The 113,091-nt window shown below is 40.7% G+C and carries 102 protein-coding genes, 1 pseudogene and 1 riboswitch; of the genes and pseudogenes, 62 read left to right on the plus strand and 41 right to left on the minus strand.

What is annotated here, in order from left to right:
• From PSE83_RS15850 to PSE83_RS15900, 11 genes are all read left to right on the plus strand, one after another.
• Positions 1 to 126, plus strand: a 126-nt coding sequence (locus PSE83_RS15850) for a PAAR domain-containing protein (protein ID WP_272660987.1), incomplete at its 5' end; no start/stop codon positions are given.
• Positions 127 to 336: 210 nt separating this feature from the next.
• On the plus strand, positions 337 to 546 hold the full coding sequence (locus PSE83_RS15855) for a hypothetical protein (protein ID WP_110591228.1): 210 nt from the start codon (positions 337 to 339) through the stop codon (positions 544 to 546).
• A 1,391-nt stretch (positions 547 to 1,937) separates the two neighbouring features.
• The gene (locus tag PSE83_RS15860) at positions 1,938 to 2,192 is read left to right on the plus strand and encodes a helix-turn-helix domain-containing protein (protein WP_004258030.1); all 255 of its coding nucleotides are present in this window, start codon (positions 1,938 to 1,940) and stop codon (positions 2,190 to 2,192) included.
• A gap of 105 nt (positions 2,193 to 2,297) precedes the next feature.
• Positions 2,298 to 2,858 carry a fimbrial protein gene (locus PSE83_RS15865; protein ID WP_004258027.1) on the plus strand — a complete coding sequence of 187 codons (561 nt, stop codon included), beginning with the start codon at positions 2,298 to 2,300 and terminating at the stop codon, positions 2,856 to 2,858.
• Between the two features lie 54 nt (positions 2,859 to 2,912).
• Positions 2,913 to 3,611 carry a fimbrial biogenesis chaperone gene (locus PSE83_RS15870; RefSeq protein WP_272660976.1) on the plus strand — a complete coding sequence of 233 codons (699 nt, stop codon included), beginning with the start codon at positions 2,913 to 2,915 and terminating at the stop codon, positions 3,609 to 3,611.
• Between the two features lie 16 nt (positions 3,612 to 3,627).
• A complete protein-coding gene (locus tag PSE83_RS15875) occupies positions 3,628 to 6,111 on the plus strand; it encodes a fimbria/pilus outer membrane usher protein (RefSeq protein WP_272660977.1) in 2,484 nt (827 codons plus the stop codon).
• Positions 6,112 to 6,124: 13 nt separating this feature from the next.
• The gene (locus PSE83_RS15880; RefSeq protein WP_036958016.1) at positions 6,125 to 6,652 is read left to right on the plus strand and encodes a fimbrial protein; all 528 of its coding nucleotides are present in this window, start codon (positions 6,125 to 6,127) and stop codon (positions 6,650 to 6,652) included.
• Positions 6,645 to 7,163, plus strand: coding sequence for a fimbrial protein (locus PSE83_RS15885; RefSeq protein ID WP_004258018.1), 519 nt, complete (start codon positions 6,645 to 6,647; stop codon positions 7,161 to 7,163). Before PSE83_RS15880 ends, PSE83_RS15885 begins: the two co-directional genes overlap by 8 nt.
• Before the next feature lie 10 nt (positions 7,164 to 7,173).
• Entirely contained in the window at positions 7,174 to 7,806 is a 633-nt protein-coding gene (locus PSE83_RS15890) for a fimbrial biogenesis chaperone (protein ID WP_232062744.1), read from the plus strand.
• Positions 7,807 to 7,814: 8 nt separating this feature from the next.
• Positions 7,815 to 8,867 (plus strand): fimbrial protein, encoded by a 1,053-nt coding sequence (locus PSE83_RS15895; RefSeq protein WP_004258012.1) that lies wholly within the window; start codon positions 7,815 to 7,817, stop codon positions 8,865 to 8,867.
• 215 nt (positions 8,868 to 9,082) lie between these two features.
• Positions 9,083 to 9,577, plus strand: coding sequence for a nucleoside deaminase (locus PSE83_RS15900; RefSeq protein ID WP_050763755.1), 495 nt, complete (start codon positions 9,083 to 9,085; stop codon positions 9,575 to 9,577).
• Positions 9,578 to 9,642: 65 nt separating this feature from the next.
• On the opposite strand, the gene PSE83_RS15905 is transcribed toward PSE83_RS15900, so the two are convergent.
• The 16 genes from PSE83_RS15905 to PSE83_RS15980 all read right to left on the minus strand — a co-directional run bounded on the left by PSE83_RS15905 (position 9,643) and on the right by PSE83_RS15980 (position 26,389).
• A complete protein-coding gene (locus tag PSE83_RS15905) occupies positions 9,643 to 11,286 on the minus strand; it encodes a thiamine pyrophosphate-binding protein (RefSeq protein ID WP_004258005.1) in 1,644 nt (547 codons plus the stop codon).
• Positions 11,287 to 11,327: 41 nt separating this feature from the next.
• Positions 11,328 to 12,797 carry an aldehyde dehydrogenase gene (locus PSE83_RS15910; protein ID WP_198633885.1) on the minus strand — a complete coding sequence of 490 codons (1,470 nt, stop codon included), beginning with the start codon at positions 12,795 to 12,797 and terminating at the stop codon, positions 11,328 to 11,330.
• Between the two features lie 13 nt (positions 12,798 to 12,810).
• Entirely contained in the window at positions 12,811 to 13,602 is a 792-nt protein-coding gene (locus PSE83_RS15915) for an aspartate dehydrogenase (RefSeq protein WP_172767582.1), read from the minus strand.
• Positions 13,603 to 13,613: 11 nt separating this feature from the next.
• Positions 13,614 to 14,408 carry an SDR family oxidoreductase gene (locus PSE83_RS15920; RefSeq protein ID WP_004257995.1) on the minus strand — a complete coding sequence of 265 codons (795 nt, stop codon included), beginning with the start codon at positions 14,406 to 14,408 and terminating at the stop codon, positions 13,614 to 13,616.
• A 10-nt stretch (positions 14,409 to 14,418) separates the two neighbouring features.
• The gene (locus PSE83_RS15925) at positions 14,419 to 15,258 is read right to left on the minus strand and encodes an alpha/beta fold hydrolase (RefSeq protein WP_272660988.1); all 840 of its coding nucleotides are present in this window, start codon (positions 15,256 to 15,258) and stop codon (positions 14,419 to 14,421) included.
• Positions 15,259 to 15,273: 15 nt separating this feature from the next.
• Positions 15,274 to 15,786: a cupin domain-containing protein gene (locus tag PSE83_RS15930; protein WP_207951459.1), complete on the minus strand. Its 513-nt coding sequence runs from the start codon at positions 15,784 to 15,786 to the stop codon at positions 15,274 to 15,276.
• Positions 15,787 to 15,811: 25 nt separating this feature from the next.
• Positions 15,812 to 17,092, minus strand: coding sequence for an MFS transporter (locus PSE83_RS15935; RefSeq protein WP_094961057.1), 1,281 nt, complete (start codon positions 17,090 to 17,092; stop codon positions 15,812 to 15,814).
• A gap of 21 nt (positions 17,093 to 17,113) precedes the next feature.
• Positions 17,114 to 18,331, minus strand: a complete 1,218-nt coding sequence (locus PSE83_RS15940) for an NAD(P)/FAD-dependent oxidoreductase (protein WP_110591237.1) — start codon at positions 18,329 to 18,331, stop codon at positions 17,114 to 17,116.
• A gap of 4 nt (positions 18,332 to 18,335) precedes the next feature.
• A complete protein-coding gene (locus PSE83_RS15945; protein ID WP_164565483.1) occupies positions 18,336 to 19,253 on the minus strand; it encodes a VOC family protein in 918 nt (305 codons plus the stop codon).
• 109 nt (positions 19,254 to 19,362) lie between these two features.
• Positions 19,363 to 20,139 carry an IclR family transcriptional regulator gene (locus PSE83_RS15950; protein WP_004257979.1) on the minus strand — a complete coding sequence of 259 codons (777 nt, stop codon included), beginning with the start codon at positions 20,137 to 20,139 and terminating at the stop codon, positions 19,363 to 19,365.
• Positions 20,140 to 20,172: 33 nt separating this feature from the next.
• Entirely contained in the window at positions 20,173 to 20,928 is a 756-nt protein-coding gene (locus PSE83_RS15955) for an SDR family oxidoreductase (RefSeq protein WP_004257977.1), read from the minus strand.
• Complete coding sequence (locus PSE83_RS15960) at positions 20,921 to 21,961, minus strand: aromatic ring-hydroxylating oxygenase subunit alpha (RefSeq protein WP_094961061.1); 1,041 nt, start codon at positions 21,959 to 21,961, stop codon at positions 20,921 to 20,923. The genes PSE83_RS15955 and PSE83_RS15960 overlap by 8 nt, the downstream gene beginning before the upstream one ends.
• Positions 21,962 to 22,018: 57 nt before the next feature.
• Complete coding sequence (locus PSE83_RS15965; RefSeq protein ID WP_004257971.1) at positions 22,019 to 22,327, minus strand: recombinase-like helix-turn-helix domain-containing protein; 309 nt, start codon at positions 22,325 to 22,327, stop codon at positions 22,019 to 22,021.
• Positions 22,328 to 22,329: 2 nt separating this feature from the next.
• Positions 22,330 to 22,644, minus strand: coding sequence for a nitrite reductase small subunit NirD (nirD, locus tag PSE83_RS15970; RefSeq protein ID WP_094961062.1), 315 nt, complete (start codon positions 22,642 to 22,644; stop codon positions 22,330 to 22,332).
• Between the two features lie 329 nt (positions 22,645 to 22,973).
• Positions 22,974 to 24,455, minus strand: coding sequence for a glycoside hydrolase family 1 protein (locus PSE83_RS15975; RefSeq protein WP_164565482.1), 1,482 nt, complete (start codon positions 24,453 to 24,455; stop codon positions 22,974 to 22,976).
• A gap of 17 nt (positions 24,456 to 24,472) precedes the next feature.
• Positions 24,473 to 26,389: a beta-glucoside-specific PTS transporter subunit IIABC gene (locus PSE83_RS15980; RefSeq protein ID WP_004257966.1), complete on the minus strand. Its 1,917-nt coding sequence runs from the start codon at positions 26,387 to 26,389 to the stop codon at positions 24,473 to 24,475.
• Between the two features lie 753 nt (positions 26,390 to 27,142).
• On the opposite strand from PSE83_RS15980, the gene PSE83_RS15985 reads away from it, so the two are divergent.
• Entirely contained in the window at positions 27,143 to 27,970 is an 828-nt protein-coding gene (locus PSE83_RS15985; protein ID WP_036958010.1) for a PRD domain-containing protein, read from the plus strand.
• A gap of 126 nt (positions 27,971 to 28,096) precedes the next feature.
• Positions 28,097 to 28,906 (plus strand): sugar-phosphatase, encoded by an 810-nt coding sequence (yidA, locus tag PSE83_RS15990; protein WP_272660978.1) that lies wholly within the window; start codon positions 28,097 to 28,099, stop codon positions 28,904 to 28,906.
• Between the two features lie 80 nt (positions 28,907 to 28,986).
• Here the strand turns inward: yidA and PSE83_RS15995 are convergent, their stop codons facing one another.
• The 3 genes from PSE83_RS15995 to PSE83_RS16005 are packed head-to-tail and all read right to left on the minus strand — an operon-like array spanning position 28,987 to position 32,458.
• Positions 28,987 to 30,165 (minus strand): anaerobic sulfatase maturase, encoded by a 1,179-nt coding sequence (locus PSE83_RS15995; protein ID WP_164565479.1) that lies wholly within the window; start codon positions 30,163 to 30,165, stop codon positions 28,987 to 28,989.
• A gap of 30 nt (positions 30,166 to 30,195) precedes the next feature.
• Positions 30,196 to 31,077, minus strand: coding sequence for a 5'/3'-nucleotidase SurE (gene surE / locus PSE83_RS16000; protein WP_004257961.1), 882 nt, complete (start codon positions 31,075 to 31,077; stop codon positions 30,196 to 30,198).
• 28 nt (positions 31,078 to 31,105) lie between these two features.
• On the minus strand, positions 31,106 to 32,458 hold the full coding sequence (locus PSE83_RS16005; RefSeq protein ID WP_004257960.1) for a hypothetical protein: 1,353 nt from the start codon (positions 32,456 to 32,458) through the stop codon (positions 31,106 to 31,108).
• A gap of 660 nt (positions 32,459 to 33,118) precedes the next feature.
• On the opposite strand from PSE83_RS16005, the gene PSE83_RS16010 reads away from it, so the two are divergent.
• A complete protein-coding gene (locus tag PSE83_RS16010; RefSeq protein WP_164565477.1) occupies positions 33,119 to 34,837 on the plus strand; it encodes an arylsulfatase in 1,719 nt (572 codons plus the stop codon).
• Between the two features lie 90 nt (positions 34,838 to 34,927).
• Here PSE83_RS16010 and PSE83_RS16015 read toward each other — a convergent pair whose 3' ends face one another.
• Positions 34,928 to 35,857 carry an MBL fold metallo-hydrolase gene (locus PSE83_RS16015; RefSeq protein ID WP_164565476.1) on the minus strand — a complete coding sequence of 310 codons (930 nt, stop codon included), beginning with the start codon at positions 35,855 to 35,857 and terminating at the stop codon, positions 34,928 to 34,930.
• A 482-nt stretch (positions 35,858 to 36,339) separates the two neighbouring features.
• Here PSE83_RS16015 and hypF point away from each other — a divergent pair, with 482 nt between their 5' ends.
• The 12 genes from hypF (at position 36,340) to hypE (ending at position 49,043) form a co-directional block, all read left to right on the plus strand.
• Entirely contained in the window at positions 36,340 to 38,616 is a 2,277-nt protein-coding gene (gene hypF, locus PSE83_RS16020) for a carbamoyltransferase HypF (protein ID WP_272660979.1), read from the plus strand.
• 608 nt (positions 38,617 to 39,224) lie between these two features.
• Positions 39,225 to 40,343 carry a hydrogenase 2 small subunit gene (hybO, locus tag PSE83_RS16025; protein WP_004257951.1) on the plus strand — a complete coding sequence of 373 codons (1,119 nt, stop codon included), beginning with the start codon at positions 39,225 to 39,227 and terminating at the stop codon, positions 40,341 to 40,343.
• 2 nt (positions 40,344 to 40,345) lie between these two features.
• Entirely contained in the window at positions 40,346 to 41,332 is a 987-nt protein-coding gene (gene hybA / locus PSE83_RS16030; protein WP_164565474.1) for a hydrogenase 2 operon protein HybA, read from the plus strand.
• A complete protein-coding gene (gene hybB, locus PSE83_RS16035) occupies positions 41,316 to 42,503 on the plus strand; it encodes a Ni/Fe-hydrogenase cytochrome b subunit (RefSeq protein WP_004257947.1) in 1,188 nt (395 codons plus the stop codon). The genes hybA and hybB overlap by 17 nt, the downstream gene beginning before the upstream one ends.
• On the plus strand, positions 42,500 to 44,203 hold the full coding sequence (hybC, locus tag PSE83_RS16040; RefSeq protein ID WP_136135469.1) for a hydrogenase 2 large subunit: 1,704 nt from the start codon (positions 42,500 to 42,502) through the stop codon (positions 44,201 to 44,203). Before hybB ends, hybC begins: the two co-directional genes overlap by 4 nt.
• On the plus strand, positions 44,203 to 44,700 hold the full coding sequence (locus PSE83_RS16045) for a HyaD/HybD family hydrogenase maturation endopeptidase (protein ID WP_004257940.1): 498 nt from the start codon (positions 44,203 to 44,205) through the stop codon (positions 44,698 to 44,700). Before hybC ends, PSE83_RS16045 begins: the two co-directional genes overlap by 1 nt.
• Positions 44,690 to 45,181 carry a hydrogenase-2 assembly chaperone gene (gene hybE / locus PSE83_RS16050; protein ID WP_272660980.1) on the plus strand — a complete coding sequence of 164 codons (492 nt, stop codon included), beginning with the start codon at positions 44,690 to 44,692 and terminating at the stop codon, positions 45,179 to 45,181. Before PSE83_RS16045 ends, hybE begins: the two co-directional genes overlap by 11 nt.
• On the plus strand, positions 45,174 to 45,515 hold the full coding sequence (hypA, locus tag PSE83_RS16055) for a hydrogenase maturation nickel metallochaperone HypA (protein ID WP_004257935.1): 342 nt from the start codon (positions 45,174 to 45,176) through the stop codon (positions 45,513 to 45,515). Before hybE ends, hypA begins: the two co-directional genes overlap by 8 nt.
• 90 nt (positions 45,516 to 45,605) lie before the next feature.
• The gene (hypB, locus tag PSE83_RS16060; protein WP_004257932.1) at positions 45,606 to 46,634 is read left to right on the plus strand and encodes a hydrogenase nickel incorporation protein HypB; all 1,029 of its coding nucleotides are present in this window, start codon (positions 45,606 to 45,608) and stop codon (positions 46,632 to 46,634) included.
• A complete protein-coding gene (gene hybG / locus PSE83_RS16065; RefSeq protein WP_004257928.1) occupies positions 46,625 to 46,921 on the plus strand; it encodes a hydrogenase maturation factor HybG in 297 nt (98 codons plus the stop codon). Before hypB ends, hybG begins: the two co-directional genes overlap by 10 nt.
• The gene (gene hypD, locus PSE83_RS16070; RefSeq protein WP_164565473.1) at positions 46,905 to 48,017 is read left to right on the plus strand and encodes a hydrogenase formation protein HypD; all 1,113 of its coding nucleotides are present in this window, start codon (positions 46,905 to 46,907) and stop codon (positions 48,015 to 48,017) included. The genes hybG and hypD overlap by 17 nt, the downstream gene beginning before the upstream one ends.
• Positions 48,018 to 49,043, plus strand: coding sequence for a hydrogenase expression/formation protein HypE (gene hypE / locus PSE83_RS16075; RefSeq protein ID WP_094961068.1), 1,026 nt, complete (start codon positions 48,018 to 48,020; stop codon positions 49,041 to 49,043).
• A gap of 44 nt (positions 49,044 to 49,087) precedes the next feature.
• On the opposite strand, the gene ureG is transcribed toward hypE, so the two are convergent.
• From ureG to PSE83_RS16110, 7 genes are read right to left on the minus strand one after another with little or no spacing between them, the layout of a single operon-like run.
• Positions 49,088 to 49,705, minus strand: a complete 618-nt coding sequence (gene ureG / locus PSE83_RS16080; protein ID WP_004257918.1) for an urease accessory protein UreG — start codon at positions 49,703 to 49,705, stop codon at positions 49,088 to 49,090.
• Between the two features lie 9 nt (positions 49,706 to 49,714).
• The gene (locus PSE83_RS16085; protein WP_112307492.1) at positions 49,715 to 50,380 is read right to left on the minus strand and encodes an urease accessory protein UreF; all 666 of its coding nucleotides are present in this window, start codon (positions 50,378 to 50,380) and stop codon (positions 49,715 to 49,717) included.
• 21 nt (positions 50,381 to 50,401) lie between these two features.
• Positions 50,402 to 50,878 carry an urease accessory protein UreE gene (gene ureE / locus PSE83_RS16090; RefSeq protein WP_164565472.1) on the minus strand — a complete coding sequence of 159 codons (477 nt, stop codon included), beginning with the start codon at positions 50,876 to 50,878 and terminating at the stop codon, positions 50,402 to 50,404.
• Positions 50,879 to 50,901: 23 nt separating this feature from the next.
• Positions 50,902 to 52,605 (minus strand): urease subunit alpha, encoded by a 1,704-nt coding sequence (ureC, locus tag PSE83_RS16095; RefSeq protein WP_004257909.1) that lies wholly within the window; start codon positions 52,603 to 52,605, stop codon positions 50,902 to 50,904.
• A 2-nt stretch (positions 52,606 to 52,607) separates the two neighbouring features.
• Positions 52,608 to 52,931: an urease subunit beta gene (locus PSE83_RS16100; RefSeq protein ID WP_004257906.1), complete on the minus strand. Its 324-nt coding sequence runs from the start codon at positions 52,929 to 52,931 to the stop codon at positions 52,608 to 52,610.
• Positions 52,932 to 52,939: 8 nt separating this feature from the next.
• Positions 52,940 to 53,242, minus strand: a complete 303-nt coding sequence (locus PSE83_RS16105) for an urease subunit gamma (RefSeq protein ID WP_004257904.1) — start codon at positions 53,240 to 53,242, stop codon at positions 52,940 to 52,942.
• A 20-nt stretch (positions 53,243 to 53,262) separates the two neighbouring features.
• Complete coding sequence (locus PSE83_RS16110; RefSeq protein WP_004257903.1) at positions 53,263 to 54,099, minus strand: urease accessory protein UreD; 837 nt, start codon at positions 54,097 to 54,099, stop codon at positions 53,263 to 53,265.
• Between the two features lie 414 nt (positions 54,100 to 54,513).
• Between PSE83_RS16110 and PSE83_RS16115 the strand changes: the two genes are divergently transcribed.
• The 6 genes from PSE83_RS16115 to PSE83_RS16140 all read left to right on the plus strand — a co-directional run bounded on the left by PSE83_RS16115 (position 54,514) and on the right by PSE83_RS16140 (position 60,353).
• Complete coding sequence (locus PSE83_RS16115; RefSeq protein ID WP_004257901.1) at positions 54,514 to 55,404, plus strand: AraC family transcriptional regulator; 891 nt, start codon at positions 54,514 to 54,516, stop codon at positions 55,402 to 55,404.
• 240 nt (positions 55,405 to 55,644) lie between these two features.
• Positions 55,645 to 57,198, plus strand: a complete 1,554-nt coding sequence (locus tag PSE83_RS16120) for an ABC transporter substrate-binding protein (RefSeq protein ID WP_239982658.1) — start codon at positions 55,645 to 55,647, stop codon at positions 57,196 to 57,198.
• On the plus strand, positions 57,198 to 58,166 hold the full coding sequence (locus PSE83_RS16125) for an ABC transporter permease (RefSeq protein WP_004257896.1): 969 nt from the start codon (positions 57,198 to 57,200) through the stop codon (positions 58,164 to 58,166). The genes PSE83_RS16120 and PSE83_RS16125 overlap by 1 nt, the downstream gene beginning before the upstream one ends.
• Positions 58,163 to 58,975: an ABC transporter permease gene (locus PSE83_RS16130; RefSeq protein WP_164565470.1), complete on the plus strand. Its 813-nt coding sequence runs from the start codon at positions 58,163 to 58,165 to the stop codon at positions 58,973 to 58,975. The genes PSE83_RS16125 and PSE83_RS16130 overlap by 4 nt, the downstream gene beginning before the upstream one ends.
• A complete protein-coding gene (locus tag PSE83_RS16135) occupies positions 58,969 to 59,745 on the plus strand; it encodes an ATP-binding cassette domain-containing protein (protein WP_096864051.1) in 777 nt (258 codons plus the stop codon). The genes PSE83_RS16130 and PSE83_RS16135 overlap by 7 nt, the downstream gene beginning before the upstream one ends.
• A gap of 14 nt (positions 59,746 to 59,759) precedes the next feature.
• Complete coding sequence (locus PSE83_RS16140; RefSeq protein WP_164561286.1) at positions 59,760 to 60,353, plus strand: ATP-binding cassette domain-containing protein; 594 nt, start codon at positions 59,760 to 59,762, stop codon at positions 60,351 to 60,353.
• Positions 60,354 to 60,385: 32 nt separating this feature from the next.
• Here the strand turns inward: PSE83_RS16140 and PSE83_RS16145 are convergent, their stop codons facing one another.
• The gene (locus tag PSE83_RS16145) at positions 60,386 to 61,930 is read right to left on the minus strand and encodes a S8 family serine peptidase (protein WP_172767403.1); all 1,545 of its coding nucleotides are present in this window, start codon (positions 61,928 to 61,930) and stop codon (positions 60,386 to 60,388) included.
• Positions 61,931 to 62,188: 258 nt separating this feature from the next.
• On the opposite strand from PSE83_RS16145, the gene PSE83_RS16150 reads away from it, so the two are divergent.
• On the plus strand, positions 62,189 to 64,246 hold the full coding sequence (locus tag PSE83_RS16150) for a TonB-dependent receptor family protein (protein ID WP_164565468.1): 2,058 nt from the start codon (positions 62,189 to 62,191) through the stop codon (positions 64,244 to 64,246).
• A gap of 39 nt (positions 64,247 to 64,285) precedes the next feature.
• On the opposite strand, the gene PSE83_RS16155 is transcribed toward PSE83_RS16150, so the two are convergent.
• Positions 64,286 to 65,002 (minus strand): Crp/Fnr family transcriptional regulator, encoded by a 717-nt coding sequence (locus tag PSE83_RS16155; RefSeq protein WP_094961080.1) that lies wholly within the window; start codon positions 65,000 to 65,002, stop codon positions 64,286 to 64,288.
• Between the two features lie 95 nt (positions 65,003 to 65,097).
• Between PSE83_RS16155 and PSE83_RS16160 the strand changes: the two genes are divergently transcribed.
• The 13 genes and pseudogenes from PSE83_RS16160 to PSE83_RS16220 all read left to right on the plus strand — a co-directional run bounded on the left by PSE83_RS16160 (position 65,098) and on the right by PSE83_RS16220 (position 78,300).
• Positions 65,098 to 66,186 (plus strand): ABC transporter substrate-binding protein, encoded by a 1,089-nt coding sequence (locus PSE83_RS16160; protein ID WP_272660981.1) that lies wholly within the window; start codon positions 65,098 to 65,100, stop codon positions 66,184 to 66,186.
• A complete protein-coding gene (locus PSE83_RS16165; RefSeq protein ID WP_272660982.1) occupies positions 66,179 to 67,198 on the plus strand; it encodes a FecCD family ABC transporter permease in 1,020 nt (339 codons plus the stop codon). The genes PSE83_RS16160 and PSE83_RS16165 overlap by 8 nt, the downstream gene beginning before the upstream one ends.
• On the plus strand, positions 67,195 to 67,935 hold the full coding sequence (locus PSE83_RS16170) for an ABC transporter ATP-binding protein (protein ID WP_004257851.1): 741 nt from the start codon (positions 67,195 to 67,197) through the stop codon (positions 67,933 to 67,935). Before PSE83_RS16165 ends, PSE83_RS16170 begins: the two co-directional genes overlap by 4 nt.
• 36 nt (positions 67,936 to 67,971) lie before the next feature.
• On the plus strand, positions 67,972 to 68,322 hold the full coding sequence (locus PSE83_RS16175) for a cupin domain-containing protein (RefSeq protein WP_004257847.1): 351 nt from the start codon (positions 67,972 to 67,974) through the stop codon (positions 68,320 to 68,322).
• A 13-nt stretch (positions 68,323 to 68,335) separates the two neighbouring features.
• Entirely contained in the window at positions 68,336 to 69,106 is a 771-nt protein-coding gene (locus PSE83_RS16180; RefSeq protein WP_272660983.1) for a class I SAM-dependent methyltransferase, read from the plus strand.
• Between the two features lie 214 nt (positions 69,107 to 69,320).
• Entirely contained in the window at positions 69,321 to 71,522 is a 2,202-nt protein-coding gene (locus PSE83_RS16185) for a TonB-dependent siderophore receptor (protein WP_272660984.1), read from the plus strand.
• Between the two features lie 83 nt (positions 71,523 to 71,605).
• A complete protein-coding gene (locus tag PSE83_RS16190) occupies positions 71,606 to 72,706 on the plus strand; it encodes an ABC transporter substrate-binding protein (RefSeq protein ID WP_004257836.1) in 1,101 nt (366 codons plus the stop codon).
• Between the two features lie 284 nt (positions 72,707 to 72,990).
• A complete protein-coding gene (locus tag PSE83_RS16195; protein WP_004257829.1) occupies positions 72,991 to 73,650 on the plus strand; it encodes a helix-turn-helix transcriptional regulator in 660 nt (219 codons plus the stop codon).
• An 11-nt stretch (positions 73,651 to 73,661) separates the two neighbouring features.
• The gene (locus PSE83_RS16200) at positions 73,662 to 74,729 is read left to right on the plus strand and encodes an alanine racemase (RefSeq protein WP_004257826.1); all 1,068 of its coding nucleotides are present in this window, start codon (positions 73,662 to 73,664) and stop codon (positions 74,727 to 74,729) included.
• A gap of 15 nt (positions 74,730 to 74,744) precedes the next feature.
• Positions 74,745 to 75,905, plus strand: a complete 1,161-nt coding sequence (locus PSE83_RS16205; RefSeq protein WP_004257824.1) for a M20 family metallopeptidase — start codon at positions 74,745 to 74,747, stop codon at positions 75,903 to 75,905.
• 9 nt (positions 75,906 to 75,914) lie between these two features.
• Complete coding sequence (locus tag PSE83_RS16210; protein ID WP_004257820.1) at positions 75,915 to 76,376, plus strand: RidA family protein; 462 nt, start codon at positions 75,915 to 75,917, stop codon at positions 76,374 to 76,376.
• A 93-nt stretch (positions 76,377 to 76,469) separates the two neighbouring features.
• Positions 76,470 to 77,767: pseudogene (locus PSE83_RS16215) on the plus strand (MFS transporter).
• 233 nt (positions 77,768 to 78,000) lie between these two features.
• On the plus strand, positions 78,001 to 78,300 hold the full coding sequence (locus PSE83_RS16220; protein ID WP_036958008.1) for an HdeA/HdeB family chaperone: 300 nt from the start codon (positions 78,001 to 78,003) through the stop codon (positions 78,298 to 78,300).
• A 120-nt stretch (positions 78,301 to 78,420) separates the two neighbouring features.
• Here the strand turns inward: PSE83_RS16220 and PSE83_RS16225 are convergent, their stop codons facing one another.
• Positions 78,421 to 79,320 carry a LysR family transcriptional regulator gene (locus tag PSE83_RS16225; RefSeq protein WP_094961088.1) on the minus strand — a complete coding sequence of 300 codons (900 nt, stop codon included), beginning with the start codon at positions 79,318 to 79,320 and terminating at the stop codon, positions 78,421 to 78,423.
• 99 nt (positions 79,321 to 79,419) lie between these two features.
• On the opposite strand from PSE83_RS16225, the gene PSE83_RS16230 reads away from it, so the two are divergent.
• Both PSE83_RS16230 and PSE83_RS16235 read left to right on the plus strand, forming a co-directional pair.
• Positions 79,420 to 80,751 (plus strand): MFS transporter, encoded by a 1,332-nt coding sequence (locus tag PSE83_RS16230; protein WP_198633902.1) that lies wholly within the window; start codon positions 79,420 to 79,422, stop codon positions 80,749 to 80,751.
• A complete protein-coding gene (locus tag PSE83_RS16235; protein WP_004257803.1) occupies positions 80,752 to 81,144 on the plus strand; it encodes a hypothetical protein in 393 nt (130 codons plus the stop codon).
• Positions 81,145 to 81,214: 70 nt separating this feature from the next.
• Here the strand turns inward: PSE83_RS16235 and rpoD are convergent, their stop codons facing one another.
• The 3 genes from rpoD to rpsU all read right to left on the minus strand — a co-directional run bounded on the left by rpoD (position 81,215) and on the right by rpsU (position 85,387).
• Positions 81,215 to 83,158: an RNA polymerase sigma factor RpoD gene (gene rpoD, locus PSE83_RS16240; RefSeq protein WP_136134334.1), complete on the minus strand. Its 1,944-nt coding sequence runs from the start codon at positions 83,156 to 83,158 to the stop codon at positions 81,215 to 81,217.
• 97 nt (positions 83,159 to 83,255) lie between these two features.
• On the minus strand, positions 83,256 to 85,001 hold the full coding sequence (gene dnaG / locus PSE83_RS16245) for a DNA primase (RefSeq protein ID WP_110591259.1): 1,746 nt from the start codon (positions 84,999 to 85,001) through the stop codon (positions 83,256 to 83,258).
• 170 nt (positions 85,002 to 85,171) lie between these two features.
• Positions 85,172 to 85,387 (minus strand): 30S ribosomal protein S21, encoded by a 216-nt coding sequence (gene rpsU / locus PSE83_RS16250; RefSeq protein WP_001144069.1) that lies wholly within the window; start codon positions 85,385 to 85,387, stop codon positions 85,172 to 85,174.
• A 330-nt stretch (positions 85,388 to 85,717) separates the two neighbouring features.
• Here rpsU and tsaD point away from each other — a divergent pair, with 330 nt between their 5' ends.
• Positions 85,718 to 86,737, plus strand: coding sequence for a tRNA (adenosine(37)-N6)-threonylcarbamoyltransferase complex transferase subunit TsaD (gene tsaD, locus PSE83_RS16255; RefSeq protein WP_094961091.1), 1,020 nt, complete (start codon positions 85,718 to 85,720; stop codon positions 86,735 to 86,737).
• 70 nt (positions 86,738 to 86,807) lie between these two features.
• Here the strand turns inward: tsaD and PSE83_RS16260 are convergent, their stop codons facing one another.
• Entirely contained in the window at positions 86,808 to 88,340 is a 1,533-nt protein-coding gene (locus PSE83_RS16260) for a methyl-accepting chemotaxis protein (RefSeq protein ID WP_036958007.1), read from the minus strand.
• A gap of 273 nt (positions 88,341 to 88,613) precedes the next feature.
• Positions 88,614 to 89,270 carry a glycerol-3-phosphate 1-O-acyltransferase PlsY gene (gene plsY, locus PSE83_RS16265; RefSeq protein WP_004257775.1) on the minus strand — a complete coding sequence of 219 codons (657 nt, stop codon included), beginning with the start codon at positions 89,268 to 89,270 and terminating at the stop codon, positions 88,614 to 88,616.
• A gap of 108 nt (positions 89,271 to 89,378) precedes the next feature.
• Here plsY and folB point away from each other — a divergent pair, with 108 nt between their 5' ends.
• The gene (gene folB, locus PSE83_RS16270; RefSeq protein ID WP_004257772.1) at positions 89,379 to 89,738 is read left to right on the plus strand and encodes a bifunctional dihydroneopterin aldolase/7,8-dihydroneopterin epimerase; all 360 of its coding nucleotides are present in this window, start codon (positions 89,379 to 89,381) and stop codon (positions 89,736 to 89,738) included.
• 39 nt (positions 89,739 to 89,777) lie between these two features.
• Here the strand turns inward: folB and PSE83_RS16275 are convergent, their stop codons facing one another.
• Positions 89,778 to 91,007, minus strand: coding sequence for a multifunctional CCA addition/repair protein (locus PSE83_RS16275; RefSeq protein WP_036958006.1), 1,230 nt, complete (start codon positions 91,005 to 91,007; stop codon positions 89,778 to 89,780).
• Between the two features lie 14 nt (positions 91,008 to 91,021).
• Positions 91,022 to 91,636, minus strand: coding sequence for a TIGR04211 family SH3 domain-containing protein (locus tag PSE83_RS16280; RefSeq protein ID WP_036958005.1), 615 nt, complete (start codon positions 91,634 to 91,636; stop codon positions 91,022 to 91,024).
• A gap of 280 nt (positions 91,637 to 91,916) precedes the next feature.
• On the opposite strand from PSE83_RS16280, the gene PSE83_RS16285 reads away from it, so the two are divergent.
• The 3 genes from PSE83_RS16285 to hldE all read left to right on the plus strand — a co-directional run bounded on the left by PSE83_RS16285 (position 91,917) and on the right by hldE (position 97,258).
• On the plus strand, positions 91,917 to 92,879 hold the full coding sequence (locus tag PSE83_RS16285; protein WP_272660985.1) for a CYTH domain-containing protein: 963 nt from the start codon (positions 91,917 to 91,919) through the stop codon (positions 92,877 to 92,879).
• A gap of 12 nt (positions 92,880 to 92,891) precedes the next feature.
• Complete coding sequence (gene glnE, locus PSE83_RS16290) at positions 92,892 to 95,738, plus strand: bifunctional [glutamate--ammonia ligase]-adenylyl-L-tyrosine phosphorylase/[glutamate--ammonia-ligase] adenylyltransferase (RefSeq protein ID WP_272660986.1); 2,847 nt, start codon at positions 92,892 to 92,894, stop codon at positions 95,736 to 95,738.
• Positions 95,739 to 95,830: 92 nt separating this feature from the next.
• A complete protein-coding gene (gene hldE, locus PSE83_RS16295) occupies positions 95,831 to 97,258 on the plus strand; it encodes a bifunctional D-glycero-beta-D-manno-heptose-7-phosphate kinase/D-glycero-beta-D-manno-heptose 1-phosphate adenylyltransferase HldE (RefSeq protein ID WP_004908578.1) in 1,428 nt (475 codons plus the stop codon).
• Between the two features lie 109 nt (positions 97,259 to 97,367).
• Here hldE and ubiK read toward each other — a convergent pair whose 3' ends face one another.
• Positions 97,368 to 97,634 carry a ubiquinone biosynthesis accessory factor UbiK gene (gene ubiK / locus PSE83_RS16300; RefSeq protein ID WP_004257742.1) on the minus strand — a complete coding sequence of 89 codons (267 nt, stop codon included), beginning with the start codon at positions 97,632 to 97,634 and terminating at the stop codon, positions 97,368 to 97,370.
• Between the two features lie 232 nt (positions 97,635 to 97,866).
• Positions 97,867 to 98,019, plus strand: a riboswitch (FMN riboswitch).
• A gap of 158 nt (positions 98,020 to 98,177) precedes the next feature.
• On the opposite strand from ubiK, the gene ribB reads away from it, so the two are divergent.
• The gene (ribB, locus tag PSE83_RS16305; protein ID WP_004257733.1) at positions 98,178 to 98,831 is read left to right on the plus strand and encodes a 3,4-dihydroxy-2-butanone-4-phosphate synthase; all 654 of its coding nucleotides are present in this window, start codon (positions 98,178 to 98,180) and stop codon (positions 98,829 to 98,831) included.
• A gap of 225 nt (positions 98,832 to 99,056) precedes the next feature.
• Positions 99,057 to 99,860 (plus strand): 4,5-DOPA dioxygenase extradiol, encoded by an 804-nt coding sequence (gene ygiD, locus PSE83_RS16310; RefSeq protein WP_176489296.1) that lies wholly within the window; start codon positions 99,057 to 99,059, stop codon positions 99,858 to 99,860.
• An 81-nt stretch (positions 99,861 to 99,941) separates the two neighbouring features.
• Here the strand turns inward: ygiD and PSE83_RS16315 are convergent, their stop codons facing one another.
• From PSE83_RS16315 to tolC, 3 genes are all read right to left on the minus strand, one after another.
• Positions 99,942 to 101,105: a glutathionylspermidine synthase family protein gene (locus tag PSE83_RS16315; protein WP_004257729.1), complete on the minus strand. Its 1,164-nt coding sequence runs from the start codon at positions 101,103 to 101,105 to the stop codon at positions 99,942 to 99,944.
• A 6-nt stretch (positions 101,106 to 101,111) separates the two neighbouring features.
• Positions 101,112 to 101,816, minus strand: a complete 705-nt coding sequence (locus PSE83_RS16320) for a DUF1190 family protein (RefSeq protein ID WP_004257725.1) — start codon at positions 101,814 to 101,816, stop codon at positions 101,112 to 101,114.
• A gap of 399 nt (positions 101,817 to 102,215) precedes the next feature.
• Positions 102,216 to 103,604 carry an outer membrane channel protein TolC gene (gene tolC / locus PSE83_RS16325; RefSeq protein WP_036958003.1) on the minus strand — a complete coding sequence of 463 codons (1,389 nt, stop codon included), beginning with the start codon at positions 103,602 to 103,604 and terminating at the stop codon, positions 102,216 to 102,218.
• A gap of 305 nt (positions 103,605 to 103,909) precedes the next feature.
• Between tolC and nudF the strand changes: the two genes are divergently transcribed.
• From nudF to ftsP, 7 genes are all read left to right on the plus strand, one after another.
• Positions 103,910 to 104,548: an ADP-ribose diphosphatase gene (gene nudF, locus PSE83_RS16330; protein WP_004257715.1), complete on the plus strand. Its 639-nt coding sequence runs from the start codon at positions 103,910 to 103,912 to the stop codon at positions 104,546 to 104,548.
• Between the two features lie 143 nt (positions 104,549 to 104,691).
• Positions 104,692 to 105,531 carry a 3',5'-cyclic-AMP phosphodiesterase gene (gene cpdA / locus PSE83_RS16335; RefSeq protein WP_004257710.1) on the plus strand — a complete coding sequence of 280 codons (840 nt, stop codon included), beginning with the start codon at positions 104,692 to 104,694 and terminating at the stop codon, positions 105,529 to 105,531.
• A gap of 7 nt (positions 105,532 to 105,538) precedes the next feature.
• Complete coding sequence (gene yqiA, locus PSE83_RS16340) at positions 105,539 to 106,120, plus strand: esterase YqiA (protein WP_004257706.1); 582 nt, start codon at positions 105,539 to 105,541, stop codon at positions 106,118 to 106,120.
• Positions 106,121 to 106,207: 87 nt separating this feature from the next.
• A complete protein-coding gene (gene parE / locus PSE83_RS16345) occupies positions 106,208 to 108,103 on the plus strand; it encodes a DNA topoisomerase IV subunit B (protein ID WP_094961099.1) in 1,896 nt (631 codons plus the stop codon).
• Positions 108,104 to 108,136: 33 nt separating this feature from the next.
• Positions 108,137 to 110,392 carry a DNA topoisomerase IV subunit A gene (gene parC, locus PSE83_RS16350; RefSeq protein ID WP_004257697.1) on the plus strand — a complete coding sequence of 752 codons (2,256 nt, stop codon included), beginning with the start codon at positions 108,137 to 108,139 and terminating at the stop codon, positions 110,390 to 110,392.
• Between the two features lie 109 nt (positions 110,393 to 110,501).
• On the plus strand, positions 110,502 to 111,236 hold the full coding sequence (locus tag PSE83_RS16355; RefSeq protein WP_036958188.1) for a 1-acylglycerol-3-phosphate O-acyltransferase: 735 nt from the start codon (positions 110,502 to 110,504) through the stop codon (positions 111,234 to 111,236).
• A 352-nt stretch (positions 111,237 to 111,588) separates the two neighbouring features.
• Complete coding sequence (ftsP, locus tag PSE83_RS16360) at positions 111,589 to 113,004, plus strand: cell division protein FtsP (RefSeq protein ID WP_004257690.1); 1,416 nt, start codon at positions 111,589 to 111,591, stop codon at positions 113,002 to 113,004.
• Positions 113,005 to 113,091: the final 87 nt, after the last annotated feature.

Here is a 113,091-nt window from a genome sequence, read left to right on the forward strand (position 1 = left end):
AAAAAAAACGGCACTATCGTTGAAGGTGATAGCTTAATGAAAATTAATGGTATCCCTGTTGCGCTAGAAGGTCACAAAGTCGCTTGTGGATGTTCTGGGGGCTGTGTGCTTGTTGCTGTAGGCTAAATGTTAATGTGTTTTAACTTCTCATATAGGTCGCATATCATTGTCACGTGTTGCTGCTTTACTTTGGTTACTCGTTAGTGAGATAAAACTAACCGTTTAAATGGCAAGAATTGAATCCATTAAAAACCATCAATAATTAGTTTATCCCTATGAGTATCTACCTAAAGTAGATATGGTTACTATTCACTCAAGGCCCTTAAAAGGAATTGTATGCAGGATTTACTGGATGTAATTATTGATTTCCTCTCCTCGTTCAAGTGGCGTACTGCAGTAATGATTGTTGCAGGTGTCGCTGTGCTAATTAGCGGATTTAATGATTATTTTGTTATTGGGTTCTTTTCTATCGCTTTAGTGTTGTACTCCCTAGATATCTGGCGGTTTATGGGTAAAACAAGAAAATTAAACAATCCTTTTAAATGACTTAGGATTAAATGTGTTGATACCGATAATTGGGCTTATAACAACGGTCATTATTGATCTTATTTTGATATATTTAATTTTTTGCTGTTTTAAAGGAATTCGAAGTTCGAGTCTTTCAACTGTATTCATCAGGTTTGCTCTTGCATCATGTTGTAGTATCGTGATGTTGTATAGTATTTCAATTAGCTTATTATTCTTAGGCTCATTTATTCGCTAAAGATATAATTATTTTTGGTGCTAAATAATTTAATTAGCAGTGGTTTTTTATCATGTCCTTTACTACCTGAATGTCTAACAAAAAATATTTTAGATAATATTCTTATGGGAAAAAGGCACTGGAAGTATTCACATAGCCATATATTAATTGCTCAAGTAAAACCTGTTATTATTAAGTTGAGTTAGTTATTGCTCTTCTTTTTTAATAATATCTAGTCCATTGGTTGGATCTTTATCCTTGTTTAACCATAAATTATATATTTTAGTCATTTCATGTAGAGCTGGTATTTTCATTTCATTCCGTAGTCAAATTTGAATAAACTTATCTTTTTTGTTTTTCTTTATATAGTCGCGTAAGTAGAATATTTTCCCCTGAGGATTGCATTTTGATACTAATGCATCTAGTACCTCTCTGCGAATTTTGGTGCTAAGAGTAGTAGGATAATATTTTAGATTTTAAAGGACGTATATTTAATTATAACCAATTGAATAAGATACATATATTATTTATATCAAATAAGTTAATGGGTTAGGTAGAGTTCATACAATTAGGTATTAAAATAAATGTGTAAATTCCACGATAAGGAATTAGTATTGTAATTTAGTGTAAATGTTATATTTGTTTTTTATCAATTCAGTATGAATATAAATTATCCAAATAGGATAAGATATGTTTACCAGTATCATTTTGTAAGTTTTAATGTGTTTTTAAAGTAAAATTTGTAAGCAAATTGTCTAACTTTTTTAGAGTTATAAAGTAATATACATAGGTATAGTCACTATGTTTATTTTATTTTTTTTTATTTTCAGATGATAATGTTAACGTTATCATTTGCTGTATAAGGATGAGTGATGAGAATTTAACCTATAGACGGCTAACTGTTAACGTTAACTTAAGCTCTGAGCATTGTGTTTCAGTCTGTGATTAATTGTTTCATTTTATGTGTTTGTAACATGATTAAAGGTTGGTAAAAACAAGTTTTTCAATGGAGAAATATGAACAAAACGGGGTGCAACACGTGTAAGGAGTAAATGGAAAATAATTCATATTTGTGTATTTGAAAAATATAAATTAAATTCAGGTCCATAGCTTGATACTTGATATAGGAAAATAATTAAATTTTATCTCTAATATTAAATTGTCTACTCTAATATTATATTTTCTGGTGATAAAAATGAGAGTTGAAAATGACATATTAAATAGTGCGGCGTCTTCATTTTTAAAAAAATTAAGAAAACAAAATGGTATCACAGAAGGTGAATTAGCCATATTATTAAAAATAAGCCAACAACAAGTCTCAAGGTATGAAAATGGAAAAACACAATTGACCATAGGACGGGTAAATCAATATCTTGAGATATTTGGCTTGGACTGGAATTACTTTACTAATGAAGTAATTAAAAATGCTAAAAGATTAAATGGCATTTAATTGTTTTTTATTAAAATTTAATGCTATTAAATAAGATAGGCGATAATTATATTTTAATTATTATCTGTCGGTAATAAAAACAAACTAAATAAATTAGGAATATATATGAATATTAAAAATAAACTTGCTGTATTATCTGTAGTTGTTTCTTCAATTATTTGTAGTTCAACATTTGCTGCAGAAAATGATCCTCTCCCTGCATTAACAGTTAATGGTGGCAAAGTAACATTTAATGGTGAGATTACATCTGGAGCTTGTGCAATTTCTGGATCAGATACTGACAAAATTGTTACTTTAGATACAGTTAAAACAACAACTTTTACTGCTGCAGACCAACTTGCAATGCGAGCTAAGCCATTCAATATTAATTTGGTTGAGTGTGATACTGCAACTCGTAAATCAGTTCAAATTTCATTCAATGGGCAAACTGTTGATGGTAAGCCTGGTTTATTAGCAAATACTGCTGGTGCAGGCTCTGCGGAAAACGTAGGTCTACAATTGTTTAATCCAGATGGTAGTCCATTAGAAATTGGCGCATTAAGTTCAAAAGTTGATTTAACTGATACAACTACTATTCCATTATCTGTTGATTATAAATCAATAGGGGCCGTAGTAACTGCTGGTAAAGTTCAATCTGTAGCTAACTTTATGCTTACCTACAATTAATTTTATTAATGATTGGCCAGTGATGGCCAATCATTAATCATGGAGCTTGTTTATATGCTAAAAAAAATATTCGTTATATTATCTTTATTTTTCTTTTTCTTTTTCTTTTGCCAATCGGTCTATGCTGGCGGAGTCTCACTAGGTGCAACTCGATTAATTTATCCAACTGAAAAAAATCAAATAACATTAAAAATATATAATAGTGATAAAGATGGAAATTACCTTGTTCAATCATGGGTATCGGATGATCATGAAAAAAAAAGTACTGATTTTGTAATAACACCGCCTTTATTTGTAATTAAATCAAATTCAGATAGCTTATTGAATGTTGTTTTTACTGGGGATAAAGAACAGTTACCTAAAGACAGAGAGAAGTTATATTATCTAAACTCAAAAGTTATTCCATCTTTAACAGAACAAGAACAGAAGATAGATAATGCATTATTAATATCAACGACAACTAAAATAAAGCTTATTGTTAGACCTAGTGAAATTAAAGGAAATTCATTTGAGTCATACAAAGATTTAAAATGTAGTTATGAAAATAATAAATTAAGAATTGATAACCCAACTCCATTTTATATGAATTTAGTATCTTTGACTATAAATGGTGTTGAAGTATCAAAAGCAGAAACGATAGCACCAAAAACATTCATCCATATTAATAATAATGATAAGAGTAAAAAATTATTTTTCAATTTCATTAATGACTATGGTGTTCAGATAAAAAATATACAGTGTAACTTTGTTTAATTCTGGAAGTATATCTATGCGAATAATAAGAAAATTTTTTTTGATTAGTCTATTTTTACATTCTAATGACTTACATTCGCAAGATTACTTCAATCCTTTATTTTTAGGTTCTGATGTTTCTTCTATCGATGATTTGTCTTATCTTTCGGCAGGCAATAATGTTACACCTGGGAAATATTTTTTAAACCTGAATGTTGGTGATGGATTTATTAGAAATGTTAGTATTGAGTTCAAGCAAAGTAATGATAAGAAAGTTATAGTTTGTTTTACAAAAGAAATTGTGAGTTTGATTCCCTTTAATAAGGATACTCAAGAAAAAATTAATCTATCAAAAATAAATGATAATGAGTGTATTGATATTGATAAATACATAAATAATTTTAGCTATAATGTTGACTTGTCAAAGTTAACACTAACACTCTCAATACCACAAATATATCTTAATTCCATTAGATCAACCTTGGCAAGCGAGAATGATTGGGATGATGGTATTTCTGCACTAATGACAAATTACAATTTAAATGGGTCATATTCAAGAAATAATAGAATGAGTAACTATTCTTCTCTGTTTTTGAATTTAAATAATAGGTTGAACCTAGGTGCTTGGCGCATCAGTTCAAACTTATACTATAATCAGAATAAAATGGGGTCAAAATCAAATCATGAATGGAAGTCAAATAATATTTCAATCTTAAGAAATATAAATTCAATTAAAAGTACACTTATTGCAGGCCAAACTGTTTTAGGTTCAATGATTTTTGACTCAAATCCGTATATAGGTATCACATTATCTACTGCAAATGAAATGCTACCAGATAGCGAAAAAGGATATAGCCCAACAATTAAAGGTATAGCAGAGTCTAGATCAAAGATAACAATTAAACAAAATGGAAATATATTGTACCAAGAGTATATTAACCCAGGTCCATATAATATTGATAATTTAAACTCTGTTGGTACAAGTGGTGACTATGAAGTTGAGCTAACATCAGGTGAAGGCGTAGTAACAAAGTATATCGTTCCATATTCTTCTTTACCGAATTTACTACGAAAAGGTAGTTATAATTACTCACTTACTTTTGGGCAGCTAGATATAACATCAGCCAAAAAAGATAAGTTTGCTCAAGGGACAATTGGAATTGGCTTACCACTAGATTCAACTCTTTATACGGGATATCAAATTGCGAGTGGCTATCTAGCTACTGGAATCGGTTTAAGTAAAGATATTGGTGCATTTGGAGCTTTATCTATTGATACAATACAAGCACAAGCTAAAATACATGATAAAAAATATAGTGGGGGGTCATATAGAATATTGTATGCGAAATCATTTAGTGATATTGGTACAAATATTCAGTTGACAGGATATAGATACTCAACATCTGACTATTATACTTTTAGTGAAGCTAATTACAGAAATAGTTACAAAGGTGAAATAAATGATTACTTATTTTATTCAAGTAATGAAAGGAAAAAGAACAGCTTTCAAGTAAATATTTCTCAAAGTTTAGGTGACTATGGACAATTATATGCATGGGGAAATGTTAATTCATACTGGGGGAGCGACTTAAAATCTAAAAATATTCAAATAGGCTGGAATAAGACATTGTCTCAGTATAATAATATTATACTATCAGCTAGCTATAATAAAAATACGTATAGCCATAATACAGACAATATATTTTACTTGTCATTATCTATCCCATTGTCAAATGCGATGGATAAAAATAGAATGTATATTACAAATAGTACCACTGTCAATGACTCAAAGTATAACACTATGACAAGTCTATATGGTACGGCATTAAATGAAAAATTAAATTATAATATTTATCAAACTATAAATAATAATAATGATAATAAATCAAATTTAAATCTACGTTATAAAGCAGATGTAACAGAACTTAGCGCTGGAACATCATTTTCAAATAATTCAAAAGAGCTTGATTATGGAGTCACTGGTTCTGTCCTTGTTCATTCTGGTGGTTTACTTTTTGCTAGAGAGGCAAATGATACTGCAATTTTAGTTGAAGCCAAAGGGGCTGCTGGAGCTAAAGTTGATAAAACAGGTGAAAATATTACTATCAATAATAGTGGTTACGCTTTAATTCCTTACGCAACGGCATATCACTATAATGATATAGGTCTATCACCTGAATCATTAGGGGCAGGTTATGATATTGATGGTAAAATTATAAAAGTAGCTCCGACACGAGGAGCTATCAGTAAAGTTATTTTTGATGTACGTAAAGGGTATAATTTTTTAGTTTCACTTCAGTATCAAGAAAAACCAATTAAATTTGGAACAGTAGTAGTTAATGATTCTGGAAAAAATATATCTATTGTAAATGATGATAGTACAGTTTATTTAACTGGTGTTAAACCTAATTCAAGCTATACAGTAAATATAGATAAAGATAAACTTTGTAAGTTTTCTATTAAATATGATGAAAATGATAAAATGAAGAATATTAACAAAGTTAATGTGGCGTGCCAATAATAGGAACTATATAATGAAAATAAATATTATTTTTTTAGTTATATACTTCATCGGTTTTTTTGCGTACGCAGTCGATGTCACAGTTAATGTTAATGGTGAAATATTAACACAAAGCTGCAATGTGACGGGTAAGGATTTAATTAAAAATATCAATTTTTTAGATTTAAATCCAAGTGATTTTAATCAAATTGGCTCGACTAGTGCTACGCAACCTATTTCAATACATCTCGAGAATTGTTCTGGTAAAGTTAATAATATGTCATATAAATTTTCTGGGGAGGAAGATGATAACGACCCAACCTTATTGAAAATATTAGGAAAGGCAAACAGTCTTGAAGGTGATATTGCTACCGGACTTGCTATTGAAATATTAGATAAATACCGGAAAAAAATTTCATTAAATACAAAGTATGCTTTGAATGAAGTTATCACAACCCCAAGTTATGACTTGAATTTCTATTTAAGATATAAGTCAACTCAAATAAATATAGGATCAGGTGATGCGTCATCTTTACTTTTTTTGGATATTTATTATGAATAAAATTATTGGGTTTTTAATAATATTCCTACTTCTTCCTAGAGTTGTTTTTAGCGAACAAATAAAAATTAACATTAATGCAAATGTTATGGAGCGTAGCTGCACTGTTTCTAATGATACAGCTAGTTTACTAGTCGGACTTAATCCTAACGATTTGAATGGAAAGCTGGTCGGTATTCCTTTCACTGAAACACCATTTTCAATTGTTCTAGAAAATTGCCCTAAAAATATTAATTCTGCTCATATTATATTTACAGGTGTAAATGATACTATAATGACTAATTTATTAAAAAATTTAGATGAAACAGATGCTGGTGCAAGTAATATTGCAATAGGAATTTATGATAACAATAAAAAAATTATAGATATAAGTAATAATAAAACAACTTTAAAAATTGACCATAACTTAGTGAATAATATTTTTAATTTTTACGCTTCTTACATTAAAACAAGTAATACTTCTTCTGCAGGTAAAGTGCTCTGTATTGCAAATTTCGAGTTGTCTTATGATTAATAGAATTTTAATGGCTATATTTTTTGTTTTCTTTATTACCAATGCATTTTCTGGTACAACACTTGTTGGTACACGGTTTTTAATTAATAACGAAAATAAATCATTAAATATAAAAATAATGAATGATGAAAATAGTGATTATTTAATAAAAAGTGAATTAAGTGATAAAAGATTTATCATATCACCACCACTTTTTTTACTTCCTAGAAACAGTAATGGTATTATAACAATATTACCAACAACAGCAATTGATAATATATCAGATGAATTAATTAACTTAACTGTTACATCAATTCCAAAGTCAGATTTAAATAGTGGTGAAAATTCTATTTCTCTAGCGATTCGCTCACATTTTAAAGTTATTTATCGACATCGTAAAATACGAGAAAGTGATTATGATAAAATAAGTTTAATCAATTTTAATAAAGAGTTTTATTTGATTAATAAATCAAAGTTTATTTTTACAATTTCAGTTTCAAAAGATAAGCAATATAATAATGAACGGATAGTAAATATAGTTCCAGAGGAAAAGGTGAAATTAAACGATATTTGTAAAGGTAATACATGCCATATATGGGTTAATTTTTATGATGAGAGTAATGACGTAATTAAATCACTGGATTTATCATATAGTAAAAATTAGGAATTAATATGAAACAATGTAGTACAACGTTTTTTTTTATTGCTTTTTTATTTCAATCGGGTCAAGCTTTTGGTATCCCTGAGTACACGTATAATACTAATTCTATGACTAACATAGAGATCACTGGGCCTGCCGACCAAATACCATTTGGTGAGATTATTAAAAACTCTGGTTCTCGGAGAGGAATAAGCATATGTAATAGTAATAGTATAAACTATACACTTGGTCGAATAGAGTACCAACCAATAGCTCATTGGAATGGGCAATCTTATCAAGCATCACCTTCTCACCCGATGATTTATTTATTTGAAACTGGTATTTCTGGATTTTCATTTTCCCCTATTGGGGGATTTAACGAAAGTTTTGTCCCGTTACCGGTTAAAAATACAGTCGTTTGGGAAGGTAGTTTAAGTAATAATTCACGAATAGCATCTCCTATTAAAGTCACTATAGGTGTTTTTATCTACAAAGGACCGGATAGAATTATTGGAAGTGTGGTGATTCCAAGTCAAAAAATGTATCGATATGCGTGTTATGATGATGTTGGAAATCTGCAAGAGATAGTTAATGTACAATATAACCCAATAACTGTTAATGCTACTGTTTCTAGCTGTGCACCAACAAATAAAATTGTCTCTGTTGAAATGGAAAAAATTCCAGCAAGTATTATTGAAAAGGCAGACGCATCAGAAAATATAAGCCTAAAAAGACAATCATTTTCACTACAATGTGACCCTAATATAAATGTATATGTATCAATTGTTGATTTATCTGATACAACAAATAAAACTACGGTTTCAACGCTAACAGCTGATTCTTCTGCATCAGGTGTTGGATATGCTGTAATAGGTTTAAGCGGACAACGATTACAATTTGGCCCAGATGGCTCTGCTCCAAATATTCCAGGCCAACAGAAATATTATATTCAGCGTTCTGGTACCGCTGAAAAAAATAACTCAATTAGTTTTAGCTTGGGTTTTGGCTATGTACGTAAGCCAGAAGAAGAATTCAAAACGGGAACAGCAAATGCAATGATTGGCTTAACATATTCTTACCAATAATTAGCTGTTTTATATAAAGTTGCAGTTAGTGATAAACTAAATATCTGACTTGAAAATTAGAGTAGGTACATTCTTTAGCGTTGACTCTCTAATAGCTCAGTTTTTTTAGCATTAATGAGAATGGCCATTTTTTATGTTTTACTAGCCCAGTAAACTTGATATATCTATTTAAACCATTTGTAAATTATATAAATCCACACATGAAGGTAGTGTATATGGAAAATAAATCGAAAAACAATGCGCAACAGTTTGAATTGGATATTCAGTTTATGACTCAGGCTTTAGCTTTGGCTACGGATGCGGCGAAAAATGGTAATGAACCCTTTGGTGCGGTATTGGTTAAAAATAACCAAGTCGTTATGACTGGTGAAAATCATATCCATACTGAAAGTGACCCGACCTATCATGCGGAGTTAGGTCTCATACGCCAGTATTGCTCTGAACATAAAGTCATGGATTTATCAGATTATACGCTGTATACCAGCTGTGAGCCATGTTGTATGTGTTCCGGTGCAATGGTATGGAGCCAATTAGGTCGGATGGTTTATAGCCTTTCTCATGATGAACTCGCAGAGATTGCAGGTTTTAATATTATGTTAGGTAGCGATGAGATTTTTGCCAAAAGCCCCTTTAAACCTGAAGTGGTTAAAGGCGTCTTAAAAGAGCAAGCTATTTCTATTTATACGCAATATTTTAAGCCAAATTTATAGCCTTGACTGCATCATTATCTATCAATGAAGTAGGGTGGCTTGTGCCACCCGTATTAGTTTGAAAGTTAAAATAATTTTTTCTGTGGTGGGCCTGAGAAATTCATTTTGCCAATGCTATTCATTAACACTTCAACGACAACAGGTTGCTTCAAATCGACGGCTTGGCGTAGTGTTGATTCGAAATCTGTAGCTTTATCTATCGTAAATGCCTGAATCCCCATAGATTGAGCGAGTTGGCTAAATGAAGGCGTGAGTAACTCATTATAGTATTGGCGGTCTGAAAAATATTTTTCCTGAATACCTCGCATTACGCCATAACCTTGGTCATTCATAATAATCAGAACAATGGGGAGCTGCTCTTGTGCCATGGTGGCCAATTCACCTATGCCTAACATTAACCCGCCATCACCCACTAAGCCAATAACAGGCACATTCGGATTTGCTTTGGCACTGCCAATTGCCATAGCGAGTCCTAGACCAATCGCACCGGCTAATGAGTGAATGTTGTGCATTGGTTGGGTCGCTTTGAGTAAACGGCTTCCCCATAAACTCCCTGATACCGTAATGTCTCGGACAAAAATACCGTTACTCGGTAAGACTTGCTCCACGGTATCACTGAGTTGGCTATAAGGGCCACATTGTTGCCTGAGTTGCTCTTCTGCCTGCTGTACGGCCTCTTGCACTTGTTTTTTCCACTGAGTAGAGATAGGGCGCTTGGCTTGTTCAATTTTATCGGCAAGTGCTTCAAGTAAACTTTTGCAATCCCCAGTTACGGTTAAGTCGGCTAAATAGTTGCGATTGGCTGCGAGTGGGTTTATATCGATTTGTATGATGGGATGTGGCAAAGGTAATGACCATGTTTTGGTTTCATTACTGCGTAAACGCGAGCCAGCGACGATGGTTAAATCACATGAACGCAGTAATGCATCAATGGAATCTGCATTATGAAAAGCACGTAAGCTGAATGGGTGGTCATCCGATAAAATACCTCGCCCATGGGTGCTGCTGATGACGGCAATCCCCGCATCAGCAAGGCGTTTGACAGCATCTTTTGCTTGTAGAGCACCTGCGCCAACCCATAATAGAGGCTGTGTAGCGTGTTGAAGTTTATCCCAAATTGCATTGACTAGCGATGTACAACAGTCAGGCAGCGTAGAAGGGGGAAGTGGCACACTGAGCACAGATAATGGCACTTGCGCACTTTGAATATCAATTGGAATTTCGATAGAGACAGGGCCGCAAGGTATCGTTTGAGCAACCTGAATGGCTTTATGTAGAGTGGCAACGGCTTGTTCGGGGGTATGAACACGAAAAGCTAGCTTAGAACTCGAACGTAAAAAGCCGAGTTGGTCATGGGTTTCATGAATAAACCCTGCGTCCATATCCAGATAAGCTTTTTCAACTTGCCCAGTAATATGGATCATGGGGGAGCATGCATTCATGGCTTCAATCATTGAGCCAACAGCATTCCCAGCTCCTGCTCCCGTACTGGTTAACGCTACCCCTAATCCAGTAAAACGGCTATGTGCATCCGCCATGGTAACGGCTCCTGCCTCTCCACGACTTGGCGTAAAATCAATCACTTTTCGGCGCCCGATAGCATCTGCTATGGGTAAATTATGAATTGAAATAACCCCATAAACCGTTGTGACTTGGTATTGTTCGAGTGTTCTGGCGATAGCTTCGCCAACTGTAATCATTTCAGACATTTTATTCTCCTCAATGCTGTCATAATCCGGTGACGGATTTGCTATTCACACCAACGGTTTGGTTGTGGGTTAAGTGCTAGAAATAGGCTTTTTTGTTGCATATAGGCTTTGAGGCTTTCAATGCCTTTTTCACGACCGATGCCACTTTCTTTAAAGCCGCCAAATGGCGTTGAAATAGAAAAAACTTTATAGGTATTAACCCAAACGGTACCGACATCAAGCGCATCGGCGAGCTTAAACGCCCGGGTGTAATCTTTTGTCCAAATGCCTGCTGCAAGCCCATAAACAGAATCATTAGCTTGTTGAATTAAATCGTCTTCATCATCAAATGGCATAACGACGAGTACGGGACCGAAAATTTCTTCTTGGCAAACAGTAGATTGGTTATTTAAGCCTTCGATAATCGTCGGTAAAAAATAGTTGCCATCTTGGAGTACAGGGTCAGCCGGTGCAGTTCCACCAATACGGATCTTCCCGCCTTGTTGTACGGCTTGTTCGACATAGTTTCTGACGCTGTCTCGGTGCGAAGGGGAGATTAATGGCCCCAAATGAACGCGCTCTTGCCTTGGGTCACCAATAATCAGGTTGCGGGTCAGTTGCGTTAATTTTTCCATAAAAGATGAGTAGATATCTTTAGCCACAAACAGACGCGAACCCGCGATGCAGGCTTGCCCCATCGAACTAAAGATACCGTAGCAAACACCGTGTGCAGCAATATCAAGGTCAGCGTCTGACAACACGATAGTTGGGGATTTACCCCCAAGTTCGAGTGACGTGGTGATAAGTTTATCTGCCGCAATGTGAGCCAGTTGTCGTCCCGTATTGGTGCCACCCGTAAAGGAGATTTTTTTCACCAGAGGGTGGCGAACCAGTGCATCACCGACAATCGAACCTTTACCCGGGAGCACGCTCAATAGGCCGCTGGGTAAACCCGCTTGCTCAAATAGCTCAGCTAATTTTAATGAAATTAGAGGTGTGGTTTCCGCAGGTTTTAAAATGACCGCGTTACCGGCGGCAATCGCTGGGGCAATTTTTTGCATATCACTGGCAATCGGGGAGTTCCATGGCGTGATTGCGGCGATCACGCCAATGGGTTGGTAAGTACTTATGGTCATCAGTTCTGGCTGGCGGCGAGGCGGAAGCTCACCACCTGAGACTTCACAAACCGCGGCAAAGTAGCGAGCAGTTGCTGCTGCGCTCATTACTAAGCCACGCGCTTCTGCCCAAGGCTTGCCGTTATCTAAGGTTTGTAATTGGGTTAATGCTTCGCAGTTTTCATCAATTAAGCGACTAACCTTGTATAAGATAGCCGCCCGTTGGTGAGCGGGAAGGGTGCGCCAAGAAGGCATCCTCCAGGCCATATCAGCTGCAATCACGGCGTCTTCGACATCTTCCAAACTTGCACTGTTGAGGGTGGCAACCACTTGGTTATTTCCCGGAAAACGCGACTGCATTTCAGACCCGCGACCTTGCTGCCATTGGCCACCAACAAAAATATCCATGTTGTTCATTATTTGGCTCCTATTAAATAGCTTGCTGCCCAGCGATACGACGACAAATTTCAACAGCACTTAAGGCGGCTAACATCGATGTTTTCGGGTTGGAGGGGAGAGGATTTCCATTGAGTTCAATACAGAAATGGCCAAAATCACCCATAACATCAATGCGATGTGAATTGTGTGTGGTGTTCGGGTCAACAACTAATTGAACTTGTGTGGCATCCATCCCAATGCCATACAGCGCGATAGTGGCAGCGACATTGGCATTTGCGGGAAAATTCAGAGCTGCTTCACGAGCACTGCCACTAAAGAACACCGTAGGCTGTGTCACTTGTGACAAATCGACATAACGCTCAGCCGCGCCATTGCGCCAACTTGCGGGGCTTTTACGTGACTGGTAGGTCACCTGAGTGATATTGGCTTCTTTTGCCGCACGTAAGCCATCAAGCCCTGCAACAGCGCCAGTCAGTGGGATCAACTGGCTGTGGTGGCGTTGGGTTAAGGCGACCAAGTGTTGTTCAAAGTCCGTGTCTGCAAGTGCACCTGTAGAGATAATGGCCAGTGTCCAGCCTCTTTCTAGTACCGTTGGTGCATATTGCTTAACGGCTTGGTGCCCCGCGCACTCCAACACTAAATCAGGGGGAACGATATTATTATCAAGGCTATCGATAGGTGTGACAGCCCCTTTGAAGCGTTCCAAGATAGCTTGGTGGTGATGAGGCCGAGCAATAATGTAGCGCAGTGTTATCTCATCAGGTAAGCGAGTAATCACTTCTTGCGCCATTGCACCATAACCAATCAACATGAGTGTTTTCATCATTAAGTCCTTTAAATATGATGGCTAAAGCCACCAGAAACATCTAAAGCGGCACCCGAGGTAAACGACGCCATGGGAGAGGCTAGAAAGACTAAGGCACGCGCGGGCTCTTCGGGTTTTCCTAAACGTTGCATTGGTATGCCTCTTTTTTTAGCGATATCGCCAATCCATTGTTCCCAATCGAGATTCTTGTCAGTGCGATTTTCGAAGCGACGTCGCCATTGGTCGGACTCCACCATGCCAAGTAAAATAGAGTTCACGCGGATCCCTTTAGGTAACAGTGTTTTCGACAAGTTTAGTGTCATGTTTAATAGTGCTGCTCGAGCTGCCGAGGTGGCGACCATATGCGGTTCAGGTTGTAAGGCCAGCAGTGAATTGACACAGGTAATAGAAGCAATATTTGATAGTTCTAAGAATGGCAAAAAAGCATTCACGGGGTTAATCACACCAAATAGTTTGAGTTGGGCTTCATGTAACCACGCTTCTTCGGGGGTATCGCTATAGCTTGCGACATAGCCTTGCCCTGCGTTGTTAATCAATATATCGACTTGGCCATATTGCTGATGAACCTGTTTTGCGAAGGCTTCGGTTTGTGTTTTATCAAGAACATCACAAGAGTGTGCGATAAAATGCCCTTGGGGGTAGAGCTCTTGTAATGTTGTGAGCGCTTGCTGAAGTTTGTCTTGATCACGGCCGCAGAATGCCACTTTACAGCCTTCATCCAGTAAGAGTTTGACGGTTGCAAAGCCGATGCCGGAGCTTCCTCCTGTCACGACAGCAACACGGTTATTTAACTGTAAATTCATGAGTCTTCCTTTATTCGGCTTGGCAATAGAGCGTCTCTAAAAATTGTTGTAAGTGGTGGTTAAAGGCGTCTGGCGCATCTAAATAACTGGCGTGTCCCGCTTGGTTTATCAGAAAGTAAGGGCAGTTTTTTTGCCGTGCGAGTCGCTCTACTTGCGCTGGTGGCGTAATGGTATCTTCTGTGCCAACCAGTATTTCCAATGGGCCATCATAGCGATTTAAATATTGGCTGATGTCATCATGAGCTAGCATCCACGCAGCAGCTAAGAAACCTGTGGGGTTGAGCTTCTTCATGTTCTGTTGAACCCAATTGACTTTTTCAGTAGTTGCGTTGGCGGATAACAAAGCAGCGGCACGGTTTTGCGCATATGCCTCAATACCGGAACTAAAAACAATATCATGCCGCTGTTGGTAAACTTGCTTTTGTTGGTCAGGGCTTTTTGTGGCATAACCTTGTGCGGGGTTCGCTAATATTAATCCTTTCACTTTATTGGGATATTGTGCTGCAAAAGCGCTTGCCATTATGGCGCCAAGAGAATGCCCCACTAACACGATGGGTGATAAGGCTAATTTATCAATGAAAGCATTTAATGCATTTGCGTAATCAATTGCGGTAGGTGTTGCCGTCTCTAGATCATGGCTTTCTAAATAGCCGGGGGCATCCCAGCTATAGAGATGGTAATGGTCTGTCAGTGATGGGCTCATCAGTTGGCTTACCCATGAAGCAGAACCAGAGCTGATACCATGCAGTAATACGACAGGGTGCCCTTGGCCGGCTTCCCGCCAACTTAGGCGATATGGCCCAAAGTCTGCCACCTGTGGTTCTGGGAGTTTTTTATTGAGCAAATTCATCACTGACGACTCCTGTTAGTTACGTTTAACTTTTGATAAAGGGTGATCTTCGGGATATGTCGGGATCGCCGGTTTTGATGTGCCGATCATGACGCACATTAAGGCTTCTTCTTCCCCGTGGTTAAATAAGCCACGATAAATGCCCGCAGGAACTGAGATCAGGTCACGCTCTTTGAGAACCGTTTCATATTCCTCATTGCCATCTTTTACAAACAACGTGATGGTGCCTTTCAACATAAAGAACACTTCTTCAACATCGGGGTGCAGGTGTAATGGGCCTTCGCACTTGGCAGGAAGAACCATGGTAGAGAAGGTAAAGTTCTCTGCGGGAACGGTGTTGACATCATTAGCAACGCCAGTCGCACCAGTGCCGATATAGCGCATTTGTGCGCGGCGATATTTAGGGTCGTAATCCGCTTGGAATTTCAGGGCATTCCAGTCATATTTACGTCCTTCAAGGCGAGCAATGCGTGACTCAATCCATTGTGCCATTGGAATATCTTGTGGTTTGATTTGCGGTTGTGACATGGTGTTATCTCCAATAAAAAATGAATTAATATTTTTTCAGTAAAGGCACTAGTAATAAGCTGCCGAATAAACCTATGACGACGATAAATAACAGCCCGCTATCCATAGTGTGAGTGACGGTAATAAGAACTCCCATTGCCAGCGGTGCAGCAGCGCCGGCCAGGTTTCCTAACCCATTGAAAATACCGCCTGCTAATGCACTGACCTGTTTTTGTGTGGCTTTTGCGAGTAGGGCAAAGATATTTGGTGCGCCTGCCCCCCACATGAACATGCTAAACGCCATCATAAGAATGATGCTGTAGGTGCCAGTGAGAAATAACACGCCAGCAAGACCTAGGACGGCACCAAGTAATGAAATAAAACAAACGAGTGCGCGGCGATCGTAGCGATCTGATAACCATGCTCCGATAGCCTCACCAAATAACATGGCGATAAAGGGAAGGGATGACAGGATCCCAGCATGTTCCAAGTGGATAGACTTACCTTTAATTAAATAGCTAGGTAACCAACCATTCATCCCCCAAAGATAGATAAGAAAAGCGATATTAAACATGCAGATAATCCAAAAATGGCTATTTTGGAATAAGCGTTTTTTATGGGCTCGCATCGCGGCCAGTTGCTCGGCAGGCAGTGCTTCACCCGCTGTATTTTTCGTTTGTGCTTGGCGGTTGACTAAATTAGGGTGACGGATACCAATGACCACTAACCACCAAACAGGAACGGTAAAGGCCGCCATGACAAAAAATGTACTTTGCCAACCATAGTTATTAAGTAAATACAATGAGATAGGAAAGCCTAACGCTGCGCCTAACGGTGTGCCTAATAACCACATCATAGTGGCTCGAGCTTGCATTTTTGGCGGAAAGGTACGGCGCACAATGGCATAAGCGATTGCCAGCAAAGGCCCTTCGGCAATTCCTAGCAATACACGCAGAAAAACCATCGTGCCATAGTGGTGTGTGAATCCCATAAAAATCATGAGAAAACACCAGCTACTGATCATAAATAACAGCATTTTGGTGGGGTGAAATTTATCACCAATGCCGCTTAGCAGCATGGAAGAAACACCATAAGCGAATAAAAATGCGCTCATCAGTAACCCTAAACGGGTTGGGTCAAAATCAATTCCCAGAGCTTGCTGAAATTTTTCGTCAGAAAATAGAGCCGCAATACTGATTTTATCGAAGAAAGCCAGTAGTACACAGGAAAACAGGCCAATTGGGATCAACCAATTGATCTTTTCAGGAACATCTTGCTCGATTTGATCAGGTTCTGAGTTTCGTAAGGTTATAGTCTGGTTAGCCATGAGATTTCTCCTTGCTGAACACTATTTCAGTGACATTAGTGAAAATGTGGGATCAGCAAGTTGTGAAGGGTCTAATTTGCGGTGGCCTTGTATCCAACGTTTACCTAGCTTGATGGCACGAGCATCATTAAATGCAATCATTTGCACCAATTCATTGCTTTCATTTAAAGCAAAATGAACCTCTGAATCAGGAGTATGCCGTTGAATATGATTTAATTTTTGTGAGGTTGGGACACCTAAAATTTGGATGTTGTCTTGGTATTGATCTGACCATAACCAAGCGAGTTCATTAAACCCTTCAGATTGTGGGTTAAGCATGGCTTTTGCTGTGGTGATAGCTTGGTTTTGCGCATAAGCCCATGACTGTAAACATAAAGACAGTGTGGGATGGCAAGCGACGTCCCCCGCAGCATAAATATTGGGGTGAGAAGTTTGCCCTTGGTGATTAATCACAATACCGTGGGTGACATCAAGCCCTGCTTCTTTGGCTAGTTCGAGATTTAATTCAACACCAATCCCCATAACAGCGAGATCGAAGTTTTGCGAAGGCTGCTTTTGGCAACTAATTTGTAATCCAGTTGTTGTCGGCTCGCCAAGTTCGATATTTCCACAATCGGTTATGACATGAACGCCCGCTTGTGTATGACGTAGTGCCAGAGCCTCTGAAACATTTTGCGGCACACTGCGTTCGCACAATCGGCTTTGCCGCTCAAAAATTGTGACATCAATACCCATTTTTCGTGCGGAAGCAGCGACTTCTAAGCCAATCCAACCACCACCAATAATGGCAATTTTTTGTGCTGATAGTAGTGCAGTGCGTAATTTCTGAGCGTCATCCCACGAACGTAAGGCAAAGACTTTTGGGTGTTGCTGCCAGCGGCTTGACAGGTAGCGAGGTCGGCCGCCTGTCGCGAGCAGTAATTTGTCAAACGTAATGACACGGCCATCACTTAAATGAACGTATTGGTTTTGACTATCAATTTTAGTGGCACGTAGTGGGCGAAACCATTGTAAATTTAAGGCGTGAGTTTCTTGTTCGCTGAATAAACGTGATAACGATAAACTCTCCTGCGTCAGTGCCGCTTTAGACAGCGGTGGGCGCTCATAAAAATCATGGTTTTCATCGCTAATCACCGAAATAATGCCTTGATAGCCTTCATCTCGTAGGGTTTTTGCCGCCCAGCCACCTGCCTGGCCCCCACCGATAATGACAATACCGCCTTGGATTAATGAGCTCATGGTGTTACTCCTTAACTTGGCGGCGAGTTTCATAATCGAGACCGCCTTCTACAGCCCATTCCGTAAATGAAACTAAGGAATGTTCCAGTTCGCGCGGTTGCCACTTATCGGTAAGGTAATCATCATTGGTGTAATATTCGAAAGCACCACCTGTTGGGCTGTTGACATACCAAAAGTAAGCGGATGAGATAGGGTGGCGGCCTGGGCCAATAAAGGTGCTCCATTGATGGCGGTTCATTGCTAGGCCGCCGCCAATCACTTCATGGATATCACGAACCGTAAAAGCGACATGGTTGAGGCCGCTGCTACGATGAGGAAGCTTCAGCAAAAACAGGTTATGGTGGCAACCGTTTATTTGTGTCCGTAAAAAGACGGCACGGTCGATATAACGGTCAGAAATTTGAAAACCCAGTTTTTGGCAATAGAACGCTTCTGTAGAAGGTAAGTCATCAACAAAGAACACCACGTGGCCGACGTTAATAGGGGTGGCTTTTTCGTAAACCGGGCTAGGTTTATCAATGCGGCGAATATCCCCCCATTGGTTGATAGCGGTGACTTCTAATTCAACCGTTTTTTGTTTGCTGATGGTGAAAGCGACAGTCATGCCATTTGGGTCACGGCATTGTGCGCCATCTGGCGTCAGTTGAAAGCCATCACAAGGCCTAATTTTCTCAATGACCTCTTGGAGTTTATCCGAGTTTTCAACACCCCATGTAATGCGGCGCAGTGTTGAACCCGCTTCAAAAGGGGCTGGCAGATTTGGGTCTTGGTGTGAAAATAACCGTATTTCTGCACCAGATAAGGTCGTGAATAACGAGGCGTTATCAGAGGCCGCTTTGAGGCCAAAATCATGTAAAAATTTCTGGCAGCTAGGGATATTTTCAACACCAAATTCTAATTTTTCTATTCCAATCACTGACATTGTAAAGTCCTCTATCGATTGGTGTTATTGCCAAAGGTTTTTTTGGACAAAAAGAACCTGAGGCTTATGGCAATAAACCTAAAAATGTGTGGATGATATTTGGTTAACGCTAAACGGCTTTTGCTTGGCTCATACCACCAATAAATTCAGTGAGTTTTTGGGCTGCATAGCTCACTTCATTTTGTAATCGCCGGCACTCTTGTGCAGGGATGCTACTCATTGGCACCATGATGCTAATTACCGCTTCTACGCCATTCGTTTGGTTATAAACAGGGTAAACAATGGATGAAATCCCCCGACGGTAAAATGATTCACCAATCACATAGCCTCGCAGTTTGTCAGCTTGGATCATTTGCCAAAATTCCTGCTTACAGCCTGCGTTATCGGGGAGTTCATCATCAGGGTAAAGCGCATCAAATTCAGCGCGAGTTAACCCGCTGAGTAGCATTCGACCCAGTGAGGTTCGGTGCGCTGATAAACGCGTGCCTACGCTAACATGGTTAATCTTTGATTCTGCGCCACTGACTCTGGCGATATAAATAATGTCCCGACCATCTCGAATGACTAAATGGCTGTTACATTGGCTTCGGTCTCTGAGTTGCTCGATAATGGGCTGGCCTAACTGGGTTAAATCGAGTGATGCAATATAGCCAAGACCAAGGCTGAGTACTTTGCGGCCTAATGAAAATGCTCCAGTACGTGGATGTTGGACGAGGAAATCCAAGTGCACTAAGGTTTGGATCGCACGGTAAGCCGTTGCTTTGGGCATATCGACTAAGCGGAGGATCTCTGCAAATGTCAATTCGCGATGCTGTTGAGCGAGTAACAGAAGAAGCTGTAGCCCTTTTTCCAAACCGGGTACTAGATATTTACACGTTGAATTCATGGTCCTCACCTCTTTACCGACTGAATGGCGAAATTAGTTAAAAATAAAGCCACCATTAACTGGGATTAGCTGGCCTGTGACAAAATCGGCCATGGGCGAAAGCAAATACAAAGCGGTTCCCGTAACGTCTTCGGGCATCTGCTCTCCTTGTAATGCTCTGCCATTTTCATATAGCTGGTGGCGCTCAGCGGGAACGTATTCGGTCGCTTCGACTTTAGTGAGCCCAGGGGCAATCGCGTTGACGCAAATACGGTGAACGCCGAGTTCACGTGCCATTGAGCGGGTCATACTGATGATTGCGCCTTTACTGGCGACATAAGCCATGAGCTTAGGGGCTCCCCAAAGTGCGGTATCAGAGGCAATATTGATAATTTTGCCGCGGGAACTCTGCTTTAAAAAGGGGAGAGCGGCTTTGGTGGCTAACCAAGTTCCTCTGACGTTCACTGTCATGACCTTATCCCATAGCGCCAAGTCATATTCGTCGAGCAGCTTCCCACCCACTCCGGTTGCCAGAGCTGCATTATTAATCAGCCCATCAATTGCGCCTTGTTGACCAATACTGTTGAATGCATGAGTGATTGAGTCAGGATCCGCTAAGTCGAGAGAAACACCTTGGGCTTCAAACCCTTGTTGTTGTAAGGACTCTACACTTTCTTGTAATCGTTGTTCTAGGATGTCACACAAGATAACTTGAGCACCTTGTTCGGCAGCAGCTTGCGCAAAACTCAAGCCAAGCCCTCTTGCGGCTCCTGTGATTACAATGCGTTTTCCTGCCAAGATATCATGCATTTTCAGTTTCCTTATTGTTGATTAAGTCAAACTGCTTCTTCGCTTCGCGTTGCATAATGCGGCGTAGGCGGGATAAACCCACATCGTGCTGATAAAGAAATTCTTTATCACGTGCATTTGGTGTGAGGTTTTCTAAAATAATGCGATCTTGTTCTAAAACATCCCAATGCAGTCCTTCTAGGCGGTTGCGGTACATAAAGCGCCATAAATCACGTTGCCAGTCTTTCACTTTGCGAATACGCCAAAAGAAAACACGAGTATGGTGACGGTCTTCAGGTACGACCATGCCGATAATCCAAAAGTGCCCACCAGGGCCGAAGCGTTTTTGATATGGGATAGATAAACGCAGCCAATTTGCACCCGTACTCGCGAATTCCACCCAGTCAAAGTTGACACCTATTTGGTCATTTTTACGGAAAATAAAGCCATTTTTTGTTGCTTCTAGGATCATTTCTGATTGTTTGTCACCTTCTGCCATTGAGTGTGATGATGAATGGAGATAGGTGCCATGCATTGGGTCCATCACGTTTTCGAGTGCATATTGGTAATTGCACTTCCACGATGCGGTACAGAGGAAATTGCTGTGGTTTTCGTCATCAGCTAATTCTTCAGGAAATTCGAGGGTGGGAGGCGTTTCACCGTCAATTACCGCAAAATAGAGGAAAATGGCACCATGGACTTCTTGAACGGGATAGGTTTTTAAACATTTTTGACCTTCAAGAGGGCATTGACTGACCGCTGGAACATCTTTAACGATGCCATCTCCACCGACTTCGACACCGTGATACCAGCAGGCAATGCGTTCACCTAAGTTCCAACCCATTGATAAACGGGCACCACGGTGAGGGCATCTATCTTCTAAAGCATGAATTTGGCCTTTATCATCACGCCAAAGCACGATTTGTTCTTCTAAGCGAGTAATACCGATAGGGTTACTACTGACTTCCCAGCTGGATAATACGGGGTACCATTGTCCGCGTAATCCGACATCCAGATAATCTTGGTAGTTTTGAAGTTGTGTATTTGTCATCATCATTTGCTTCCGTTTATCAAAGGTGTTTTTGTTTTCTTTTCTTAGTATGACAATGTGCTAGTAACCATTGACGAGAAGAAATTCGCGGAAACTGCTTGTGGACCAAGGTTGCCCTTGTCGGTCATATAATTGCTGTTGATTTAATGCACTAACTAATTCTTCAAGTGATTCAGTGCCAGCAGCGAATAGCGTTTCCAGTGCAAAAATGAGTTTGTTTTCATACTCATCAGGCATACGTGAACGTGTTTGCCAAACGATATTCGGTGCACTTCCTGGCGCTTGGATACTGCCTTTACCACCTTCTCGTGCTGGGATAATTTGATTATTTGCTGGTAAATACGGATTAATATTTTGAATAGGTTCCATTTCTACTCCTCAATCAAACTGATTTCGATTCGGTTATCGTGAATGCGTGTCTGGTAGGTTTTGAGATCTCGCCCACCAGGTTCGCGTAAACATTTACCCGTTTTAATATCGAAAACGGCTTCATGTAATGGGCATTCCACTTTGCCATCTTCAACAAAACCTTGGCTTAACAGGGCATAGGCATGTGGGCAAACATCTTCTAAGGCATAATATTGGTCTTCAACTAAGAAGATCCCAATTTCGGCATCATCAACTTTGGCTGAAAAAGGAAATTCTTCTTGAACTTGTGAGACATCGCAGACAGCAATCCAGCTCATGGTTTTCTCCTTTTGAATGTGTTGTAACATTTTGTTTCATATGTGAAACATTGTTTTTTATTTAAAACCAGATTAATTGTATGGGTGATTATTAGTCAATCAAATGTTGACTATATGTAAAATATTCGTTTCAAAATGTGGGGTGTGTCGAGGTTATGATGGAGTTTGGTTTCATATGAGAAACAAGTTAATGTTAGGGACTAAGACTGCCACTCGGTTAAGGCGTGAGAAAATAAAAATAGCGCAATGCCTGTCATACCAATAAATAGCCCCCAATAGTGGATAAGACTATTGAGGGCGTATTAGGTTAAATAAGTTTAATTTAAGGTTTACTTGAGGTCTTCCCCATTAGAGGCAATGACTCGCTGATACCAGTAAAAAGATTCTTTCGGTATGCGTTTTAAAGAACCATTGCCTTCATCATCTTGTTCTACATAGATAAAGCCATAACGTTTGGTCATTTGTGAGGTACCGCAGCTGATCAGGTCAATGCAGCCCCAAGTGGTATAGCCCATTAAATGCACTCCATCACGAATAGCTTCTTTCATGGCAATAATGTGCTCTTTAATATACTCAATACGATATGGGTCAGAAACCGTACCATCTGGGTTTAGAGTATCACGTGCCCCTAAACCATTTTCGACGACAAACAGAGGAACACCATAGCGATCCCACAGTTTATTCAGGGTAATACGAAGGCCTGTTGGGTCAATCGGCCAGCCCCATTCAGACAATTTGAGGTATGGGTTTTTAATTTTACTGACTAAGTGGCCTGATAACTCTTTTGCGTCAGGCCCCCCTTTGGTGACATAGGTCATGTAATAACTAAGTGAAATAAAATCAGCAATACCTTCTTTTAATACTTTAAAATCTTCAGGTTCAACTTGAATGTTAATATTATTTTCTTCGAAATAACGCAGCATATAGGCAGGATATTCCCCACGAACACTAACATCAGGGTAGAAGAGGTTGATTTGATCTTCTTTTAACGCTTGTAATTGGTCTTCTGGGTTGCAACTTTCAGCGTAAGTTTCTAAGCGGCAAATCATGCAACCAATTTGGGCGTTAGGCATCATTTGTTTACCCAGTTTGATAGAAATAGCACTGGCAACAAACTGGTTATGCGACGCTTGGTATGCGGCTTCTTCAATATTTTTAACGGTATCAGGTAATGTACCTGCACCCGTATATAAGCTGTTCAGGTTCATGTTCATTTCGTTGAACGTGATCCAATATTTTACTTTTGATTCATATCGCTTATAACAAGTAGTTGCGAATTTTACGAATAAATCAATTAGGCGACGATCTTGCCAGCCATTGAATTTTTGTGTCAGAGTTAGTGGCATTTCGTAATGAGAAAGTGTGACGAGTGGTTCGATGTTATATTTCGCTAACTCATCAAATACGCGGTCGTAAAAGGCTAAACCTTCTTCATTTGGCTGCTCATCAATTCCATTTGGAAATATACGCGCCCAAGAAATAGATAAACGGAATACTTTAAAGCCCATTTCAGCAAATAATGCGATATCTTCTTCATAACGATGATAGAAGTCGATCCCCCAGCGTTTCGGGAATAAGGCTTTACACTCGGGTTTTAAATATTCTTCCAGCTCTTTTGAGGTAACGTTAAACGTAAAGTTATTGACGGAACCATCTGCATAAGGGTCTTTATAGGCGGCAACGTCTGAAGTTGATAATCCTTTACCACCTTGGTCAAAAGCCCCTTCGATTTGGTTAGCCGCTGTTGCGCCGCCCCATAAGAAGCCTTTTGGAAAACCAATTGTGCTAATGTTTTTGGTATCTAATTTCATAATATCCTCTTACTAAATCAATTAACGGTGAGCAGTGTTGTGGTATTACTTGTGACATGTTTCTGATTTGTCACCTGTAATTCACTGAACTCGTCAAAGTTGGTTATCAAAACCGGGGTGATTGTTGATAATGAATGTTTAGTTATATTTTCAATATCGAACTCGATGAGTAGGTCTCCAGCTTTAACACTGTCTTTTTCATTAACATGGAGAATGAAACCTTCACCATTTAATGAAACGGTATCGATACCTACGTGAATTAGGATGTCTAACCCCTCATGGGTGGTTAGTCCGATGGCATGTTTGCTCGGGGTGACCATGGAAATGGTGCCATCAGTCGGAGCATAAATTTTATTATCTGAAGGGATGATGGCGATGCCATCACCAATAATTTTATTGGCAAAAACAGTGTCTGGAACTTGTTCTAATGCCAGTGTTTCCCCTGAGATAGGTGCGAACAAGTTAATATTAGCTAATTTCTTATCACTTTTAATGTGTGACGGTAAGACATTCTCTTGGCTATTATTCTTATTTGATGAATCTATATTCTCGGGGGAGATCGATTTTTTATTCGAAGAGCACTCTGTTTCATCCAGTTTTAAAGAAAGTGTAATAATGAATGCTAAAGAAAAGCTAACGATGACCGCGAGGCAAATAAACAGGAAATTGTTTGTTCCCGCTTCAACATAAGTGGGTAAGGCTGTAATTCCTGGAATACTAAAAGCCAATGTTTTTACTGCGAATGTACCGATAATTCCGCCGCCCACAGCGCCCCCAATTAATGCAGCATAAAATGGTTTTTTCAAACGCATGGTCACGCCATAAATAGCAGGTTCAGTGATACCAAAGACCGCAGAAAGGGATGAGGAGTAAGCGATGGATTTTAATTTAGTATTTTTGCTCTTAATCGCGACAGCTAATGTTGCTCCTGCTTGTGCGAGGTTGCTGGATAAACTAATTGGTAATAAGACAAAGTCATAACCCAATGTTTTAAAATTAGAAAATGTTGCAGGGAAAAAGGCATAGTGCATCCCTGTGATTACTAGCAGTGATAGGCATCCTCCCATGATGAAACCAGCGATAGGGCCTGCAACATCAAATAAATATGAGAATGTTTGTTGTAAATATTCGCCAACGTAGTAGCCCAACGGTGCTAATAATGACAAAGTGATAATCGACGAGATAATTAAAACAAGTAGTGGCGCAAAAATAATTTTTACACTAGCAGGGATTATTTTTTCAACCCATTTGCTAATATAGCTTAATAACCATACACCTAAAATAATCGGAATAACGGTGAAGTTATAAGTAATGTTAGGGATATTAATGCCAAAGAAAGACATTGTGGGCTCGCCTTGAAACATCGGGTAAACAAGGATGAATGCCAATGTGACGGCGATATACTCATTAGTTTTAAATTTTTTAGCGACAGAAAATGCAAGTAAAATAGGTAAAAAGTAAAATGCTGAATCAGAAATTGTATAGAGAATTCGGTATTCTGAACTACCATTAGGTATAAAGCCAAAAATATCAAAAAGCGCAAGTAATCCCTTCAATAACCCGGTTCCAATAATAGCGGGTAAAATAGGGGTAAAAATGCCTGAAAGAAAATCAAAAAAGGTATTAATAATATTTTGTTTCGGTTCTACTATTTCTTCTTGCTGAGTTTCTTCGAGCGGAGAGCCATTTGGCTCAACGATTTTATGTAGCTCGGTAAAGACGTGGGTGACGTGGCTTCCCAATATGACTTGCAGTTGATTACCTTGGAAGTTAACGCCCAATACCCAAGGGATATCACGTAATTTTTCAACCTCGACAAGATCATTATTGTGCAGGTTAAACCGCAAGCGTGTAATACAATGCCAATGCTGACTAATATTTTTTTGACCACCAATAAGCGTGATGATCTGTTCTGCAACTTGTCTACTTTCCATAAGTATACCTATAAAAAAACCTGAACAATGCCCCCCGAAATTAATTGGAAGTATTGTTCAGGTTAATGCCTAGTCTTGCCAGTTACACACCTGTTATATTTCAAGCTTAAGTTTATGCCTGACTCATTTTATTTTTACAAACAACCTAATGAGTAATGCTAATTTCTATCATTTTTTACAAATAATAATGAATTTTATCGTTCGTTCTGAAAAAACATTATTATTTATAATCATTACTATTTATAAAGTCGTTGTCTGCACCTCAAAATTTAGGAATAAAAAAACCTGAAACCATTGAATTAATTAAATTCAATCTGTTTCAGGTTATTGCCTAGTCTAGCTAGTTACAGACCTACCATTACGTTATAAGATTTTTATGAATGAAAGACAATCGTTGATTAATAAATTTGTGATCCGTGCGACAGAGATGCGCTTATATCTAAGCTTAAATTTCTCTTACAATTTAATTGTGAAGGTATTATTTACAACGAGTCGATGACTAAAACCATTCCTCTAAACTAAAAGCATTTCTCTAAACTAAAAGCATTCCTCTAAAATAATTAGGAGTTTCTACTCAGCTATTGATCACAAAAAGCACCGATGTATCTTGCTTTTTAAAAGGAGAAAAGATATATCTACAGGTAATTGGTGTGTTACTAGCTCGACTAGGCAAAAACCTGAAGAGGCTGAAGTTTACTTCATGTCATTTCAGGTTTTTTGCATTTATAACTTATAAAAATGGAAGTACTCTATATGTATATAATAAAAAAAGTTATAAATAATAATGTGATACTTGTGGATAATGATGCCCAACAAGAATTCGTTATAATTGGTAAAGGAATTGGATTTAATTCAAAGGCAGGTCAAAACTACCACTGTACTGAGGGGGATGAGCTTTTTAGTAAGCCCCATGACTATGATATTCATAATTTTGTCGATAATATTCCGATTGGGATAATAAAGCTAACACTTGAAGTGATTAATAAATGTAAACCGATTTTAAATGCAAAATTAAGTGACAGTTTAGTCATTACGTTATCTGAACATATTACATTTGCTATTGAGCGAAGTAAAAATAGAGAAATGAGTATTTCTCTCTATGAAGTTCCCTATCTTTATCACCTTGAATTTATTGCAGGGAAAGTGGCCGTTGATTATATTAATGAAAAGCTAGGGGTCAACCTACCACCGGGTGAAGCATCGTTAATTGCGCTACATTTTGTCAATGCGAAGTTAAATAATAAAAGCGTAGGGGATACGTTAAAATTCACGCAAACGGTTTATAAGATTGTTAATATCATAAATTATTCTTTTCATATTCAAGTTAATACGGATGCCGATAGCTTTTCTCGGTTTATTAACCATCTAAAATATTTATTGATCCGCTGCCAAACAAATCATGACAAAAGTAGCCAATTTAATTCGGTACTAGAGGAACTCGTTGAAAAGGAATTACTGAAAAATTTTGCATGTGCAAAAAAAATAGCCGCATTGATACAGTCTGAATATACTATTCCTGTCTCTCGTGAGGAGATTATCTATTTGGCATTACACATAGAAAGGCTACTACATTCAGTTTAAACGTTACTTTAATATTTTTTTAGTATAGGTGTGTAACTGGCAAGGCTAGGCATTAACCTACGTCATATTCTCCCACTGTAAAATACTGTATTGCTATTTTAAATGGGAATAGAAAAGGAAAATCGTATGGCTGTAAAATTAATTGCTATCGACCTTGATGGCACGCTATTAAATACTCATCATCAAATCAGCGATAATATTAAATCAGTTCTTCAACAAGCACAGAAAAACAACATACAGATCATTCTAGCTTCTGGCCGACCTTATTCAGGTATTCAATCCTATTTACAACAGTTGGGCTTGGATAAGCCAGGAAACTACTGCATTAGTAATAATGGTAGCGTTATTCATGATGCGTCAAATGGTAATCATCTTATCGATTTTTTATTAGATATTGATGACTATAAGAAAATTTATGCTCAAACGGAAGAATTAGCCCTTTCTTTACATGCTCTCGGTGATAATAAAATTTTTACTGCAAATAAAATTATTGGTTTTTATACGACACATGAAGCTTATCTTTCGAATACATTAATCCATTATGTACCAATGAATGAGATGCCCTCAGATATTTTATTTACGAAATTAATGATTTCTTCTGAAGAAAACTATTTATCTAGTGTTATCAAAAAGATACCATCCAATTATTTTCAGCAATATACATTAGTTAGAAGCACGCCTTATTTTTTAGAAGTTTTAAATAAAAATGCAAATAAAGGGCTAGCAATCCAAGCACTTGCACAACAATTAGATTTATATAAACACGAAATCATGTGCATTGGTGACCAAAATAATGATTTGCCTATGTTTGATGTCTCAGGAATTTGTATTGCAATGGAGAATGCAACGGAAGAATTAAGGCAGCGTGCTACGGGGGTTACGAGTTGTAATGATTCTGATGGCGTCGCTAAGGCGATTGAGAAATACGCATTATAAGAGCGCCTAAAGATAAGTAAGTCGTTAAAAAACCCAGTAACGCTTACTGGGTTTTTTGTCTAATACATAGAACGGGGGGATTAGTTTTTTTGTAATCCTTCTAAAATAGCTTTCATTTTTCCTAAAGAGTGAGAAAGGTGAATTTTATAGGAATCACAAAAATAATTTTTCTTTGGTAACCTTTTTGAATCAAGTAAAAAACGATGTTTTGGGCAGCCGCCGTGACATAACGGTTTAAATTCACAGGGTAGGCAGTCTGCGCTAATCTTTTCTTTTTTAAGTGATGAAAAGCGTTGATGATTATCTGATTTCAACATATTAGAGACTGCATCTACCATTAAATTGCCGATTTTATTCTCAGGGTAAACAAAGTGGTCACAAGAATATAGATCGCCATTTGCTTCTAAAACTAAATTAGCTCCACAGCTTTCACTGGTTACACAGCTACTCGGCAAACCAAGGCTTTGGCTCATGGTCTGCTCAAAATTCATGACAAATACCTTACCAATATCGTTCTCTTGCCAATGGTCAAAAATATCATTAAGAAATTGGCCATATTTTATTGCATCGACGGACCAGTCCGTGACCTTTGCTGTTCCATTAAATTCAGGGGAAATTAATGATAACCCCTCCGTTGTTGCTTGCTGTGCTTGACGTTCAACGACAGGAATAAACTGCATATAATAACTACCAATACTTTTTAAAAATTCATAAATTTCAATCGGCTTATCTACATTGAAATTATTGACGACCGTTAGTGTATTAAAATCAACTTGGTATTTTTTAAGCAGTTCAATACTGGCAAGTAAGCGGTCAAAGGTGCTTTTTCCTGAACGAGTTAAACGATATTCGTCGTTAAAAGAACGGTCACCATCGATTGACACCCCTAATAGAAAATGATGCCTTTTAAAAAATTGGCGCCAATCATCATCAAGGTTGAGTGCATTAGTTTGAAATGAATTAGTAATCTTTTTCTTGCCTGCATATTTTTGCTGCAGTGCGACGGCATTTTTATAGAAGCCTAACCCGAGGAGAGTGGGTTCTCCACCTTGCCAAACAAATTCAACAACATCAGCAGGTTGTTGCTCTATATTGGTGTGAATATACTGTTCTAAAACCTCGTCACTCATTCGCCATTGATTTTTTCTATTTGGGTACAGTTTCGATTTCTCTAAATAGAAGCAATAAGTACAATCAATATTGCATACTGAACCTGAAGGCTTTGCCATCAATTGAAAATTTGGGTTTGTATTGCTCATACTTATGCCTCTATTATTAGAATTGTAATCCTATTTTATATTAAGGATTTTTTGATACTCTTTAACTTTTTCATCTGGGGCATTCCAGTTACCATCAAATATAGTATAAGTAATGTAACCTTTATCAAGGTATCCTGTATCAGAATCATCATTTCTTATTTTTAATGCTTCTGGATTAATAATTTGTTTTGCTTTTCCTTCCGGTGTTATTTCATATAAAATTTGTGGGGATACGGCATATTCATTCTCCACAAATTTAATACCTTTAATTTTATCTTTAGCTAAAGCGGGATAATTTATACTGAGCCCTGATTTTGCCGGAAGTATGGCTTGCCCTGAAACCCAATTTTTATTTAGGTCATCAACTAGCTCAACAACATAAGTAACAGAATCAGGCCAATACTTATGGGTACTTGGCCAGCCAGATTTCATTTCCTCTTCAGTCATAATATAGCCAATACTGGCGGCTATCGCTGGGTAGCCAAGACGTACAGCACGTGCAGCAGCTGAAACTGTTCCTGAATTAAGTTGTGACGTTCCGGTGTTTGGACCATCGTTGACCCCTGAAATGACAAGGTCTGGTGGTATTTCCCGTAATAATCCCTGTAAACCGAAATCGAGAGAATCAGCCGGTGTACCAGGAAAACAATAAGTACGCTCATCGACTTTTTTAACATCGAATTCTTTCCCTGCTTTGAATGTAATAGCCGTCCCTATTCCACTTTGATTTGTTGCTGGGCCGACAAGCCAAACATCATAGCCTTTAGCATCTAATTGTGACTTTAATTCAGTGATACCAAATGCATCACAACCATCATCATTAACCAATAAAATTCGCATTTTTTCTGTGGATGCTTGGGCTTGAAGTCCAAATAGCGCGAGTAAACTGACAGCTAAAATAGTTTTTTTCATTTTTCATCTCTACACATGATTAGTGGTATTAAAATATATTGAATTTATAGTCAAAAATAATATCTACTGCGATGGAATTTCTTTTAATATAATGACCATTATTATCAAAGGCGGGTTGTATTCGATTCCCTTCTGTTTGATATAACCAAGCTTTGGTTAATTTAGTAAACATTGTGAAATTTTTTAACCGTGGATCACTGGGTTGCCATGCATTGATAAGGTTAATTTCTCCCGTTTTAATTTTGTTATTTTTAAAATCGAACTGGCCATAATTTAATTGTATTGCGGAATAAAAGTCTTCAGCATATTTATAGTCAATCAATCCTGTGAGAGCGAGCTCTCCGTCACGTTGATAATGATAGGCTGCGGAAGACATTGGGTCTAAACGCCAGCGAACGTTTTTAACAGGATGTCGGTCAAAGTAACCGAGTGACCCATCATTTTTAGCGGCATCGGTGTACCCAATACCCACTTTCATTCCTAGGGCATCATATTGCCATTTGGCCGTACCTTCATATACCCATGAGCTGCCATTTGCAGCCTGCCGTGAGGAAGGCATATTTTTATACATTTCCTGAGGAATATTACCAACGGCTCGAAAACCGAGTGTAATATCTGAACGTGGCATGTAGTTAAAATCAATGAAATGGCGATCGATATAATCTTTTGCATATCCGTAATTGTAGGTTGCATTTAAGGTTTTTGTTTTATAATTAAGCCCCCCTGCTGCTATATATTCAACTGCTTCATTGCTCTTACTGCGTAGCTTTTCTTTGTTAGGGGAAGCTCGCTCCATTACACTATCAATATATAATGTATCAATTGAGATATCATAATATTTTAACGTACCTGTATAGCCTAAATAGCTATTTTCCGATGATTCATAAGAGTTTTTTAATACAGTATATCTCCCCGGTGCTTGCCAGCCATATTTAGCTTTAAAGCTTAATTCTTTATCGTCACCTAATTGTAATTTAATATTACGTTTATTAAATTTTTTGAAGCTTTCAGCATTTGAAGATTTAAATCCAGAACCATCGTTCCATAATAAATCCCTACTTGCAAAGTAATCACTGGCTCCTAATTTAGCTACATAAGTATAAGAAACGTCAAAACCCAGAGTTTCTTTCCATAAACCTGATTGATAATTTAATCCAATCGTTTGTGCCCATGCAGTATGGATATAGGTTGGCCCAACTTCATTTTCGTTTAAATATTTTAATCTATTTCTGAGAAATAAATCCATTTTACTGTCTTTGATTAACGATTCATTACTTAGGCTATCAATAAATTTATATTCTCTAGCATCTACAATAGAAGAGAATAATATTGGGATGAGCATTGACCCTTTCAGATATTTTAGTAGTCTAACTTTTTTCATATACCAACCTTTATTCTTGATTATTAGCAATATTATTTTAATTGTTACTTTTTATGGTTTTAATTTTATTGGGTTACTGAGCAAGAAGATTAGGCAAAAAAAAACCTGAATTTTTATACGATTTGATAAAACGTATAAAAATTCAGGTTCTTGCCTAGTCAAGCTAGTAACACACCAATTACTACATATTTAAAACGGGTTTATTTTTTATTACAATATATAATGATTGAAATTGTGAGCTACCACTGATTTTAATAAATAGAGCTCCTGAAGTAAATAAAATAGATATGAGTTAAATTAATTACAACTCTATGAATTTATTTAATTATAAGAATTTAATGGATGTAATAGTTTTGATGCTGTTCACAAATATATAAATAATAGATTGTGAATTTAATTTATTTTGATTAGATAGTGGCATTCTGGGTGTGTTACTAGTTTGACTAGGCAAAAACCTGAGACTTATAGCATTGGATGTTATAGGTCTCAGGTTTTTTTGTTTTTGTCCTTTTAATCCGAATGTGAGTTGTTTTTTACTAACTCGTATTTTATAAGTGAGGCACTATGTCTAATAAAGAGCGGTCGAATAAAGAAACAAGAAAAACTAAAAAACGGTATTTTTTACAATTACTACACAAGCCAAACCCGCTTAGACAGTGTATGAGTACAGCATTAAGTGGCGCATTGATGCTATCGGCATCTTTTGCTACACATGCCGCAGCTGAAAATACTGCGTCGAATATAAAGCCACCGAACGTGATCTTAATTGTGCTTGATGATGTTGGTTTTGCTGATTTTGGATCTTTTGGTTCAGAGATCAAAACACCAAATATTGATGCACTTGCAGAATCCGGGGTGCGTTATAACCGCTTTGATACAAGTGCGATTAGTGCGCCAACTCGCGCGGCTATCGTTACAGGACGAAACAATCAAACTGTCAATATGGAAGATTTGCCACCGGATAATGTGAATGCGCCATCGAAAGAAACACCTCATGGTACAGGGCCAGCAACGAGTGGGGAAATACCTGAAAATGCACAAAATATTGCTCAAGCCTTGAAATCTGCAGGTTATGATACTTATGCGTTGGGCAAATGGCATTTGGCACCAAATTATAAAGATGATTTAGCTCGTAATCAGAGCTTTTGGCCAAGACAGCGTGGATTTGATTATTTCTATGGTTTTTTAAGCGGTCATACCAACCAATATAAACCTGCATTAGTCGAAAATAACCAAAAAATTACCCCGCCTAATCATCCTGAATATCATTTATCGGTTGATTTAGTCGACCATGCGATTAAGCGTATTGATCAGAAATCAGAACAACCGAAATTTATTTATTTGGCTTTAGGCGCAGCTCATTCGCCTTATCATGTGCCGCAATCTTATATTAAAAATTACAATGGCAAATATGATCAAGGCTGGGATCAACTGCGCTTAGATAGGTTTGAAAAACAGAAGAAGTTAGGCATTATTCCACAAAATACCCTTTTACCGGTAAGGGAGAAAGGAGACGCAGCTTGGGATTCACTCGATACTGAGCAGAAAAAAGTGTATGCAAGGTTTATGGAAACCTATGCTGGTTTTATGACTCATACCGATGAACAAATTGGCCGTTTAGTCGACCACTTGAAAGAAACAGGCCAATATGATGATACGTTAATTATTTTATTGTCAGATAACGGCGCCGCGCCAGAAGGCGGGGTAAATGGTGGTTTTAGAACGGCATATATGGATAAAACAACGGTTAAAGAAATGTACGATAACCTTGATGATGCCGGTGGACCAAAAACGGACATGCTATATCAGCGCCCTTGGGCGTATGCGGGGGCAACACCCTTTAAGCGTTATAAACTGTGGCCTTATTTAGGTGGTGTTAGAACCCCTCTGATTGTGTCATGGCCTAGTCATATACAACAACCAAATAGTATTCGCTCTCAATATGTTAGTGTTATTGATATTGCCCCTACAATTTTAGAGGCGGCGGGAACGTCATTTGCAACAGAGGTTGATGGCGTAAAACAAATTCCTGTGGCCGGTAAATCTTTCTTAGAAACATTAAATTCGGATGACGCAAAAACCCGTGATGTGCAGTATTTTCAATTGCGTAGTCAGCGAGCTATTACTCAGGGTAACTGGAGAGCGGTCGCATTGCACCGTTATAACACCAGCTACAATGATGACCAATGGCAACTGTTTAATACAGCAGAAGATTTTTCTGAATCAACAGATTTAGCACAGAAATACCCAGAAAAATTGAAAGAATTACAGCAATTGTGGTGGGATGAAGCCAGAAAATATAGCGATCCAGCTGTCGTAGACCCTTCTGAATTCTTCTACAACTTTAATCGCATGGAAGATGGATTTATTAGTGATTAAATTTCACTGCTATTATTCTGTACGCTAATATTTGAATAAATAGATATAAAAAGGTATTGAATATCAATACCTTTTTATTATTGAAATACCTTATTTCACTTCAAAACGTTGTAAGTCTTTACTGACCGTTACTGGGCCTGAGTATTGTTTTCTTACTTCATTAATCCACACGTCATCAGTAATCGATGGGTCATCCGCGGGGACTAAGTGGGTTAGGACAAGGTGTTTTACATTCGCTTGCTTGGCTATTTTTCCGACATCTTCTGCTGTTGTATGGTGAGAAATAATCGCTTTTGCCAGCGTTGAACCGTTGCCGATACGGTTGGCTAAATTTTCCACACCAGAGACTAAGACGACTTCACTAATTAAGTAATCAGCATCTTTAGCAAATTCAATAATTTGGCTATTATCAATCATATCACCAGTAATAACGATAGTTTTTCCGCCAGATTGTATTTTATAAGCGAGAGCTTCGTCTGAGTTAAAAGGTGGGTGTGGAACAAATAAGGCACTAATGTCGACATCATCATTTTTGAGTACAGGGCCTTCTTGAATATCTTTTGCTGTAACTATTTGGCGCAAATCAGGTTTACCTTCATCTTTAACGCGTAAATCAATATCGCGACTAAAAGTATCCCAAACACCTTTTGTCATACTTTCCGTTCCAACAGGGCCATAAACAGCGATATTATGATTTAAACCACTGTTCCATGCATTTAACAGTAGGGCTGGGTAATCGGCAACATGATCACTGTGGAGGTGGGTAATAAAGATAGAATCAAGATTTTTTAATGGGGCTTTTGATTGAACTAATCGCAAACTTGCTCCGTATCCCGCATCAAATAAGTATATTTTATCGTTCTTGATAAATGCCGTCGATTGCGGCAAGCGTTTTTCATTTAATAATGAAGGACCGCCTTTTGTTCCAAGCGTAATAATTTCATCTGCACTAGTAAGATGGCTAACACCAAATAGCGCAGCACCGATAGAAAGAGAAACGAAGAGTTGTTTTAGTTTCAAAATATCACCTCTTTATATTATTAATAGATTGAGTTTTATGAATAATATTTATTCATTGCAGGGTATTGGTATATTGTTAACATATGAATAACTCTACGTTTATGTGTGGTGGGATACTATCGTTCTTATGGACTAGGTGAATGATTTAGAAGATTATTTATGTTAATTAATAGAGAATAGTTCTGAAAATAATTATTCAATTTAACTATAATTCTAATATTATTTAATAGAGAAAGTTATATTGTTTGCTCATCCTATTTAAATTGGATTTTAAATTTATATTTAACTTTGTTTAGGGTTATTAATGAATAAATAATAGGCTCTATTTTTAAATGGAATCATTATTGTATTACTAAATAATTGGTTCGATTTTTGAAAAATGAGTCTGCCAATTGTATTTCCACAACTTTTCTTGATCTCAAGTGAAGTTTTTTTTATGTTTTAGCGCGAAAATACCCTCACAATGCTAAGGGGATATCTCAGTGAAAAGTGGTATACAGTTACGCATCAAAGGGAAAGTGCAAGGTGTGGGGTTTCGCCCCTATATTTGGCAGTTAGCCCACCAATGCAAATTATTAGGTGATGTTTGTAATGATGGTGAAGGGGTGCTAGTGCGTTTATGTATTGGTTCGGATCTCACTGAATTTACTCAGTTATTGTACCAACATTGTCCGCCATTAGCCCATATAGAAAGTATTGAACCGCAACCTTTTCAATGGGATAAATTACCCGATACTTTTACTATTCGCCGTAGTGGTGAAGGTAAAATGGACACGCAAGTAATTCCAGATGCTGCCACTTGTGATGCGTGCCAACAAGAGCTTTTTGCCCTATCAAATCGGCGTTTTCATTACCCGTTTACAAACTGTACGCATTGCGGCCCCCGTTTCACTATTATTCGTCATATGCCTTATGATAGACCCAATACCGCAATGGCCGATTTTCCTTTGTGTCCTAATTGCTTAGAGGAATATCAATCCCCCGCAGATAGACGATTTCATGCGCAACCTAATGCGTGCGCGGTGTGTGGCCCTGAAATTAAATTGTGCGACCCATCAGGAAAAACGATTGCAAATAAAGAGAACGCATTAGTCTTGGCAGCTCAGCAGTTATTGGCAGGTAAAATTGTTGCCATTAAGGGGATTGGGGGGTTTCACCTTGCTTGCGATGCGAGTAATGATCAGGCGGTAGAAGCTTTGCGCGTACGTAAATGCCGACCAACTAAGCCACTTGCGGTAATGGTTCCATCACTGAATTGGTTAGAGTTGCACAATATGCCGCTTAGTGATGGCCTATGTGCATTATTAAAAAGCCCTGCCGCACCGATTGTGTTGATTAAAAATTGGAAAAATCATGTATTAAGCCAATATATTGCGCCAAAGCTAGCGGAAATAGGTGTTATGTTACCTTCTAATCCGTTGCAACACCTATTGATGGCACAAGTTAATTGCCCATTAGTGATGACATCAGGAAATGTATCAGGAAAGCCCCCTGTATTGAGTGAGCAAGCTGCTCTGGCTGATTTAACGGATATTGCTGATTTTTTCCTCACTCATAACCGCGATATTGTCCAACGTGCAGATGACTCACTGGTGCGTTATCATGATGGGCAAGCGGAAATGCTCCGTCGTGCGCGGGGCTATGTCCCTGATTCGATTGATTTACCTAAAGGGTTTGAAAATTCCCCACCAATACTGGCTTTAGGGGCTGATCTTAAAAATACCTTTTGTTTATTGCGAGACAAAAGTGCAGTAATGAGCCAACACCTAGGCGACCTTGATGACATGGATATTTTTGAACAATACCAGTCTGCGATTGCATTATTTGAATCTATTTATCGTTTTACGCCAACCGCTATAGTTTCTGATATGCATCCTAATTATGTGAGTACGCGCTATGGCGAGGCGTTATCACAGCAATTACGAATCCCATTGATAAAAGTGCAGCATCATCATGCGCATATCGCAGCGGTAATGGTTGAGCATGGTTTACCACTAAATGGAAGTAAAGTCATTGGGTTAGCTTTGGATGGTTTGGGGTATGGTGATGACCACCGGCTATGGGGAGGTGAATGCTTACTAGTGGATTATAAATCCAGTCAATACCTAGGAGGCTTGCCCTCAGTTGCACTGCCGGGAGGGGAATTAGCTTCTCGGCAGCCATGGCGTAATTTCCTTGCGCATTGTTTACAATTTGTCCCCCAGTGGCAAAAGCAAGAGAGCGTTGCTTATTTAATGTCATTTCCTTGGCAAGGCTTACAAAAGGCGATTGATAAAGGAATTAATAGCCCAACGGCTTCATCTACTGGGCGGCTTTTTGATGCGGTTGCTGCGGCGTTAGGTATTTGTACGGCACAAACTAGTTGGGAAGGGGAGGCCGCTTGCCAACTGGAAGCGATTGCAATGAAATCTCCCGTGAGCGTACATCCGGTCACTATGCCGTTAGTTGGTCAACAATTAGATTTACATACATTTTGGCAGCAATGGATGGCGTACTGTGCGCCTAAACCACAACGCGCACATGCATTTCATGTAGCGTTAGCGGAAGGTTTTGCTGAGCTAGCAAGGAAATCAGCGAACCAATATGGTACTAAGAAAATTGTTTTGTCAGGTGGTGTGATTCATAACCAACTATTGCGAGAACTATTAATGAATAATCTATCTGAGTTCGATGTGTTATATGCAAAACAATTTCCTATGGGAGATGGTGGGCTATCATTGGGGCAAGTCGCTATCGCTTCTGCGATGTTGAAAAATTAATCTATTACTGATGGGCAGTATTATATTTATAGGATTGTATATCTACCTATTTTTCAGCTTTTCATTTTAATAGAATATATTGTCTTTTTGATATTGATTCTTATTTAACATATTTGTTTTTATATTAATAGTTGGATTGTTATTAATACACCTATTCTGCTTAATTAATTATATTACGATAATGAATCTAAGTATCATAATGAAAAATAAATGGTTTTTTATTTTAAATGATGTGATGTATAACGCAGTATTGAAAATCAAATCTATTTTTTTATATTTTCCCTCTTGTTTTAACACAGGTTACTGAATCGATTTTTCTAGCAAATATATAAAAAAAATAAAATTTCTTATTGCCTATTGATGAAGATCAAATGATTTAGGAGCGGTAGGAATAGGATCTTATTTTATATTTATGCATCAGGTTACTTAAATAAGAATTTATTTCATTAGAGTTGGTTTTGTTTGCTTCTTAAATAGATAAATACAAACAAAAAGCGTATGCATCATTTGTGTATAGGGCCTTGTGGTATTTATAACCTTAAGATAATAAACAAAAATTTCCTTCTAATGAATAGGTTTTAAGCCACCCATAATAATAGGAAAAAAGAATGATAGGAGATAACTCTATTATTTCTTCGCATGGCATTAACCGCCGTGATTTTATGAAGTTATGTACAGCATTAGCAGCGACAATGGGATTAAGCGGGAAGGCTGCTGCCCAAATAGCTGAATCTATTAGTGATCCAGCTCGACCTCCTGTCATTTGGATTGGTGCCCAAGAGTGTACGGGGTGTACGGAATCTTTGCTGTGTTCAACCCATCCAACTTTGGAAAATTTAATTCTCGATACTATTTCATTGGAATACCACGAGGTGTTGTCTGCCGCCTTTGGTGAGCAAGTTGAGCAAAATAAACATGATGCAATTGAAAAGTACAAAGGAAAATATGTTTTAGTCGTCGATGGTTCTATCCCACTAAAAGATAACGGTATTTATTGCATGGTGGCGGGGAAACCGATTGTTGAGCATATTCGTGAAGTGGCTGAACACGCCGCGGCCGTGATTGCGATTGGTTCTTGTGCTTCGTGGGGCGGTGTTGCTGCGGCAGGAGATAACCCAACAGGAGCCGTGGGTTTAGATCAAGTCATTAAAGATAAAACCGTTATCAATATTCCAGGTTGCCCGCCTAATCCACATAACTTCCTTGCGACGGTCGCGCACTTAATTACGTTTAATCGTCCACCAAAACTGGATAGCAAAAATCGCCCAATGTTCGCGTACGGTCGATTAATTCATGAACACTGCGAACGTCGCCCTCATTTTGATGCGGGCCGCTTCGCAAAAGAGTTCGGTGATGATGGTCATCGTGAAGGTTGGTGTTTATACCATTTAGGCTGTAAGGGGCCTGAAACTTACGGGAACTGTTCCACATTGCAATTCTGTGATGTCGGTGGTGTTTGGCCTGTGGCGATTGGTCACCCTTGTTATGGCTGTAATGAGGAAAATGTCGGCTTTCACAAAGCGATACATCAGTTGGCGAGCGTGGAAAACCCAACACCACGGGTGGATAAACCGGATGTCAATAATCGCGAAGGTGGCCAAATTTCATCTACAGCTGTGGGGTTAATTGGTGGTGTTGTCGGGTTAGTGGCTGGAGTTAGCGTGATGGCAGTACGTGAATTAGGTCGTCAAAAACGCCAACAAGATACTGACTCACGGGGAGAATAACCGTGAATAGACGAAATTTTCTTAAACTCTCCGCAGGGGGAGCATTACTTGCGGGAAGTTCACCCAGTTTGGCGGGGCCTGAAAACCGCCCGTCAATTCCTAATTCTTTAGGGATGCTATATGACTCGACCCTGTGTATTGGGTGTCAGGCGTGCGTGACAAAATGCCAAGATATTAACCACCCAGAACGTAACCCGGTCGGGGAACAAACTTGGTCAAATAATGACAAACTCACCCCTTATACCAACAATATTATTCAGGTTTGGAGCAGTGGAACAGGCGTTCATAAAGACCAAGAAAAAGATGGCTATGCCTACATTAAAAAGCAGTGTATGCACTGTGTTGACCCTAATTGCGTGTCGGTTTGCCCTGTTCAAGCGCTGAAAAAAGACCCAAAAACCGGCATTGTTCATTACGATGCCAGCGTATGTACTGGCTGCCGCTATTGCATGGTGGCGTGTCCCTTTAATATTCCGAAATATGCTTACGATGACAAATTTGGTGCGATTCATAAATGCGAGTTATGCAACCAAAAAGGTGTCGAACGTTTAGACAAGGGTGGCTTGCCCGGTTGTGTCGAAGTTTGCCCAACGGGAGCGGTAATTTTCGGGACGCGGGAAGAATTGCTCGCGGAAGCCAAAAAACGCTTAACACTCAAAGTGGGGGATGAGTACGGTTACCCAAGACAAACCTTACATAGCAATGACCCGAATGTGATTAAAGTGCCGAAATATGAGGCTCATGTTTATGGAGAACTTGAAGGCGGTGGTACACAAGTCATTGTTCTTTCAGGTGTGCCCTATCAAAATCTTGGGTTGCCTGAATTGGAGCAGTTGTCTACTGGGGCTCGTTCTGAATATGTCCAGCACACCCTTTATAAAGGGATGGTATTGCCGCTCGCGGCGTTGGCAGGGTTGAGTTTCTTGGTGTATCGCAATACCAAGAATGATAAACACGAAGGAGACGACTCAAATGACGACGCATCATAAAGAGCAGCCGTTAGGCGGGCGTTTAGTCAGTTGGCCAATTATGGTATTTGGGCCATTAGTGCTGATTTGTGTCATCTTGATTGTTAAACGTTTGGTCTTCGGCTTAGGCTCAGTTTCTGACCTAAATGGTGGCTATCCTTGGGGGATCTGGATTGCTTTTGACTTACTAATTGGTACCGGTTTTGCTTGTGGTGGTTGGGCGCTGGCTTGGGCGGTGTATGTATTTAATCGCGGTGAATATCACCCGTTAGTGCGCCCTGCGTTATTAGCCAGTTTGTTCGGTTACTCCCTCGGTGGTTTATCCATTACCATTGACGTAGGTCGTTACTGGAACTTGCCTTACTTTTACATCCCCGGTTTCTTTAACACCAATTCGGTGCTATTTGAAACGGCAGTGTGTATGACGATTTATATTGGTGTGATGGCACTGGAATTTGCTCCTGCACTGTGTGAACGTTTTGGTTGGAAGGTTTCATTAAAACGCTTAAATAAAGTGATGTTTTTTATCATTGCGCTAGGGGCGTTATTGCCGATGATGCACCAGTCATCAATGGGGTCATTGATGATTTCAGCAGGATATAAAGTCCATCCTATTTGGCAAAGCTATGAAATGCTACCTCTACTCTCATTGTTGACCGCATTTATTATGGGCTTTTCTATCGTCATTTTTGAAGGGTCATTACTTCAAGCCGCATTACGTGGGCAGGGTGCTGATGAACGGCCATTGTTTGTTCGTATCACTCGGATCTTGCAGGTACTGTTAGTGCTGTTTTTGGTCTGTCGTTTTGGTGAGCTGATTTATCGAGATAAGTTGCACCATATCTTCAATACCGATTTCTACGCCATGATGTTTTGGATAGAAACCGCATTAATGGTTTTCCCATTGGTTATTTTCCGCATGCCATCACTGAGGAATGATTCACGGTGGTTATATGCAAGCGGTTTAAGCATGTTGATTGGTGCTGCAATGTGGCGGATGAGCTATTCCCTCGTTGCATTCAACCCAGGGGGCGGATACGACTACTTCCCAACAACAGAAGAACTTTTAATTTCAATAGGTTTCGTGGCAATAGAGGTATGCGCTTATATCTTATTGATCCGCTTATTACCTGTTATTCCAGCATTGAAAAAAACAACGATGAGCCATTCAGAGGCCCGAGGTAAAGCATGAGCCAACGTATAACAATAGACCCAGTCACTCGTATCGAAGGTCACTTACGCATTGATTGTGAAATTGAAGATGGAAAAGTCACCAAGGCTTGGGCTTCAGGCACGATGTGGCGTGGTATGGAAGAGATAGTCAAAGGAAAAGACCCTCGTGATGCATGGATGATCATGCAGCGTATTTGTGGGGTTTGTACCACAGTGCACGGTATTGTGTCGGTACGCACGATTGAGAGCGCCTTAAATATTGATGTGCCAGTGAATGCGCAGTATATCCGTAATATGATTTTAGCCGCGCATACTATTCAAGACCATATTGTCCATTTTTATCAATTATCGGCGTTAGATTGGGTGGATATCACCTCTGCGCTGAATGCAGACCCAAATAAAGCGGCAGAAATTTTGAGAGGCGTTTCGACGTGGCCACTGAATAGCCCAGAAGAGTTCACGCGAGTTCAAGATAAAATTAAAAAACTGGTTGCCAGTGGGCAATTGGGTATTTTTGCTAATGGATATTGGGGGCACCCAGCGATGAAACTATCGCCTGAGGTGAACTTAATTGCTGTAGCTCACTACTTACAAGCCCTCGAATGTCAGCGTGATGCTAACCGTATTGTGGCGTTATTAGGAGGTAAAACGCCGCATATTCAAAACCTTGCTGTTGGTGGTGTCGCAAACCCTATCAACCTTGATGGTGTTGGGGTTCTGAACCTTGAACGCTTGATGTATGTAAAATCCTTTATTGACCGTTTAGGGGATTTTATCGAGCAAGTGTATAAGATTGACGCAGCGGTGATTGCAGCAGGCTACCCTGAATGGCTCGAAGTCGGTCAAGGTGCGAAACATTACATGTGTATGCCTGAAATGCCAATGGACGGTAAAAATGGGAGTTTTCTATTACCTGGCGGGTATCTAGAGAACAGTGACTTTAGTACTTATCGCCCCATTACTAGCCATACAGATGAGTATTTGATCAACGGCATCAAAGAAAGTAGCAAACATGCATGGTACAAAGAAAATGAGCCACAAGCACCGTGGGAAGGTACTACGAACCCGGATTACACCGGTTGGGATGATGACGGTAAATATTCATGGGTAAAAGCACCTACTTTCTATGATAAAACCGTTGAAGTCGGGCCGCTCGCTGATTTGTTGTGTAAATTAGCGGCAAAACATGAACCGACAGAAAAACACTTTAATGATGTGGTAAACCTGTATCAAACATTGACAGGTAACAATATTAGTGTGGACCAACTGCATTCCACATTGGGGCGGATTATCGGGCGTAGTGTTCGCTGCTGTGTACTGAATGAAACCTTGTCAATTCAATGGCAAGCGCTGGTGGACAATATCGCAAAAGGGGATCACACCACCTTTGTAAAACCCGTATTCCCAGAAAATGCCACCATTAAAGGTGTCGGTTTTGGTGAAGTACCTCGAGGTTTATTATCTCACTGGGTCGTGATCAAAGACGGTAAAATTGAAAATTACCAAGCGGTAGTGCCATCGACTTGGAACTCAGGCCCACGTAATTTCAATGATGAGCCAGGCCCTTATGAGCAAGCATTGGTAGGAACTCCTGTCGCTGACCCATCTAAACCTCTTGAAGTGGTGCGGACCATTCACTCATTTGACCCTTGTATGTCTTGTGCAGTGCACATTGTTGACCCTGAAGGTGGCGAAGTCACTAAGGTTAAGGTGCTGTAATGCGTATTTTAGTCTTAGGTGTTGGCAATATACTGTTGAGCGATGAAGGGATTGGGGTACGCATCGTTGAGGCTTTAGAACAGCGCTATCACCTACCTGAATGCGTAGAAGTGCTTGATGGTGGAACTGCTGGAATGGAGCTAATTGGCCCAATGGCAGATAGAGACCATTTGATCATTGCCGATGTTGTGTTATCGAGCCAGAAGGCTGGCTCGATTTTAGTCTTGCGTGATGACGAAGTCCCTGCGCTGTTTACACGTAAAATTTCCCCACATCAACTCGGTTTATCAGATGTGCTATCCGCTTTGCATTTAACCGATGAATTCCCACAGCGGCTAACATTAGTTGGCGTTGTGCCTGAATCCCTCGAGCCGCATATCGGTTTGACGGCAACAGGGCTGGCCGCTTTAGAGCCAGCTTTACAAAAGGTTATTGAGGTTTTGCGAAGCGAAGGCTTGGAAATCATAGCGAAAGAAGAGAGTTTGCATGCCGGATGACATATTAGGTTATGAAACTAACCCTCGGCCTCAGGTTGAGGCCGCATTTACGCGCGTTGCTGAACAATCGATGCATGATTTGTCATTTTTGCATCCAACGATGCCTGTGCACGCCAGTGATTTTGCCCTGTTTGAAGGGCAATGGGTGGGTGCGGTGATTACGCCATGGATGCTCAGCGCGATTATTCTACCGGGGCCTGAGCAATATTGGCCTCGCCGCGTGGTCGGTGACAAGGTTGGGTTAATCCTCCCCTATGGTGAAATGACTTATACCGTAGGTGAATTAGACGGCTTAACTCAATATTTTGCTTGCTCATTAATGTCGCCATTAGAAAAAAAAATGACACCAGAACAAGGTATTCACCTAACGGATGATTGCCAGCGAATATTGTTATCGCTCCCAGTTAGTGACCCGAATATTCCTCAAGCACCTGAACGTAGAGCATTGTTTGCCCGCCACTTAAGGGGGCAGGATGCATGAGGTTTCGTTATGCCAAAGTACGATAGAAATTATTGAACAGCAGGCGAAAAAAAATGCAGTTAACCGAGTCACAGGTGTTTGGCTTGAAATCGGCGCACTCTCTTGTGTTGAAGAGAGTGCGTTTCGCTTCAGTTTTGATGTCGTTTGCCGAGGGACGGTTGCAGAAGGCTGCCAGCTCCACATTATTTACCAGCCCGCACAAGCATGGTGTTGGGATTGCAGTGAAATAGTGGAAATAGACAGCCACCAATCGGTTTGTCCATGCTGTCAGGGGTTGAACCTGAAAGTGGAAAGTGGGGATAGTTTGCGCATCAAAGAGTTGGAAGTGGAGTAGCTTTTTGAGCTGAGCTTGAGGTGTATCAACTAGACTCAATGGACTATGTATTAATCTAATTTAACAATTTAGCGGTTGGGAGTGAAACTTATGTGTAGTACTTGTGGATGTGCGTCGGGAGAGCGCAAAATTGAGGGGGATGACCACGATCATCACCATGACCACCATCACGGCCATGATCACCACCAAGGTCACAACAATCATGATCACGACCATCACCATGATCATGAACCTAATGGGCAAACGGTGATCATTCATCACCATTATTATCATCAAGGTGATGTCCACAACCATTATCACCAATATGAACCCGCACCTGCTGAAAGCAAGTCTAAAAAGCATAAACACAAACATAAGCATAAACATATTTATCAAACGGCTGAGGCAAGTTTTAAACCAGCTGGGGAACACCATGACCTTGATTATGGCCACGGTGAAGCAGGTACCCATGCACCGGGGATTAGCCAAAAACGCATGCTACAAATTGAGATGGATGTGTTAGATAAAAATAACCATCTGGCGGAACATAACCGTAAGGATTTTTGCCAGAAGAATATTTTAGCGCTAAACCTCGTTTCTAGCCCCGGTTCAGGAAAAACCACCTTGTTGACAGAAACGTTGTTAAGACTGCGTGACAGAATTAATTGCGCAGTGATTGAAGGTGACCAACAAACCACTAATGATGCACAACGGATCCGCGAAACGGGTGTGCCTGCGATTCAAGTGAACACAGGAAAAGGCTGTCACTTAGATGCACAAATGGTCCACGATGCAACAGCACGTTTAGAGTTAGCCGATAACAGTTTGTTATTTATTGAAAATGTCGGGAATCTCGTGTGCCCTGCCAGTTTTGACTTAGGGGAACGCCATAAAGTAGCGGTACTGTCAGTCACGGAAGGGGAAGATAAGCCTCTCAAATATCCACATATGTTTGCGGCAGCAGATATCATGTTATTGAACAAAATCGACTTACTGCCATACCTGAATTTTGATGTTGATGCTTGTATCGCCAATGCTAAGCAAGTGAACCCCAATATCCAAGTTATCCAAGTTTCTGCGACACGCGGCGAAGGGATGGATGCATGGCTGGCATGGTTGGAGACACAGCTATGTGCTTAGGCATTCCGGGCAAAATAGTGGCAGTTGGTGAAGACATTCACCAACTCGCTCAAGTGGATGTTTGTGGTGTAAAACGCGATGTGAATATTGGCCTCATTTGTGAAGGGGAAACCGCCGATTTATTAGGCCAATGGGTATTGGTACACGTCGGGTTTGCCATGAGTATCATCAATGAAGAAGAAGCGCAATCTACCTTGGATGCGTTAACCGCGATGAGCCAGCTAGACCACGAGGTCAGCGATTTTAGTGGTTTAAATGCAGGAGCGGCAGATGCAGTACGTCGATGAATTTCGCGACCCTGTTCTTGCAAAAGCGCTGTTGGCGCATATTCATCAACGGGTGAATGAAATACCCCAAGCGAAACGACGCCCATTACAACTCATGGAAGTCTGTGGTGGCCACACCCACGCGATTTTTAAATTTGGTATTGACCAGTTATTACCCACTGACATTGAATTTGTTCATGGGCCCGGTTGCCCTGTGTGCGTTTTGCCAATGGGACGAATTGATAGTTGTATTGAAATTGCACAGCACCCTGAGGTTATCTTTTGTACTTATGGCGATGCAATGCGTGTTCCGGGGGAAAAGGGCTCTTTACTTGACGCCAAGCGTAATGGAGCGGATGTCCGCATCGTTTATTCACCGCTAGATGCCTTGGCATTGGCAGAGCAGCATCCCCATCGCCAAGTGGTTTTCTTTGGCTTAGGCTTTGAAACCACAATGCCGAGTACGGCAATTACCTTGCAGCAGGCGAAGCGACGCCAATTAGCAAATTTTAGTGTATTTTGCCAGCACATTACGATCATTCCTACCTTGCGTAGCTTACTTGAGCAACCGGATGTCCGTATTGACGGCTTTTTAGCACCAGGACACGTGAGTATGGTAATCGGGGCGCATCCCTACCAGTTTATTAGCGAAGACTTCCATAAACCCTTGGTGGTCACAGGGTTCGAACCCTTAGATATTTTGCAGTCGTTAGCCATGCTAGTTGACCAAATCGCTGATGGTCGTTGTGAGGTAGAAAACCAATATAAACGCGTTGTGGCCGATGAAGGTAACCTGTTGGCACTTAAAGCGTTAGAGGAAGTTTTTGAACTTAAACAAACCAGTGAATGGCGCGGGTTGGGGGAAATTGCAGGTTCAGGGGTTCAATTAACTCAAGCTTACCAATTTTTTGATGCTGAGAAGCGTTTTCAGGTACAACCCCATAAAGTGGCGGATGACCCGCAAGCACGTTGCGGTGAGGTGTTAACAGGGCGCTGTAAACCGAACGAATGTACGTTGTTTGGGCGCCGTTGTACGCCACAAACGGCTTTTGGCGCATTAATGGTTTCTTCTGAAGGTGCCTGTGCAGCTTATTACCAATATCGTCGGGAGGCATAAATGAGTCGTGATGCTAACAATGTGGTGACGATGGCCCACGGAAGTGGTGGGCAGGCGATGCAGCAATTGATTGAACAGTTGTTTTTGCAGGCGTTTGCAAACCCAGCGTTGAATGAGCGAGAAGACCAAGCTCGGCTAGCATTGTCCGAAATGACAGCATTGGGTGACCGTTTGGCATTCAGTACCGATAGCTATGTCATCGACCCGATTTTTTTCCCGGGAGGCAATATTGGTAAAATAGCCGTTTGCGGCACAGTGAATGACGTTGCAGTTAGTGGGGCTACCCCCAAATATCTTTCTTGCGGTTTTATCTTGGAAGAAGGTTTTTCCCTGACTGAATTGCAGGTCATTGTCGAATCTATGGCGGCAACGGCAAAAGCGGCCGGTGTGGATATTGTGACAGGCGATACCAAGGTAGTGCAGCGCGGGGCTGCAGATAAAATCTTTATCAATACGGCAGGTATTGGCGTGATCCCGTCCAATATCCAGTGGGGAGCTCAGCATATTCAAGCGGGGGATAAAGTGATTGTTAGCGGTACGTTGGGTGATCACGGCGCGACTATCTTAAACCTGCGCGAACAACTCGGGTTAGAAGCGGAGCTTTGCAGTGATTGTGCGGTATTAACGCCATTGATAGCTCCGCTGCGTGAAATTGACGGCATTCGGGCATTACGAGACGCAACTCGTGGTGGCGTAACGGCAATCTTACATGAATTTGCCCAAGCCAGTGGTTATGGAATTGCCGTAAATGAGGGGGATTTACCAGTTTCTTCTGCAGTTAGGGGCGTGTGCGAGCTATTGGGTTTAGAGCCGTTAAACTTTGCCAATGAAGGTAAACTAGTGATTGTGGTGAAACCTGAAGCGGAAAATGCAGTGCTTGCTGCACTACACCAACACCCATTAGGGAAAGATGCAGCCACGATTGGCTGTGTGACTGAGCAAAAACAAGTCAAATTAGTTGGGATCTTCGGTACATCAAGGTTATTAGATTTGCCTCACAGCGAGCCTTTACCCCGTATTTGTTAATTGAAAACGCCCTATAGATAAAACCTATAGGGCGTCCAAATTTATTAACGTCTTAACATGCCTTTATCGATGATAAATTCGATAATGGTCTCTAAGCCGACTTTTTTCTTTAAGTTAGTAAACACATAGGGCTTTACTGGTCGCATTCTTGCGGTATCGGCTTCCATCACTTCTAATGAAGCGCCGACATACGGAGCAAGGTCAATTTTGTTTATCACCAGTAAATCGGAATGGGTGATCCCTGGCCCACCTTTACGTGGAATTTTTTCGCCTTCAGCAACATCAATAACATAAATGGTTAAGTCTGCCAGCTCTGGGCTAAACGTCGCGCTGAGGTTATCGCCGCCGCTTTCCACAAATACGATATCAAGATTTTTATGGCGGATGGCTAACTCTTCAACTGCCGCTAAATTCATTGATGCATCTTCACGAATAGCGGTATGAGGGCAGCCGCCAGTTTCAACACCAATAATGCGGTCTGCATCTAGTGCTTCGGCACGGGTTAAAATTTTGGCATCTTCTTGGGTGTAAATATCATTGGTGACAACGGCAATTTGGTAAGTGTCGCGCATGGCTTTACATAACACTTCTAATAATGCGGTTTTTCCTGAGCCAACCGGCCCACCGACACCAATTCTTAAGGGTTGATTATATTCTTGCATAGCATTTTCTCATGAACGAAAAAGTCGTGTGTATTGGGTTTCATGCCGACTACTGGCAATAATTTGTGCAGGTGTAAAACTACCAATATCGTCTAATGGCCAGATTGCCGATTGCGCAACCACTTCGGGTATGCGCTCAGCAAGGGTAAATAAAATATTTTGCCCCGCGCTTTGCCCTAAAGGGATAAGCTTAACACCGGACATCACCGTGTTTTCTAGCCAACCCCATGCATACGCGGTGCACAATTTTTCAACGTCAATTTGCCAATTTACCGCGGCGAGGGCGAAGGCCATTAGCTGGGTTTGTTTCACGCAGGTTTGCAGGTTAGCATCCAGTTCAATGCCTAGTTGAGGCAGCAACCGTGCAAAAGCAATTCCTCGTTGTCGCTCTTCTTGGCGTAGTTCTTTGGTTTCACGGCTGGCAATCATAAATTCACACCAATATTTCACCGCTTCAATATCACCAAGGGAAAGGGAAGTCTGAATTTGCCGTAAAACGGGAAGCTCTAATGTTGCAATGGCATGCGTCATTTGTGCGGTTAGCCAGCCTGCAAGGGTATCGGGTGTTGTTACCCAACCTTTTTCAATCGCCCATTCTAAGCCTTGTGAATAGGTAAACGAGCCAACAGGTAAAGAAGGACTAACTAACTGGTATAAGCGCAGATCTGCTAACATAGGCACACTCCCTGAACCTGATTAGTGATGGTGATCATCGTGGCCGTGATGGTGGTGATGACCACTGGATGAGCCGCCATAAGCCCCCGGTTCCGGTTGGTATTTTTCTAAACCGACACTAACCGTAGCACCTAACCCACGCGCCATATCATCTAACACATGGTCATGAAAATAACGGCACCAACCCGCTTCAATTTGCAAAGGAACATGGCGGTTGCCTAAGTGATAGCAAACGCGGGCGAGCAACAGAGCGTCATCGCTGTAAACGGTAGAAACTTGCTCTTTCGCGGCTTCGATTGTGACTAACTCACCGTCTTCAGTGGATAAAACGTCGCCTTCTTTCAGGATGGTTCCACGTGGCAAAAATAGCCCCGCTTCTTGCCCATCACTTAAGGTAACTTTTAAACGGCTTTTGGTGCGATCATCCATGGTTAAGCACAGGGTTAATGCGCTTGGTGAATGGGGTTGTGGGGCAACCACTTTAATAAATTTTTTCATTTTCTGGCTCTTTTAATTAGGGGTCAGAATAAAAAGTAACGTTGTGCCATCGGTAACTCAGTCGCAGGTTCGCATACCAGTGGGATACCATCGGCTTTGACGATATAAGTTTGCGGGTCAAGTTCGATATGTGGCACATAACTGTTGTGCACCATAGAGGCTTTGCTAATGTTTCGGCAGCCTTCAACTCGGCCTATTTGGCTCTGCAAGCCTAATTTTTCAGGGACACCTGCTTCAATACCTGCTTTTGACATAAAAATCATTGAGGTATGGTATTTTGCTTTACCTAATGCTCCAAACATCGGGCGGTAATGTACAGGCTGTGGTGTTGGGATTGCGGCGTTAATATCTCCCATTGGCGCATAGGCGACCATTCCCCCTTTCATAATTAGGGCGGGTTTGATGCCAAAAAATGCAGGGTCCCATAATACGATATCAGCTAACTTGCCTATTTCTATCGAACCGACTTCATGGGCGATACCGTGAGCGATAGCGGGGTTAATGGTGTATTTCGCCACATAACGTTTGATACGGTTATTATCGCTTTCTGGTGTGTCACCTTCTAAAGTTCCGCGCTGTAATTTCATTTTATGGGCGCACTGCCAAGTGCGAGTGATAACTTCACCAACGCGACCCATGGCTTGTGAGTCTGAAGACATCACAGAAATTGCGCCCATATCGTGCAAAATATCTTCCGCAGCAATGGTTTCACGGCGAATACGAGATTCCGCAAAAGCCACATCTTCTGGAATTGATGGGTCGAGATGGTGGCAAACCATTAACATATCCAAGTGCTCATCAACGGTATTGATGGTGTATGGCATAGTTGGGTTGGTCGATGCAGGCAGAATATTCGGTTCCCCGACGGATTTGATCACGTCAGGGGCATGGCCACCGCCAGCACCTTCCGTATGAAACACGTGGATCACTCGTCCTGCAATGGCCTTCACGGTTTCTTCATAAAAACCGCCTTCATTTAACGTATCTGAATGGATAGCCACTTGCACATCCATTTCATCAGCCACACTCAAGCAGTTGTGAATAGCCATTGGGGTAGCACCCCAGTCCTCGTGAATTTTTAAGCCAATGGCACCCGCTTCAATTTGTTCGCGAATCGCTTCGGGCCTACTGACGCAGCCTTTACCAAATAGCCCGACGTTGATCGGTAGTTCATCAACGGCTTCTAACATGCGGTACATATTCCAAATGCCGGGGGTGACGGTGGTGGCATTGGTGCCAGCAACAGGGCCAGTTCCACCGCCTATAAAGGTGGTAACACCGGAAACAAGACCTTCTTCTGCTTGTTGTGGGCAAATAAAATGGATGTGGGTATCAACGCCGCCCGCGGTGATAATTTTACCTTCGCCTGCAACTACTTCGGTACCGGGGCCAATAACAATATCGACATTGGGTTGAACATCAGGGTTACCTGCTTTACCAATCCCCGCAATACGGCCATTTTTGATCCCGATATCCGCTTTAACAATGCCCCAATGGTCTAAAATAATGGCGTTGGTGATTAGCACATCGACACACAGGTCACTGGTGACTTGGCTTTGGCCCATGCCGTCACGAATAACTTTACCGCCACCAAATTTGACCTCTTCACCATACGTGGTGAAATCTTTTTCGATCTCTAGAAATAATTCTGTATCAGCTAAGCGTAAACGGTCACCTGTTGTTGGACCAAACATATCTGCATACGCTTGACGAGAGATTGTTTTCATTATTAATTCTCACTCTCTAATTTACCCATGACTTTGCCATGGAAACCATATATTTCTCGCTTGCCGCTAAAAGCCACGAGTTCAACTGTGCGGCTTTGTCCTGGTTCAAAACGTACTGCCATGCCCGCAGGGATATTCAAACGAAAACCGAGTGTATTTTCGCGTTCAAATTTTAGGGCGTCGTTGACTTCATAAAAATGATAGTGAGAGCCAATTTGAATCGGGCGGTCACCATGGTTGGCAACTTGTATCGTTTGGGTTTCTCGGCCTGCATTTAGTTCGATATCACCCAAAGCGTGGTTGACTTTAATTTCACCGGGGATCATTTTGTTACCTATACAATCGGGTCGTGAATAGAAACCAGTTTTGTGCCATCAGGAAATGTACATTCCACTTGGATGTCTTTGATCATTTCTGGCACGCCTTCCATTACCTGCTCTGCGGTTAACAGGGTTCGGCCTTCGCTCATTAATTGGGCGACAGTTTTACCATCACGTGCGCCTTCCATAATCGCACAACTGATCAGCGCGACGGCTTCAGGGTAATTGAGCTTTAGCCCACGGGCTAAACGCCTTTCAGCAACGAGGCCTGCTGTAAAAAGCAATAATTTATCTTTTTCTCTTGGGGTTAATTCCATTTTTTGCTCCTAAAAAACGTTTAAGTTGCCCAAATACGCGGTGGTTCTGGGCAATAACCTAACCAATATTGTCTTGTTGTCTGCCAAATATGGGCAAAGCAAGCCATCATTGGCTCGGTTTGAGAACCTAATAACCGTAATACTAAAATGCCGTCTACATCAGTTAGCCCATATTCAAGCGGTCTCACTTCCGTAGAGAAAAACACGGCCAAACTCTCGTGAAGTTCAGCTTTTAACTCATCGCTGGCGGGGTAGATATACAAGGAGCCGACCATAGGAAATTCACGCATGACCGCTGATTGTTTTTGCGAACCTTCGATAAATATGGATTCCGCCAAGGTGAGTTTGTCATCAATATAAAACTGAAAGCGGCCCCGAATATCACCGTTGTCGAATTGCTCGTTTAATACTGGGCGCCCTAAACATTGTATTTCCCAGCTGATAAATTTTGATGAACTAGCGATTCGAACGTGGGTCTCTAAGCGAACTTGAGCCTCAGGGAAAAAAATATTTTCTTGAGGTAGCCATTCTAAGAACCCATTGGGCGCAACAGTTAATGTTTGTACTTGTCGTGCAATACCGCCCGCACTGCGATAAAATTTTGTCGCACCGGGCGTGGTCAATAACGCATGGGCGTGTGGTTGAACATCAATATTAATAAGGAGTTTATCCCCCCCGACAACGCCACCGGGTGGATGAAGTAAATAGGTGTGTGCAATTCCTTGCTCGGGGTAGAATGGCCGCTGAACCATTAAAGGGCCGATATGTTGTTTATCCGTTAAGCGGGTGACGCCACGTTTTAGTTCATATCGTAAGAAGATTTCAGCTAACCAGCCTGATCCTGAAAAATCAGACATACTTTCTCCTGCAACTCAGTCAACTAAAAATACGCGAACATGTTTAGCTATACCCCAGCCAAAATTGGGTATTTGTGATGTAAAAGCTAATGCAAGTAGGGTAGGATGTGAATGAACGCCAAAAATCATTATTATTATGCAGTGTCGTAGGCTGCATGTGTATGCCGCGCGATTCTACACCTTATATCGAAAATTGCCTTTCAATTAAACAGCATTTTATTTAGAAAATATAACAACCATCAAAATAACAGTAAAAAATGAGCGTATATCTATATTGCGATTTCAACGCAACCGGACTATATTCTCAGCCGCACTGATATAGAGCTGATATGTTTTGTTTCATTACTTTATATCTATTCAACAATCCCTTTTCTTGGGAAGTCATTCTGACATTAACAGCAGTTTATAGAGATTATGGAATATAAATTCTTTCTTTCAGAAAGCCAGATGGTGTTAAAAGCGTTTTATATTGAAAGCGCGATGATAGCCATGCTAACTGGCGCGAAAGGAAATATCGTGATCAATGGCCAATCCATTGAAATTGAAAGCGATGTCACCTTAATTATTCCTAAATACAGCCAAGTTTCCTGCAATATTGTGTGTAATACCGTGAAGCAGCCGCTTGAGTTGCACACGTTGTCGATGTCAGCAGAAGAATTACAAGCGGTATTTTTATTACTGAAAACATTGATGAAGTCCGGTGCGCCTCTGACTAGCCACCAACCCATCTACCATATTTCTCCCCCAGAAACTGTGAGAGATAACTTTAGTTTGCTAAAACAATGCTTACCATTAAAAAAACAGAGTGCATCCCAAGAAGCATTGTTAATGAAACAGAGCCTATATTTTATTTTAATGGCGATATATCAAGAAGGTATCGATATTCTGAATCTTTTTCGTTTCAATTACGATGAACCGAAAAACCAAGCGATCACCCATTTGATAACCCAAGAACCGCAAAAAAAATGGCATTTAGACGATGTTGCGAAAGCGTTATTTACGACCCCTTCAACGTTGCGCCGCCATTTGAACCGCGAAGGGGTGTCTTTTCGCCAATTATTGTTAGATGTTCGCATGGGGATGGCATTGAATTATTTAACGTTTTCGAATTATTCTGTTTTTCAAATTAGTCATCGCTGCGGTTTTGGTAGCAATGCTTATTTTTGTGATGTCTTTAAGCGAAAATATAATATGACACCTTCTCAGTTTCGGTTGCAATCAAGGCAGTCGAACGACCCTAATTTTATTACTAATTTGTCCTTGCGATCTAACCCAATTGAATTTGACAAAGAAATTGATGAGTAGTTGTTAAGATAGGTCAAATAACCACTTAATTTTGACGGTTTCTCTAATAAATTCGCTGTTCTATTGATGTAGCGCCTAGCAATCAGGGCATTAAATTTAATATAACTCATATTGGTTACTCTACACATAGCGAATATCTCACCGATAGCGACACCAATGAAAATAACGGCATTGGTGGTTTGAAATAAAAAATAAAACCTATCTATAGAGGGATGTATGATTAAAAATATCGTTGCAGCAATGTGCCTGATGGGGCTCACACTGCAAGCTCAAGCCGTGGAACCTACTCAATCACAAACCTTACGTTTAGCTATTGGTTCAGAGCCCACTGAAGGATTTGACCCTATGCTTGGGTGGAGCCATGGCAGCTATCTACTGTTGCATAGCCCATTATTGAAACAAAAGGCTGACCTCTCATGGCATAGCTATATGCTTGAAAGTTATCAACATAATGCCGATGGTAAACAGTGGACACTTAAGCTGAAAAAAGGCTTAAAATTTTCCGATGGCTCACCATTGACCGCCAAAGATGTGGTTTTTACTTATAACAATGCCGCGGCAAGTGGCGGTAAGGTGGATATGGGCAACTTTGCCAAAGCAGAAGAAGTTGACCCGCTAACCGTGAAGATCACGTTATCTTCCCCACAAAGTACCTTTGTTAATGTACTAGGCTCGCTAGGGATTGTTTGTGCAGATAAATATGATGCGAAAACCTATGCACATAACCCGATTGGCGCAGGCCCTTATCGCTTAGTCGCATTCCAGCCGGGGCAGCAATTGATTGTCGAGCAAAATCCGTATTATGCAGGGCCAAAAAATGACTTTGGTAAAATGGTCTTTGTCTTCCTTGATGAAGATGCGGCCTTTGCTGCGGCACAAAGCAATCAACTGGAAATCGTTCGTATCCCTGCCGCAGTAGCAGCGAATGCTAATGATGTGAAAAACATGAAATTGGTTGAGCGCTATAGCGTGGAAAACCGCGGTATCTCTTTCCCGATTCCACCCGCGGGTGAGAAAGATGCTCAAGGTAACCCTATCGGTAACGACATCACTTCTGATGTTGCTGTCCGTAAAGCGATTAACTATGCACTTGACCGTAAACTATTGGCAGAATCCGTATTAGAAGGCTTTGCCGTACCGGCTTATACTGGCGTCGCAGGGCTGCCATGGAATAACCCAGACTCCGCTTTTAAAGATGGTGACCTTGAGAAAGCCAAATCTATTTTAGAAGGGGCAGGGTGGAAGCTGAATAAAGAAGGCCTACGTGAGAAAAATGGCAAAGTGGCGAAACTGACATTATGGTATGCCAGTGGTGATACCACACGTCGTGACCTTGCTCAGGCAATCCGTTCAAGCTTAAAACCGATTGGTATCGAAATGGATTTAAAATCGGGAAGTTGGGAAACCGTTGAGCTACAGATGCATGCTAACCCAACATTGTTTGGTTGGGGAAGCTTAGACCCGATGGAAATTGTCCATAATTACAGCAGCAAAGCAGCTGGTGTTGGTTTTTATAACCCCGGTTATTATAAAAATGCGGCAGTTGATGAACTAATCGAAAAAGCGTTAGCACAAGCTGACCAAGAGGCAGCGATTCCATTATGGCAACAAGTGGATTGGAATGGTAACACGGGTGTTGGTATTAAAGGTGATGCTCCATGGGCTTGGTTAATGAACCTGCAACATATTTATTTGCTGAATAATTGTGTTGATTTAGGTACTAGTGCCCCTGAAATTCATGGTTCTTGGTCAGTATTAAATAATGTCGATGAATGGGCGTGGACCTGTCAGTAATGCGAACCGCACTCGGGCTTTTATTGCGATTTATTTGTTTATTAACCGTAACGGCAGCGGGAATTTTTATCCTGCTGAGTTACTCGCCTATCGACCCAATAAAAGCCTATATCGGCAATGACTTACTGCATGTTCCCCCTGAGCAATATGCGCTAATTGCCGCGCGATGGGGGCTTGATCAGCCATTATGGGTACAGTTCTGGCGTTGGTTTTCACAAGTGTTACAGGGGGATTTTGGCTATTCCATGCTCTATAACACCCCAGTAATTCAAGTGATTGCTGACCGCCTTGTGCCTTCTTTAGCTCTACTTATTAGTTCTTGGCTGTTCTCTGGAGTTGTTGGTTTTGCGTTGGGTTTAGTGGCTGGGCGTTATTTAAACCGCTGGCCAGACAAACTCATCTCAACATTATGCTATTTACTGGCTTCAATTCCTGTTTTTTGGGTAGGTTTGCTGTTGTTGTCTTTGTTTGCGGTGACATTACAGTGGGCTCCGATATGCTGTGCTTGGCCGATAGGCTTGGATGAGCAAACGGCAACATTTTCACAGAAACTTCATCACCTAGTTTTACCTGTCATTGCGTTGGGTATGTTAGGCGTGGGTAATATCGCATTGCATACACGTGCCAAAGTTGTTGAAGTGATGAGCAGTGAATTTATTCATTACGCACAGGCTCAAGGGGATAATGGTTGGTCGATGATTGGGTTTCATGTACTAAAACATGCTATTACCCCGGCAATTTGTTTACAGTTTGCTTCTATTGGTGAATTACTAAGTGGGGCATTATTAGCAGAAAAAGTATTTGCCTATCCAGGCTTAGGTCAGGCGACGATTGATGCAGGGTTGCGTGGAGATATTCCGTTATTGATGGGGATTGTCATGTTATGTGCCGCGATAATATTTTTTAGCAATACGGTAGCTGACAGCCTACTAAAAAAAGTGAATAAGGGAGTGATGAGAGCGTCATGACATATAACCCTAATCGCGCTTTATTTAAGTTAGCTTTTTCGTTGCTTTTGCTGGTTGTTGTCAGTATCTATGCGTTTGGTCTCTCCCTCAATGATATTGAAATGAATTTACTCGATAGGCGTTTGCCACCTTCGTGGGCGCATCTATTTGGTACAGATAATTTAGGGCGTGATTTATTTGCCAGAACCTTTCAAGGTGTGGCAGCAAGCTTGCAAATCGGCCTTATGGCAGCGGTTACCAGTGGTTTTATTGCACTTGTCATGGCCGGTTTATCTTCAATAAGCAAAGTGATGGACTATGTAGTGCGTGGCGTTATTGATGCCATGTTGGCATTGCCACATCTTTTATTACTGGTATTGATTTGTTTTACGCTGGGTGGCGGAAAAATGGGGGTGATTTGGGCCGTTGCACTGACGCATTGGCCAAAATTAGCCTTAATTTTACGTTCGGAGTTACAACGAGTTAGCCAGTCAGATTATATTATGTTATCTCAACGTATTGGTAACAGTGCGTTTTACCGCTGGCGTTATCACTATTTACCGATGATTTTGCCTCAATGGATGGTAGGAACGTTGTTAATGTTTCCCCATGCGGTTTTACACAGTGCGGCGTTAAGTTTCTTAGGCTTTGGTTTATCGCCCCATGAGCCCTCACTGGGTATTTTATTGTCCGATGCATTGCGTTATCTCAGCACAGGAGCTTGGTGGCTGGTGGTTTTCCCAGGCATTGCCTTAGTTGGGCTAGTGTTATTATTTGACCAATTTGCTAAAGCCTTGCAGCAGCTTTGGTTGAAGGGGGCCGTATGTTGAGTCTTGATAATCTCACCGTGGATGTCGCGCAATTTCGTTGGTTAGGGCGCAAGCGTTGGGCTCCGTTACTACAAGGGATTTCATTGGATATTCAGCCCGGTGAGATGGTTGCACTGGTGGGTGGGAGCGGGGAAGGTAAAAGCTTGTTATTACAGAGTGTTTTGGGGTTACTTCCCCATAATATGCGCTGTCGTGGTGGTATTCACCTTAATGGTAAAAAACTGACCGAACAAAGCAAAGCGCAACACCGTGGTAATACATTATGCTATATACCTCAAGGGGTTAGCGCACTTAACCCATTAATTCGTATCGGCCCACAATTAGAACGTGCCGCAGTGTTAAGTGGGCAGCATATTAAAATGCACGATGTTGCACGGCACTTACAGCAATATAATTTGCAAAGCTCACTAGTGGATAGCTACCCAAACCAGTTATCCGGTGGAATGGCAAAGCGGGTACTCGCCAGCAGTGCGACACTCTCTTGCGCGCAATATATTTTAGCGGATGAAATTTCATCATGGCTGGATGATGACCATGCTACACAACTGCTCGAAAACATTAAATCGCTTTGCCACGATGGCCGAGGTGTTTTATGGGTCACCCATGATTTATCCATGGCTGTACGTTTTGCTGACCGTATTGCCTTATTGCGTAACGGAGCGTTGGAAGAAGTGTTAAGCAGCCAAAAGCTACAACAAGGCGGCGGTGGAAAATGGCTGCAATCGTTGTGGAATGCGTTACCGGAACATCAATTTATGGCAAGTAAATGAGTATCACTGAACCTATTTTACAAGTAAATAATTTATGCATTGAACAAGGTGGGCAGCGGCTGTGGGATGGCTTTAGCTTATCACTGACTAGCGGTGAACGTCTTGGGATATCTGCGCCCAGTGGTTTTGGGAAAACCACGTTGGGCCGAGTATTAGCTCAGTGGCAAAAGGCATCCCAAGGAACCATTTTGTTTGAAGGGCAACCGTTACCTCAACAAGGTTATTGCCCAATTCAATTAGTCCCCCAACATCCCGAAAAAAGCTTTAACCCCTATCGCAAGGTGGGGGCGAGTTTATTTGATGCTTGGCAGCCAGAAACCCATTGGTTAGAGCGCTTTTCGATTAAACCTGCTTGGCTTGAAAGGCTTCCCAGTGAGTTATCGGGTGGTGAACTTGCTCGTATTGCGTTACTGCGAGCCCTTGACCCGCGAACGAAAATTTTAATTGCCGATGAAATCACCGCACAGTTAGACGCCAATTTGCAAAAAGAAATTTGGCAGTTGTTACTGAAATTATCCGAAGAGCGACCACTCGCAATGGTTATTTTTAGCCATAACAAAGCGTTATTAGAGAAAGTGTGTAGCCGGGTTATCTCACTAGCCAAATAATAGGCCGACATTATGGCTTAACGATAACAGAATTATTCAGTAATTTGGGCAAGCTTATCAATTTCGTTTAATAACTGATTTACATTGGGCCGATAGCCTATCCCATCGTTAACACCTTCCGTATAGGTCGATTTTCTTATCAGTTCGCGCATTCCCCACGCTGACAGAATAATTTGATGCTGTTTAGCATAGCTTTGAATTAATGCGAGTGCACCTGAACATAGTGGTGTTGCACTCGATGTTCCTGAATAACGGTCGGTATAATTGCGTTCATTGCCGGGGTGTTTTTGTAGTTTTCCATAGCCTGTGGTGGTCACACTCCAATCTCCCCATGAATTAATCAGTGAGCTTGTTTGATTATAATTTGAAAAAAGCGCACGTTTCCCTGTATGGTGGTAGCAAGCGCCTACTAACATGCTGCCATTGTCACCGAAATCATCCATAACCTCGGGTTTGCTTAAATCCAAGCCACCATTCCCTGCTGCTAGAAGAACGGTTGCACCTTTATCGACCATAATTTTAATTCTTTCCCACCAATTACGGATGGATGTGATAGGAAGCAATTTATTCTCAATGCGAAATTGGAGGTCGAAACTAACAATGTCACCCGGCTGAGTATCATCCGTAAGTTGATCCAAGTCGTCGGTATCATAGAAATAAAATTGGCAACCATGTGCAATGCCAGTGACACCAAATTCATTTTTAGTCGCAATTATGCAACCTGTTGAAGCGGTACCATGGTTACAATCTTGCGTTTCAGGCCGACTACTTACCACAGCAAGGTTTGCATCTTTAAAGTCTTCGTGGTTTTGGTATACACCAAAATCCATATGGCGAACAACCGCTAGCGAGCCATCAATATTTTTTGCCCATGCCTCTCTCACATTCATGCCCATTGGTGCATCTAAATATTTTTGTAACTCGGTGAAATCGGGGGTTATCTCATCACTGCTAATATTTTCTTCAATAGTTTGGCTATTTATAGGGAGTTTGGGGGGGTGGTAGCCTGTTGTGTTGGGGCAGATGCAGCAGTAGCTGACACAATCTAATTTTTCAAGCCGTTGCGATAGTTCAAGCAAATCGTCATAATTATTTTCTCCATAAAGGTTAAAATATTCACATTGCGTAACGGAAGAGCGAATATTTAATTTAATCAAAATTAATTTTGAATTAACTAATTCATTTGATAAAGCATCCATAATAAAATGCGAACTTTTTATTTCAGATTTAATTTCTAAAAAATATTTATCAATCCCATCTATTTTATGGTTGATGGTTTTCGATTTTACTTCTGCTTTAATTTTTTTATTGATTTTCTGATGGGGAAGACGATAGCTAACAGGGCTATCAATTAAGTGTAAAATATTTTTATTACTATCAACAAATGAGATAGTTACATGGTAGTTTCCCGATTTACCTACCTTGAAAAGATAATGGTCATTATTAGTTGATATGGTTTCTATATTTTCATTATCTAAAAATAAGCTAATGGTGACTGTTTTTTTGTTTCCATTATCAAAATTAACGACAATGCCATTTGAATCCTTATCGATAAATTTAAAGGTTTTTATATTCATATATTCTCTTTTTATATAACATATGTTGATATGTTTTTAATTATTTAAGCATTAGGTTGGGTACGTTATTTAAAAGTGAAAATGAATTTATGACAAGATTGATAATTTAATAGAATTTAATGGAAACTATAATTTTAATATAAATAATAAATTAATTTATTTTGGTTTTGACAAATGTCATAGGGATATCTAAACCCATCCTCTATTTTAAACCCCTTAAATGAAAATGATAACCATTACTGTTATTGGGGTGAATATATGTCTTATCGTTTAAAACGGCACCAATTGGCGCATTGTATTGCACTCACTTTAGGTATAGGAACTTTGGCGACACCAATTGGGTTCGCTGCACCAGCAGTGACATCGGACAAACTGATCGTCACGTCTTCAACAGGTCAAAGCCGTTTGTCACCGAGTGAACAGCAAGAAAAAGGCAAGCTTGAAAAAGTGGCTGGCGGAACAAATTTAGTTGTTATCGAAAAAGAGACTCGCCTTGCGACCTTACAAGATGCTCTTGATTATCAGCCAGGGCTAGTGATTCAAAATTTCTTTGGGGGGATTGACCAGCCACGTTTGAATATTCGTGGGTCTGGAGTACAAAGCGCACCGCTTGCTCGTGGTGTATTGCTGCTCCAAGATGGCTTACCTGCAACAGATGCAGACGGCAGTTTTCACATCAGCACCTTAGAAATGCGTGATGCGCGGATGGTGAGTGTACGCCGCGGCGCAAATAGCCTTAACCCACAAAGTAATAGTTTGGGAGGTGAATTGGATGTGCTCTCTTACACGGGTCGAAACGAGCAAGGCCGCCTACGTTATGAGTACGGCTCCCATGGTCGCGAAGGGTTACAAACGGCATTTGGTGGCGTTTCTGACGATGGGGTATTTGATGGTCGTGTTAATTTCACTTATGACCATTTTGATGGCTATCGCAAACACTCTGCTTCTCAACGTAAAACGTTACGCAGCAACTTTGGTTATGTGACTAATAATTTTGAAAACCGAACTTGGTTGAGTTGGACAGATTTGCGCTTTGACGTTGCGGGGCCTGTTTCTGAAGAGGTACTCAATAATAACCCTACAGATGTGTACCCGATGGTGTGGCTACGTGACCCACACCGTAATGTTGAGCAATTCCGAGTGGCTAACCGCTCTGACTGGCAAGTGGATAACCAAGCGATTGGCGCTGGAGTTTGGCACATTCGTACTCATGATAATTTTACTACTCCCGCTTACTACCGTTTTAGCCGCAGCCACAGTGAAGGGCTACAATTCACCTATAATATTGAAACTGAACCCGTGACATACCGTACGGCACTTGCATGGGACCAAATGACCTTGCAGACTGAATTAATGCAAAACCGTAAAGGGACACCGGCAGACAAAACAAAAATAGGCAAATATGATGGCCGAGCTGAAAACCTCTATGGCAGTGTGGGGGTAGACTTACATATTACACCAACAGTGACAGTTAACTTAGATGTCAAAGGTACGCATGCACGCCGTGACGTAGAAAAACGGCAAAGTCATTTGTCGTTAGACCAAAGTTGGACATTTTGGACACCAAAAGCGGGGGTTATTTGGCGCCCAACGGAAAGCCAGCGCTACTTTGCTAATATCAGTGCGAGTGAAGAACCTGCAACATTTTGGGAAATTATTAACTCTAGCAATGGAAAACTGACGAAACTCTCACCACAAAAAGCCATTACTTATGAAATTGGTGGAGAAGGGGATGTCACTGATGGGTTGAAATGGAACCTTGCGCTGTACCGCAGTCAAATTAAAGATGAGTATATTACCACTTATGACAGTGCAGGGACGGTTGTTGGCGTGTTTAATTATGCCGCGAAAACCCGCCATCAAGGCTTAGAAGCTGGGCTGACAGGACGTGTTGGCGCAGGGCCGGGGGATATCAATTACCGAGTTTCATGGACTTATAATGATTTCCGTTTTATGGGGGGAGAGTATAACGGCAACTATATCGCAGGTATTCCTCGCAATATTGTCGCTGCCGAGGTGTTATATGAAATTGGGGATTGGAGCTTCGGGCCAAATATTCATTGGGCGCCAACGGATATGGCTGTTGATCACCAAAACAATCTCGATATTCAAAAACGTAAACATTACGCCGTATTAGGGCTTAAAGGTAGCTATAAACCAACAGAGCAGTGGTCTGTGTATTTATCGATGGATAATTTAACGGATGAACGTTATGCGACAACATCAGTTGCTAATCAGACCGTCACAGCAAAAGATAGCACCTTGTTCCCCGGTATGGGCTTTAATGTGAATGGTGGTGTAACCTATAACTTCTAATAATGAATAAACGCATTAATATTCGTTAATGCGTTATTCTTAAAATGGGCGCTGTGCAGAAATAGATAATTTCGTTAAGTAGTTTTCATTATGGATATGCACAGTGTCTTTCTCGATATCAATAAACCCTTTTTGCCGCCACCCAGAAACTAACCGACTGAGTGTTTCGTAACGTATGCCTAATTTAGCCGCGAGCTGGCCCCGAGATAAAGGCAAAACAATATTTGAAGTCAGTTGCTTATGCTTTAAATCGAGAATATAGGCCGCTAGCCGTTGTTCAGCAGAACTCGAAGTTAGCCAGTCGATATGGTTAATGTTCTCATATAGTTTGCTACTAAAACGCCTTAGCAGTTTCTCCATAATTTGCGGGCAGGCATGGCATAGTCGTAAAATATCGCGTTTATCAAGTAGCAAAGCTTCACCGTCGGTTTTTGCCCGTAAACTCATGGGATAACGGTTGTGAGGCATAAAAACGGCTGCGATGGCAACAATTTCCCCCGTACAAAACAAACCAAAAATTTTTTCTTCACCCAAATAGGTGTGGCGATACACTTCTATTTGCCCACTGATCATCAAGGGGCAATGCTTAAATGGTTCCCCTTCATGGTTCAGAATTTCACCACTTTTAAAGCGAATATGGCCACAATTTTCCAGCAGTAATGCCAGTTTCTCATCTTCTACCCCATTAAACAGTAAGCACGATTTAAGGGCATTGAGTGATTGTGCATGGGGGAAAACGTTTTTGACAAATGTCATAGGTCATCCTCTTACGCCGTCTTAGAATGGCTTAAGTATAAATGATAATCATACACATTATCAATTGAGATGTTAGCAGAGAGCTGAATAACCCTATGATAAATAATGCTTTTAGACTCGCCGCCGTTTTTCTAACTTTCGGTGGAATAGCCAATGTATATGCATCACAAGCTGTTGATTTCACAGATATGTCAGGTGATAAAATTCATTTATCATCCCCTGCAAAACGTATTGTTGTGATCCCAATTCCTGCCGCTTCGATGTTAGTTGGCATGGATGAAAGCAGTGAAAAATTAGTCGGAATGCATCCCTTTGCAAAGGTTGCTGCGCGAGATGGCATGCTAAGCCAAATGTTTTCTTCTGTTTTACAGGTGAATTCAAATGTGGTGGGTAACAATTTTACGCCAAACATTGAAGCATTACTTAATGTGGAGCCCGATTTAGTGTGGCAATGGGGGCATAGAGGAGATGACATTATTTCTCCTATGCGTGATGCAGGGCTCACCGTTGCTACGTTAGATTATGGGCAAGAACGCTATACGCAAGAGTGGGTTCGCCTAATGGGGCAAACACTTGGCCACAATGATAAAGCGCAAAAGATGATCCAGTGGCGGCAACAAGTTGTCGATGCATTATCGGCAACCACCGCTAAAATCCCAGAAGCGCAGCAGCCCCGAGTCCTGTATTTATCCCATTTTAACCAGAGTATTCAAACATTTGGCTCAACATCACACAACAATGCAGATTTTGCACTGGCGGGTGGGGTGAGCTTAAACCGTGACCTCACTGGGCCAAGAACCCTCAATATTGAGCAAATTCTGGTTTGGGACCCTGACATTATTCTATTAGGTAATTTCGAAGAAGGGTTATCGCCAGCTGATGTTTACCGCAACCCTATGCTAAGTGAAGTCACCGCCGTGAAAAACCAGCGTGTGTATAAGCTCCCTATTGGTGGTTTTATCTGGGATGCACCAAACCAAGAAACACCACTGTACTGGCAATGGTTATCGATGATTTTTCACCCAGAAACGATGAAAATGCCATTGCGTGAGGAAATTCGCCTTAGATATCAGCAACTTTATGGCTATGACGTGTCAGATGAGCAAATTGACGGAATTTTGCAAATAGAGATGAACAAAAGTAGCCAACACTACCTTTCTTTAATGGGGGAACCGCATGCGTAAGCCCCAATATCTTTGGTTCGTTTTTGCCATTTGCTTATTGTTGACTTTTGTTTTGGCCCTAAGCTGTGGGCGTTACCCAGTTTCGTTTTCCGCGGTTTGGCATATTCTCTATGACACTATTTTTGGTAATGAAATGATGGGGAACTATAGCCGAACGGAACAAAATGTGGTGCTGAATGTGCGCTTACCGCGTGTTCTGTTAGCAGGAACGGCAGGGGCTGGGTTGGCGGTTGCGGGGGCGGCTTTGCAAGGTATTTTCCGCAACCCATTAGTTGGGCCGCAAATTATTGGTGTTTCATCAGGGGCTGCATTGGGTGGCGCGCTAGCTATTTTATTATTTTCTTCTTTGTTGGTCACCATTTCATTGGCTTTCATCGGTGGGTTGCTAGCTATCGTGCTGGTTTTCTTATTGGGTTTGAATCGCCAAGGCAGCCAGCTATTAATGTTAATCCTTGCGGGGGTGATTATTAATGCTTTTTTTGCCGCATTAATTTCGTTAATTACCTATTTTGCAGACCCAAATAACACGTTACAAACCATTGTTTTTTGGCTTATGGGCAGCTTTGCCAGTGCGTCTTACCTCAAACTCAATATTGTTTTTCCTGTGGTATTAGTCTGTGTCTTGGTCATTTTTGCGCTGCGTTTTCGTATCAATGTGCTGTCTCTTGGGGAAGAAAATGCACAAGCCTTAGGGATGAAAATTAATAGAACCCGCTGGGCTGTGTTACTCAGCGTAACCTTGATCACCAGTGCGACAGTGGCGGTATCCGGCACCATCGGCTGGGTAGGGCTGATTGTTCCACATATTGCACGGCTAATGGTGGGGCATGATCACCGGATATTACTGCCTGCCAGTGCGGTCATTGGTGGGATTTATATGGTAGCTGTCGACACCTTTGCACGCAGTATGACGAATGCAGAAATTCCATTAAGTGTGATCACCGCACTGATCGGCGCCCCTATTTTTGCACTACTGATCCACACATTGAATAAAAAGGTGGCCGATTTATGATCCAAGTTGAACACCTTAATTTCAAAATAGCCCAACGCCAATTATTTACGAATGTTAGTTTTCGGCAACCAAAGGGCAGTATTGGTGCGATTTTAGGGCCAAATGGCCGCGGAAAAACAACTTTATTAAAACTACTACTCGGCTTACAAAAAGGATCAACAGGCAATATTTCCCTAAATGCACCCGTCGCTTATGTTCCACAGCTTAGTGGTTCACTGTTTCATTACTCTGTTCGCACTATGGTGAGTCTCGGGCGTATTCGTCATTTACCTTGGTATGCCTCACCCAATGAAAAAGATAACCAAATTGTAGAGCAGTGTTTAGCGTACTTAGGCATAAGCAAATTTGCTGACCAACCCTTTAACTGCCTCAGTGGAGGGGAAAAACAAATGGTCATGATTGCGAGGGCATTAGCCAGCGAACCAGAAATTCTGATTCTTGACGAACCGACATCCGCATTGGACCTTGCCAACCAAGACAGTGTGCTCAGCGTCTTACGTGACTTAGCCATACATCGCGGAATGACTATCTTATTCACGAGTCATTATCCACAGCATGCGCTGCATATCGCTGATTATTCACTGTTGTTATTTAACGGCAGCGGTTGTTTATTTGGTGAAACTGAACAAATTTTAACAGAAGAAAACCTGACACAACTGTACCAATTACCCGTCGCAATTACGCCAATGGATTATCAAGGCCGGCAGACCCAAGGGGTCATTCCGCTATTTAGATAACTGAATGAAAACGATTGAATTAAGGAATATTAAACGATGAGCAATAACACAATAACACCTTCAGAAGCGCTGATTATCAATCAGTTAATTAATTATACTGAACAAGGTATTGCAAGCCGCGTATTAGCGAAAAATGGCGGGGGAAATATCACCTTATTTGCTTTTGATAAAGGCCAAGCACTGTCTGAACACAGCGCCCCTTTTGATGCGATTGTGATGGTTGTTGAAGGGAGCTTACAACTTACCATCGAAGGAAAGCCTGTAATGGCTAAACCGGGGGAAGTTGTCAGAATGCCTGCTAATATTCCTCATGCGGTAGATGCGCTTGAGCCCGCAAAAATGCTGTTAGTTATGTTACGTGAGCCTGAAACGGCTTGTACACATTAACTTGGAGGTGAAAATGGACCAATCATTTACCGCCCACGAAGCAGGGCACAAATTTCTAGCACGCTTGGGGAAAAAACGTTTACGCCCAGGGGGAAAAGAAGCAACCGAATGGTTACTTAGCCAATCAGGGTTACACAAGAACAGCCAAGTTCTTGAAGTCGCGTGTAATATGGGAACCACTGCCATTGAAATTGCCTCCCAATTCCATTGTCATATTACGGGTATTGATATGGACAAGCAGGCGCTCGTACAAGCACAAAAGAATGTTGCGAATAAAGGGCTAACAGATTTAGTGGCAATCCAAATGGCGGATGCATCAAAACTACCGTTTGAGGACAACAGTTTTGATGTGGTTATTAATGAAGCCATGCTAACCATGTACGGCGATAAAGCGAAAGCGAAGCTATTGCAGGAGTATTATCGAGTACTAAAACCGGGTGGCTGTTTATTAACCCATGATATTGCATTTAAGGATGCCCAAGCTGTTCAAAGTGTGGTTTCCCAAATGCAGCAAGCGATTAATGTTAAAGCACAGCCATTACCTGAAGCGCAATGGATAGAATTATTTCAACAAGCGGGCTTCCAGCAAGTGTTATCTCACACTGGGCCAATGACGTTGCTATCACCAAAAGGGTTGATTTACGATGAAGGTATTTTGGGTGCCCTAAAGATTATCCGTAATGCATTGAAGAAAGAAAATCGCCCCCAATTTTTGCGTATGTTTCGTCATTTTCGGCAAAACCGTGGAAAATTGAATTATATTGCAGTCGTTAGCGTGAAGTAATTAATAGGAAGATCTTGCGCAAGGATGCGTGACTAGTACTGAATAACCTTTCATTATCTGTTGTTAATAATAATAATTCTTATATTTATCTTGATTCTTAGTTACTGTTGATAATAATTATTTGATAAAATAATAAACAGTAATTTAGTTATGCATTGTGATTTATTTTTTAGATTCAATAACAGCAATTCTAATAATGTAAAGGTTTAATTTAATGAAAATAAAGCATTTTTTTATTATCTCCCCTTGCTTTCTCCCTTTTATTTCCCCCTCCGTATTTGGTGCCGATAAAAAAGAAGAGTCCATAACCGTATCTGCTACACGTGGTTATAAAACCGTTTCAGAAATGGCACAAACCACATGGGTGATTGATAATGCTGAAATTGAGCAGCAAGCTGAAGGTGGAAAAGAATTAAAAGATATTTTAGCGCAGCTTATTCCAGGAATGAGTGTCAGTGGCCAAGGGCGGACAAACTATGGCATGAATATGCGTGGCCGTTCAATGATTGTGATGGTGGATGGAGTACGCCTTAACTCTTCTCGTAGTGATAGTCGCCAATTAGATTCTATCGATCCTTTTAATATTAATCATATCGAAGTTATTTCAGGCGCAACGGCGATGTACGGTGGTGGTAGCAGTGGTGGCTTGATTAATATTGTGACGAAAAAAGGCCAAGAAGAAAAACAAGTTTCCCTGCAATTAGGTGGAAAAACAGGCTTTAACAGTGGTAAAGATCACGATGAAAATATTGCTGCAGCAGTAAGTGGTGGTAATGAGAACGCTCACGGACGTGTTTCTGTTGCTTATCAACGCTATGGCGGTTGGTATGATGGCAAAGGTAATGCGATTAATATTGATAATACCCAAACAGGGCTGCAATTTTCTGATCGTTTGGATGTGATGGCGTCAGGTACTATCAAAATCGATGAAAAACAACAGGTTCAAGCTGTTTATCAGCATTATAAAAGTGAGTCTGATGGTAAACACGGCCTCTATTTAGGAAAAGATTTTTCCGCAGTTAAAGGACAAGGTGAAGCTTATAACAGCAGTAAATTAAGTTCTGACCGTTTGCCGGGAACTGAGCGTAATTTGCTCAATTTACAATATTCAAATGCAGATGTATTTGGGCAGGATTTTGTTGCACAAGTTTATTATCGTGATGAATCACAAAAGTTTTATCCTTTCCCAACCCTTACAGGCAAAGATGTTACAAGTATCAGCTCATCGGATCAAAAAACCAATTTTTATGGAACTAAGCTGACGTTCAATAGCCAACCTATCGATGAATTAACGTTAACTTATGGTGTGGATGCAGAGCATGAGCAATTTCGTGCGAACCAAATGTTTTTTGATTTAGATAAAGCGAAAGAATCCGGGGGAATGGACTTAACTAAAGCTTTCCAAATTGGCCGCTATCCAAGCTATACCACGACGAATATGGCGACATTTTTACAAAGTAGTTATGACATTACGCCAATGTTCACGTTAAGCGGTGGTGTGCGTTATCAGTACACAGAAAATAAAGTCGATGATTTTATTGGTTATGCACAGCAAGAAGCGATTGCTAACGGCAAAGGTAAATCAGCCGATGCAGTACCGGGTGGGAAAACGGATTACAACAACTTACTGTTTAACGCAGGGCTGCTGGTTAACTTAACCGAAGAGCAACAAACATGGTTTAATTTCTCTCAAGGCTTTGAAATTCCTGATATTGCTAAGTATTACGGAACAGGTGATTATGCGAAGACCCCAGATGCCAATGGCCACTATCATCTCAATAAAAGTGTTAACATTAATGATACCAAGGTAAAAGGAATTAAGGTTAACTCTTTCGAGTTAGGATGGCGTTACACAGGGGAAAACTTACGCACACAAGTTGCTACCTATTATTCTTTGTCTGATAGAAGCTATGGCATTAATAAAGATGACATGACCATCTATATGAAAACCGATAAACGCCGTATCTATGGGGTAGAAGGTACGGTGGATTACTTCTTTGCTGACTCAGATTGGAGTGTTGGAAGTAACTTCAATCTACAAAAATCAGAAACTAAAGTGGATGGTAGTTGGGAAAAATGGAGCGTTGATTTCGCGAGCCCATCAAAAGTGAATGCCTATATTGGTTGGGAGCCGAATGACTGGGCGCTACGCTTACAAAGCCAGCAAACGTTCAATTTAACGGATGCGGCTGGTAAGAAACTCGATGGTTATAATACCGTTGATTTATTAGGAAGTTATATGCTACCAGTGGGTAAAGTTAGCTTTGCTGTCGAAAACCTGCTGGATAAAAATTACTCCACAATTTGGGGACAGCGGGCACAAAGCTTATATAGCCCTAAATATGGCGCTGCAAACCTGTACGATTATAAAGGCCGTGGCCGAACTTTTGCCCTTAATTACAGTGTGACTTTCTAATTTGATATTTTAACTAATGATAAGCCACTGTACAGTGGCTTTATTCATACCAACCTATTTAAATTTAAGGTAAAAGATTTTCCATGAAATTATTTCTCACAGGATTATTGTGCTTACTAAGCTTTTGGGGGCAGGCAAAAACGCCAACGGTGATTACCGACTTACAAGGTCGTGAAGTCACAGTTAATCTTCCCGTTGAAAAATTATTTTTGGTGGATAGTCGTGATATTTTGCCAGTGGATATTGCTGCGGGTAAAAGTGGGATATCTCGTATTGCGGGTTGGAGTGATTCGCTTACACAATACGCGCCAGATTTAAAACAAGCTTATTTCAGTGTGTTACCTGAATTAGACAAAATTCCAACCTTAAAGAAAACTCGTGAAGCGGGTCTTCAAGTTGAAAAATTGATCGAATTAATGCCTGATGTGGTAATTATGCATAAGGCTAATTATGGTGCGATGCGTGATAGCCAAATTTTACCGCAACTTGAAGCCGCCGGTATTCAAGTTATTTTTATTGATTTTCGAATGGATATCGCGAAAAACACGCCGAAAAGCATTTTATTATTAGGGAAATTATTAGGAACACAAGAAAGAGCTGAACAGTTTGCGAAACTGTACCAAGAAAAATTAGATGCGATTGAAAGCCAATTAGCTCAGCCATTTCCAACTGTTTTGATTGAAGCGAATGCAGGGTTATTTAGCGATAATTGTTGTCAACTTTATGGTCGTTCAGGTTACGGTTCTTTAGCGGCTCTGGCAGGTGGAAATAATCTAGTTGCAGATAGCTTTCCTGCAAAAGGGGCTGAAAGTTCCATTGAGAATATTATTACATTAAACCCAGAATATTATTTACTGACAGGCGCCGATTGGCACAACTTTAATCGTCGTTCGCTCGCAGTAAGCTTAGGATATAATGCAAATAAAGCTAACGTGCAGAAGCAGTTATCAGTATTAATGGATAGACAAGGGATCTCTTCATTAACGGCAGTTAAAGAAAAGCGCGTTATGGCGATTTACCATAATTTTTACAACAATCCGATGAATATATTTGCCATTGAAGCTATGGCTAAATTTATGCATCCAGAACGATTTAGCGCATTAAATCCAGAACAAAACTTAGTCGAATTCCAAAATCAATTTACAGAGATCCGAGAAACTGGCGTGTTTTGGGTGAGTTTATAAAAATAGGGCTGCTAACTTTTTGTTGGTAATAGAAACTAACAAAAAGTTAGGTTGCTAATTTGTCTCTGCATAGCTTCCCATTTATCAATAAACTCTCTGAAACCCCTTATTCTATCATATCTCCCAGTTTTTTTATAAACTGGGAGTATTGCTATGTTAGTCATGGCAACTAAAAATTTGTTAGCTAGAATCAAGAGATAGATCACAAATTGCTCAAATCTTGATTGAGTCTCCATTATTATCTAACTAATATTTAGTTAGGCTTAAAATAAGTTTGGTAGAAAATGAAAATTATTCAAGACAACTTTGAAATGTTATTGGCAGTTATGAAAGGAATTGCGGGCCAATTTGGCGACAATTGTGAAGTGGTATTACATGACCATAGCAAAGGGTTAGAAAGTAGTATTGTTGCAATTATTAATGGCCATGTTACGAAACGAAAGGTGGGAGACCCAAGTAGTAATTTAGGGCTTGAGGTACTGCGTGGGACAGATGTTGATGGCGACAAATACAATTATTTTACCCAAACCAAAGATGGGAAAATGTTGCGTTCAACTTCAATTTATTTACGTGATGAAACTGGCAAAGTTTCTGGGGCGCTTTGTATTAATCAAGATATCTCAGAATTTATTGCCGCAGAAAAAGCCATTCAAGGCATTACACAACGTAATAGTATTGAGCAAGATACGGTTAAGGAAGTTTTTGTCACGGACGTTAATGAAATTTTAGATCACCTTATTCAAGAATGCATGCAGGTTATCAAAGTCCCTGTCATCAATATGGGTAAAAAAGAAAAAATGGATGCAATTAAATTCTTTGATGATAGAGGTGCTTTCTTAATCAAAAAAGCAGGTGAGAAAATCTGTGAGTTTTTAAATATTTCCAAATATACCCTTTATACCTATTTAGCGGAATTAAAAGGGGAAGACAATAATGAAGAATAAGAGAGGTTTTTATGCCAATAACGCCTTACGTTGCTTTAGACTTACAGCAACTTGAAAAAAATGTCAGAGGCATGACAGGCAAGCTAACACAGCAAGGTATTGAACACTGGCCGCATATAAAAACACATAAATCAGTAGAATTAGCGAAATTTGAGATCGCCTGTGGTGCAAAAGGAATTACATGTGCCACATTGCAAGAAGCGACGGTTATGGCGAAAGGCGGAATTGATCATATTCTGCTTGCTTACCCAATGATTGGTGAACAAAAATGTCAGCAATTTATTGAGTTAGCTAAAAAAATAAAATTAAGAACGATTATTGATAGCCTACAAGGAGCTGAACAATTATCAGCAGCAGCAAAGCAAGAAAACCAAATTATTGAGGTCTATATTGCTGTTGATTATGGTGCTCACCGGGAAGGTATTCAATTAGATGACTTAGAGCCATTTGCACTGGCAATACAAAAATTACCTAATTTGAAAATTATTGGTGTATTTACTTATGCAGGAACAATATACCAATACCGAACCGAGCCTGAAATACGTAAAGCGGCAAAAGCAGAAGCAGATCTTTTATTATCTTGCCAAGAACGGTTAGAAAAATTGGGTATTACAGCGCCTCGGACATCTGGCGGGTCAACACTATCTTCATTCTATGCTGATGAATTAAAAGGGATTACAGAGTCACGGGCTGGGAACTTTATTTTTGGAGATATGAATGCTATCTATGGTGGTATTTATACGCCTGAAGATTGCGCTTTAACAATAAGAACAACTGTTGTGAGTATTCCTATTGAGGGGTATGCAACAGTAGATGCAGGGACAAAAACATTAACTTCTGACCAATCTGCAGAACCAGGCTTTGGTTATATAGTGGAAGACCCAAATATAAAACTAGTTAAATTAAATGAAGAACATGGCTATCTTCGCTATGACCCAAAACAAATTAAATTAAATATTGGTGATGTATTAAATATTATACCGAATCACAGTTGTGTCATTCCTAATTTAACAAACAAAATATATGCATTAAATAATAATGAAATAGACCATATTATTACACCAGACGCACGATATTAAATATCGGAGAATAAAATGTATAAATTAAATGAACAGCAACAACATGAGTTGCTAGAGCTTCTTTGTGCCTTAATTCGGCATAAATCCGAAAACCCGCCAGGGGAAGAACAACAAGTTGCTGAATTTATATATCATTATTTTAAACAAGAAAATATTGATGTTGAAATGCAAGAGGTAGCTCCTGGTCGTCCAAATGTTATTGCACATTTAAAAGGTTCAGGAAAAGGTAAACATTTATTATTTAACGGTCATATAGATGTTGTGCCTTGTGGCTGTGGTTGGAGTACCGAGCCATTCGACCCTGTGATTAAAGATGGAAAGGTTTTTGGGAGAGGGGCTGCAGATATGAAATCTGGTGTTGCTGCAATGATGTATACGGCAACATTATTAAAACGTAATCAAGATACATTTTCAGGTAATTTAACTTTAGTATTTAATGTGGATGAGGAGAGAATTAATCTTGGCATGCTGCATTATATTAAAGATGGAATTTCTGCAGATTATGCCATTATTGGTGAGCCAACTTCTCTTGGTGTATGCATCGCACATAAAGGCGTTAGCCGCTATAATTTAAGTACTAAAGGCACTGCAGGCCATGCAGCAAAAACTCGTTATCCTGATAGTGCAATTTCTAAGATGTCTAAAATACTACCTGCTATAGAACAACATCGCGCTTCTGTTGAGGAAATTAGTCATCCACTATTAGGTAGTGCTTCAATGATTATAACCACTATTAATGGTGGCACAGCTCCGAATATTGTTCCTCAGCATTGTGATATTGAAATAGATAGAAGACTCGTTCCAGGGGAAGAAAAACAAGAAATAGAAGCGAGATTACATCAAGCTATCGCGCAATATAATAAAGGTGAAGAGATAGATTATCACTTAGATAATTACTTATTTATTCCCGCTTCAGATATCCCAGCGGATCACGAATTAACTAAAGTTGCATTAGATACAGTGAGCCGTTTCACAGAAAAAACAGCGCTACCTGAAATATTTGAAGCGACATGTGAGGCGCCTTTTTTCTCGGTTACCAGCCAGATCCCTACACTTATTATGGGGCCTGGGGGACTAGCTCAAGCTCATGTTAAAGATGAGTTTGTTGAAATAAAAGAGTTATATCTTGCGGCTGAAATTTATTATGACATGGCAAATACATTGCTGAATAAATAGGAAAATTGAATGAATATTGAGAAGAAATTAGAAGAAAAAGGAATTAAACTTGCCACACCAGAGACACCAAAGTTTTCATATGTATCTATTAAGCAGTATGGTGATTTACTTTATACATCAGGCCATGATTGTCAAAAAGATGGAGTATTAATTTATAGTGGTACATTAGGTAAAGAATTAACAGTCGAGCAAGGCCAAGAAGCAGCAAAACAGTGTATTGTTAATATATTTTCCTCGTTAAAAGCCTATTTAGGAGATTTAGATAAAATTGATGAATGTATAAAATTATTGGGCTTTGTACAAAGCACTGATGATTTTAAAAACCAGCCACAAGTCATGAATGGAGCTTCAGATTTTTTAATTGAAATACTCGGTGATAAAGGTAAGCATGCACGTTCAGCAATAGGTACGAATACATTGCCTTTTGATACGCCAGTGGAAATAGAATTAATATTAAAGCTAAAGTCGTAAATAATAGATAACAACTAAAGATTATTAATAAAATAAATCTGCGGAGTAAATATTATTCCGCAGGGTCCTGTTACGTCTTAAAGGTACTTAATTATGTCACTACATGCGAGTAAAAGACTAAAGCGCTGGCAGCTTATTGCGCTTACATTTTTGTTGATAGCAGGTATCATTAACTTTTTAGATAGAGCATCACTCTCTATTGCTAACTCTACAATAAGTAAAGAATTAGGATTTAGTGCAACCCAAATGGGATTACTGTTATCAGTATTTTCATTTGGTTATGCCAATTACCTATAGGTATGGTAATGGAGCGCTTTGGAGTTAAAAAGATTTATGGCTTTGGTTTGTTCTTATGGTCGTTAGCACAAACGGTTACAGGGCTATTATCTTCATTTACCCATTTAATTATTGCGCGAGTTATTTTAGGTATTGGTGAAGCCCCACATTTACCTACAGGCGTTAAAGTCGTTAATGATTGGTATAATATTCGTGAACGAGGGTTACCTATGGGGATTGTTAATATGTCCTCTACGTTAGCTCAAGCGCTGGCTCCACCTTTGCTCATTGCATTAATGTTAGCTTTTGGCTGGCGTACAATGTTTATTATTATCGGTATTATCGGTATTAGTGGGATTATTCTGTCTATACTTTGGTTTATTTTCTATCGTAATCGTGAACAATTAGAATTAACAGATGATGAATTAAACTATTTAAATGACGGAGCTCCACCATCTTCAACGAATAAAGTTTCTTTCAAAGAATGGGCATCATTATTTAAACAACGTTCTTTATGGGGAATGATTATTGGGTTTAATGGTGTGGGTTATATGGTTTGGCTATATCTAACATGGTTGCCCGCTTATCTTGAAAACTCCAGAGGTTTAAGTCTAGAAAAAACTGGCTGGGTTGCCGCAATACCCTTTTTATTTGGTGCGCTTGGAATGCTCGTAAATGGTGTTGTTGCAGACTATGTGGTGAAACGTGGCGCTGACAAAATGAAAAGCCGTAAATGGATGATTTGCTTAGGCTTATTATTTGCTGCCATGTTTACACTACCTGCTGCTTATACTGACAGCACATTTTCAGCTGTTGCTTGTATTAGTATGGCCTTGTTTTCTATTCACTTTGCAGGGACTTCTGCTTGGGGATTGATTTTAGTTTCAGTGCCTTCTCGTTTAATTACCTCAGTGAGTGGTATTCAAAATTTCGGTGGTTTTATTGGAGGGTCATTTGCTCCGATTATTACCGGTATTATTATTGACCAAACACATTCATTTACCTTAGCTCTTGTTGTTTGTGCAACGGTCGCATTCCTTGCATCATTGGTTTATTTCTTCTTTGTTAATGAACCAATTAAAGACCCTGCAGAGATGGAAGTAAAAGTAGTATAGTTAAATTTTATGGCCACTTTTTATAAGTGGCTTTTCTATAAAAAAACAAATCTTATATTGATGCTCTAATTGGGTCATTATTTGTAATTGATTGTTTTTATTATTTTTTATTCGATTCTTTAATTCAGTATAAATTTAATCATCAAAATTGGAATATGTAATTCTCATAAATAATATGCTAATAATAACCAGCCACATGATTATATGTTTTTAATTTTCCAAAGGAGTTTAAAATGAGAAAGGTTATTATATCTAGTGTATTATTTGCTGTATCTACAATTTCATTTAACTCAATGGCAGCAGACAAAAATACGGTTACACCTGAGAATATGACTTGCCAGCAATTTATTAATTTAGATCCTCAAAGCTGGGCACCTGTTGCGTTATGGGTAACAAACCAAGAAACGCAATTTAAAGGTGGAGATTATGTTGCGCTAACAGAGCAAAGTGTTGCTGAGGTCCCTCAGATTGTTGAGTTTTGTAAGAAAAAACCGGAAGGCACTCTGCAAGATTATTTAGCATCTAAGAAATAATGCTAACTATTATGCCATGGAGGGCATAATAGCCATTAACAATGAGAAAAATGAGTTTTTATACTGTGGTAGATTAGAAACTACACTTTAGAAACATTGAATCGATATATCTTTATATCTTTATTTATTTACAGCTAATTTATCGACTAAAAAATCGATAAATGCACGTGTCTTAGCCGGTAAAACAAAAGTATTTGGATAAAGTAATTGAATATTTTGTTTCGGTAAACGGTATTCGGGTAACACATGAACTAAACGCTCATGCTGCAAGTCGTCGTCAACCATCCAAGCAGGGCAGATAGCAATACCTAAAGAGGCTAGCACCATATGGTGAATAACGGCCGCAGAATTAGACTCATATTGGTTTTTAATTAAAGGTAAGTAATATTTTTCATTTTTTGAATTCTGTAAAAAATATTGAGGATCTTGCCAGTTTAATAGCGCATGGTTAATCCATGGGACATTTGCTAAATCAGTGAGTTGTTTGATTGGGTATTTTTTTAGAAATTCAGGAGTGGAGACTAAGTAAATCTCATACTCACCCAGTTTTTTCATTTTAAGAGATGAATTTTTTAAATTACCTAATCGAATAGATAAATCGAGTTTTTCTGTGATCAGGTCATCTAATGATGAGTTAAATGAATATTGTAACCTTAACTTAGGATAAAGGCGGCAAAATTCAGGGAGTAGCGGCAAAATAAAACGTTGGCCAAATTCACTCGTTGATGAAAAGCGTAGCAAACCAGCAATATTCGTTCCTAAATTTTGGCTTTTTTCGAATGCTTCATCTATTTGATTTTGAATACGTTTAAAGTCGTCATAAAAATGTTTTCCTACCTCTGTTAATGCAATATTTCGCGTGTTTCGTGTTAGCAAGCTTACATTAAGCTGACCTTCTAATTGTTTGATATCGACACTAACCATAGAGCGACTTAGCCCTAAAATATCTGCGGCTTTAGTGAATGAACCCGAATCAACAACCTGTAGAAAACTGATAATCTTTTTAAGATTTCTTTGCATAATGATAACGATTGTTCTTTTTTATTAAACAATCATGTTACCTCCCTTGTATCGACAAAGAAAGTACTTAAACCTATTCTTTGCCACCGGAGGAAGTCCATGAATTATCGATACAAAATTGCCACAGTATTTTTACTCGGTTTCTTTATTGATTGTATTAATATTTTTATGCCAGCGATAGCATTACCTGACATTGCTGCATCATTTTCAGCAAGCCAATCTCAAGTGGCTTGGGTTGCCAATGCCTATATTTTAGGTTTAGTTCTGGTGATGCCAATCAGCTTATGGTTAGCAGGTAGGTTAGGTAACCAAAAATTACTGTGTTATTCCATGCTACTTTTTTCTATTGCAGCTTGGCTCAGTGGAAGCAGTGATTCAATATATAGCTTAATTTTTTGGCGCTTTATCCAAGGGGCTGCGGGAGGGTTATTAATTCCGGTAGGTCAGGCGTTAGTTTTCGCATTATTTCCAAATAATGATCGCCAGCGTATATCAACATTGATTATGACAGTCGCGTTAATTGCTCCCGCATTTTCACCTGCAATTGGCGGCCTAATTATTGATTCTTTGTCTTGGCATTGGGTCTTTTATTCTAATTTACCTTTCTCATTACTAACGGCAGTACTCGCTTGGATATGGATAAAAAATGATGGGAAAAAAATAAGAGAAAAGCCAGATAGTTTGGGGCTAATAATGGTGAGTTTAAGTTTGTTAAGCCTATTATTATCATTCTCTTTTTATAATGATTATCACAATTTACTATTGGCTTTGGCGAGCTTTTTTACTTCTGTATTCGTATTTATTGTTTACCTTAAATATGCCCAAAAATGTCGAGAACCTATTTTAAATTTTCAGTTATTGAAAAATAGCAATCTGCGTAATGCTTTTATTGTTTACTATGCTGTTCCCGGTATTTTTACGGGAGTTAATTTACTCAATATTTTTAATCTACAAGAGAACATGGGGTTCAGTGCAGCAAAAACCGGGCTATTTATGGTGCTATATGCATTGGGGGCGGTAATATCAATGTTAACTGGTGGACGTCTTTACTTACAGATAGGAAAAAAACGATTATTTATTATTGGTATTACATTACATAGCCTTGGTATTTTTCTGCTTTATTGGGTCTCATCTTCCAGCCAGCTCAGTTTATTGATAATTGCTTATTTATTGATGGGGATGGGGGGAGGGTTGAGCGCCAATACTGCACAAATTAGCTCGTTGATGGATTTCAAAGACAAAGATTTACTTCAAGGTAGCGTGTTATGGAATATTAATCGACAAGTCGCATTTAGTGTTGGTGCAGTCGTATTTATTTCTATATTTAGCTTAATGACTTTCTCGAGTGATTTATTACGTTATCAATTTACGTTTCTTATTGCATCAATACTCGGGTTACTTTCATTAATTTCAGTGATCAAGGAAAAATAAATGAGTGAAACAATGGAAAGAGCGCAGCAAAGCGTGGTGGATTTACATATTCTTATTGAGGATATTTTTACAGGGCGTCGTGGTAATAAAAGTTTGGCGCCGTTATTAGCCAGCTTCGATGACAACTTCAAAATGGTTACCACACAAGGCCATTGTATTGGATTAAATGCAGTGACTCAGTTATTTAGTCAGAATGTAGGGGCTAGAACATCATTTTCTACAGAGTGTATTAATCTGATGCCATTGTGCGAAGACAATGGCTATTGCTGGGTTCAGTATCAAGAAAAACAGCAAATAAATGGTATTGAGTCGTTAAGAATTTCGACTGCATGTATCAGGGTCGAACCCGAAAAGTGTGTTTGGGTTTATTTGCATGAAACACCGGTAGTGTAGCTTTCCATGGTTTTAGTGACCATAAAAAAACACCTGCCGGAGCAGGTGTTTTTAGATATAAATAAATCAATTATTCGTCAAGGAAGCTGCGCAGAACTTCTGAGCGGCTTGGGTGACGTAATTTACGTAACGCTTTCGCTTCGATCTGACGGATACGCTCACGGGTAACATCAAACTGTTTACCAACTTCCTCAAGGGTGTGGTCAGTATTCATGTCGATACCAAAACGCATGCGTAGCACTTTTGCTTCACGAGCGGTTAAGCCTGCTAACACTTCGTGAGTTGCAGAGCGTAAGCTTTCTGACGTTGCAGAGTCTAAAGGCAGCTCTAAAGTTGTATCTTCAATAAAATCACCTAAATGTGAATCTTCATCATCACCGATAGGGGTTTCCATAGAGATAGGTTCTTTAGCAATCTTCAGTACTTTACGAATTTTATCTTCCGGCATTAGCATGCGTTCTGCCAGTTCTTCTGGCGATGGCTCACGGCCCATTTCTTGCAGCATTTGGCGAGAGATACGGTTCAGTTTGTTGATAGTTTCAATCATGTGAACCGGGATACGAATAGTACGTGCTTGGTCAGCAATTGAACGCGTGATAGCTTGACGGATCCACCAAGTTGCATAAGTTGAGAACTTATAACCACGGCGATATTCAAACTTATCAACGGCTTTCATCAGACCGATGTTACCTTCTTGAATCAGGTCAAGGAACTGCAAGCCACGGTTGGTGTATTTCTTAGCAATAGAAATTACCAGACGTAAGTTTGCTTCAACCATCTCTTTCTTCGCACGGCGTGCTTTCGCTTCACCGATAGACATACGACGGTTGATATCTTTAACTTGTTCGATAGTCAGACCCGTTTCTTCTTCAATTTGACGCAGTCTTTGTAGGCAACGCAGAATTTCTTCTTCAACTTCAAGTAGTTTTTCTGACCAAGGCTTGTTCATTGCTTTTGCAGCAGTTAACCAAGTTTCACTGGTCTCATTACCACTGAATAAAGTAATGAAGTTTTTCTTCGGCATCTTGCACTGCTCAACACATAGTTTCATGATGGTACGCTCTTGTAAGCGAACTCTGTCCATCATTTCACGCATGTTATTGACCAGATAGTCAAATTGCTTAGGAACTAAACGGAATTCTTTAAATACTTCGGAAAGCTGCTCGATAGCGGCAGCCGTTTTCGCATCACTACGGCCATATTGTTTAATATGTTGACGCGTTTTTTCATATTGCTCACGAAGATCAGAGAATTTTTGACGCGCTAATTCAGGATCGATGCTGTTATCGTCATCGCTATCGCTGTCATCACCGTCTTCATCTTCTTCGTCTTCGTCATCGTCTTTATCAAGCTCTTCTTGTGGTAATTCAGAGCCAACGTGAGTCGCTGTTGGTGCAAGATCTTCTTCCGCGTTAGGGTCAACAAAGCCAGTAATTAAATCAGATAAACGGCTTTCTCCTGCTTCAACACGGTCATATTGCTCAAGAAGATAAGTGATAGCCTCAGGATATTCAGCAACAGAGCACTGAACCTGATTAATACCATCCTCGATACGTTTTGCAATGTCGATTTCGCCTTCTCGAGTGAGAAGCTCGACGGTTCCCATTTCACGCATATACATGCGAACAGGGTCGGTTGTACGGCCGATTTCACTTTCAACACTGGACAGCACTTGTGCAGCGGCTTCTGCTGCATCTTCATCAGTATCGGAAGTATTTTCAGCCAAAATTAAATCATCGGCATCAGGTGCTTCTTCCATGACCTGGATGCCCATGTCATTAATCATCTGAATGATATCTTCGATTTGATCTGAATCGACGATATCTTCCGGCAGATGGTCGTTGACCTCAGCATAGGTTAAGTAACCTTGCTCTTTACCCTTGGTTACGAGTAGCTTAAGCTGCGACTGCGGGTTTTGCTCCATAAGACGGTATCCACACTTCTGAGTATTTAGATTGGTGTCGGTCGGCGAAACATTCGGCCAACAAGAACATACAAAGGGAATATTTATTATTCGCTACGCCCTTTATTTTCGTAGCATTTTACAGGCATTTGCCTTGTGTTTATCGGCACTTAAGCCGTTTAAAATATTAATTCTGTTTTGGGTTAGATTATGTTTTCACTCTGGAAAGAGTGATTAAGCGGACTTCTTCGCGCTCTTCTGGGGTCAGCCCTTCAGTTCGTTCTTTTGCTATCAAATAGTCGAAACGTTCGTCGAGTGCGCTATTAAATAGATGGTTTAAGGCATCTATAAAAGTATTTTCCGCTATCTCCTCTATTTCTATATCGTTCCACGTTGCCAGTTTTTCAAGCTGTTTCGCAAATTTATTATCACGATAACGCTCTAGCAACTGCCCAGTTGACATTCCGGGGGTGGAACGGCAGACATCAACCAATTCCTGAAATAGAGAAAGCCCCGGCATTTGAATATGGGCAATTCCCTCTAATGAGGGAACAAGCTCCGAAAAGTTCGGATTCTGTACCAACAGCGCGATAAGTATTCGCATTGTGGTTGGTTTTAATTTGGGAGCCTGATAGTTAACTTGTTCTGTGCTCTCTCTATCAATCATAGCAAGAACTTGAGAAATATCCGGTATACCAATAAAATTTCCTAGCTCTTGTGCCATATAAAGGCGCAGCGTTTCACCAGGTATTTGCTTAATCAAAGGGATAGCCAGTTTACTAAATTTTGCTTTCCCTTCTTGCGTTTTTAAATCTACCTGTGGCACAAGTGAATCAAATAAAAAAGCAGAAAGGGTTTGAGCATCCTTCATGCGTTGCTCAAAAGCGTCTTTGCCTTCTTTACGTACTAATGAATCTGGGTCTTCGCCGTCTGGTAAAAACATAAAACGCAATTGACGGCCGTCCGTCAGATAAGGTAGGGCTGTTTCAAGTGCTCGCCATGCCGCTTCTCGGCCAGCGCGGTCACCATCATAGCAACAAATAACCGTATCTGTTGAACGATAAAGTAACTGAATATGTTCTGAGGTTGTTGATGTACCCAGTGAAGCAACCGCATAGCGGATATCGTACTGAGCAAGTGCAACAACGTCCATATAACCTTCAACTACCAGTAATTTTGATAATTCATTACTGTTTTGTGTTGCTTCATAAAGGCCAAATAACTGGCGACCTTTATGGAAAATATCGGTTTCAGGGGAGTTCAAGTATTTAGGAAGAGCATCTCCTAATACGCGTCCACCGAAGGCAATCACACGACCGCGCCTATCCCGAATTGGGAACATGACACGCTCTCTAAAGCGGTCATAGACTCGGCCATTATCATTTGTCACTAACATGCCAGCATCATCAAGCTGTTTGCGACTTTCTGGGTTTACAGCAAACTTTTTGAGCAAGTTGTCCCAGCCCGCAGGGGCGAAGCCAATCGAAAAATGCTCTATAATTTCAGTGCTTAAACCACGTTGGCTTAAATAATCTTTCGCTTTATTAGCAGAAGGATGACTTAAGGCAGCACAGTAAAATTGATTAATTTTTTCCATCAACTGATATAAATTTTGCCGTTGATGAAGTTCTATTTGGCTTGAACCCGTTCCTTTTTCATATGGGACATCAAGGCCGTGTAGTGCAGATAATTCTTCGATAGCTTCGACAAAATCGAGTTTGTCGTAATTCATCAAAAAATCGATGGCATTGCCATGCGCACCACAACCAAAACAGTAATAAAATTGCCTTTCACCATTTACAGTAAAAGAAGGCGTTTTTTCATTATGGAACGGACAACAAGCGTGATGGTTTTTACCCTGTTTTTTTAACGGGACTTTTGCATCGACTAAATCAATGATGTCGGTTCTTGCTAACAAGTCATTGATAAATGAACGCGGAATTCGTCCAGCCATAAGCCTCTTTTTCGCCTGTTGATGAACGATAATAAGCCGCGCTTCCTTGTGGAAAGCACGGCCTTTAACTGCTTAGCTATTTACTACTACAAAAACTGAGTGACTACGAGAGAAACTAAAGTTTTGTATTAGCTATCGTCTGCAATGAATGCGGCTTTCACCGCAAACAATTAGTACAGACGAGTACGGCGTGCGTTTTCGCGAGCCAGTTTCTTAGCGTGACGCTTTACAGCTGATGCTTTAGCGCGTTTACGTTCAGTCGTTGGTTTTTCATAGAATTCACGACGACGAACTTCAGCTAAAACACCTGCTTTTTCACAGGAACGTTTGAAACGACGCAGTGCAACGTCGAATGGCTCGTTTTCACGTACTTTAATTACCGGCATGTGCCTCTCACCTCAATAGAAATCGGTTTGTTGCTGGTACTGATTCACCAGCCTTCATTTAAAATGGTGCGGAATTTTACTTCAATGAGTACGGGTTTGTAAAGTGCCGTATAAAATTGAATCACACAAGATTACCTGATTAGCAGTTCATTTGATGAAAAAGCAAACAAAACCAGATAATAATGAGAATTAGCCACACGAAATTTTTTATTACAGGGGACTGATTATAGACTATACAGTCAGGAAAGTCAGCCTTTTGACAACATTAATTACGCGATTGAACGAAAATAGTGATAGACTTGCGGTTATGCAATAAACAAGGGTAGTGCAATGCGTGTTTTAGGTATCGAAACCTCTTGCGATGAAACTGGTATCGCAATCTATGATGATGAGCGTGGCTTATTAGCCAATCAATTATACAGCCAAATTAAAGTTCATGCAGACTATGGTGGTGTCGTGCCTGAATTGGCTTCACGTGATCATATTCGTAAAACAGTGCCGTTAATTCAAGCGGCGTTGAAAGAAGCCAATTTAACCAGTGAAGACATCGACGCTGTAGCTTACACTGCGGGCCCTGGTTTGGTGGGGGCTTTAATGGTTGGTGCAACTGTTGGGCGTTCATTAGCTTTTGCATGGAATGTTCCTGCCGTGGCCGTTCACCATATGGAAGGCCATTTATTGGCACCGATGTTAGAAGAGAAAAGCCCTGAATTCCCTTTTGTTGCGTTACTGGTTTCAGGTGGGCATACCCAGCTTATCAGTGTGACGGGAATTGGTGAGTATGAGCTACTTGGCGAGTCCATCGATGACGCGGCAGGTGAAGCGTTTGATAAGACAGCTAAATTATTAGGCTTAGACTACCCTGGAGGCCCTGTGTTATCTCGAATGGCAGAGCAAGGCACAGCAGGTCGTTTTGTTTTTCCTCGTCCAATGACCGACAGACCAGGGCTGGATTTCAGCTTCTCAGGGTTAAAAACTTTTGCAGCCAATACCATTCGTGAAAATGCGGATGATGACCAAACCCGTGCAGATATTGCGAGAGCCTTTGAAGATGCGGTGGTAGATACGCTTGCGATTAAATGCAAACGTGCATTGGAGCAAACTGGTTTTAAACGCTTGGTGATGGCCGGCGGCGTTAGTGCTAATCGTGCTCTCAGAGCTAAAATGGAAGACGTCCTCAAACAGCGCGGTGGTGAAGTTTTTTATGCGCGCCCTGAGTTTTGTACAGATAACGGTGCGATGATTGCGTTAGCGGGGCTTATTCGTCTTAAAGGTGGAACAACGGCAGGGCTTGGTGTAACAGTTCGCCCGCGCTGGCCTTTGGCTGAATTACCACCCTTAGAAAAATAATCATTGTTAATGAATTCATATTTTTTGTAAAAAGGGCTGGATGACAGCCCTTTTGCTATTCAATTAGATATTAATGTAAAACAACAACCGCATCTTCAAGTCGGCTTGAGCGTGCTTTTACCATCGTTGATGTCTCTGTGCTTTGCTCTACCAGTAATGTACTTTGTTGTGTGATGGTTTCGAGCTCACTGACTGCTTGGGTAATGTCGGCGATACCAGCCGCTTGTTCAGAGGTCGCTTGGCTAATATGGGTGATCAATTGTGTGACATTTTGTATTTGGTCAACAATCTCTTTCATGGTATCTCCGGCTGTATGGACTTGATTTTTTCCTGAATTGACTTTCTTTTCACAATCATTAATTAATTCGCGAATATCATTCACTGCGCTTGCACTGCGGCTTGCAAGGCTACGGACCTCATTGGCAACCACAGCAAAGCCTTTGCCTTGCTCACCTGCACGCGCGGCTTCTACCGCCGCATTTAACGCGAGTATATTAGTTTGAAATGCGATGTCTTTAATTACATCAGTGATGGAATTGATTTTGCTGGTACTACTGACAATTTCATTCATGGTATCAACAACAGCTTCCATCATTGCGCCCCCACTGACTGCGGTTTCGCTGGTGGTATTGGAAAGTTGATCAACTTGAATAGTATTATCGGCATTCATTTTTACAGAAACGGACATTTGGTTCATTGTCGCAACGGTTTGTTGCATATAGCCGACGGTTCTCTGAGTATGTGTTTCTAATTCACGACAGTCAGAAACCAAAGATTCACTGCCTTTGCGAACGTTATCAACTTGTTCGGAGACATCTTTGATTAACCAGCGGCAGATTAACCCCAGTTGCCCAATAGAACGTAATACTAAGCCAATTTCATCTGTGCGCTGCATATGGTTAACGCTATGTCGATTTCCTCGTGCAATACCAAGTGCTTGTTTGGTGATGTCTTCCAATGGCGCTGCTAGCATTTTTTCAAATACCACATTACCGATCAGTAACGTGATAAATGTACAGGTACTCATCATCATAAGAGGTGCGATTGGCTGGGGAATGAAGCTTGCCATGATGAGCCAAAGAATAAATAACAAACTCATGATTAGCCGGATACGCGAACGCGTTGAATATGTTGAAAAGTGAAATGGCATTTTTTTAGAAAGCACAATTCCCTTAAAAATTTTTCGTTGGCTTTTATTTTCATTCATTGCGTCATAAATGGGTTCTACCGTAGCAATTTCTTCACGTGTTGCGCGTGTCCGAATAGACATATAGCCTGTAATAGCCCCTTTTCGTTCCATTGGAATGATATTGGCTCGAACCCAGTAATGGTCGCCATTTTTGCGACGATTTTTCACAATACCAGTCCAAGGTTCTCCTTTTTTAAGTGTTGCCCACATGTCGGCAAAAGCTTCCTTGGGCATATCCGGATGGCGGATAATATTGTGTGGACGTGTTAATAACTCATCTAATTCATAACCACTAACCTGTACAAAGAAATCATTAGCATGGACAATATTTCCTTGCAAATCGCTGGTTGTCATCAAGGTGATATTTTCATCTAATACATATTCGTTTTGAGTGATATAAGGGGTTCTGCTCATTATAAATACCATTATTATTGTTTAATTTTCCTTTTATATAGTCGACAGCTTTTAAATATTCCTTAGTAATAAATTTGCAATTATTTAACTTTTTTTTAAAAGTGTGCGCTGGTTATGGCAAAAATGTAACGTAGCACAAATTGCTATCAGTACAGTTTTAAGGAGAGATATCGAACGGTTGTTATTGGAGGAGTTTTTGGAAATTTTAAACAAGGCAAATAGCATAAAAAAAGAGCTGAAATCAGCTCTTCTTAGGAAAAATCATATTAACGATTAGTCATCTAGTTCTTGTTCCTTGGTTTCTTGGGCTATTTCTTTATTGGTTTTTTGCTTTTTGTTTTTTAGTTTTTGCCAAATACGGCTTTCTTGACCGCGCCAAAGGCGTTGTATATTACCGTGATGGCGAACTAACACTAAACAAGACAACATGGCGACAGGGAAAGTGAACTCAGGTTTAAACCACCAAACATAGAAGGGGGCAAGTAAGGCGCTGACAATCGCGCCGAGTGATGAGTAACCACTAAGCAATACCGTAAGTAACCATGTCCCTGCGACTAAACCAGAAAGATCCCAACCAATAGCGGCAATTGAACCAAATGCGGTTGCTACCCCTTTTCCGCCTTTGAAACGAAAGAAAATGGGATATATATGCCCAAGACAGGCTGCAATTGCAACAAAGCCAAGATAGAATGGCTGCACATTTAAATAATAAGCAAGCCAAACTGGTATCATCCCTTTTAATACGTCACAAATGAGTACTCCGGCAGCGGCTGCTTTACCGCCTACACGTAATACGTTAGTTGCACCAGGGTTACCAGAGCCGTGTTGACGGGGGTCGGGTAGTCTCGCCAAACGGCAGATCAGTATCGCACTCGAAACTGAGCCACAAAGATAGGCGAAGATTATCATGCCAAGCGCGGTTGCACTCATAGCTAACTCCAAAAACGGTTAAGGCCATAAATTCACTTCAGTCTTGGATAATACGCATATTTTTGCTGAAGTGGTATCAATTCAGTACATAAATGAGAAAATGACGTGATGGATATCGTATTTATTGAGCAATTATCAGTCATCACCACGATTGGTGTATATGACTGGGAACAAGATATTGAACAGAAACTCGTGCTCGATATCGAAATGGGATGGGATAACAAACGCGCGTCTATGAGCGATAATGTAGAATATTGCCTAGATTATGCCAAAGTTAGTCAGGCTATCCTAGCTCATGTAGGGAATAACAAGTTTGGGTTAGTAGAACGTGTTGCTGAAGAAGTTGCACAGTTATTGATGACACAGTTTGCTAGCCCATGGGTTCGTATTAAGGTGGCTAAGCCGGGAGCCGTGGCGCGAGCCAAGCAGGTTGGGGTTATTATAGAAAGAGGCATGAAAACCGCTTAAATGATGACTGGCGGTGTTTAGCCGCCAGTTTTATGGTCGTTAGATGATTTGTTGCTGCTGCCAATCTGTTACCGCTTCAATGCGTTGTTTTGTAAGTTCTTGGCGAATTTCAGGGCCTTTAAATCCCTGTTCAACGATAGGTTTGACATCAACCGCTTGTGCGATAGTAAAAGCCTGCTTGAAATATATCCCTTGTGGGTACGTTTGCTGTTCGAGGCCTAACCGGCCTCTTGCATCAGCTTCGCTGATTAAACTCAGTTGTTCAATACGTTCTGGTTTACGCCAGCTATCAAGCCCATCAAAAATCGCAATTAGCTCATTAGCAGGTAATTTATTGATAACATGGATTTTATCATGATAGCGTGCCGCTAGACGGGCTAAGTCACGAGCCGTAGTGGGTACTTTTAATCTTGCGCAGAGAGTTTCTATTAATGGAATACCTGCCTCACCGTGGTTTGGATGGCTCGGCCAAATATCAGTTGGTGTTAACGCTTTACCTAAATCATGGCATAAGGCCGCAAAGCGAATATCCACATTGTTAGATAGCTCGGCAATCACTTTCATTACCATTAGCGTGTGGATACCCGTATCAACTTCAGGGTGCCATTTTTCAGGGGCAGGAACACCAAATAACGCATCAACTTCAGGAAAAAGTACAGCTAAAGCACCACATTGGCGTAAAACATCAAAATACACCTGTGGGGAATTTGATTTCAGCGCTTTTTCTGTTTCCGTCCAAACGCGCTCAGCGGTGAGGTGAGATAATTCCCCTGTAGCGGCCATTGTTTGCATCAAGGTTAATGTTTCTGGTGCGATAGTAAAACCATGCTCAAAGTAGCGAGCAGCAAAACGAGCAACCCGCAAGACCCGTAAAGGGTCTTCAGAAAATGCATCAGAAACATGGCGTAAAACACGGCTCTTGAGGTCTTTCACGCCTTGGTATGGGTCAACAATTTCACCTGATTCACTTTGTGCTATCGCGTTAATTGTCAGATCGCGACGTAGCAAATCATCTTCAATGGTCACATCAGGTGCGCTATAGCAGCTAAAACCAGTATAGCCCGCACCAATTTTACGCTCTGTTCGGGCTAAAGCGTATTCTTCATGGGTCTTTGGGTGCAAGAAAACCGGAAAATCCTTTCCTACTTGTTGAAAACCTTGAGATAGCATTGCCTCGGGGGTTGTACCAACCACCACGTAGTCTCTATCTGAAATAGGTAGTCCAAGAAGTTGGTCACGCACTGCGCCACCCACGAGATAGACTTTCATTTGAATGGCCTCAATTACATCCAACCATCATTACGTTTTTTACGACGCGGAATAATGTGCGGTAAAATCAAACCTAAAATTAAGCCAACACCGGCAACACCACCGCCATACATAAACCATTGTAAGATTAATTCGCGACGGCGATCATCTAAGTTGACCTCTGCAATCTCTAGCTTTTTACCGGATTTGATCAACTCATTTTTTAATTTTTCATTTTCGGCTTTTAGCTGGCTGACAATATTGTCATTATCAGCCACTTTTTGCTGCATATCTGCAGTTCGTGTATTCCACGTACTGTCGATATTGTCGAGTTGTTGACGTAGCTTTTGATTCTCAGCTTCAAGTTCTGGAATGCGGGTTTTCATGCTTGGAGTATTGCTGAGTTGGTCAACAGGTAACCAGACCGTTCTACCTTTTTCATCGCGAACTTGTGCAAATTTGTTATCTGTGGAAAGCAGTTCAACCGCTTCCCCGGCATTGAGCGTACCTACAATACGATATTTTGTGCCAGGTCCACTATGAACGTATGTGGATAAATCATCTGACACATAACGTTTTTCTGCTGCATGTGAATTTAAGGAAAGGCCTAGCCCCATGATTGAAATTAATAATAATGGAATTTTTCGCATGGTATTTACAGTCTTTTGATGGTGAATGAGTTTTATATTAATTGAATACTAATGAGTAAAACGCGAGGGTGCAAATCCTAAACGCAGATGTCTCTACAGTCTAAAGGAGAATGAGAACTATCCTAACTGTCTAAATTACCCTTATTTTTACTTTGTTTTCAATATAACTCACTGAAAGAAATATGACAGGTAGAATTTTTGTTTATCATACAGTTTCTTTTCTCAGCTTAGCTTGATTGGGGTAATATGAGTGAAGTGAAATAATTAAATAAGGATATGTATGAGCCACGTAGAGGTTGAACTCAAACTTGCCGCTAAGAGTTCCGCAATAGAGGCTGTACGACAGTGTCTATCGACATTGTCTCACCAATACAGTGAGCCGACGAAGTTAACCAATATCTACTTTGATACGGCAAATAAGCAGTTACGTCAGTGGGATATGGGCTTACGTATCCGCGGTTGTGATGGTCGTTATGAAATGACAATGAAAACGGCTGGGCAGGCGATAGGCGGCTTACACCAACGGCCTGAATATAATGTTGATATTGATTCACCTGAGCTTGATTTAGCCGCATTACCGGCTGAAATTTGGCCTGAAGGCACTGATGTTTCACTGCTTCAGTCTGAATTAAATATCCTCTTTAGCACCAATTTTACCCGTGAAAAGTGGTTAGTGACTTTTGAAGATAGTGAAATAGAAGTGGTTTTTGACCAAGGTGAAATTTCCTCTGGCGCAAAGGATTTGCCTATTCAAGAGTTTGAACTAGAACTAAAAAAAGGCTTTATTGCTGATGTACTCAATTTAGCGAAGAAATTTGCAGATATCGACGGCTTACATTTGTCATCACTTAGCAAAGCTGCACGTGGTTATTCATTGTTATCGCCGACAAAAGCGCCATTAACTCCTCCAAATTCGGTGTTTGACTATGAAGAGTACCCCCTCGAAAAATCATTAACGCATATGCAATTACTTTGCCAGCAGCATGAAGACTACTGGTTAGCAAATGGCAGCAATGCACGCCAAGGCTTCAGTGAGTTTTTACGTTTTGTTCAGGCATTTTTAGTGCATTACCAAAATTCTGTACCTCACTTTATTCATGACACTCCACTGGAACAATTACGTTCAGATATTGCCGATGAAGCAATTAGTGCTGAGGATTTTTGCTATAGCAGCCAGTGGTTAAAGTGTAAATTAGCCTTTATCCAGTGGTTAAGTGCTTTAACCTATCAAGAAGCCCATTAAGGTATTGATAATATGCATGCTTTTCCTGAGTTATTACAAAGCCAAGGTGAACGCGTTTTAAGCCAGTTAGCGGAACAAACGAATGAATTATTACCGTTAAATGAACAAGAAATTCAAGTGCTTGCATTCAGTGATTTTGTGTTAAAGCAAGTATTAGCACATCCGCGGTTTTTACTTGAAATTCGCTCTCGACCACCACAAGCCGATGAATGGAAAAGTTATGCATCATGGTTAGCTCAAGATTTGTCATCTGTTAGCGACGAAGACCACTTGATGCGAGTGTTGCGCTCATTTCGTCATCATATGTTAGTGCGCTGCGCATGGATGCAAGTGCTAGAAATAAGCACGCAAAAAGAAACGATGTATCAGCTCAGTATATTGGCGGAAACCTTGGTTGTTGCAGCGCGAGACTGGTTGTATCAAGAATATCGTCAGTCATGGGGAACACCTTGTAATGCAGAAGGAAAACCGCAGCCGCTGTTGGTTTTAGGGATGGGAAAATTAGGGGGCCGAGAGCTCAATTTTTCTTCTGATATTGACCTGATTTTTGCTTATCCAGAAAATGGGGTGACCCAAGGTGGCCGAAAAGAGTTAGATAACGCACAATTTTTTACGCGTTTAGGACAAAAATTGATCCGCGTACTCGATCAAGTGACGGAGTATGGTTTTGTCTATCGGGTAGATATGCGTTTACGCCCATTTGGAGATAGTGGTCCGCTGGTTTTTAGCTTTTCTGCACTTGAGGATTATTACCAAGAACAAGGGCGAGACTGGGAACGCTATGCGATGGTTAAAGCCCGTATTATGGGCGCTGATAGCCTCCATTATGAGGAGTGTTTGCGAAAGCTTTTGCGTCCTTTCGTTTATCGTCGCTATATCGACTTTAGCGTGATCCAATCCTTACGCAATATGAAAAATATGATTGAGCGAGAGGTTAGGCGTCGTGGTTTGGTCAATAACATCAAATTAGGCGCTGGGGGGATCCGCGAAGTTGAATTTGTTTCACAGGTTTTCCAACTCATTCGAGGTGGACGAGAACCTGTTTTACAGTCGCAATCTTTATTTTCAACGTTACAAGGGATTAGAGAACTCGCATTGTTAACCGAAGATCAGGTTAATATTCTGCAAGATGGCTACCTTTTCTTGCGTAGAGTCGAAAATTTACTGCAATGTATTGATGACCAACAGACACAAACACTCCCCGAAGAGGCTTTAAATCAGGCGCGTTTAGCGTGGGGGATGGGCTTTGCTGATTGGCCTGCATTTTATCAGGTTTTGAGTCAGAAAATGGCTGCTGTGCATCAAATATTCACCGAGCAAATAGGCCAGGAGGATGACTCTGAGAACATTGATGTATTCGATGAAATTTATATCACATTATGGCAAAGTGAATTATCAAAAGAAGAATTAGCCAGCTATTTGCCGTCTAAAAGTGAAGAGATTGCACAACGTATCATTCACGGTATAGTGATGTTCCGTCATGATCTCAATAAACGCACCATTGGTCCTCGAGGGCGAGATGTTCTTGATGAATTAATGCCTAAATTATTGGCTAAAGTCGGTGAGCGTGATGATGCAGGGCAAGTCATTGAGCGCATCACACCACTGTTACTGAGCATTGTTAGCCGCACTACTTACCTAGAGTTAATGCTTGAATTTGATGAGGTTTTGACGCACGTTATTCGCCTATGTGCGGCTTCACCAATGATAGCAGAGCAGTTAGCCCGTCACCCATTGTTACTTGATGAGTTGCTCGACCCTCAATCGTTATACCAACCTCTACCACTAACCGCTTACCGTGATGAATTGCGCCAATATTTAATGCGCGTTCCTGAAGATGACGAAGAACAACAACTGGAAGCATTACGTCAATTCAAACAAGCCCAGTTATTGCGTATCGCTGCTGAAGATATTTCAGGTGTTTTACCCGTAATGAAAGTTAGTGATCATCTGACTTACCTTGCAGAGGCGATTATTGATGCGGTGGTACACCAAGCATGGCAAAAAATGGTAAAACGTTATGGTGAGCCAGCACATCTAGCGCAAAGTGACAAAAAACAATATGGGTTTGCGGTATTAGGTTATGGAAAGCTAGGCGGCTGGGAATTGGGTTATGGCTCTGACTTAGATCTCGTTTTTCTTTTCGATTGCCCTTTAGATGTGGTTACCAATGGCGAACGCTCCATTGATGCACGCCAATTTTACTTACGTGTTGCTCAGCGTATTATCCATTTGTTTAGTACTCGAACACCTTCAGGCGTGTTGTATGAAGTTGATGCGCGGCTCAGGCCTTCCGGTGAGTCAGGAATGTTAGTCAGTACGATACAATCATTTGATGATTACCAAAAAAATGATGCTTGGACATGGGAGCATCAAGCGCTCATACGAGCCCGAATGGTATTTGGTGATGAGGATTTACAACGGCAATTTATACAGACTCGCCACGAAACTCTGTGTATGCCAAGAGACCCTCACACCTTGCAGCAGCAAGTGCGTGATATGCGCTTGAAAATGCATCAGCACTTAGGAAGCCATCAAGCCAATGAGTTCGATTTAAAAGCCGATCCCGGTGGGATCACTGATATTGAATTTATCGCACAATACTTAGTTTTGCGTTTTGCCACAGAAAATAATGTGTTAACGCGTTGGTCCGATAATGTGCGTATTTTCGAGCTGATGGCGCAATATGGCTTTATGCCAGAAGATGAAGCAAATGCCTTAACTCAAGCGTATGTTACGATGCGTAATGAACTTCATCACTTAGCATTACAATCATTGCCAAGCCGTGTTGAAATGACCCAATTTACTCAACAACGTGAACAAGTTTTAGCGAGTTGGCAAAAATGGCTTGAGGAATAAGGAATAAACGCATTTTATTTAGCTAAATAGCGCAATATGCTAGTATTGTTGCTAATTATTATCAGATTTCCTTTTTAAAACTGGAGTGCAGGATGAAAGTAACTCTTCCGGATTATAAACAAGCCGGTGTGCTGGTGGTTGGTGATGTTATGTTAGACCGTTATTGGCATGGTCCTGCAAACCGTATTTCGCCAGAGGCCCCTGTTCCGGTTGTTAAAGTCACGATGGTAGAAGAGCGTCCCGGTGGTGCGGCTAACGTCGCGATGAACATTGCCTCGTTAGGGGCAAATTCACGTCTTGTCGGGTTAACTGGGATTGATGACGCGGCAAAAGCACTGACTGAAAACTTAAATGCGGTGCAGGTGCGTTGTGATTTTGTCGCTATTCCAACCCATCCAACGATTACTAAATTACGTGTACTTTCACGTAATCAGCAACTTATCCGTCTTGATTTTGAAGAAGGTTTTGACAATGTTGATGTCGCACCTGTGTTGGAACGCATTGAACAGGCGTTACCTCATATTGGTGCTCTGGTGTTATCTGATTACGCGAAAGGGGCGTTAACTCATGTCGAGAAGATGATAGCGCTTGCCAACAAGGCCAATGTTCCCGTCTTGATTGACCCGAAAGGCAACAATTTCGAACGTTACCGCGGGGCAACATTACTAACGCCAAACATGTCTGAGTTTGAAGCGATTGTTGGGCCATGTAAAAACAATCAAGACGTTGAAGAAAAAGGCATGAAGCTGCTTCAGTCATTGGAGCTTAAAGCACTGTTAATTACGCGCTCAGAACAAGGTATGAGCTTAATTCGTCGCGATGAAGCGCCATTACATTTACCGACTCAGGCGCAAGAAGTGTTTGACGTGACAGGAGCCGGGGACACGGTTATTGGCGTACTTGCTGCATCTATTGCATCTGGCCGCCCATTACATGAATCTTGCGCATTGGCTAATGCCGCAGCAGGCGTGGTCGTGGGTAAATTAGGAACCTCCACGGTTTCGCCAATTGAATTGGAAAATGCCATTCGTGGCCGTGCTGACACCGGGTTTGGTGTGATGAGCGAAAGTGAATTGAAACAAGCCGTTGCGAATGCAAGACAGCGCGGTGAGCGTGTGGTGATGACGAATGGTTGTTTTGATATTCTTCATGCAGGGCATGTGTCGTATTTAGCCAATGCACGTAAATTGGGAGACCGTCTGATTGTAGCTGTAAATAGCGATGCATCGACACGCCGCTTAAAAGGTGAAACACGCCCAGTCAACCCATTAGAACAACGCATGACCGTTTTAGGTGCTTTGGGGGCAGTGGATTGGGTTGTGGCTTTTGAAGAAGACACTCCGCAACGCTTAATCGCAGAAGTGCTGCCAGACATCTTAGTTAAAGGGGGGGATTACCGCCCTGAAGAGATAGCGGGCAGTGCGGAAGTGTGGGCCGCGGGAGGCGAGGTCAAAGTCCTTAACTTTGAAGATGGTATTTCCACAACGAATATCATTAAAAATATTATGAAAACGAGTTAATTTATCATTATTAATTAATTAGTTAGTTAAAAACCTCACGTGGGTATGTAAAAACGCCGTGAGGTTTTTATTTATCTAAAATTAAAGAGGTGTCACTTTTTCAATTTAATTACTCAGCTGTCTTTTCTTCTACATTTAAATGGGCTTCGAGTGCGCTGACGCGTTGTTCCATCTTCGCTAATTTTTCACGGGTGCGTAATAAGACTTGAGTTTGAATATCAAATTCTTCACGACTGACTAAGTCTAATTTGCCGAGTTGTGATTGTAACAGTGAACGCAGTTTTTTATCAAAATCTTCACCTAAATCGCGTACGCCTTGTGGTAAAGCGCCTTGAATTTGGCGGGCAACTTGTTCAATTTTTTTCGGATCGAGCATTTCGCGGGTCCTTAAGTTTATCAAAATATTGTTGTGAATTGTTGGGACTAGTTTAATACCTCTTGCTGCCTTGCGCTAGCTTGAATTATTTAGAGAGAGGTTTAGAGCCAGTAGTGAAATTAACCTTGATAACTCTAAGTTTTTATTCATGTTTTTTGGCTAAAAGTGTGAGTCATTCGCCAATTTTGATTATCATCGTTGCGAACTTGAATTATTGGCGTTATATTAATTGCGTATATCTCAGGGCGGGGTGAAAGTCCCCACCGGCGGTAAACATGCATCACGCATGAAGCCCGCGAGCGCTTTATCATTTTTATGGTAAAGGTCAGCAGACCCAGTGTGAATCTGGGGCCGACGGTTATAGTCCGGATGGGAGAGAATTAACAGTATCTGCATGTTTGTGCGATTACGCACAATAGTGTTCTGCATACCTGAATAGGTAAATGCCTTTTATTGGCTATTTATATATTCACCATTTCTCGTATTCCTAAGACTGCCTTGATTCTGGTAACTAGTTAATAACTATTTAAGAGGTTTTTTACCATGGATCATTCGCTACTTTCTGTATTTGGCAATCCTATCGAACGTGTTGAAAATGCTATCGAGGCATTACGCCAAGGTAAAGGTGTTCTTGTTCTTGATGATGAAGATCGTGAGAACGAAGGCGATTTAGTTTTTGCAGCAGAAACTATGACTGCCGAGCAAATGGCATTTACCATTCGTTATAGCAGTGGGATCGTGTGCCTTTGTATTACTGAAGAGCGCCGCAAGCAACTCGAACTACCTATGATGGTAGATAACAATACGAGCCAAAATCAAACAGGCTTTACTGTGACCATTGAAGCCGCACAAGGTGTGACGACAGGTGTTTCTGCCGCAGACCGTATCACCACTATTCGTGCCGCAATTGCAGATAACGCCGTTCCTTCAGACCTTAACCACCCAGGACATGTTTTCCCTCTGCGTGGCCGTGAAGGCGGGGTATTAACGCGTCGTGGTCATACTGAAGCGTCTATCGACTTAGCAATATTGGCAGGTTTCAAGCCAGCTGGTGTGTTGTGTGAGTTAACCAATGATGATGGTTCTATGGCTCGTACCCCTGAAGTGGCTGCGTTTGGTCAGCAACATGGTTTGACTGTAGTGACGATTGAAGACTTAGTTCAGTATCGTCAGTTGCAGGAAAAGAAAGCGAGCTAATCTTTTTTCTCGTCATATCTTGAATATTATCTAATGTAATGGTTTTAGTTATTTAGGTAATAAATAGTCTGTTAAGCATATAGAATGTTATAAAGGCCACTGAGTTGCACACCTCGTGGCCTTTTCAATTTTTTTGATGATCATACTCATAATTAGCCCACTGTGTTTTTTGTTGGAAAGCGTATGCTGTAGGGAGAAACTAATTGAGTTGGAGTTGAAATCATCATGTCGGTAAATACTTCGGTGGTAAAAAATAAGATCCCTGCCATTTTTATTGGTCATGGTAGCCCTATGAATGCGATTGAGGATAATCCTTACACTCAAGCGTGGGAAAATCTCGGTAAAGCCTTACCTCGGCCCCGCGCAATTTTGGTGATTTCAGCCCATTGGTATACGCGCGGTACTGCTGTGACTTCGATGTTAAAACCAAAAACGATTCATGATTTTGGCGGGTTCCCCGAAGCCTTGTATCAAATCGAATATCCAGCTTCTGGTTCTCCTGAATTAGCTCAGCAAGTTGTTTCATTACTAGCCCCTGAGCCAATTTACCTTGATGAACAAGAGTGGGGATTAGACCACGGTACATGGGAAATTTTGCTGCGTATGTATCCAGAAGCGGATATCCCCGTGATCCAACTGAGTATCGATGGTAGCAAGCCCGCCACTTGGCACTATGAACTCGGTAAAAAATTGAGTGTTTTAAGGGAGAAAGGCGTGCTGATTATGGGCAGTGGCAATGTTGTCCACAATTTACGGGCGATGAATTGGCAGAACTCTCATGCTGAGCCGTACCCGTGGGCAATATCTTTTGAAAAATTTGTATATGACAATCTGCAAAGTCATGAAACGCCTCACCCACTGACTAAAGGATTAGAACGGGAGGATGGCAAATTATCTAACCCATCACCAGAACATTACTTACCTATTTTACCTATTTTAGGAACTTGGGATGGTCAAGAAGAGATCAGTACACCGATTGAAGGAATTGTGTCGGCATCGTTAAGTATGTTGTCTATTCAGGTAGGGTAAGTTTTCTGCTATAGAATTGACTAACAAAAAAGCCCAAATCATATTGCTATATTTGGGCTTTCCTTTTAACGCTAAATACGATTAGTCGATGATCGCATGTGGGTAAAAACGTGATAAGTCTTGAGTGATCAGTTCTTTATCTTCACGAATACAGATCCCCGCAGGTTGATCATTCACCAACCAGCTTCCGACTAAGGTATAGTTACCTTCAAATTGTGGAAGTGGATGGAATTGTTGAATAATCATACCTTCTTCGCCGTATGGGCCATCTGCGGCTGCAATTTCCTTACCATTTTCGATGATACGGATATTAGCACCTTCACGAGAAAATAATGGCTTAATAACGTATTTCTCGAGTTCTGGCTGGGTTTTGCCATCCGCAAAATAGGCAGGCAGTAAATTTGGGTGATCTGGGAACATTTCCCACAACATAGGCAATAAAGCTTTGTTAGAAATGATGCTCTTCCATGCAGGTTCTAACCAGCGTACGCCAGCGTCTTGCAATTTAGTCGAGAAAATTTCTCTTAGCATAAATTCCCATGGATATAACTTGAACAGGTTACTAATCACCTGATCTTGGGTATCCGAAAACTCACCTTTTTCACCTAGGCCAATTTCATCGATATATAAGAATTCAGTGGCAATACCCGCTTCATTTGCACAGTCTTGTAGATATTGAACGGTACCGCGATCTTCTTCAGTGTCACGGCAACAAGACATATGCAACAAGCGAAAACCATACTGATCTTTTAATTGCGTAAAGCGTTCGATCAATTGCTCTTGAATACTATTAAACTGATCGGCATTTTCAGGTAATTTCCCTGCTTCAATTTGATCTTCTAACCAGATCCATTGGAAAAATGCAGACTCGTATAATGAGGTTGGAGTATCCGCGTTATTTTCTAAAAGCTTAGGAGGGTTAATACCATCGTAAGCGAGGTCAAGCCTAGAATATAACGAAGGTTGTTCGCTTTTCCATGAGCTGCGAACAAATTCCCAACAATGCTTAGGGATCTGAAAACGTGCCATTAACTCATCGCTTTCAACAACACGTTCAACCACTTTTAGGCACATTTGATGCAACTGCTCGGTTGCATCTTCTATTTCTTCAATTTGTGCCATAGTAAATTGGTAATACGCATCTTCTGACCAGTAGGGCTCACCATACATAGTATGAAATTCAAAGCCAAACTCAGAAGCTTTTTCGCGCCAGTTTGGGCGCTCTACTATAGGAACTCGTTTCATTACTTATCAACCACCCATCGAACGGGAAGAAGAGGTTGATTTTGCAGAAGAAGATGAACGCTGTGCCATCGCTTGTTTATTTACGGTGTCACCAAAACCGCCACGGGTAACTGTTGAAGTTGTTGGTGGTTTAGGTGCCATGGCTGTTTTTGGTACGCTCATGGAACGGCCACCTGCAACAGCAGGGCCATAGCTTTTACCTGAAGCGTCAACAAACTTACCATTGGCAGGGCTAGCTGGGTTTTTTGAGCTGAATAATGGTTGTGATGCAGCGCTACCGCCCATCATACGGCCCATCATATAACCCATCATTAATGGCATCCACATGCTACCGCCGCTGCTTTGTGCTTGAGCCGTTTGTTCACCATTTGTTGAGCTAGTGCCTGCAATACCTGCTTGAGCCGGAGCTTGAGTACACATAGCTTCACCAAACTCAGCAATACAGTCAGCTTGAGTTTCATATTTAGGTGCAGTTTTAGCGGCTTCTTGTAGCGCATTATTGTAGGCGATAGTGCACTGTTCTGCTTGTGATGGGTTCGCTTGGCTACAGTCTTGTGCGTTTGTGTACAATGAGACGGTTTCATCACTTTCTTCACAAGCGGAAAGCATAAATACGGCACTGACCGCAACAGCCACAGGCGCTAAACGGTATGAACGCCAAGACTTACGGAAGGCGCTCTGATTAATATCTTTGGTACGCTTCATGGTCATGGTAATTACCCTGAATTTAATTAAGTAAGATGTTTTTAGATGTTAGCTCTAGGATAGGGGATAAACGCTGAAAATTAAAGCAGAAATATAGGAGAAATGAGCTGAATTTATCATTTTGATAACTTTTTGCTATTTTTTCCTATTTAGCATGGTATTAGTTAAAGGGAAAAATAATATTTTTATTTTATATCAATGTGTTAACTATTGGCTGTTTTTTGCTCTAGCGCGCAGTAATAAGAGTGAGAATTAACTGAATTTGTGCCAGAGGCTAATAAAAAGGGGTTGTAAGCGGTTCAATTAGTGCAAATTAGCAATTCTAAACGATTTACTTGGCTTCCTTCAAAAAATAACCCGCTATATAAGCGGGCCATTATATCATTTTCAAATAAACTAAGAATTTTAATTCATTTTTGGCGCGTTGGTATTACGAATAATACTACTTGCAGAGGTTGAAATCTCTTTACCTAAATTCGCATTTAGGCGGGCAATATCGTCTTCGTTCAATGTGCCACGAGCAAATTCGATATTCAGTTGGTTAATCATGTAGTCATAACGTGCATTAGACAGGTTTTGTTTCGCTTGGTATAGCGCAGTTGTTGCTGTCAACACGTCAACAATGGTACGAGTTCCTACTTGATAGCCAGCTTCCATTGCATCTAATGAGCTTTGTGCGGAAACAACGACTTGTTTGTAGGCATTAATGCTACTGATTGACGATGATACGTTATTAAATGATGAGCGAACTAACTGAATCACATTACGGTAAACGCTTTCTAGTTGTTCACTAGCACCTTGGAAACCATATTGTGCTTGTTCAACTTGAGAACTGACTGCGCCACCAGTATACAGTGGAATGCTTAAATTTAAGCCAATGCTATTTTGACCATTATAGCTGTTGGTCGCACCACCACCATATGGAGTATTATAACCGCTGCCGTGTTGGTAACTATTTGTGACTGATGTTGATGCATCTAAGTTAACTGTTGGCATGTGGCCTGTTTCTGCTAAGCGAATATTTTCACGAGAAACATCTTGTGCTAAACGTGCGCTTAATAGGCTGAGGTTACGCTCTTCTGCTTCTTTTAGGATAGCGTTGATATCGCCCAACTCATTGGTTTTAAAGCGGTCGATATTTAAAGAAGCAAGTTGGCTGTAGTACACGCCACTGACTTGACGCAGTTTTTCAATCGCATTTTCTAAATCATTGCGGCCAGCGACTTCTTGTGCAATAACGCTATCATAGTTTGCACGGGCGTTTTGCACGTCGGTAATGGCAACAAGGCCAACGTTAAAGCGTTGTGTAACTTGGTCTAATTGGCGATAAACGGCTTCTTTATTTGCTTCAATATAAGATAACGCGTCAATCGCTTTTAACACATTAAAATACGCAGTTGCAGTATCTAAAATTAATTGCTGTTGACTTGTTTGGTATGTGACATCAGAAATACCCGCGGTTTTTTCTTGGATAGTCAATTGACGCCATTTCGACATATCAAACACAACTTGAGTGAGTTTCAGTGAAGCATTTAAACCTGTGCTTTCAGTATTTCTTGCGTCACGGTAACCACTGCCGTAGCTAGCTCCTGCACCTAAACCTAATTGTGGCAATAATGGGCTGCGAGATTCATTAATTTTTTCAAAAGCTTGATTACGTTCAGCTAATGATTTTCTTAATTCAGGGTTACTTTCTTTGGATTTTTGGTAAACCTGTAGTAAATCTTCTGCATAGCTATTGGTACTGAGACCCACAAAACTCATCGAAATTAAAAGGGGAAGCAGTTTCTTCATTTTGATTCCTTGATTAAACAGCAAATTAAGTTGAGTCTGTTGCCTAAAACGTACCATGCCTAACTAGGCGATAGATATTAAATTATCCGTTTTAGAGACAGTTATTAAAAACAGACACTACGTTGCTCTTTGATTTGAATAATGGCGCTTATTGTAACAGAGTATCACTTCTATTAACGGTAGCCTTTTGTGCCATTTTGTCTCAATTTATTAAACATTACCTCATCTAAGGTTAAAAAACCTTAAAAACTGTTTTAATCCACAATTATTTCCTTAAGATGGAATAATTGGGTTTGGAGAATGAAATGACAAAACAAATAGAGCAGCCAATTAAATACGGCAAAAATGATGTTGAAATTATATCCAAGCGTAAATTATTTAACGGTTTTTTTCAAATGGTTGAATATCAATTTCGTCATCGCCTTTTCGCGGGGGGATGGAGTAAAGAAATTCGCCGTGAAGTTTTTGAACGCGGCCATGCTGGCGTGGTTTTACCCTATGACCCGAAAGCAGATAGTGTTGTTTTAATTGAACAAATTCGGTTGCCAGCGATTGAGACTAGTGAAACACCCTGGTTACTTGAAGCAGTAGCTGGAATGATAGAGCAAAACGAATCACCGGAAGAGGTTATTCGTCGTGAGGCCGTTGAGGAAGCTGGGCTTATTATTGGTCGCACTGAAAAAGCGGTAAGTTATCTTTCTAGCCCTGGCGGTACGACTGAACGTATGCATGTATTTATCGGTGAAGTTGATAGCAGCCAAGCGAAAGGTGTTCATGGGCTAGCGTCAGAAAATGAAGATATTTGCGTACATGTGGTTAGTCGAGAGCAAGCTTTTCAATGGGTTGAAGACGGCACAATTGATAATGCAGCAACAGTGATAGCGATTCAATGGTTACAACTTCACTATCAAAAACTTCATGAAAAGTGGATGAAACTGTGTTAAATAACGATTAATCTGATGAAGTGTGTGCTGATTATCAGAAAGTTAGAAAGTAAAGCTTTAAGATAGTTGTAAGTATGTTGAGCTTTTATATAGTTGTAATGAATAGATTAGGTACTAAATAATATTTAAGAAAAGGAATACTTTTGGACAGCCAGCTTGAAGTGACTGCAAAGAACTCTAAAGTTGTGAGAATTTTACAGGTTACTGATACGCATCTTTTTGCTAATACAGAAAATACGCTTTTAGGGGTAAATACTTACCGTAGCTATCAGGCGGTACTTGATGCTATCTCAGAGGAAAATCTCCCAATCGACTTAATTGTGGCGACAGGGGATTTAGTTCAAGACCAATCACCACAAGCTTATCAGCATTTTGCGGATGGTATTGCGCGTATTCCTGCTCCTTGCGTATGGCTTCCTGGTAATCATGACTATCCACCGGCTATGGTCAAAACACTCAGAATTGCTGGGATTTCAAGCGCTAAACAAGTTTTAATTGGTGATGAGTGGCAAATCTTGATGCTTGATAGCCAACTTCAAGATGTACCTCATGGCGAGCTTTCTGAGCAACAGTTAGAGTGGATGAAAGCCAGCTTAGATGCTGAACCTGAACGTACTACATTGATTATGCTGCATCACCATCCTCTAGCCTCGGGTTGTACTTGGCTTGATCAGCACAGTTTGAGAAATTCACATATTTTAGCTGATTATTTAAAAAGCTACTCAAATGTTAAAGCGATGCTATGTGGCCATATTCACCAAGAAATGGATGAAAACTGGCACGGTATTCGGTTGTTGGCAACGCCTTCTACCTGTGTGCAATTTAAGCCTCACTGTACTAATTTTGCGCTTGATACCGTCGCGCCAGGCTGGCGATATTTAGAATTAAGTATTAATGAACAAGGGCAAAGGCATATTACAACCCGCGTTCATCGCTTAGATACAAGGGAATTTAGCCCTGACCTTGACTCAGACGGTTATTAATTCGCTTATGTCAACTCTACTTTATATTCATGGTTTTAATAGTTCCCCTCAATCAGCTAAAGCTAATAACTTAAAGCAATGGATTGAGGTGAATTATCCGCAAATTAATATGATTGTACCGCAGTTACCGAATTACCCTCAGCAAGCTCAAGCTATGTTGGATGATATTGTCCAACAGCATCCGCATGAGAAAATGGGGTTAGTCGGCTCTTCGCTCGGCGGTTATTTTTCAATTTGGTTTTCAGAGCGTTATCAGCTTCCTGCTGTCGTCGTAAACCCTGCGGTACGTCCTTTTGATTTACTGCAAGATTACTTAGGCGACAATACAAACCCATATACTCATGAACAATATGTGTTGGAAGAAAAGCACATTAATGAGCTAAAATCCTTATACATTGAAAGATTAACATCCCCCCAGCTTATCTGGTTGTTACAACAAATGGGCGATGAAGTACTTGATTATCGAGAGGCTGTTGCCTATCTTTCAAAGTGCAAACAAACTGTGGAACCTGACGGTAATCATGCCTTTATTGGTTTTGACGCTTACTTTTCTCAAATTGTTGATTTCCTACAATTGGCAGAGAAATAGTGTCAAAACGTATGAACACTGTTATTATCAACAGTAACTCACTGATTGAATAGTTCAATTAATCACCTATTACCGCAGAATGACAACATGACTCAATCTAGTTATAACGCAGAGGCCATTGAAGTCCTCAGTGGTTTAGAGCCTGTTCGCCGTCGTCCGGGGATGTATACCGATACCAGTCGACCGAACCATTTGGCTCAAGAAGTAATTGATAATAGCGTCGATGAAGCGCTTGCGGGGCACGCGAGCCATATTGAGGTTATTTTACATGCCGATCAATCCCTTGAAGTAATTGATGATGGGCGCGGTATGCCTGTCGATATTCACCCAGAAATGAAAGTGTCAGCGGTTGAGCTGATCCTGGGGCAATTACATGCGGGGGGGAAATTCTCCAATAAAAACTACCAATTCTCAGGTGGTTTGCATGGTGTCGGGATTTCTGTCGTCAATGCGTTATCAAAACGTATTGAAGTTACTGTTCGTCGTGATAGCCAAGTGTATCAAATTGCCTTTGAAAACGGCGATAAGGTTGAAGATTTACATGTAATAGGGACTTGTGGAAAACGCAACACAGGGACTAGCGTGCATTTTTGGCCAGATGGCAGCTATTTTGATAGTCCAAAATTTTCAGTAACTCGTTTAACTCATAATTTAAAAGCCAAAGCTGTTTTATGCCCTGGCGTGAAAATCACGTTTAAGGATAAGCTCAACGATACAGAGCAAAGTTGGTGCTACAGTGACGGGTTGACCGATTACCTAATGGAGTCAATTGACGGCCTTGAAGCGTTACCCCCAAAGCCATTTACAGGTGAATTTTCAGGGGAAACAGAAGCCGCACAATGGGCGTTGCTCTGGCTGCCTGAAGGGGGGGAATTACTGACGGAAAGCTACGTTAACCTTATCCCAACAGCACTAGGTGGAACCCATGTTAATGGTTTACGCCAAGGGTTGCTCGATGCGATGCGTGAATTTTGCGAATTCCGCAATATATTGCCTCGTGGTGTTAAGCTCTCAGCTGATGATATTTGGGAGCGCTGTACTTATGTGCTTTCCGTTAAAATGCAAGATCCACAATTTGCGGGGCAAACCAAAGAGCGTCTGTCTTCTCGTCAATGCGCTGCGTTTGTTTCGGGCGTGGTAAAAGATGCCTTCAGTTTATGGCTTAACCAAAACGTGCAAGTGGCTGAACAGCTTGCAGAAATGGCAATTTCTAGCGCGCAGCGTCGAATGCGTGCAGCGAAAAAAGTGGTGCGTAAAAAACTCACCAGTGGCCCTGCTTTACCGGGTAAATTAGCCGATTGTAGCTCGCAAGACCTGAGTATGACGGAATTGTTCCTTGTAGAAGGGGACTCCGCAGGGGGCTCTGCAAAACAAGCGCGTGACCGCGAATACCAAGCTATCATGCCGCTACGCGGTAAAATTCTCAATACATGGGAAGTGTCTTCTGATGAGGTTTTAGCTTCCCAAGAGGTACATGATATCTCTGTTGCTATTGGAATAGACCCTGATAGCGAAGACCTTAGTCAATTACGCTATGGGAAAATTTGCATCCTTGCGGATGCGGACTCCGATGGCTTGCACATTGCTACATTGCTATGTGCGTTATTTGTCCGTCATTTCCCAACATTAGTAAAAGCAGGGCATGTCTATATGGCAATGCCGCCGTTATATCGTATCGATTTAGGCAAAGAAACGTTTTACGCCCTTGATGAAAGCGAAAAAAATGCTGTACTTGAACGCCTTAGCCGCAAGCGAGGTAAACCCAATGTTCAGCGATTTAAAGGGCTGGGGGAAATGAACCCACTGCAATTACGTGAAACGACATTAGATCCAAATACTCGTCGTCTTGTACAGCTAATTATCGATGATGAAAACTACCAAGAAACACTTGCGGTCATGGATATGCTTCTTGCGAAAAAACGCTCTGAAGATCGCCGTAATTGGCTGCAAGAAAAAGGCGATATGGCTGAAATTGATGTCTAATACCCGAATTGCGATGAGAAAGGAACGAATTGAATGAGTGAAATTACTCATGATGGCGTAGAGCGCTTACCGCTTCATGCTTTCACTGAAAATGCCTATCTGAACTATTCGATGTACGTCATCATGGATAGGGCATTACCGTTTATTGGCGATGGGCTTAAACCTGTTCAGCGCCGTATTGTGTATGCAATGTCAGAACTTGGCTTAAGCAACACTGCAAAATATAAAAAATCCGCCAGAACTGTGGGTGATGTTCTCGGTAAATATCATCCACACGGTGATAGCGCTTGTTATGAAGCGATGGTCTTGATGGCGCAGCCGTTTTCTTACCGTTATCCGCTGGTGGATGGTCAAGGAAACTGGGGGGCACCGGATGACCCTAAATCATTCGCAGCAATGCGTTATACCGAATCACGACTATCCAAATACGCTGAAATTTTACTCAGTGAACTTGGCCATGGCACCGTCGATTGGGTACCAAACTTTGATGGTACGCTAAACGAGCCCAAAATGTTGCCTGCACGTTTGCCAAATATTTTGTTAAACGGTACAACGGGTATTGCGGTTGGGATGGCGACAGATATTCCACCACATAACGCCCGAGAAGTGGCTCAAGCTTTGGTGGCTTTACTAGATAAACCTACGCTAAATCTTGATGACATCATGGCATTTGTGCCGGGACCTGATTTCCCTACGGAAGCAGAAATTATTTCTTCCCGTGATGATATTCGTAAGATTTATCAAAATGGGCGCGGCTCTGTACGCATGCGTGCGGTGTGGGAAAAAGAAGATGGTAATGCTGTTATCACGGCTCTCCCTCATCAAGTTTCTGGGGCGAAAGTTTTAGAACAAATCGCCAGCCAAATGCGCGCGAAAAAATTGCCGATGGTTGAAGATTTACGCGATGAATCTAACCATGAAAACCCAACACGTTTGGTGATAGTTCCACGTAGTAATCGTGTTGACCTTGAACAGGTTATGACGCACTTATTTGCGACAACGGATTTAGAGCGTAGCTACCGCGTTAACCTTAATATGATTGGTTTAGATAACCGACCTGCGGTAAAAGGGCTTGTTGAGATCTTAAATGAGTGGATTGCTTACCGTCGCCAAACTGTGCGTAATCGCTTAAATCACAGGTTAGAAAAAGTATTAAGACGCTTACATATTTTAGATGGTTTATTGATTGCTTATCTGAATATTGATGAAGTCATTGAAATTATTCGTACAGAAGATGAACCCAAAGCGGTTTTAATGTCACGTTTTAATATCAGTGATACCCAAGCTGAAGCTATTTTAGAGTTAAAATTACGCCATTTAGCCAAGCTCGAAGAAATGAAAATTCGTGGCGAGCAAGATGAATTAGCCAAAGAGCGCGATGATTTACAAGCGATTCTTGGGTCTGAAAGACGTTTAAATACGTTGATTAAAAAAGAGATTCAAGCTGACGCCAAAGATTACGGTGATGACCGTCGCTCCCCATTGCATGAGCGTGAAGAAGCGAAAGCAATGAGCGAACATGAAATTTTACCGTCAGAACCGATTACCGTTGTGCTTTCTGATATGGGGTGGGTGCGAAGTGCTAAAGGGCATGATATCGAGCCGACTAACCTAAATTATAAAGCGGGAGATGGTTTTAAAGGGGCTGCGCGAGGTAAGTCAAATCAGGCGGCGGTATTCCTTGACACAACAGGGCGCAGTTATTCTGTGGATCCGCTTGAATTACCTTCAGCGCGTAGTCAAGGTGAGCCTCTAACGGGGAAATTAACTCTGCCTCCAGGTGCGACCATTGAACATGTATTAATGGCGCCTGACGAGCAGAAATATTTAATGGCCTCTGATGCGGGGTACGGTTTTATTTGTACCTTCAATGACTTAGTCACTAAAAATAAAGCTGGTAAAGCCTTAATTTCTTTGCCTGAAAATGCAAAAGTATTGGCACCAATTGAACTGCATAATGAACAAGAAGACTTGCTATTGGCAATTACCAAGGCAGGGCGTATGTTAATATTCCCTGTGGCGGATTTACCTCAACTTTCAAAAGGTAAAGGAAATAAAATTATCAATATTGCAGGTACGCAAGCGGCAACTGGCGATGATTTATTGACTTGGTTGATGATTTTGCCTGTGGGGGCATCAATGACCTTGCATTTCGGTAAGCGGAAGCTGAAGTTTAAAGCAGAAGACTTACAAAAATATCGTTCAGAACGAGGTCGTAAAGGGACGTCGTTACCGCGTGGAATGCACAATATTGAGCGTATTGATATTGAGCCAGTAGAGTCTGAATAATTAACAAAGAACAAACCTTATAAACCTTTTTTAGTATGAACTTCAAAAGGTTTATAAGTAGATAATATTCATCATGGAGCTGAAAAGCTTCTTACAATTTGGGGTTAGTATGTTAGCGCTTATTAGAGCGATCATTGTTATTATTTATACGATTGCGGTGTGTGTAGGGGGCGGGATTTACTGTCTATTTAGCCCTCGTAACCCAAAACACGTAATGACATTTGGTCACATGTTCGGGCGGTTATCAGTCGTTTTTGGGATTAACATTATAAATCGTGTACCCGAGAAAGCTAAGAGCTATGGCCCGAGTATTTATATTGGTAATCACCAAAACAATTACGATATGGTGACTATGTCAAATGGGGTATTACCAAGAACGGTAACCGTTGGTAAAAAAAGCTTGGTTTATATACCTTTTTTTGGCTTTTTATATTGGATAACGGGTAATATTTTAATTGACCGCGCTAATCGCTCTAAAGCCCATAACACAATCACGCAAGTTGCTGACCAGATTAAAAAACGTAAAATTTCTGTGTGGATGTTTCCTGAAGGTACTCGCAGCCGTGGTCGTGGTTTACTGCCATTTAAAACGGGGGCATTTCATGCAGCGATTGCAGCAGGGGTACCGATTGTGCCTGTTTGCGTTTCTAGTACACAAGGTAAAATTAAGTTAAACCGTTGGAATAACGGTACTGTCATTATTGAAATGCTAGACCCTATTGATACATCGCTTTATAGCCGAGAGCAAGTGAGGGAGTTATCTGAGCATTGCCATGCTTTAATGGAAGCAAAAATAAAAGAACTCGATCTCGAAGTCGAAGAAATGGCAAAACAAGGCAAATAACTTAATTCATTGAATTTATTTAAAAATGGGCAATATACAAATATTGCTCATTCTTTTAGGTTGAATACAGCATAAATTGACTTTATTGTTTCCTACCTGTCTTATTTCCTTTTTTAATTACTTACCCTTACTATTTATAATCTTATTAATTATATTTTTACACATTTGCTAGATATTTTTAGAATTTAGCCTTTTTTCGCGATATCATGGCTTACAAATTATTGCGACCTTAAATTGTTGTATCTAAGTTGTTATATTGCTGGGTCCAATCATAAATTAGCCATTTTATAGGCTGAAAATCTACAATACTAAATAATAAAATGCGCTGGAATTTTTGTTTAGCGGAGAATTTATGTCATTCAATCGATGCCAAGCCCTGATAGCGGCAGGGGTGGCTCTATGTTTGTCCTATGTGCCAATTTATGCAAATGCAGAGGGGGCGACAGCTTTACCTGTGCCACCATTATTAGAATCACGGTCTGGACAGCCATTATTTTTAACATTACAAAAAATTCATTGGTCTTATGATGGAAAATATTCAGCCGATATTTGGGGAGTAAATGGTTCTTCCCCTGGGCCGACAGTCAAAGTAAAAAATGGCGATGATATTAAGCTTATTTATAGTAATCGCTTACCTGAAGCCGTTTCGATGACAATCAGCGGGTTGCAAATACCAGGAACACAAATTGGTGGAGCGGCAAGGTTAATTTCACCTAATGCGGACTGGTCTCCAGTGATCCCGATACGTCAAAATGCAGCAACGCTTTGGTATCATGCAAATACTCAAGGGAAAATGGGCGAGCAAGTCTACAATGGTTTATTGGGGATGTGGATCATCGAAGATGATGTGACGAAAAACCTGCGTTTACCTAAACACTATGGTGTTGATGATTTTCCTGTCATTATTCAAGATAAGCGTTTAGATAATTTTGGCGTCCCTGAATACAAAGCCGATGAAAACGGGTTTTTAGGCGATTCATTACTGGTTAATGGCGTACAAAATCCATACATTGAAGTTTCTCGAGGGTGGGTACGTCTACGATTATTAAATGCGTCGAACTCCCGTTATTATGTAATGAAAATCAGTGATGGTCGTCCATTTTCATTGATTGCATCTGATCAAGGGTTATTAACCGTACCTGTTAGTGTTCAGGAACTCCCATTAGCACCGGGGGAACGGCGTGAAGTCTTGATTGATATGGCGAAAACGCAAGAGTTAACCATTACTGCGGGCGAGTCGGCTACCTTTATGGACCGTTTAAAAGGGCTATTTGAACCATCGAATAGCTTAATTTCAACCAATGTATTAACTATCAAGGCAACTGGATTAATGTCATTGGTAACGGATGGTTTACCGGCACAATTAGTTGAAGATAAAACGCAAGTCACATCCAGTATTACACAACGTAATATTCACCTTAATGATGGTTTTGGTATTAATAATGCGACTATTGATACAAACAGGGTTGATTTCTCAAGCCGCCAAGGCAATTGGGAACGTTGGGTTGTGACGACGAATGAACCGCAAGCATTTCATATTGAAGGTGTGCGCTTTAAGGTCTTAAACCGTAATGGTAAACCAACACCGCCAGAAGATTATGGCTGGAAAGATACAGTGTGGGTTGATAGCCGAGTTGAATTATTAGTTCAAATGATGCAACCGTCCTATAACCATTTCCCGTTCTTATTTTATAGCCACAATTTAGAGAAGGCGGATTTAGGGTCTGTAGGGCAGTTGGTTGTTGCACCGCAAGACACCATGCAATAATTCGTATTTCAACAATATTGAATATCCAATAAGCAGGCATTTAGCCTGCTTCAGACTGCTGACAAACATATTATGTTTGGCGGCAAC

Origin of the sequence: Providencia sp. PROV150, from assembly GCF_028481025.1 — a bacterium.
Classification (GTDB): Bacteria; Pseudomonadota; Gammaproteobacteria; order Enterobacterales; family Enterobacteriaceae; genus Providencia; species Providencia hangzhouensis.

Coding starts and splice junctions, on each gene's coding strand:
- PSE83_RS15855 (WP_110591228.1), top strand. CDS start 337: ATGCAGGATTTACTGGATGTAATTATTGATTTCCTCTCCTCGTTCAAG.
- PSE83_RS15860 (WP_004258030.1), top strand. CDS start 1,938: ATGAGAGTTGAAAATGACATATTAAATAGTGCGGCGTCTTCATTTTTA.
- PSE83_RS15865 (WP_004258027.1), top strand. CDS start 2,298: ATGAATATTAAAAATAAACTTGCTGTATTATCTGTAGTTGTTTCTTCA.
- PSE83_RS15870 (WP_272660976.1), top strand. CDS start 2,913: ATGCTAAAAAAAATATTCGTTATATTATCTTTATTTTTCTTTTTCTTT.
- PSE83_RS15875 (WP_272660977.1), top strand. CDS start 3,628: ATGCGAATAATAAGAAAATTTTTTTTGATTAGTCTATTTTTACATTCT.
- PSE83_RS15880 (WP_036958016.1), top strand. CDS start 6,125: ATGAAAATAAATATTATTTTTTTAGTTATATACTTCATCGGTTTTTTT.
- PSE83_RS15885 (WP_004258018.1), top strand. CDS start 6,645: ATGAATAAAATTATTGGGTTTTTAATAATATTCCTACTTCTTCCTAGA.
- PSE83_RS15890 (WP_232062744.1), top strand. CDS start 7,174: ATGGCTATATTTTTTGTTTTCTTTATTACCAATGCATTTTCTGGTACA.
- PSE83_RS15895 (WP_004258012.1), top strand. CDS start 7,815: ATGAAACAATGTAGTACAACGTTTTTTTTTATTGCTTTTTTATTTCAA.
- PSE83_RS15900 (WP_050763755.1), top strand. CDS start 9,083: ATGGAAAATAAATCGAAAAACAATGCGCAACAGTTTGAATTGGATATT.
- PSE83_RS15905 (WP_004258005.1), bottom strand. CDS start 11,286: ATGTCTGAAATGATTACAGTTGGCGAAGCTATCGCCAGAACACTCGAA.
- PSE83_RS15910 (WP_198633885.1), bottom strand. CDS start 12,797: ATGAACAACATGGATATTTTTGTTGGTGGCCAATGGCAGCAAGGTCGC.
- PSE83_RS15915 (WP_172767582.1), bottom strand. CDS start 13,602: ATGAAAACACTCATGTTGATTGGTTATGGTGCAATGGCGCAAGAAGTG.
- PSE83_RS15920 (WP_004257995.1), bottom strand. CDS start 14,408: ATGAATTTACAGTTAAATAACCGTGTTGCTGTCGTGACAGGAGGAAGC.
- PSE83_RS15925 (WP_272660988.1), bottom strand. CDS start 15,258: ATGAATTTGCTCAATAAAAAACTCCCAGAACCACAGGTGGCAGACTTT.
- PSE83_RS15930 (WP_207951459.1), bottom strand. CDS start 15,786: ATGTCACAACCGCAAATCAAACCACAAGATATTCCAATGGCACAATGG.
- PSE83_RS15935 (WP_094961057.1), bottom strand. CDS start 17,092: ATGGCTAACCAGACTATAACCTTACGAAACTCAGAACCTGATCAAATC.
- PSE83_RS15940 (WP_110591237.1), bottom strand. CDS start 18,331: ATGAGCTCATTAATCCAAGGCGGTATTGTCATTATCGGTGGGGGCCAG.
- PSE83_RS15945 (WP_164565483.1), bottom strand. CDS start 19,253: ATGTCAGTGATTGGAATAGAAAAATTAGAATTTGGTGTTGAAAATATC.
- PSE83_RS15950 (WP_004257979.1), bottom strand. CDS start 20,139: ATGAATTCAACGTGTAAATATCTAGTACCCGGTTTGGAAAAAGGGCTA.
- PSE83_RS15955 (WP_004257977.1), bottom strand. CDS start 20,928: ATGCATGATATCTTGGCAGGAAAACGCATTGTAATCACAGGAGCCGCA.
- PSE83_RS15960 (WP_094961061.1), bottom strand. CDS start 21,961: ATGATGACAAATACACAACTTCAAAACTACCAAGATTATCTGGATGTC.
- PSE83_RS15965 (WP_004257971.1), bottom strand. CDS start 22,327: ATGGAACCTATTCAAAATATTAATCCGTATTTACCAGCAAATAATCAA.
- nirD (WP_094961062.1), bottom strand. CDS start 22,644: ATGAGCTGGATTGCTGTCTGCGATGTCTCACAAGTTCAAGAAGAATTT.
- PSE83_RS15975 (WP_164565482.1), bottom strand. CDS start 24,455: ATGAAATTAGATACCAAAAACATTAGCACAATTGGTTTTCCAAAAGGC.
- PSE83_RS15980 (WP_004257966.1), bottom strand. CDS start 26,389: ATGGAAAGTAGACAAGTTGCAGAACAGATCATCACGCTTATTGGTGGT.
- PSE83_RS15985 (WP_036958010.1), top strand. CDS start 27,143: ATGTATATAATAAAAAAAGTTATAAATAATAATGTGATACTTGTGGAT.
- yidA (WP_272660978.1), top strand. CDS start 28,097: ATGGCTGTAAAATTAATTGCTATCGACCTTGATGGCACGCTATTAAAT.
- PSE83_RS15995 (WP_164565479.1), bottom strand. CDS start 30,165: ATGAGCAATACAAACCCAAATTTTCAATTGATGGCAAAGCCTTCAGGT.
- surE (WP_004257961.1), bottom strand. CDS start 31,077: ATGAAAAAAACTATTTTAGCTGTCAGTTTACTCGCGCTATTTGGACTT.
- PSE83_RS16005 (WP_004257960.1), bottom strand. CDS start 32,458: ATGAAAAAAGTTAGACTACTAAAATATCTGAAAGGGTCAATGCTCATC.
- PSE83_RS16010 (WP_164565477.1), top strand. CDS start 33,119: ATGAGTACAGCATTAAGTGGCGCATTGATGCTATCGGCATCTTTTGCT.
- hybO (WP_004257951.1), top strand. CDS start 39,225: ATGATAGGAGATAACTCTATTATTTCTTCGCATGGCATTAACCGCCGT.
- hybB (WP_004257947.1), top strand. CDS start 41,316: ATGACGACGCATCATAAAGAGCAGCCGTTAGGCGGGCGTTTAGTCAGT.
- hybC (WP_136135469.1), top strand. CDS start 42,500: ATGAGCCAACGTATAACAATAGACCCAGTCACTCGTATCGAAGGTCAC.
- PSE83_RS16045 (WP_004257940.1), top strand. CDS start 44,203: ATGCGTATTTTAGTCTTAGGTGTTGGCAATATACTGTTGAGCGATGAA.
- hybE (WP_272660980.1), top strand. CDS start 44,690: ATGCCGGATGACATATTAGGTTATGAAACTAACCCTCGGCCTCAGGTT.
- hypA (WP_004257935.1), top strand. CDS start 45,174: ATGCATGAGGTTTCGTTATGCCAAAGTACGATAGAAATTATTGAACAG.
- hypB (WP_004257932.1), top strand. CDS start 45,606: ATGTGTAGTACTTGTGGATGTGCGTCGGGAGAGCGCAAAATTGAGGGG.
- hybG (WP_004257928.1), top strand. CDS start 46,625: ATGTGCTTAGGCATTCCGGGCAAAATAGTGGCAGTTGGTGAAGACATT.
- hypD (WP_164565473.1), top strand. CDS start 46,905: ATGCAGTACGTCGATGAATTTCGCGACCCTGTTCTTGCAAAAGCGCTG.
- hypE (WP_094961068.1), top strand. CDS start 48,018: ATGAGTCGTGATGCTAACAATGTGGTGACGATGGCCCACGGAAGTGGT.
- ureG (WP_004257918.1), bottom strand. CDS start 49,705: ATGCAAGAATATAATCAACCCTTAAGAATTGGTGTCGGTGGGCCGGTT.
- PSE83_RS16085 (WP_112307492.1), bottom strand. CDS start 50,380: ATGTTAGCAGATCTGCGCTTATACCAGTTAGTTAGTCCTTCTTTACCT.
- ureE (WP_164565472.1), bottom strand. CDS start 50,878: ATGAAAAAATTTATTAAAGTGGTTGCCCCACAACCCCATTCACCAAGC.
- ureC (WP_004257909.1), bottom strand. CDS start 52,605: ATGAAAACAATCTCTCGTCAAGCGTATGCAGATATGTTTGGTCCAACA.
- PSE83_RS16100 (WP_004257906.1), bottom strand. CDS start 52,931: ATGATCCCCGGTGAAATTAAAGTCAACCACGCTTTGGGTGATATCGAA.
- PSE83_RS16105 (WP_004257904.1), bottom strand. CDS start 53,242: ATGGAATTAACCCCAAGAGAAAAAGATAAATTATTGCTTTTTACAGCA.
- PSE83_RS16110 (WP_004257903.1), bottom strand. CDS start 54,099: ATGTCTGATTTTTCAGGATCAGGCTGGTTAGCTGAAATCTTCTTACGA.
- PSE83_RS16115 (WP_004257901.1), top strand. CDS start 54,514: ATGGAATATAAATTCTTTCTTTCAGAAAGCCAGATGGTGTTAAAAGCG.
- PSE83_RS16120 (WP_239982658.1), top strand. CDS start 55,645: ATGTGCCTGATGGGGCTCACACTGCAAGCTCAAGCCGTGGAACCTACT.
- PSE83_RS16125 (WP_004257896.1), top strand. CDS start 57,198: ATGCGAACCGCACTCGGGCTTTTATTGCGATTTATTTGTTTATTAACC.
- PSE83_RS16130 (WP_164565470.1), top strand. CDS start 58,163: ATGACATATAACCCTAATCGCGCTTTATTTAAGTTAGCTTTTTCGTTG.
- PSE83_RS16135 (WP_096864051.1), top strand. CDS start 58,969: ATGTTGAGTCTTGATAATCTCACCGTGGATGTCGCGCAATTTCGTTGG.
- PSE83_RS16145 (WP_172767403.1), bottom strand. CDS start 61,930: ATGAATATAAAAACCTTTAAATTTATCGATAAGGATTCAAATGGCATT.
- PSE83_RS16150 (WP_164565468.1), top strand. CDS start 62,189: ATGTCTTATCGTTTAAAACGGCACCAATTGGCGCATTGTATTGCACTC.
- PSE83_RS16155 (WP_094961080.1), bottom strand. CDS start 65,002: ATGACATTTGTCAAAAACGTTTTCCCCCATGCACAATCACTCAATGCC.
- PSE83_RS16160 (WP_272660981.1), top strand. CDS start 65,098: ATGATAAATAATGCTTTTAGACTCGCCGCCGTTTTTCTAACTTTCGGT.
- PSE83_RS16165 (WP_272660982.1), top strand. CDS start 66,179: ATGCGTAAGCCCCAATATCTTTGGTTCGTTTTTGCCATTTGCTTATTG.
- PSE83_RS16170 (WP_004257851.1), top strand. CDS start 67,195: ATGATCCAAGTTGAACACCTTAATTTCAAAATAGCCCAACGCCAATTA.
- PSE83_RS16175 (WP_004257847.1), top strand. CDS start 67,972: ATGAGCAATAACACAATAACACCTTCAGAAGCGCTGATTATCAATCAG.
- PSE83_RS16180 (WP_272660983.1), top strand. CDS start 68,336: ATGGACCAATCATTTACCGCCCACGAAGCAGGGCACAAATTTCTAGCA.
- PSE83_RS16185 (WP_272660984.1), top strand. CDS start 69,321: ATGAAAATAAAGCATTTTTTTATTATCTCCCCTTGCTTTCTCCCTTTT.
- PSE83_RS16190 (WP_004257836.1), top strand. CDS start 71,606: ATGAAATTATTTCTCACAGGATTATTGTGCTTACTAAGCTTTTGGGGG.
- PSE83_RS16195 (WP_004257829.1), top strand. CDS start 72,991: ATGAAAATTATTCAAGACAACTTTGAAATGTTATTGGCAGTTATGAAA.
- PSE83_RS16200 (WP_004257826.1), top strand. CDS start 73,662: ATGCCAATAACGCCTTACGTTGCTTTAGACTTACAGCAACTTGAAAAA.
- PSE83_RS16205 (WP_004257824.1), top strand. CDS start 74,745: ATGTATAAATTAAATGAACAGCAACAACATGAGTTGCTAGAGCTTCTT.
- PSE83_RS16210 (WP_004257820.1), top strand. CDS start 75,915: ATGAATATTGAGAAGAAATTAGAAGAAAAAGGAATTAAACTTGCCACA.
- PSE83_RS16220 (WP_036958008.1), top strand. CDS start 78,001: ATGAGAAAGGTTATTATATCTAGTGTATTATTTGCTGTATCTACAATT.
- PSE83_RS16225 (WP_094961088.1), bottom strand. CDS start 79,320: ATGCAAAGAAATCTTAAAAAGATTATCAGTTTTCTACAGGTTGTTGAT.
- PSE83_RS16230 (WP_198633902.1), top strand. CDS start 79,420: ATGAATTATCGATACAAAATTGCCACAGTATTTTTACTCGGTTTCTTT.
- PSE83_RS16235 (WP_004257803.1), top strand. CDS start 80,752: ATGAGTGAAACAATGGAAAGAGCGCAGCAAAGCGTGGTGGATTTACAT.
- dnaG (WP_110591259.1), bottom strand. CDS start 85,001: ATGGCTGGACGAATTCCGCGTTCATTTATCAATGACTTGTTAGCAAGA.
- rpsU (WP_001144069.1), bottom strand. CDS start 85,387: ATGCCGGTAATTAAAGTACGTGAAAACGAGCCATTCGACGTTGCACTG.
- tsaD (WP_094961091.1), top strand. CDS start 85,718: ATGCGTGTTTTAGGTATCGAAACCTCTTGCGATGAAACTGGTATCGCA.
- PSE83_RS16260 (WP_036958007.1), bottom strand. CDS start 88,340: ATGAGCAGAACCCCTTATATCACTCAAAACGAATATGTATTAGATGAA.
- plsY (WP_004257775.1), bottom strand. CDS start 89,270: ATGAGTGCAACCGCGCTTGGCATGATAATCTTCGCCTATCTTTGTGGC.
- folB (WP_004257772.1), top strand. CDS start 89,379: ATGGATATCGTATTTATTGAGCAATTATCAGTCATCACCACGATTGGT.
- PSE83_RS16275 (WP_036958006.1), bottom strand. CDS start 91,007: ATGAAAGTCTATCTCGTGGGTGGCGCAGTGCGTGACCAACTTCTTGGA.
- PSE83_RS16280 (WP_036958005.1), bottom strand. CDS start 91,636: ATGCGAAAAATTCCATTATTATTAATTTCAATCATGGGGCTAGGCCTT.
- PSE83_RS16285 (WP_272660985.1), top strand. CDS start 91,917: ATGAGCCACGTAGAGGTTGAACTCAAACTTGCCGCTAAGAGTTCCGCA.
- glnE (WP_272660986.1), top strand. CDS start 92,892: ATGCATGCTTTTCCTGAGTTATTACAAAGCCAAGGTGAACGCGTTTTA.
- hldE (WP_004908578.1), top strand. CDS start 95,831: ATGAAAGTAACTCTTCCGGATTATAAACAAGCCGGTGTGCTGGTGGTT.
- ubiK (WP_004257742.1), bottom strand. CDS start 97,634: ATGCTCGATCCGAAAAAAATTGAACAAGTTGCCCGCCAAATTCAAGGC.
- ribB (WP_004257733.1), top strand. CDS start 98,178: ATGGATCATTCGCTACTTTCTGTATTTGGCAATCCTATCGAACGTGTT.
- ygiD (WP_176489296.1), top strand. CDS start 99,057: ATGTCGGTAAATACTTCGGTGGTAAAAAATAAGATCCCTGCCATTTTT.
- PSE83_RS16315 (WP_004257729.1), bottom strand. CDS start 101,105: ATGAAACGAGTTCCTATAGTAGAGCGCCCAAACTGGCGCGAAAAAGCT.
- PSE83_RS16320 (WP_004257725.1), bottom strand. CDS start 101,816: ATGACCATGAAGCGTACCAAAGATATTAATCAGAGCGCCTTCCGTAAG.
- tolC (WP_036958003.1), bottom strand. CDS start 103,604: ATGAAGAAACTGCTTCCCCTTTTAATTTCGATGAGTTTTGTGGGTCTC.
- nudF (WP_004257715.1), top strand. CDS start 103,910: ATGACAAAACAAATAGAGCAGCCAATTAAATACGGCAAAAATGATGTT.
- yqiA (WP_004257706.1), top strand. CDS start 105,539: ATGTCAACTCTACTTTATATTCATGGTTTTAATAGTTCCCCTCAATCA.
- parE (WP_094961099.1), top strand. CDS start 106,208: ATGACTCAATCTAGTTATAACGCAGAGGCCATTGAAGTCCTCAGTGGT.
- parC (WP_004257697.1), top strand. CDS start 108,137: ATGAGTGAAATTACTCATGATGGCGTAGAGCGCTTACCGCTTCATGCT.
- PSE83_RS16355 (WP_036958188.1), top strand. CDS start 110,502: ATGTTAGCGCTTATTAGAGCGATCATTGTTATTATTTATACGATTGCG.
- ftsP (WP_004257690.1), top strand. CDS start 111,589: ATGTCATTCAATCGATGCCAAGCCCTGATAGCGGCAGGGGTGGCTCTA.